Origin of the sequence: Limnochorda sp. (assembly GCF_047459355.1) — a bacterium.
GTDB lineage: Bacteria > Bacillota > Limnochordia > Limnochordales > Limnochordaceae > Limnochorda.
In genome coordinates this window covers 1-112,078 of sequence record NZ_VSCV01000003.1, presented here as the reverse complement: position 1 = coordinate 112,078, position 112,078 = coordinate 1, and the positions used below count along the sequence as shown (strand labels likewise).

Below are 112,078 nucleotides of genomic sequence, written 5' to 3'. Positions count from 1 at the left end.
TGCCCCTGCACGCTCACGCCCAAGAGCCGCAGATCGGGCACCCACTGGAAGAGGTAACCGAGCAAGCCCGAGAGGCGCCCGCCCAGCCACCCGGCCAGGACGGTGGCCCAGAGGGCGACCAGGCCGCCCAACCGGGGGACGGTCCGCCAGACCGCGCTGGCGAACTGGGCGACGATGGAGAGCTGGACCAAGAGGACACCCCAGAGAAGGCTCGCCGCCGGCAAGGAGGGCCAGATCACGTCCCAAAGGCCCGACACCCGCAGCTCCTGGAGGAGTTCCCGGGCCAGGAGCCACGCCGCCCCGGCGACCAGCAAGCTAGTGAGCGCGGCCTGAAGCCAGATGGCCAGGAGCTTCACCCCCTGCACCTGCCAGAAGGGGACGGGCAGGGTAAGGAGGAGCTGGGCGTGATCCCCGTTCCACTCCGCGCGCACGCTCTGGAAACCGGCCCACATGGCCCAGAAGGGGATGAGGCCCAGAGGGATCAGGCTGAGGCCCGCCACCGCCCCCGGCCCCCAGGTGGGGCGGCGGGTGACCAGGAAGAGCTCCCAGAGAAGGGTCACGCCCAAGAGCACAGGAAAGAGCCCTTCCAGGCTGGTCAGCTCTTTGCGGAGCAAGAGGCCGAACCGCCGGCCGGTGAGCCCCGTCCGGCGTTGAATGGCACCCGCGGCCATCACGCGAACACCTCCTCGAAGAGGGCCTGGAGGGAGCCGTGCTTGACCCGGAGCGCCTCCGCCTCCCCTTCCAGGCGGATGCGGCCTCGTTCTAGGAAGACGACCCGCTCCAGGAACCCCTCCACCTCGGCCACCTCGTGGGTGGAGATGATCAGGCTCTGCTCCCCACCCCGGAACTGGCCGATCAAGCCCCGGATGATGCGGGCCCGGGAGGCGAGGTCGATACCCGACAGGGGCTCATCGAGAAGGAGGAGGGGGGCGTTCCGGGCGAGGGTGGCCACCAGGCGGAGGCGGGCCCGCTGTCCCTTAGAGAGGCCGCCCACCTTCTGATCCCGCCGCAGGTTCATGAACTGGAGGAGCTCCTCGGCCCGGTCCGGTTCCCAGTCGTCGTAGAAGGTGGCGGTCCACTCCAGCACCTGGGCCACCCGCATCCACCGGTAGTAGGGGTCCACCTCGGGCAGGTAGGCGACCCGGGCCTTGGTGGCTGTCCCCACCGGGAGCCCCTCGACGCGCACCTCGCCCTCGTCGGGATGGACCAGCCCGGCGATGCTCTTGAGCAGGGTGGACTTGCCCGACCCGTTGGGCCCCAAGAGCCCCAACACCGTCCCCCGGGGGAGGGTGAGGCTGACACCGTTCAAGGCCTCCGCCCCCGGGTACCGTTTCACCAGGTCCCGCACCTCCAGGACGGGGCGCCCCTCGCCGTCGGCCGGCGCCCCCCGCCCGTCGGCCTCCGGTTCCGTCGCCAACGGCCTGCGCTCATCCACGGGAAGCTCCTCCTCCCCCGTCGCCCGTCAGGGCCTGATCAACCAGCGCTCGAATCTCGCTCCCATCGAAGCCGAGAGCCCGCATCTCCTGCAAGAACTGCTGAAGCGCTTCCTGAGCCATCTCAGCCCGCAAGGAGCGGATCAGTTCGGGGTTCTGTGCCACAAAGGTCCCCTCTCCCCGGACCGTTTCGGTCATGTTGAGCAGTTCCATCTCCCGATAGGCCCGCTGAACGGTGTTGGGATTCACTCGGGCCTGCACGGCCAGATCCCTCTGGGATGGGAGCCGATCGCCTGGGCGCAGCTCACCCCGGGCAATGGCCCGCCGCACCTCATCCACAATCTGCAAGTAGATGGGGCGGGTCGAGGTGAAGTCGAGGCGCGGAGTGAACCCACGGCCGCCCACGGTCTACCCCCTCCCCTCTCCAACGGCGCTCGGGCTGGAACCCGGCCACCTCAGCCCCAGGGCCCATATGGTCTGGTGTACTAGTATCATAGTGCACTCGATTCACCCCGTCAAGGGCCCGCCCGAACGGAGAACGGGAGGCCTGAAGGCCTCCCGTCGCGGACCGTTGGGGCACGGGAGCGGCCGGGGAGCCCGCCGCTCAACGGCCTGGCTCACCCCTTCGTCTCCCAGACCTCCGGGTTGACCAGGTGGGCGGGACGGCGGCCCTGGAGCCCGTCGAGGAGGTCGGTGGCCACCATCTCCGCCATCTTGGCCCGGGTCTCGTGGGTGGCGCTCCCCACGTGGGGCAGGAGGACCACGTTGGAGAGCTCAGCCAGGCCCGGGGCCATCTCGGGCTCCGCCTCGTACACGTCCAGGCCGGCTCCCGCCAGGCGGCCCCCCTTCAAGGCCTCCACCAGCGCCGCCTCATCCACCACCGGCCCCCGGGCCACGTTGATCAGGATGGCGTTGGGCTTCATCAGCTCCAGCTCCCGCCGGCCGATCAGGTGATGGGTCTGGTCGGTCAAGGGTACGTGGAGGCTGACAACATCCGACTCGGCCAGGAGCTGGTCCAGCTCCCGGTACTCGGCGCCCAAGGCGGCCTCCGCTTCGGGATGACGCCGCCGGCTGAAGTAGAGCACCCGCATGTTGAAGCCCTGGGCCCGGCGGGCCACCGCCTGGCCGATGCGGCCGAAGCCGACGATTCCCAAGGTCTTCCCGGAGATCTCCTCGCCCAAGAGCAGGGTGGGCGACCAGCCGTTGAACTGACCCGACCGCATGAAGGCATCGCCCTCCACCACCCGGCGGGCCACGCTCATCAGGAGGGCCCAGGCCAGATCGGCCGTCGCTTCCGTGAGGACCCCGGGGGTGTTGGTCACCAGGATCCCCCGCCGGGTCGCCTCGGCCACGTCAATGTTGTTGTAGCCCACCGCGTAGTTGGCGATCACCCGGAGCTGGGGCCCGGCCGCCTCCATCACCTCCCCGTCGATGGGGTCGCTGAGGAGCGAGATGAGACCGTCCACCCCCCGGACGCCCTGCAAGAGCTCCTCCCGGCCGATGGGCCGGTCCTCCTCGAAGAAGACCACATCGCACTGGGCGGCCAGGATCTCCTCCGCCGGTGCGGGCAACCGGCGGGTGACAAAGACCTTCCACTTCCCCATAACCACGTCCCCTTTCCAAAAGTGATGCCCGGATCCAGCGGCGATGCCCCGCGTCCGGAGGTCCCAGCCTCAGCTCCCGGCACGCGGGGAGCCGGGGGCCGCCAGCCCTTCCTGACGCCGCAAAGCCTCCTTGACGGCGGCCAGCCGCTCACCGGCCAGCGGGTAGAAGGACAGCGCGAAGAGCGCGGCCAGCGCGATGGCGATGGGGATGACCGTCATCAGGAGGCGGATGCCCAGGATGGCCGAGTCGGGTTGGATCGCCAGAGCGGCGTTGTAGCCCGTAGCCGTCAGAACCGCCCCCTGGATCAGCCCCTGGACGGAGATGTTGAGCCGCAGGATGAGCGCGTGCACGCCGAAGTACATCCCCTCCCGCCGGGCGCCGGAGCGGAGGGCGTCCTCATCGATCACGTCCGAGAGGAGCACATCGAGCAAGAGCAGGATGCCGCCCAAGCCCAAGCCCACCGCGGCCGTGGCCGCCACGGCTCCCTCCAGGCTCTGGGGGAACCAGAAGAGGAGGAGGGCGGCGGCAAAGAGGAGGATGGACCGCTGCATGGCCCGCTTGGGGCCCCAGGCCACCGCCAGGCGCCGCCAGATCAAGAGGGAGACCACCGTCACCAGGATGAGCCCCGCCTGGAGGGCGGTGAGGGCCACCGACTCCAGCTGGAGGACGTACTTGACGTAGAAGGGCAGGGCCGCAAGGAGGAGGGCGAAGACCAGCTGGATCAGGAAGCTGGTGAGGGCGAAGGAGACGAAGGACCGGTTGACCACCGTCAGCTTGACCGCCTCCACCAGGCCCACGTCCTCGCCCCGCTTGCTGGGATCCTCCCGAGCGCCAAGAACGCTCAAGCCCAGGGTGAGGGCGGTGAGGCCGCCGAAGAGGAGGCCCATGGCCGGCCAGCCCAGGGAGCTGTAGATCAAGGGCGCCCCGCCCAGGGCGGCGGCCAGGCCGATGAGGCCGAAGAGCTGGCGCCAGGCCGAGACCTGGGCCCGCTCTTCCAGGCTGGGGAACATCTCGGGAAAGAGGGCCGTCCAGTTGAGCACCACCAGGGTGTAGAAGAAATCAAAGAGGAAGGTGACGGCCAGGAAGTACCAGAGCGGCGGGACCCCCGAGCCGAAGAAGGTGTAGGGCACCCAGACCAGGTAGAAGGCGATGCCGAGGGGCAAGGCCCCCGCCACCACGTAGGGGATCCGCCGGCCCCACCGGGTTCGGGTCCGGTCGGAGATGAAGCCCAGAAGGGGATCGTTCACCGCATTCCAGAGGGAGTACAAGACCAAGCCCACGCTGACCACCGCCGGCGCCATGCGGGAGACATCCACGTAAAAGAAGTACAGGTACGCGCTGAGCGCCTGATGGGCCAGGGACGACCCGATGGAGCCGGAGCTGTAGAGGAGCTTCTTCCACGTGGCCACAGGCGGCCCCCCTTCCGCGAGCATGCCTCACCGTTGTAGCTTCGGGGATTCCCGGCGGGTACCTCCCTGGCGTCGAGGGCGCTGCCGGGGCGGCAAGCGGCAGCAGCCTCCCCTCGGGGCGTCCTCAGAGGACGGCAGGCCCTTCATGCCGAAGTCCGCCTCGAACCATGCCCCGTGGAACGGTGGATCATGCTCAGGAGGCGACGCCTGTGTCCATCTCGGTCTCGACACCCACCCTCAGCCAACCCCCCGAGCTGCGGGAGCTCCTCCAGATGCTCCCTCTGCCCGAGCTCCTCACCATGCGCCGTATCCTCTGCATCCAGCCCCATCCCGACGACATGGAGGTGGCGGCCGGCGGAACCATCGCCCGTTTGGTCCAAGCGGGGGCGCTGGTCGCCTACGTCACCGTCACCGACGGCGGCCTGGGCAGCGTCAACCCCCGGGACGATCGGGAGACCATCCGTCTCCGCCGGCGGCGGGAGCAGGAGGCGGCCGCCCAGATTCTGGGCGTGCAGGAGCTCCGTTGGTTGGACTTCCCCGACGGGGGCCCGTACACGGAGGATGAGGTGCGGGTGAAGCTCTTGGCCGAGATCCGGCGCTTCCGCCCCGAAGCGGTGATCACCGTCGATCCGTGGCTGCCGTACGAGGGCCACCCCGACCACCGGAAGACGGGTATGGCGGCGGTGGCGGCGGCCCTTCTGGCCGCCTTCCCCCGGGCGGGGGAGGAGGCCCAGGCCGCGGAGGCGGGGGCCGCCACCCCTGGCGAACGGCCCGCCGGCGTGCGGGCGGTCATCCTGGCGGCGACCGCCTACCCCAACGCCTTTGTGGACGTGACGGCCACTTGGGAGACCAAGATGCAGGCCATCCGGGCGCATGCCAGCCAGTTTCCCGACGCCAGCTGGCCCTTCTACGAAGGGTACTTCCGGGCCAAGGCGGCCCAGTACGGCAAGGGGATCGGGGCCGAGCGAGCCGAGGCCTTCAAGGTCCTCACGCCCACCCACCTCCACATGAATCCCGACGCCCGCTGGATGTAGGGCTCACCGTTTGGCGGAAGTGGGTCAGCAAGGCCTGACGCCGGCGCCGGTAGGTCTCCTCCGGCAGCTCGCCCCGCTGGTAGGCCAGATCCAGGGCTGCCAGGCGCCGGACCCAGGGGGCCAGGGGATCGGCCTCCGGGGCCCTCCGAGCGCGCCGCCGTCGGACGACCCGAAGCAGGGCCGCCGCCAGCCCACCCCCGAAGAGGAGCCACCCCACCCAAGCCCACGGGAGGGAGGCCAGAGGATTGAGGGCCTGCGCGCCTGCCAAGACCGGAAGGGGCTCCCCGTCCGCCCGGCGGAGGACCACCTGCCACCGGTCGACGGGCCCCGTCGCCTCCACCTGGTAGAGATCCAGCTCCACCCCGTCGGCCTCCGTGGAGCCCGTGCGGGCCACCCGGACCCCGGTCACCTCCAACTCCCCCGGACGGGTGAGGAGGAGGGTGCCGTCGGTGGGATAGGGCAGGGGGCGCCGCAAGGGGAGGACGGCCTCCCGCTGCCAGAGACGGTAGGTGGCCTGGTACCGGCGGGCCTCACCCGGGGCCAGGGGTTCAGGGTCCTCGGGGGGCTCCCCAGGCCCCACCCGCTCCACCACCGGCAGCCCCGATCCGTCAGGCTCCAGGCGCAGCACCTGGAGGCGGACGGCGCCGTCGAGCACGGGCAGGGCAGGCAAGGCCACCGGGGCCTGGCTCTCATTGACCAGGGTGAAGAGGTGGAGGACCTGGACGGCGCTCTCCCCCTGGAGGAGGACCATCATCTCGTCGGCGAGCCGGACGGGAACCTCTTGGGCGCCAGCCGGAACGGGGAAGCGGACCATCAGGCCCGCCAGAAGAGCCGTCGCCAGAAGAGCCATCGTGACCAAGCCATGGGCCCAGCGGCCACCGGGGCGGTGGGGTGGGTTTACTGCCACGGGGAGAGCTCCTTTCCCTCCCAGGGGTGGAAGCCAGAGGGCTGGGCCGCGGCGGCCCAGCGACTGAACTCGCAATCAGATTCATTCTAGCACACCCTGGGCCCCTCAGCCGAAGGGGCCTGCCGGGGGACCGGGCCGTCCTCGAGTGCAGAATTGACCCTCTTGTGCTATGCTTGTCCAAGAAGAGTTCCCTAGACGTCTCGGGGGAGGGAACGGCCTGTGCCTGCACCCCCATCCCAGCCGCTGGGCGCGCCCCGGGTCGTCCACGCGCTGGGTCTGGCCACCGCGTACGTGGATCTGGGCCCGTCGGAGGCGCCCCCGGTGGTCTTCATCCACGGGTACGGGGCCAGCCACCTCAGCTGGCGGGAGAATCTGGTTCCCTTGAGCCGGCGCTACCGGGCCATCGCGCTGGATCTGGCCGGTCATGGGGGCACCGCCAAGCCCCTCGCTTCCTACACCGTCACCTACTACGCGCGCCACGTGGCCGCGTTCTTGGAGGCTCTGGACCTTGAGCAGGTCACCCTGGTGGGCGTCTCCTTGGGCGGCGCCATCGCCGGCACCGTCGCCCTCCGCTGGCCCGAACGGCTGGCCCGGCTGGTCTTGGTGGACGCGGCCGGGGTCGGCCGGAAAAAGCAGTCGTGGGCTTCCCGCCGGCGTTTCGTGCCCGCCCTCTTCTGGCAGGTGTTGGGCCGGCCCCGCCGGCCGGTGATCCGGCGGTTCCTAGAGGAGGCCATCTTCGCGTCGCCGGCACGGGTCACCGAGGAGGCCATCGACGAGACCATCAGCGCCCACCGGCAGAGCCGCCTGGCCGCGCTCTTCACCGGCGTCACCCTCATGTTCCCCGACGCCCACCTCTACCCCCGCCTGCCCCAGATCCAGCTGCCCACCCTGATCGTCTGGGGGTCGGAAGACCGGACCTTCCCGGTGAGCGACGGCTACGACGCGGCCCGCCAGATCCCCGGCGCCCGGTTGGAGGTGCTGGAGGGCGTGGGGCATGTGCCCATGCAGGAGGCGCCAGAAGCCTTCAACGCCCTGCTCGAAGCGTTCCTCCAAGAGCCGGTGTGAGCCCTGCGCTTCCCCAGCGTCCTGCCGCCGGCAACGCCCGGCAGCGTGCGAAGGGCGGCGAGGGCCCCTGGGCGCGAGGAAGGGGCCGCCCGCCGCGGCAGCCCTCTTGACACCTCTCGCGAGCGGCTCTTATAATACCGGCAACACACAACAGCCTTACAACTTTTTGTGCCTGCATCCAGAGTGGCGGAGGGACTGGCCCGATGAAGCCCGGCAACCGGCGGCCGCGAGCCGCGCGGTGCCAATTCCTGCAGGACCTGCGTCAGGGGTCCTGAGAGATGCGGGGTGACGGCGGACCCGTGCTCTCTCATCTCCTGAGAGAGCTTTTTTTGTCCCTCGCCGTGTGGGTGCCGGCACGAAGGAGTGTGCGGCCGTGTCGGTGGCGGGTCTGGTCTGTAGCCTCTGCGGTGAGCGGTTCCCTGTCTCGGCCCAGTACGTCTGCACCGAGTGCTTTGGCCCCCTGGAGGTGGCCTACGACTGGGAGGCGGTCCGCCAGCGCCTCACCTCCGAGCCCTTCCCCTGCCATACCTCCAGCCTCTGGCGCTACCGGGCCCTCCTTCCGGTGAACGAGATCCCCCCCAACGACCTGGGCGCCGGCTTCACCCCCCTCCATCCGGCCGAGCGCCTGGCCAAGGAGATAGGGCTGGAGGAGCTCTGGATCAAGAACGACACCGTCAACCCCTCCTACTCCTTCAAGGATCGGGTGGTCGCCCTGGCCGTGGCCACCGCCCAGCAGATGGGCATCCCCGTGGTCGCCTGCGCCTCCACGGGCAACCTGGCCAGCGCCCTGGCCGCCCACGCGGCCCGGGCGGGGCTCCCAGCCTACCTCTTCGTTCCGGCGGACTTGGAGCCGGAGAAGATTCTGGGCGCCGCCGTCTACGGCCCCCACATCATCGGGGTCAAAGGCACCTACGACGACGTCAACCGGCTCTGCATCCAGATCGCGGACCGGTACGGCTGGGGCTTCGTCAACATCAACCTGCGGCCGTTCTACGCGGAAGGCTCCAAGACCCTGGCCTTTGAGACGGTGGAGCAGCTGGGCTGGGACCTGCCCGACCACGTGGTCGTCCCCGCGGCCGGGGGCTCCCTGGCCACCAAGATCGCCAAGGGCTTCCAGGAGCTCCTGGACTTGGGCCTGGTCTTCGGCGAGCGGCCCCGGGTCTCCATCGCCCAGGCGGCCGGCTGCGCGCCCATCGTCCGGGCCTGGGAGGCGGGGTTGGATCACGTGGAGCCAGTCCGGCCTCAGACCATTGCCCGGTCCCTGGCCATCGGCAACCCCGCGGACGGGGTGCTGGCCCTGAAGACCATCCGGGAGACGGGCGGGGCGGCGGCCGCGGTCACCGACGAGGAGATCATCGAAGGGATCCGGCTCTTGGCCCGCACCGAGGGCATCTTCGCGGAAACCGCAGGCGGCGTGACGGTGGCCGCGCTGCGGAAGCTGGTGGCCCAGGGCCACATCAGGCCCGATGAGCGAACGGTCCTTTACATCACCGGCAACGGCTACAAGACGGTGAGCGCTTTGGAAGGTCAGGCGAGCGCGCCCCCGGTGGTGGAGCCGCGCCTGGCCGACTTCGAACGGTGGTACGCCACCCACTCATCCGCCCAGGCGGTCGAACTTCGCCCGGCGGGGTTTCCCGCCGCGAGCCAAGGAGGAGTGCACCCATGCCCCGAGTGATCATCCCCAGCCTCCTGCAGGCCGTCACCGACGGAGCCCGGGAGGTCACCGCTGAAGGCGAAACGGTGGGCCAAGCCCTGGCCTCCCTCACCCAGCGGTACCCTGCGGCGGAGAGCCGCCTGTTCCAAGAGGATGGAGCCCTCCGGCCCCACGTCAACCTCTTTGTCAACGATGAGGACATCCGTTTTCTGGGGGGCCTCGACACCCCCGTCGGCGAGAACGACGAGATCCTCATCATCCCCGCCATGGCCGGCGGCGCGTGACGCCGCCCCCGGGGCCCGGGCAGAGCCGCCCGGGCCCCGTCACGTCCGCTCAGGCAGCCGGACAAAGGGGCGGGGACCAGGCCCCACATACTGGGCCCGCGGGCGGATCAGCCGGTTGTTGGCCAGCTGCTCCAGCACGTGGGCCCCCCAGCCGGCGACCCGGCTCACCGCGAAGACGGGGGTGAAAAGCGGGGTGGGGATCCCCACCGCCCCGTAGAGGATGGCGGTGAAGAAGTCTGGGTTGGGGTGGAGCCCCTTGGCCTCCCGCACCACCCGCTCCACCTCCAGGGCGATGTCCAGCCACCGCCCCACCTCCGGCCGGTGGCGCAAGGCCAGGAGCTCCTGCCGGAGGAACTCGGCCCGGGGATCGGCCTGCCGGTAGACCCTATGGCCCATGCCCATGATCCGCTCCTTCCGGGCCAGGGCTTGCTGGGTCCACGCGGCCGCCTGGGAGGCCTCCCCGATGGTCTCGAACATCCGCCGGGCCAACTCGTTGGCCCCGCCATGCAGGGGCCCTTTGAGGGCGCCCAGGGCCCCCACCACGCCTGAGTGGATGTCTGAAAGGGTGGCGGCGATCACCCGGCCGGTGAAGGTGGAGGCGTTCAGCTCGTGATCCGCGTGGAGGATGAAGGCGATGTCCAGGAGCCGGACGGACTCCGGCTCGGGCTCCCGCCCCTGGAGCATGAAGAGCAGCTGGGTCGCGGTGGGCCGCCCCGTGGGCCCGAGCCCCCGGAGGGGCGGGATGGGGGGGAGCCCTTGGCCCAGCCGGCCGATGGCGGCCACCAGGGTGGGCATCTGGGCCACCAGGCGCAGCACCGTCCGCCGGAGCGCGTCGGGCTCGGTCCGGCCCCGGTCGGGATCGAAGTGGGCCAGAAGGGACACCCCCGTGCGGAGGAGGGCCATAGGGTCCGCCTGGGGGAGGGCGGCCAGCCGGTCCAGGACGGGCTGGGGCACAGGCCGTGCGGCCTCCAGCTGGGCCACGAAGGCCTCCAGCTGGGCCCGGGTGGGCAGCTCCCCCTCCAGCAGGAGGTAGGCGGTCTCTTCGAAGGTGGACTGTTGGGCCAGATCGGTCGCCGAGTAGCCCCGGTAGGTCAACAGGCTCCGGTCACCATCGATGAAGGAGACGGCGCTGGAGGTGGCCATGACGCCCTCCAAGCCGCTCCGGACCGTGCTCATCCAACCACGCTCCCTTCGTGGGACCTGCGCCTGCGCCCAGCCGAGCGCTCTCGCGGGGCCCCGAGCCCGGGTGTCGAGGCCGGCCCCCCACCGCTCACGGTCCAGGCGCCAGGTCCAGGTAGCTGCGGGCGATGATGATCCGCTGGATCTGATTGGTCCCTTCGTAGATCTGGGTGATCTTGGCGTCGCGCATGAAACGTTCCACGGGGAAGTCCCGGATGTAGCCGTAGCCGCCCAGGATCTGGACCGCGTCGATGGTCACCTGCATGGCCACATCGGAGGCGAAGCACTTGGCCATGGCCGAGTACCGGTTGGCGGTGGTCAGCCGGCCCCCACCCCGACCCTCTTCCTCCACCAAGTGGGCGGCCCGGTAGACCAGGCCCCGGGCGGCCTCAATGCCCATGGCCATGTCGGCCAGCATGAACTGGATGGCCTGGAAGCGGGCGATCTCCTGGCCGAAGGCCCGCCGCTCCTGGGCGTACTGGAGGGCGGCCGCGAAGGCCCCCTCCGCGATGCCCAGGGCCTGCGCGGCCACCGCGGGGCGGCTCCGATCCAGGGTCCGCATGGCGATGGAAAAGCCCTCGCCTTCCTCGCCGATGCGGTGGCGTTCGGGAACGAAGCAGTCGTCGAAGAGGATCTCGGCGGTGTTGGAGGCGCGGAGGCCCAGCTTCCGCTCGATCCGCCCAACACGCACGCCTGGCGCGCCCTTCTCCACGATGAAGGCGGACAGGCCTTTGGCCCCAGGGCCTCCGGTGCGGGCGAAGGTGGTGAGCACGTCGGCGATGGCCCCGTGGCTGATGAACTTCTTCTGGCCCGTGAGGCGGTACCCCCCGTCCACCCGGACAGCCCGGGCCTGGAGCCCGGCCACATCCGACCCAGCCTCGGGCTCGGTGAGGGCCATGGCGGCCAGCCACTCGCCCGAGGCCAGCTTGGGCAGGTAGCGGGCTTTCTGCGCCTCGGAGCCGGCCACCAGGATGGGCAAGGCCCCCAACCACTGGACGGCCAGGATGATGGCGGCGGTCGCATCCACCTTGGCCAACTCCTCCACCACCAGCACTTGGGTGACCGCCGAGGCGCCCACACCCCCATAGGTTTCGGGGAAGGCGAGCGCGAAGAGGCCCGCCTCCCGGTACGCCTCCACCACCGGCCAGGGGAACTCTTCCCGTTCATCCCACTCGGCCGCGAAGGGCGCGATCCGCTCCTGGGCCAGCTCCCGCACCATGGCCACAATCTGGCGCTGTTCCTCATCCAGCTTCAGATCGACCTGCACGGCACTCCCCTCCCCACGCCCGCGGCCTCAGGCCCGCCGCCCGCCAGCCTCCTCCGGCGGCCAGCCGGCGGCTAAGGCCTCCTCGTCCAGGGCCTCGGCCACCAGCTCGGCCAGGTCTTTCACCTCCGGGGCCTCCCGGCCCGCTTCTCGGGCCGCGGTCCGCACACCGTCCTCCAGCATCAAGGTGCAGAAGGGGCAGGCGGTGGCCACGGTCGGGGCCCCGGTGGCCAGGGCTTGGCGGGACCGCTCCACATTCACCCGCTGGCCCGGGCGATCGTCCATGAAGTAGCGCCCGCCCCCCGCCCCGCAGCAGAAGCTCCGCGCCCGGCTCCGCTCCATCTCCACCCGCTCGCCCAGCGCGTCCACCAGCTGGCGGGGGGCTTGGTAGACCCCGTTGTACCGGCCGAGGTAACAGGGATCGTGCAAGGTGATGGGGCTCCGGTCCACGGGTCCCTTCAAGGGCAACCGTCCCTGGGCGAGGAGCTCCTCGATCAGCTCGGTGTGGTGGACCACCTGGAAGAGACCGCCCAAGGCGCCGTACTCGTTCTTGAGGGTGTTGTAGCAGTGGGGGCAGGTGGTGATGATCCGGGTTACCTGGGAGCGCTGGAGGGTGTCGATGTTCTGCCGGGCCAGGAGCTCGAAGAGGTACTCGTTCCCCATTCGCCGGGCGGGGTCGCCGGTGCAGAGCTCCTCCTCGCCCAGGACGGCGAAGTCGATCCCCGCCGCGTGGAGGATCCGGGCCAGGGCCCGGGCCGTCCTCTGGGTCCGCTCGTTGAGGGCGACGGCACAGCCCACCCAGTAGAGGTAGTCGACGGGGCCCGTCTCCGCCAGGGTCTTCACGTAGGGCAGGTCCTGGTACCAGTCGGCCCGGCTGGCTTGCGTGCCCCGGAAGGGGTGGGCCCGGTCCTCCAGACCCTGCAGGGCCTGCTGGGGCGTTTCGTCGATGGCCGCCTCCTCCATCACCTGGTAGCGGCGGAGATCGATGATCTTCGCCACGTGCTCGATCTCCACCGGGCAGACCTCCACGCAGGCGTTGCAGGTGGTGCAGGACCAGATCACCTCGGGGTCGATGGAATGACCCACGATCTCTAGGGCCGCATCCTCGGCCAGGGTGGCTGCAGCCACCTGGACCCCCGGCGCCAGAGCCGGCCGGACCGCCGGAGTGACCTCCTCCCGGGCCAGCCCGGCCATCTGCCGTTGGAGGTCGAGGATGAAGGTCTTGGGGTTGAGGGGCTTGCCCACCGCGTGGGCGGGGCAGACCTCCTGGCAGCGGCCGCACTCGGTGCACGCATCCAGATCGAGGAGGTCCTTCCAGGTGAAGTCGGACAGGGCCTTGACCCCCAGCCTTTCAGCACCCTCGATCTCCATGGGCCGCAGTCGGCCCGCCGGCTCCAGCTCCCGGAAGAAGAGGCTCAAGGGCGCCACCAAAAGGTGCATCGCCTTGGAGTAGGGGAGGTACGCGTTGCCGGCAAAGGCGGTCACCAGGTGGGTCCACCAGAAGAAGCGGTGGAGGGCCAGCTGCAGCGGCAGCTCCCGCACCCCCAGGGCCACCAGGAGCTGGCCCGTGGCGTACCCCACGGGAGACCAGATCCCCCAAGGGTCCTGGGTGGCCACGATGCGGAGGCCTTCCACCACGTATCCCTGGATGAGGGCCACGAGGAAGCCCACCAGAAGCACCCCGTCGGAGAAGACGCCGTGGGTCAGGCGAGGCGGCCGGACCACGTAGCGCTGGTAGAGGACGTAGACCACGCCGATGATGGCGGCGAAACCGAAGAGGTCCACCACCAGGGACTGGAAGTAGAGGTAGAAGTTGCCGGAGAGGATGGGGATCCCCAGATCGTGCTGGAGAAAGACGGCCACGGTGGCCAGGGTGAGGACGAGGAACCCCCAGGAGAAGGCCAGGTGGGCCAGGCCGGCGCGCCGTTCCCGCAAGACCTGGGCCTGGGCCAGCCCGTCCCGCAGGAAGAGCTTCAGCCGGAGCCAGGGCCGGTCCCAGCGGATCTGGGGCTTGCCCATGAACCAGCCCTCCACCCGCCGGCCCAGGCCGTAGACGAAGGCGATGGCCGTCGGGTAGAGCAGGACGTAGACCAGCCAGGTGTGCTCGATGTTCCAAAAGACTTCCCGGGTCGGCGTCGCCATAGGATCCATCGGTCGCCCTCCCCTCGGCGCCCGTCCGGACCGGGGCAGGCCCCGACGCCGCCCCCGCGCGGGCGGCCGGCCGTCGGGTCAGGAGCGCAGAGCCCGCACGGCGTCGATCAAGGCTGGCACGATCTCCCGCCAATCCCCCACCACGCCCAGCTCCGCCCGGCGGAAGATGGGGGCCTCCCGGTCCTTGTTGATGGCCACCACGTGCTTGGCGCCGGTAATGCCGGCCAGGTGCTGGCTCGCCCCTGAGATCCCCACCGCGAGGTAGAGCTCCGGCGCCACGCTCTTCCCCGTCTGCCCCACCTGGAGGGCAGGAGGCACCCAGCCCGCATCGACCGCGGCCAGGGAGGCCCCCACCGCGCCGCCCAAGAGCCGGGCCAGCTCGGCCAGCTCCTCTTGGAAGGGCTCGGGGCCGCCCAGGCCCCGGCCGCCGGCCACCACCACTGGCGCCTCCTCCAGGGGCACGCCCCCCGCCTCCTCCCGAACCTCTTCCACCACCCGGAGCCGCTCAGGCCCCGCCGCGGCGGGAAGCTCCTCCACCTGTCCCGTCCGGCCGGGCTCAGGGGAGGCGGCCTCGAAGGCCCGGTCCTTCACCTGGACCACCCCCACCGGCCCCGGCAGGGCGACGGTGGCCACCGCCTTCCCCCCGTAGGCCGGCCGCTCCGCCAGGACCCGGCCCCCCTCCCAGCGCACCCGGACCACCTCGCTGGCCACCCCGGCCCCCAGCCGGAAGGCGAGCCGGGGGGCCAGCTCCCGGCCAGCCTCATCCCCCGGGCAGAGGATGAGGCCCTCCTGGCCACCCGCCTGCTCCCACGCGGCCAGCAGGTCATCCACGAGAAGCTTCCGGTCCGCCGTCGCCTCCCGGCCCGGGACCGCCAGCACCCGGTCGGCCCCCAGGGCGAAGGCTTCACCCCCGGCCTGGACCGCGCCGGGACCCGTCACGGCGGCCACCACCGGACCCGGCGCGCCCCCATCCACCAGGGTACGGGCGAGGCTCAACGCCTCCCGGCCAGGGCGAGGGAGGGTCTCGCCTTCGGCCACCAGCGCCACCAAGACCATGGCCACACCCCCTAGATCACCTTCAGCTCCCGGAGGGCCCGGGCCAGGTTCTGGGCCTTCTCCTGGGCCGTCTCCCCTTCGATGAAGGTGCAGTGCCCCTCGGGGACGGGGACGGCCAGCGCCTCCACCACCACCCGGGGGGCCACCTCGTCAGCCGCCAGCCCCAGGTCGCCCAGGCTCCACTGGGTGATGGGCTTCCGGTTGGCCAGCATGATCTCCCGGACCTTGGGCAGCCGGGCCACATTGGCCTCGTGGTTGGTGATGGTGGCCGCGGCCGGCAGGGTGGCGGCCACCACCCGGTAGCCCCCTTCCGCCTGCTGGAGGAGCTCCAGAGGCGAGTTCTCGCCCCGGGTCTGGAAGACGTTGGTCACCAGGGGCCACCCCAGGGCTTCGGCCACCATGGGCCCCACCAGCCCCTGGTCCCAGTCGCCCGCCTGGCGCCCGAAGAGGACCAGGTCCGGCTCATCCAGCTTGGCGATGGCCGCCGCGAGGCACCGGGCGGTGCCGCTGGCGTCAGTGGCCTCCAGGGCCCCATCCCGGATCCAGACGGCCTCGTCGGCTCCCATGGCCAGGGCCCGGCGGAGGGCCTCGGGGGTCTCCTCCCCTCCCAGGCTGACCACCGTCACCCGGCCGCCCGCCCGCTCCTTGAGCTGGACGGCCACCTCCAACGCGTTGAGGTCGAAGGGGCTGATCACCAGGGAGGCCCGCCCCCGCACGGCCCTTTTGGTCTGGGGATCCACCTGGAACTCCCGGGGCGGGATCTCGGGGTCGAGGATCTGTTTGATGCAGACCACCACATGCATGGCCACGCCTCCTCGTCCGGCCAACTCCACCCGTCGTCCGACCGACTGACTACACCCGGAGACCGTAGGGCTCAAAGAGCCGCCGGGCCACCACCAGGCGCTGAACCTGGCCCGTGCCCTCAAAGATGTCGAAGACCTTGATGTCCCGGAACCACTTCTCCACCCAGCGGTCGTGGCGGAGGCCCACCGCGCCCAGCAACTCCACGGCCGCCGCGCAGACCCGGGTGGCCACCGTCCCCGCGTAGGCCTTGGCCATGGAGGCCTCTTTGCTGTTGGGGATCCGCTGGTCGGCCATGGAGGCGGCCTGCCAGACCAAGAGCCGGGCCGCGTGGAGCTCCCGTTCCATCCAACTCAAGCGCTCTGCGATCACCCCGTACCGGGGGATGGGGCGGCTCAGGGTGAGCTCCTCCCGGAGCCGGTCCCGGGTGTACTCGTAGGCGGCCCGTCCGATGCCCACCGCCATCGCGGCCACCATGGGGCGGGTCCCGTCGAAGGTCTGCATGGCTGTGCGGAATCCTTCCCCCTGGCGGTAGCGCTCCTCGCCGCCCAGGAGGTTCTCCGCCGGCACCCGGCACTCGTCGAAGATCAGCTCGGCCGTCTCCGAGGCCCGGAGGCCCATCTTTTCCATGATCCGGCCCACGGTGAAGCCAGGGGTGCCCCGTTCCACCACGAAGACCCGGTGGCCCGCGCGACCCAGGGCGGGGTCGATGGTGGCGAAGACCACGTTCCAGCTGGCCCGGGCGCCGTTGGTGATGAAGAGCTTGGTCCCGTTCAGGACCCAGTGGTCTCCCTCTTTCCGGCAGGTGGTCCGGATGGCGGCCACGTCGGAGCCCGCCTCGGGCTCGGTGAGGGCATAAGCCCCCCAGCGGGGCTCGGGGTCGCGGAAGATGCCCAGGAACCGCTCCTTCTGCTCCGGGGTCCCCATCAGCTGGACGGGCGGTCCCCCCAGGCCGGCCCCGGGGAGGCTGATGGCCACCGCCGCATCGCCCCAGGCCAGCTCCTCCGCGGCCAGCACCGCCAGCCGGTTCCTCTGGTGCTCCGGGGCCTCCCCGTCCCCGCCCGACGCCCCTCCCCCGGGCAGGGTGTCCAGGGTCACCCCCAGCTCTTTGAGCCGCCGGAGGAGCTCCAGGGGCACGTCGCCCTCCTCGTCGGCCTGGAGCGCCACAGGCCGGATTTCATGCTCCGCCACCCAGTGGAGGAAGTCCCGGACCGCCCGCTGGGTCTCGGTCAGTTCAAAGTCGATCATGCCGCGCCCCCCTCCACCGGCCCAGGCCCGGCGGCACCGCCGGCCACCCACCCAGGCGCCAGGCCCAGCTCGCTGGCCGCCTCCACCTCCAGGGCCGTCTCGGGCCAGACGGCCACCCCTAAGGCCCGGGCGTCCCGCAGCCACTTCTCCACCGGGTGGTCCGCCATGTACCCGTGGCCGCCCAGCACCTGGACCGCCCGATCGGCCACCTCCAGGGCGGCGCCCCGGGCGTGGAGCAGGGCCTGGGCCCCGCCGGCCGGAAGGGCCCCCCGGTCCAGGCGCCAAGCTCCGTACCAGACCAGGTTCCGGGCCGCCTCCACCGCCATGGCCATCTCGGCCACCATGAAGGAGATCCCCTGAAATTGGGCGATGGGCTGGCCGAAGGCCTGCCGCTGGGCGGCGTACTGGGTGGCGTACTCAAGGGCAGCCCGGGCTGTCCCCACCAGCTGGGCGGCCACCCGGAGCCGGGCTCGCTCCCGGGCCCGGACCCACGCCGGGTCCCGGACGGTCCCTTCCCAGACCACCGCCCCCGGGCCGACGGCAATCCCATCCAGCGCCACCTCAGCCCACCCCGCAGCCGCGAGGCCCAAGGGCCGGCGCAAGGGGCGGCGCTCCACGCCAGGGGCCGTCCCTTCCAGGCGGAGAAGGACGACCCGCTCCCCCCGGGCGGCGGGGATCAGAAACCAGGCCGCCTCCTGAGCCCCCGGCGCGGCCCCGATCGAGCCCGACAGGCGTTCCCCTTGGGGGGCCGCCTGGAGCTGGGTGGTCCAGGTGATCCCCGAGCCCGCCAGGGGATCGTCGGGGACCTGGGGCCAAAGGAGCACCCCTGGCCCCTCCCAAGGGCCCCCGGCGGGCGCCTCGCCCAGCAGGTCAGCCACGAAGGCAAGGGCCGCTTCCCGCAGGCCCAAGGCGACGGCCAGCCCCGGGTCGCCCCAGGCTAGCTCCTCCTCCACCAGGCAGGCGGCCACCTGGGAGAAGCCGGCCCCGCCCCACCCTTCGGGAAGAGCCACCCCGCCCAAGCCCAGCTCCCGGGACTCCTGGGCCAGGGCCTCGGGCGGGCGGCCCGCCTGTTCGGCCGCCCGGGCGTGGGGCCGGAGGCGGCTCTGGGCGAACTCCCGGGCCAGCTGGCGGAGCTCCCGCTCCTCCGGGCTGGGCTGGAAGGAGATCATGCCGCCCCCACCCCCGCCGCGCCTTCAGGGAGGCGCTCGATGATGGTGGCCACCGCCTGGCCGAAGCCGATGCAAAGGGTGATCAGCGCGTACCGCCCTTCCCGGCGCTCCAGCTCGTTGAGGGCCGTGGCGAGGAGCCGAGTCCCCGAAGCCCCCAGGGGATGGCCCAGGGCGATGGCCCCGCCGTTGGGGTTGACCCGGGTCATGTCGGGCTGGAGCTCCCGCTCCCAGGCCAGGACCACCGAGGCGAAGGCCTCGTTCACCTCGATGACGTCCATCTGATCCAGGGTGAGGCCCGCCTTCTGGAGGACCTGGCGGGTGGCGGGGATGATGCCGGTGAGCATCAGGATGGGGTCCACCCCCACCACCGCGCTGGCCACGAACCGGGCCCGGGGCCGGAGGCCCAAGCGCCTCGCCTTCTCGGGGGAGGCGACCAGAACCAAGGAGGCGCCGTCGGAAATCTGGCTGGCGTTGCCGGCGGTCACCACCCCGTCGGGTTTGAACGCAGGCTGGAGGGTGGCCATCTTCTCCAGGCTCGTCTCCCGCCGGGGGCCCTCGTCGGCCTCCAGGACCTGGGCGGGCTCCTCGTCGGTGGCGGGCACGGGCAGCGGGATCAACTCCCCGGCGAAGCGGCCCTCGTCGGTGGCCCGGATGGCCCGCTGGTGGCTCTCGTAGGCGTAGGCGTCCAGCTCCTCCCGGCTCAGCTTCCACTCTTGGGCGATCAGCTCCGCCGAGATCCCCTGGGGGACCAGAGCGAACCGCTCCTGGAGGGGCGGGCTCATCGGCCCGCCATCCGAGCCCATCTCCACCCGGCTCATGCTCTCCACTCCGCCGGCGATGAGGAGCTCGTGGTCCCCGGCCCGGATGGCCTGGGTGGCCCGGTTGAAGGCTTCCAGGCTGGAGGCGCACATGCGGTTGATGGTGACGCCCGGAACCTCCACGGGCCAGCCCGCGGCCAGAACGCTCATCCGCGCGATGTTCAGCCCCTGCTCCCCCACGTTGGTGACGCAACCCAGGAGCAGATCCTCCACCTGAAGGGGATCCAGGTGGTTCCGGTCCGCCAGGGCGTGGAGGAGGTGGGCCACCAGCTCCTGGGGGTGGAGCCGGCTCACCCGCCCCCGCCGCCGGCCGATGGGGGTCCGCACCGCGTCGATGATCCACGCCTCGCCCACGGGAGAGCCCTCCCTTCCTAGCGCCCCTGGAACCGGGCTTTCCGGCCCTCGAAGAAGGCCTGGATCCCTTCCCGGGCATCCTCAGTGGTGAGCACCTGGAGGAAGTCCTCGCCTTCGGCCGCCAGGCCCTCATGCAAGGGCAGGTGGCGGCTCCGGTGGATGTTCCGCTTGGCCAAGGCGAGGGCGGCGGTCGCCTGCCGGGCCAGCCGCTGGGCCAAGTCCAGGGCCCGGTCGGCAAACTCCGCCTCGGGGTAGACTTCGTGGACCAGCCCGATGGCTTGGGCCTCCGGCGCTTTGAGGCGCCAGCCCCGCAGGATGAGCTCCTTGGCCCGGGCCTCGCCGATGAGCCGGGGGAGCCGCTGGGTCCCGCCCCCGCCGGGGAAGAGGCCGAGCCGCACTTCGGGCAGGCCGATTTCCGCCTGACCGTCGTCCACCATCACCCGGAAGTCGCAGGCCAGGACCAGCTCACACCCCCCGCCCAGCGCGTGCCCGTTGATGGCGGCCACCGTCGGGCAGGGGAGGTTCTCGATGCGGTTGAAGAGGTCGTGGAAGCGGGCCAGGGTCGCCCGGGCCTGCTGGTGGAGGTCGCCCGCCCCGGCCAGCAAAGCCCGGAACTCCGTCAGGTCGGCGCCGGCCACGAAGATGCCGGGCACCTGGCTGGTGAAGAGGGCCGCCCGGAGGGTGTCGCTCCTCTCCAGCCGCTGGAGCACCGCTTCCAGCTCTTCGAAGAAGGCTTGGGAGAGCGCGTTGACGGGCGGGTGGTTGAAGCGGATGACGGCCAGGCCCGCCTCCTGCTCCATCTCGATGAGGGCCACCGGATCCACCCCTTTCTCCCTTCTCGTGCCTTTGGCAACCTTTAGAACGTAAAGAGTTCGATCCCGCCCGAAACGTGGAGGACGATGCCGGTGATGTAGCGGGCCAGGTCGGAGACGAGGAAGGCGATGGCGTTGGCCACGTCCTCCGGCTCGCCCAGGCGCCGGAAAGCGGTCCGGCGGATCATCCGCTCCTGGTGGCCCGTCCCCATCTTAAAGGCCTCGGTGCCGATGATGCCGGGGGCCACCGCGTTGACCCGGATCCCATGGCGGGCGCCTTCCAGGGCCAGGCTCTTGGTGAGGCCGATGATGCCCGCCTTGGTGGTGGAGTAGCTGGCCTGGCCGAAGCCGCCCAGGGTGCCGGCCACACTGGACATGTTGACGATCCGCCCGTCCTGCTGCTCCTTCATGATGGGCCAGGCCGCCTTGCAGCAGTTGTAGGCGCCCGTCAGGTTCACCTGGAGATCCCGCTGCCAGAGCTCATCCTTCTGATCCTCCAGCTGGCCCAGGTGGTCCAGGGTGCCGGCATTGTTGACCAGGATGTGGAGGCCTCCGAACTCCTCCTTCACCCGGGCGAAGACCTCCCGGACCTGCTGGGGGTCGGTCACGTCCATGCGGTAGGCGGCGGAGCGCCGGCCCATGGCCCGGATCTCCTCGGCGGTCCGCTCGGTGTAGACGTGCCCGGTGGCCAGCATGGCCTGGGCCAGGGGACCGTACCGTTCCGCCCGCCGGGCCGATTCCAGGTCCGACTCGAGGAGGATATCGGTCACCACCACGTCGGCCCCGGCGCGGGCGAGGGTGAGGGCATCGGCCCGGCCGATGCCCCGGGAGGCGCCCGTCACCAGCGCCACCTTGCCCTCCAGGTTGATCACCGTCGCTCCCTCCTCAGCCCGGCTCGCCTAACGGAGCAGGGCTTGCAGTTTGAGGGCCATGCCGATGTCCCCTTGGATCTTGAGCTGGCCGCTCATGAAGGCGGCCGTCGGGTTGAGCTGGCCGGCAACCAGGCGCTCGAAGGCGTCCGCCGCCATGGCGAGGGTGAGCTGGGGCTCATCCAAGGCGCCGGGTCCGATGTCCGCCTGGCCACCCTTCAGGACCAAATGGTAGGTGCCGCCGCCCTCGCCCGAGAGCTCCAGCTGGCAGGCCAGCTCCAGCTCCTGCCACCGTTCGGGGTGGGTCTCCAGCTTCTGCCGAAGCTCGTGCATGATCTGGTTGAGATCGGCCACGGGAAGAAAACCTCCTTTAGGGCCCTGGGGGCCAGGGCTCCTCGCTGTGGGGTGGATGGTTCGGGCTGGGCGGCCGCCGTCCCTCCGCCGGGACGGTCCCAACCACGGGCGCCCGGCCCGCCGGGGCAGGCCCGGCCGGGGGGTGGACCAGCCCGTGGAAGAAGATCTCCGTGAACTGCTGGGCGATCTCCTGGGGGCGGAGCCGTCCCTGGGGATCATACCAGCGGTGCATCCAGTTGCAGGCACCCAAGATGGCCAGGGAGGCGAGGGTGCTGTCGGTGGGCCGGAAGGCCCCCTCCTGAGCCGCCTCCTCGATGAGCTGCTGCAGGAGGTGGCGGTACCGTTGGGACGCCTCTTCGATCCGCCGGCGCGGTCCCGGCTCCAGGGCCCGGGTCTCGCCGATGAAGATGGCAAAGCCCTCGGTCTCCTGGGCGACGGCCTCGATGTGCGCGGTGATGGCCCGGGCCAGGCGCTGGGCTGCCGGTTCGGGCCGGGCGGCGATGGCCTCCAGCCGCCGGATGTAGACTTGGATGGTCTCGTGGATGATGTCGAAGAGGAGCTCCTCTTTGCTGGTGATGTAGTGGTAGAGGCTGCCTTTGCGCAAGCCCACCGCGTCGGCGATGTCCTGAACCGAGGTGGCGTGGTACCCCTTGGTCCGGAAAAGGTGGATCGCGGCCTCGATCACCTGCTCTTTGCGGGTCTCGTGCATGGGGACCGCCCCTGAACCTACCAAACGGTCGGTCGAACTGTGTTTAAGTCTACTGGATTCCGAGTTGCCTGTCAATACTGGTGAAAAAAGATAGCGTGCCGACTGGGCAGGTCAGAGGGCGGGCGGAACGGGCAGCGGGATCACCCACAGGAGGAAGGTCCAGGCCGCGGAGGCCAGCACCCACAGGCTGGCCAGCTCCAAGCGGAGGCGGGTCAGGGAGAACCGGCCCCCCGTGAAGGCTTGGCGCTGCAAGCGCCGGTGGAAGACCTGGAGGAGGTGGCGGCCGATGAGCCACGACCCGTACAGGGAGACGGCCAGCCAGGCCAGACGGCAGATCCAAGACACCGGCGTCACCCCCTGCAGCTACTTCCATTCTAGGGGCTAGGCTGCAGGGGGCCCATCGGGTCGTCCCCCCATTTTGGACCCAGGGGGACCCGACCCTACGGTTCGATGATCCCCTCGCGGATGGCGTAGCGGACCAGCTCCACCCGGTCCGAGATGTTCAGCTTCTGCATCACATTGGCCCGGTGGGTCTCCACGGTCTTCAGGGAGATGTTGAGCATCTCGGCGATCTCCCGGTTCTTGTACCCTTCCGCCGCCAGCTGGACGATCTGCCGTTCCCGGGCCGTCAGCACGTCCTCGGGACCCCGGGTCCCTTCCCGCATGTGGCGCATATACTCCTCGATCACCTGCCGGGTGACCGTCGGGTGGAGGTAGTAGTCGCCCCGCTGGACGGCCCGGATCGCCTCCACCAGCTCATCGCCCGCCGCCTTCTTGACGATGTAGCCGGAGGCACCGGCCCGCAGGAGCTGGAGGATGTACCCCTCGGTGTCGTGGACCGTCAGGCCGAGGACCTTCACCTCGGGCCACCGGCGCTTCACCAGTGCGGTCGCGTCGATGCCGTTCAGCTCCGGCATGCTGATGTCCATCAAGACCACATTAGGCTGGGTCTCTTCCACCTTCTCCAGCGCTTCCCGGCCGTTGGCCGCCTCCCCCACCACCTCGATGTCGGGGTGGCTTCGCAGGATGAGCCCGATGCCCTCGCGGATCATCTGCTGATCATCAACAATCAGGACCCGAATGGGTGTCATGGTCGGACACCTCCTCACTCTCCAAGGGGATCCGGGCGGTCACCCGGGTGCCCTGCCCTGGAACCGACTCCAGGGAGAAGCTGCCGTCAAAGAGCCGGATCCGCTCCTCCATGCCAGTGAGGCCCATGCCCCCTTCAGCGTTCTGGGAAACCTCTTCGGGGCGGAAGCCCACCCCGTCGTCCTCTACCCGGAGACAGATCCCCGTGTCGTCCTGGAAGAGATCGATCCAGACCTCCCGGGCCTGGGCGTGCCGGGCCACGTTGGTGATCGCCTCTTGGAGGACCCGGTAGACGGTGATCTCCACCTCTTCGGGCAGCTCCCGGTCGATGCGGGCCTGGAAGTGGAGGGTGACCCGGTCGCCCAGCATGGTCTCGGCCGCATGGCGGACGGCCGCGACCAGCCCCAGCTCATCCAACTGCTGGGGCCGCAGGGCCCAGATCACCCGGCTCAACGCGGCCAGAGCCCGGTCGGCCGCCTCCTCGACGGTCCGCATGGGCCCTTCGATGTCGCCGCCGGTCCGGATCTGGTGCTCCATGTGCTTCACGTTCAGGAGGAGCGCGGTGATCATCTGGCTCGTCTCGTCGTGGAGCTCCCGGGCCACCCGTTTCCGCTCCTCTTCCTGGGCCGTCACCACCATCCGGAGGAGCCGGCGACGGGTCAGCTCCTGGCGGCGGAGCTCCTGCTCCACCACCCCCAGGCGCCGGGCCTGGATCTGCGCGGTCTCCACCAAGATCCCCGAGAGGTAGCCCGCCATGAGGAAGAAGAGCCCGTCCACCACCAGGTGGAGGACCGCCCCTTCGGGACCGGCGCCGGGCGGCAGGGTCCGGTGGCTAGGCCCGCCGGCCGCTTGGGACGGGAGGAGGCCCCAGACCTCCAGGCCCAGCTCCAGACCGCTCACCAGGGTGATGGCCACGGCCATGACCAGGCTGGCCTTCCGGCCGCCTGTCAAGGCGGCCAGCATGACCAGGCCGATCCAGAGCCAGTGGAAGGGGCTCTGGATGCCGCCCGTCCAGTAGATCAGGGCGGTGACCAGGAGGCTGTCCACCACCAGCTCCACCAGGGCCATGGTGGGGTCCACCTCGTCGTACCGCTCGAGCAGGATGGTGAAGAGGGGCTGAAGGGCCACGTAGATGACGGTGATGGCCAGAACGGGCAGCAGCGGGTAGCCGAGGCTGAAGCCCACCTTCAACCCGACCAGAATGAGGGCGGCCAGCCCGCCGACCAGCCAGCGGCTGCGGGTGTAGGTGTCCAGCCACTGGTAGGTGAGCAGCGGCCGGTGCCGCCGGCTGCTCAGGTGAAGAGCCATCGGCTGCGCCTCCTCTCCCTATCCCCTCCCCGGTCCCAGAGGCCTCCATCCCGCCGCCGCCCTGCCCCTACGCCCCCGTTCCCTCGCCGGCCGGGAGGGCTGGGGGCGTGCTCCGGGCCGCCCCGCGGGAACGGGCCTGGGGCGTGGGCCCGAAGGCGATCAACCCACCCGCGGCCATGATGTAGGCGCCCCACCACATCCAGCTGATCAAGGGATGCCAGACCAGGGTGAAGCTGGCTTGGCGGCCGCCTTCCTCCCACCCGTTCAAGATCACGTAGAGGTCCCCCCGGGGGCCCCCCAGGATGGCCGGCTCGGTGGTGGGCCGGGCGTAGGTGTAGAAGACCTTCTCGGGCCGCAGCCGGCCCAGGGGCCGGCCATCCCCCAGGAGGATGAGCTCCGCGTGGATGGTCACCTGGGAGGGGGAGTCCATCCGCTGCCGGAGCCCCGCGTAGTGGAGCCGGTGACCGGCGAGCTCGGTCATCTGGCCCGGCTGGAGGACCACGTCGGCGGAAGTTTCGAAGACGGTGGCGCCCACCATCCCCACCACCATCACCGCCACCCCGATGTGGACCAGGTAGCCCCCCACCCGGCTGGGATTCCGCCGGGCGGCCCGGAGGGCCCCCTTCAGCCGCCCGCCCAGGCCGCGGGCGTGTCCCCGGAAGCCCTTGAGCAGTTCGGGGAGGGTGACGGCGAGGGCGAAGAAGCAGGCCAAGGCGGCGGCCAAGGCGAGGCCGTGATGGATTCCCGCCGCGGCCAGACCCAGGGTGACGGCCCCCGCCAGGCCCAAAGGCCAGACCAGCCGCCGCCAGGTTCGCCGGGTGGCCCGCCCCCAGGGGAGGAGGGGGGCCAGCCCCATCACCGCCACGATGAGAAGGCCGATGGGGGGCACCACCCGGTTGTAGAAGGCCGCGTCCAGCTGGATCCGGGTGCCCAGGAGCCAGCCCGAGAGGATGGGCGAGAGGGTGCCCAGGAAGACCACCAGCGCCGCCGCGGCCAGGAGGAGCATGGCCAGGAGGAAGCTCCCCTCCCGGCTGATCGGGTTGTCCACCCCCACCTCATCCTGCAGGAGGTCGCGCCGCCAGATCAGGATCGCCACCGTCCCGACGGTGAGGAGGATGAGGAAACCCAGGAAGAGGCTGCCCAGGGTGCTGGGCGCGAAGGCGTGGACGGAGCTGACCACGCCGCTCCGGGTCAGGTAAGTGCCGAAGATGGTGAGGAGGAAGGTGGCGGCCAAGAGCCCCACCGTGCCCACCTTGAAGCAGCCCCGCTGCTGCCAGACCCGGGCTCCGTGGAGGTAGGCGGTGGCCGTCAGCCACGGGATGAGGGAGGCGTTCTCCACCGGATCCCACGCCCAGAAGCCGCCCCAGCCCAGCTCCACGTAGGCCCACTGCATCCCGTAGACGATCCCCAGGGTGAGGAAGAGCCAGGCGGCCAGGCTCCACCGGCGGCTCCGCTCGATCCAGGCATCGCTCCCATCGCCCAGGATCAGGGCCCCAAAGGCCAGGGCGAAGGGCACGGTGAACCCCACGTACCCCAGGTAGAGGGTGACGGGGTGGATGAGCATGCCGGGGTTCTGCAGGAGGGGGTTGAGGCCCCGCCCGTCGGCAGGGGGGGTGGCGACCGCGCCGAAAGGCGAGCTGACGGTGACCACCAAGAGCTCAAAGAAGAGCGCGATCCCCAAGAGGAGCGCGCCCGCGGGCGCCTCCAGCCGGTCGGCCGCTTCCGGGCCCTGGGAGCCCCTCCGCCAGCCCAGCGCGAGGAAGCCCTCCACCAGCAAGATCCAGAGCCACAGCAGGAGGGACCCCTCCTGCCCCGCCCAGAAGGCGGCGACCCGGTAGAGCAGGGGCAGGTCCCGGTTGGTATGGCGCACCACGTACGCGAAGCGGAAATCGGTCTGGATGAGGGCGACCATCAGGATGAGGGAGGCGGCAGTGACCAGCAGGGTGGCCAGCCCCAGCGCGACCCGCCCCTGGCGGGCCAGCTCAAGGCGTCCCTGGCGCGCCGCGCGCCCGTACGCCACCAGCCCGAAGAGGGTGGCGGCGGTGGCGGCCAAGAGGAGCCCGTGGCCGACGAATGGCATCACCGATCACGTCCTTTGGGGATCTCTGCCGGGTGCTCGGCCCCTTCCGCGGCTTCGTACTTGCTCGCGCACTGGACCATCAGCGTCTCGGCGTGGAAGGTCTCACCGTGGAACCGGCCTTCCACCACCACCCCGCTGCCGTCCTGGAGGTTGTCGGGACGGGCGCCATGGTAGACCACGGGCACCTGCCCGCCCTCATCCTCCATCAGGAAGCTGAGCCGGAAGTCGGTCGGCTGGTCGACGATGCTCCCGGGGGTGACGTTCCCGGCGATGCGGAAGCGCTGCCCGGGCTGGGCCTCCTCCTTGGCCAGCGCCTCGCCGATGGTCAGGTAGTAGGTGGCGCCACCCTGCAAGGCCGGAATCAAGAGCGCGCCCGCGCCGGCCAGGGTGATCACCACCAAGATGAGCTTCCATCGCTTCCGCATAGACGTCATCCTCTCCGGGACGGCCGGGCCGGAGGGACGGGCCGGACCCCGCTCTCTTGCCCGGCGGAACCCACGGCCGAACGCCCACCCTTCGGGGCAGGACCCGAGATCGTCACCTCGGCCCTCGGGCCCAGCCCCGATGGGAACCGGGCCTTCCGCTTCCATTCTAGGTGGGCGGCCGGACTTGTGCTAGTGCCCATTTTCACTAATTGCCTAGGACGGACGCCCCAGGGCTCCCGGGACATGGGGGCTCAACCCGGTTCAGGCGTCCCGGGTTCCCTCCTGCCGCAGGACCTCCACCAGGGTCGAGGGGGCGTCGGTGATGATCCCCGCCGCGCCCAGGACGGCCCACCGGCGCATGGCATCCCGGTCGTTCACCGTCCAGATCTGGACCGGCAGCCCCCACTCGGCCGCCCGCTCGATGAGGTTCTTGCTGGCCACCGGGAGCAGGCCGTACCGCTCCGGCACCTGGAGCACGTCGCCCGGCGGCCCGGGGTAGAGGAAGCTGAGACCCAACCGTTCCAAGAGGACAAAGTGGAGGGCCTCCGGAAGGCTGAAGCCCGTCGCCACCCCAGGGGCCAGGGACCGGAAGTGGTCCAGCACCTCCCGGTGGAAGGAGGAGACCACCACCCGGCTCGCGGCCCCATAGGCCTCCACCAGACGGGCCACCTCTTCGGCCAGGCGGGGCTCGTTCATCTTCATCTCGATGATGAGGGGCGTCTCCGGGTGGGCCTGGAGCACCTCCTCCAAGGTGGGCACGCCGATCCCCACGCCCCGCAAGGGATAGGTGCTGCCGTCGGGCGAGTAATGGTACGCCGCATCCAGTTCCCGCACCTGGTCCAGGGTGAGGTGGGCGATGGGCCCGGTCCCGTTGGTCGTCCGGTCCACGGTGCTGTCATGGAGGACCACCACGTGACCGTCAGCCGTCAGGTGGACGTCCAGCTCCAGCGCGGTGGCCCCGACCGTCTCGGCCTGGCCGAAGGCGACCAGGGTGTTCTCAGGCGCCTCCAGGGCCCCACCTCGGTGGGCGATGACCTGGACCACCCCCGGCTGGAGGCCGGCCACCGCCGGGAGGCGGCCGAGGGGCGCACCCGCCCACCAGGCGAGGAGCCCAAGGAGGAGAGCCACCACCAGCGCGCCGCTCCCCAGCTGGCCCAGGGCCCGCCGGGCCAGAGGCCCGCCCGGGCCCCACTCCCGGGTGGTCAGGCCCAAGGTCAGGAAGAGCCAGGGCGCGCCCACCGTCACCCAGAGGGCCGCCAGCCCATACCCGAGAAGGCTGGGCAGCCCTGCGGGCACCCAGCGTTCCACGAGGTAGACGATGGCGAAGAAGCCCCCGTAGCCCAGGAGGAGCTTCCCCACCTGGGCGGCGGGGCTCCCCTGGGGCCGATAGGCCAGGGCGTGGCGCCCCACCCAGTCGCCGAGCAAGAAGCCCGACAGGAACCCGAGGATCCGGACGGCCCCGGAGTTGGGGTTGAGGAAGAGAAGGATGGGCATGGCCAAGATGATGAGGAGCGCCTTCACGCCCACAGGCCAGCGATTGCCCCAACCCCGACGGTATCCCGTGAAGAAGAGGGCGACGAGCCCAAACCCCAAAGCCAAGCCGCCCAGGATGTCGGCCAGGTAATGGACCCCCAAGTAGAGCCGGGAGAGGCAGATGAGGGGGATGAGGATGGCCGCCAGCCAGCCCAAGAGCCGGGAGCCGTAGGCCAGAGCCAGGGACGTCCAAAGGGTGGAGGAGCCCTGCGCGTGGCCCGAGGGGAACCCAGGGCTTGTCTCCTGGATGAGGAGGCGGACCCCGTCGGCCGGGTTGGGCCGGGGGAGGGCGAGCCACTCCTTGAGGATGCCGTTGAGGCTCATGGAGACCAGGAAAACCAGGGCCACCTGGCGGGCGTTCCGCCGGTCGGTCAACCAGTAGAGGGCGGGCAAGAGCAACGTGTAGGCGAGCTCGTCTCCTAAGGCGGTGATCCAGAGGAAGAACTGATCGAGCCAGGGGCTCGCCAGTGCCTGGAGCCAGATGTTGACGGCAGGATCGAACACGACCGGTGCCCCCTTCTGTTCCAGCCCGGGGACGAAACCCTACGTCCGCAGACCGGTCCGTTCGCGCACTTCCTCCATGGTCGCCCGGGCCACCTTCCGGGCCTGGTCAGCCCCGGCGGCCAGGATGGCCCGGAGCTCCTCCTGGCGGTGGATCAGCTCCTGGTACCGCTCGCGGATGGGCTCCAGGTGCGCAATCATGTGATCGGCCACCGCGTCCTTCAACTCCACATACCTGAGGGTCCCTTGGTCGTAGGCCTCCCGGAGGGCCCGGTAGGTGGCCCCCTCGGTGTCGAAGACCTCCAGCAGGGTGAAGAGGTTCCGCACGCCGGGGCTCATCTCGCCGCTGGTGGGGCCGGTGTCGGTCACCGCCCGCCGGATCTTGCGGCGGATCTCATCGGGCTCGTCGGTGAGGGCGATGTAGCTGCCCGGCACGCTCTTGGACATCTTCCGTTCCGGGTCGTTCAGGGCCATGATGCGGGCGCCCGTGGTGAGGCGGGCTTGGGGCTCGGGGAAGGTGGGGCCGAAGGCAGCGTTGAAGCGCCGGGCGATCTCCCGGGTCAGCTCCAGGTGCTGGAGCTGGTCCTCCCCGACGGGGACGGTGTCCGCCTTGTAGAGCAGGATGTCCGCGGCCATGAGGATCGGATAGTTGAGCAGGCCGGCGTTGATGCTCTGCGCGTGCTGGCGGGCCTTGTCTTTGAACTGGGTCATCCGCTGCAGCTCGCCGAGAGGTGTCACACACCCCAGAATCCAGGCGAGCTCTGTCACTTCCGGCACGTGGGACTGGATGAAGAGGCTGGTCTTCTCCGGGTCCAATCCGGCCGCCAGGTTGACGGCGGCTGCCTCCAGAACCCGCCGGGGGAAGCTTTCCGCGTCGTACGGGATCGTCATCGAGTGGTAATCGACAATACAATAGAACGATTCCATCTCATCCTGCAGACGGACCCAGTTCCGGATGGCCCCCACGTAGTTGCCGATGTGGACCACCCCGGTGGGCTGGATCCCCGAGAAGACGCGGCTCATCCCCACACCTCCCGACGTTCCTTTGTCGATTCTGCGCGAGCCCTTCCGTTCTGTCAACCTGGGGCCCCCGAGCCCCCCGGAACCCATCCTCAGAAGAAGGGGGTGTACCTCGTGCCGGCCGTGCTGCTCTTACCGGTCTTCTCCGACTGGGTGGTGGAAAACCTCTCCCACCTGGGGCCCGGGTCCACCTACCACCTGGCGTACGAGCCGGCCCGGGTGGAGTTGGAGGTGCTGGAGGACCTGCGGGAGGGAGCGATCCGGCCCGGCCTCCCGGCCGAGGTGGTCCGGGTGGATGGGGAGCAGCTCATCCCCGTGGCCCGGGCCCGGCTCACCCGGGTCCATGAGTACCCAGGCTACTACCGCTTCGACTTCGTCGTGGAAGCGGTCCTCCCTCGCCTGGTCCCCCGCCCCTTGGCGGGACGGCCCCCCCGGGTCCAGTTCGCCTCGCCCGGCGGGCCTTCCCCGTCGCCGGTCGGGCTTCCAGGCCACCCACCGTCCCCTCCCGCCCCGGAACCGCCGGGCGCCCGGTGAGGCTGGCCCGCCCTTTGCCACGCCCTGGCAAGCCGCATACTTCCCCCCTGGGGCGGCCACTCTAGCCTTCGATTCCGCCTCTCCCGGAAGGGCGGAAGGCGCGCGGGAGGGGCCGGAGGCGGGCCAGCATGGGAGGGGGCGAGGGGATGGCGCAGGCGAACAACCCGGAGCCCGGCCGGGACGGGTGGACAGGCTGGACGCCCGATCCACCACCCGATCTCCGGGATGAACCGCCCGAACGCCTGCTGGAGTACTACCGGCAGATGCAGGTGATCCGCCACTTCGAGGAACGGGCGGCCCAGGCGTATACCCAGGGCCGGATCGGCGGCTTTCTCCACCTGGCCAACGGCGAGGAGGCTCTGGCCGTGGGCGGGCTGGCCGCCTTGGAGCCTGAGGACGACCTGATCACCCATTACCGGGACCACGGGGTGGCCCTGGCCCGGGGGAGCGACCCAGGGCGGGTGATGGCCGAGCTCTTCGGCCGGGCTGACGGCGTCAGCGGCGGCCGGGGCGGCTCCATGCACCTGGCCGACGCCGGCCGGCGTTTCTGGGGAGGCCACGCCATCGTGGGCATCCACCTGCCGATCGCGGCGGGCCTGGCCCTGGCACACCAGTACCGGAAGGAGCCCCGGGTCGTCCTCTGCATCTTCGGTGACGGGGCCACCAACACGGGGGCCTTCCACGAGGCCCTCAACCTCGCGGCCACCTGGGAACTGCCCGTCATCTTCCTTTGCCAGAACAACCTGTACGGGATGGGGACCGCCATCGAGCGGGCCATGCGGGTGACGGAGCTCCACCGCCGCGGGGCCGCCTATGGGATCCCGTCGGCCCGGATCAACGGCATGCGCCTCCTGGAGGTCCGGGCCGCGGTGGCCAGCGCCGCCCGCTGGGCCCGGGAGGGGAAGGGCCCCGTCTTCCTTGAGGCCCTCACCTACCGGTACCGGGGCCACTCCATGGCCGACCCAGAGCTGTACCGGACCAAGGAGGAGCTGAAGGCGTGGCGGGCCTGGGACCCCATCCAGCTCTTCGCCCAGGAGCTCCTGGAGGCGGGCGTGGTGACACCCGAGGCCTTGCGCCGGGCGGACCAGGAGGCGGAGCAGGTGGTGGAGGCGGCCATCGCCTTTGCCGAGCAGAGCCCCGAGCCTGACCCGGCCACCCTCCACCACGGGGTCTACCGGGCCCCGCTGGCGGCGGCCCTCCCCGCAGGAGGGGGGAACGGCGTTGGAGCTCACCTACCGTGAGGCCGTCCGGCGGGCTCTGATGGAGGAGATGGAACGGGACGAGCGGGTCTTCATCATGGGCGAAGACGTGGGAGCCTACGGCGGCTCCTACGCGGTGACCAAAGGGCTCTTGGCCCGGTTCGGCCCCGAGCGGGTGCGGGACACGCCCATCTCCGAGGCGGCCATCGCGGGAGCCGGCATCGGCGCCGCCTTAGGCGGCCTCCGCCCCGTGGTGGAGATCATGAGCATCAACTTCATCCTCCCCGCCGCGGACCAGCTGATCAACGGTGCGGCCAAGATCCACTACATGTTCAACGGCCAGTTCCACGTGCCGCTGGTGGTCCGCACCGTCAACGGCGGGCGGCGTCTGGCGGCCACCCACTCCCAAAACCTGGAGGTCCTCTTCGCCTTCATTCCGGGGCTGAAGGTGGTCACCCCCGCCTCCCCGGCCGACGCCTATGGGCTCTTGAAGGCAGCCATCCGCGATCCCGATCCTGTGCTCTTCGTGGAGAGCGCCCTGCTCTACAGCATGAAGGGGCCGGTGCCCGACGACCCCGACTTCCTCGTCCCTCTGGGCCAGAGCCTGGTCCGGCGGGAAGGCCGGGATCTCACCCTGGTCGCCCACTCCCGGGGCGTGGTGGTCGCCTTGGAGGCGGCCGAGCGGCTGGCCGCCCAAGGGGTGGAGGCCGAGGTGGTGGACCTCCGGACCCTGCGGCCCCTGGACATGGGTCCCGTCCTGGCCTCGGTGCGGAAGACGGGCCGGGTGGTCATCGTGGGGGACGACTGGCAAAGCTACGGCGTCGGAGCCGAGATCGCCGCCCGGCTGGCCGAGGAGGCCTTCGAGGCCCTGCGGGGACCCGTCCTCCGGGTGGGGGGCGCCGAGGTGCCCATGCCGTATGCCGCCAACCTGGAGCGGCTCGCCCTGCCCCAGGTGGACGGGGTGATCCGGCGGGCAGCCCGCCTTCTGGAAGGGGATGGGGCATGGCTCGTCAGGTGATCATGCCGCAGATGGGCTTCGACATGCAGGAAGGCCGCCTGGTCCGCTGGTTGAAGCAGCCTGGGGACGCGGTGGAGAAGGGTGACGCCTTGGCCGAGATCGAAACGGACAAGGCGACGGTGGAGCTGGAAGCTTTCGAGAGCGGCCGCTTGGCCAAGCTCCTGGTGGAGGAGGGGGCGACGGTCCCCGTGGGGGAACCCGTCGCCCTTCTGGAGCCGCTGGCGGCCGCCCAGGCTCCCCCGACCCTGGAGGGGCGCGAGGTGGACGGGGCGGCCCGCCAACCCGCGCCCACCCGGGAGCCGGCCCCCGAGGGCACTCCCGCCGCTGCCCCGCCGTCTCCGCCCCCTCCGCCGGCAGAACCCGCCCCCCGGGGCATCAGCCGTGTCGCCCGCCAGATGGCCGCGGAGCAGGGCGTCGACCCGGCCACCCTCCAGGGGAGAGGCCCGGGAGGCCGCATCCTGAGCCACGACGTGGAGGAGGCGGCCCGCCAGAGCCAGGCTCAAGACGCCCAGCCCGCCATCACGGCCGGCGAGTACCGCTTCGTGCCCCGCTTCCACGATCCCGCCCACTACCTGGGCGAGGCCGCCGCTCCCCAGGCCCAGCGCCTGGCGGGCCAAACCCTGGGCGAGCACCCCTTCGCCCAGCCGCCGGCCACCACGGACCCTGAGACCACCCCGCCGGCAGGCGACGGGATCTCTTCGGCGGGGGAGGCGGCCCCTGCCCCGGCCAGCCCTGCCGCCCCGTCCCCTGCCCCGGCGGAGATCAAACCGTGGAGCCGGATGCGCCGCACCATTGCCCGCCGCATGAGCCAGTCCAAGAGGGAGATCCCCCACTTCTACGAGAGCGTCCAGGTGCTGATGGACCAGGCCCTCGCCTTCCGGGTGGACCTCAATCGGGAGCTCCCCGACGAGGACCGGATCACCGTCAACGACCTCCTGGTCCGGGCTTCCGCCCTGGCCTTGGAGGAGTTCCCCAACCTCAATGGAACCTACACCGACGAGGGCCTCCGGATCAACCCGACGGTGGACGTGGCCATCGCCGTGGCGGTGGAGGACGGGCTGCTCACCCCGGTGGTGCGGGACTGCAACGGGAAGGGTCTGGTGGAGCTGGCCCGGGAGGTCCACCGGGTGGTTCGGGCGGCCCGGAAGGGGCGCCTCAAGCCCGATGAGTATGCGGGGGGCACCTTCACTTTGAGCAACCTGGGCATGTTCGGCGTTGAGGCGTTCAGCGCCATCATCAACCCACCCCAGACGGCGATCCTGGCCGCCGGAGGGGCGCGTCAGCAGCCCTGGGTGGTCGACGGCCAGATCCAGCCGGCCACCGTCATGACGCTCACCTTGGCGGCCGACCACCGGGTGACCGACGGGGTGGAAGTCGCCCGGTTCCTCAACCGGATCCGGGAGCTCCTGGAACATCCCTGGTTGCTGGTAAACCCCCACCTGGCCAGATAAGGAGTGGATGGGGTGGCCGAGAGGTTCGACCTGGTGGTGGTGGGCGGGGGACCGGGCGGTTACGTCGGGGCCATCCGGGCCCGCCAGCTGGGGCTCCGGGTCGCCCTGGTGGAGCAGGAGCACCTGGGCGGCGTCTGCCTCAACTGGGGGTGCATCCCGACCAAATCCCTCCTCCACACCGCCGAGGTGCTCCGGCGCGTCCAGGAGGCCGGACGGTACGGCATCGAGACCGGCCCTGTCTCCGCTGACTTCGGCAAGGCCATCGATCTGAGCCGCCAGGCGGCCCAGCGGCTGGCCAAGGGCGTCAGCTTTCTCATGCGGAAGAACGGGGTCCACGTGGTGGAGGGCCGGGGACGGCTGGCCGGTCCCGACCGGGTGGTGGTGGAACCGTCGGGCGAGGAGCTGGTGGCCGATAAGATCCTCCTGGCCACCGGCGGCCGGCCCCGGAGCCTGCCGGGGGTGGAGCTGGACGGCGAGCTGGTCCTCTCCAGCCGCCACGCGCTCAGCCGGCGGGAGCTTCCCGGGCGTGTGGTCATCGTGGGCGGGGGCGCCATCGGTGTGGAGTTCGCCTCCATCTACCGCACCTACGGCGCCCAGGTGACGGTGCTGGAGATGCTCCCCCACCTCCTCCCCAACGAGGAGCCGGAGCTGGCTCAAGCCCTGGAGCGCGCCTTCCAGCGCCAAGGGATCCAGGTCCGCACGGGCGTGCGGGTGGCCGGCCTGGCGCGCCACGGGGGCCAAGTCCACCTCACCCTGGAGGGGGAGGCGGAGCCCCTGGAGGCAGACATGGTCTTGATGGCGGTGGGCACCCAACCCAACAGCGAGAACTTGGGCCTGGAGGAGCTGGGCATCGAAACGGACCGGGGCTTTGTCAAGGTGAACGAGCACATGGAGACGACCCGGCCGGGGATCTACGCGGTGGGCGACCTGGTGGGGCCGCCCATGCTGGCCCACGTCGCCTCGGAGGAGGCGGTGGTGGCCGTGGAGCACATGGCCGGCCGGCCTGTCCCCCGCCTCCAGCCCGAGCGGATGCCCCGGGCCACCTACTGCGAGCCCCAGGTGGCCTCGGTGGGGCTCACGGAGGCCCAAGCCCGGGAGCGGGGCTATGAGGTGGTCACCGGGGTCTTCCCCCTCCAGGCCAACGGGAAGGCGGTGGCCCTCCAGGAGACGGGAGGCCTGGTGAAGGTGGTGGGCGAGCGCCGCTACGGCCAGGTGCTGGGGGTGCACCTGGTGGGCCCGCAGGTGACGGAGATCTTGGCCGAGGCGGGGCTGGCCGTCAACATGGAGACCACCCTGGAGGAGCTGGGCGGGACGGTCCACGCCCACCCCACCATCGCCGAGGCCGTCCGGGAGGCGGCCCTGGCCGCGCTGGGACGGGCCATCCATATCTAACGGCCGAACGGCCGGATCAATGGGCGGCGGTGGACCGGCGGACGATGAGCCGGTGGGGCACCGTCACCTTGATCCGTTGGACGGGCCGCCCTTCGGCCAGGTCGATGGCCAGCCCAGCGCTCACCCGGCCGATCTCCCCCTTGGGCTGAGCGATGGTGGTGAGGGGCGGCTCCAGCCCTTCCGCCAGGGGCAGGTCGTCGAAGCCGGCCAGGGCCACATCCTCCGGCACCCGCAGGCCCGCCCGCCGCAAAGCTTGAAGAGCCCCCATGGCCATCTCGTCGCTGAAGGCGAAGAGGGCCGTCATCGCCACCCCCCGGGCCAGCAACCGCTCGGCCGCCTCCCGGCCGCCCCGGATGGAGAAGTCCCCCTCCTCCACCAGGGTCTCGTCCCAGGGGAGGCCCGCGCCCTGTAAGGCCAGGCGGCATCCCTTCAGCCGCTCCCCACTGGTGACGGGGTCGTCCAGCGGGCCCCGGATGATGCCGATGCGCCGGTGGCCTTGGGCGAGGAGGTGCTGCATCAGCTCGAAGGCGGCCGCCGCGTTGTCCACCCCCACACAGGGCACTTCGGGATCGGCCACATGGGCGCTGGCCAGGACCACGGGCATCCCGCTGCGCCGGAGCACCAGGGCGTGTTCGGGCCGGTAGGCGCTGGTGATGAGGAGGGAGGCCCGGCACCCCCGCCGGCGGACCTCCTCCAACAGCTCCAGCTCCCGCCGGAGGCGCCCCTCGCTGTCCGCGAGCAAGACCCCGTAGCCTCGGGCGGTGGCCGTCTCCACCACCCCTTTGAGCACCTCACCGAAAAAGGGGAAGGTGAGGTTGGAGATGATCAGCCCCAGGAGGTGCCCGCTCTTCAAGCGCAGGTCCCGGGCGGCCGGGTGGGGAGCGTAGCGGAGGCGCCGGATCGCCTCCTCCACCTGGCGGCGGGTGCTCTCCCGCACGGGGCCCCGCCCGTTCAGCACCCGGGAGACGGTGGAGGGGGAGACCCCCGCCACCTTGGCCACATCCCGGATGGTCGGCCGTCGGTTGTCACCCAACCCGATCAAGGCGTTCATCCTTACCTCGTCGTGCTTCCCTGTTCGTGGTCGGCCCGGGTCCGAACCCGGGCCCCGACCGGCGTCAGCCTTTGACGGCGCCCGCCAGGATGCCCCGGACGAAGTACCGCTGGAGGGCAAAGAAGACCGCCATGGGCACGGCCATGGAGACGAAGGCGGCCGCGGTCAGGAGGTGCCAGCTCTGGCCGTAGGAGCCCACCAAGGTGCTGAGGCGGACCGTCAAAGGCGCCACCGAGGGGCTCCCGCCCAGGTAGATGAGCCCCACCAGCAGGTCGTTCCACACCCAGAGGAACTGGAAGATGCCCAAGCTGGCCAGGGCTGGCACCGACAGGGGCAGGGCCAGGCGGAAGAAGGCGGTCAAAGGCGAGGCCCCGTCGATGAAGGCCGACTCGAAAAGATCGGCCGGCAGGGAGCCGAAGAAGTTCCGGAGCAGGTAGATGGCAAAGGGCAGCCCGTACCCCACGTGGGCCAGCCAAATGCCGACGAAGGTGCCCGCGAGCCCCAGGCGGCTGTAGAGGCGGAGGATGGGGATCAGCGTCATCTGCAGCGGCACCACCAAAAGCCCCACCACCACCAAGAAAAGGACATCCCGGCCGGGGAACTGGAACCAGGCGAAGGCGAAGGCCGCGAAGGCGGCAATGCCGATGGTGAGCAGGGTGGCCGGGATGGTGATGATCAGGCTGTTGACGAAGGCCCGGCCCATGCCCGCCGCCCCCAGCACCTCCCGGTAGTTCTGGAGGGTGTACTGGGTCAGGTCGAAGGGGTTGCGCAGGACGGTCCACCAGCCGGTGGCCGCCACGTCGTGGGCCGGCCGGACGGAGCTGACCAAGAGCCCCAGGGTGGGCAGGATCCAGACCAGGCAGGTGAGGATGATCACCAGGTGGACCAGCGGGGAGGCGCCCTCCCGTTCCATCAGCGCTCCACCTCCTGGCGCCGGAACCGGTGGATGTTGAGGAGCATCAAGGGCAGGATGGCCAGGAAGAGGATGACCGCCACCGCCCCGGCCCGGCCGAAGTTGCGGAACTGAAACATCTCCTTGTACATCCGGTTGGCCAAGACTTCCGTGCCGAAGTTGCCGTTGGTCATCACGTAGACGATGTCGAAGATCTTCAGGACGTTGATGATCATGGTGGTGGCCACCACCGCGATGGTCGACTGGATGTAGGGCAGGCTGACGTGCCAGAAGAGTTGCCACTCGCTGGCCCCGTCCACCCGGGCCGCCTCCTTCAGCTCCTTGGGGATCCCCTTGTAGGCGGCCGAGAGGATCACCATGGCAAACCCCGTCCAGATCCAGATCCCCACCATGATCAGGGCCAGGTTGTTCACCCACGGCTGCTCCAGAAGCCAGCCCACCGGCTCGCCGCCCAAGGCGACCACGATCTGGTTGAGGAGGCCGATCTGGTTGGCTCCGGGCGGGTTGTAGGCGTAGACGAACTTCCAGATGACGCCCGCGCCGACGAAGGAGACGGCCATGGGCAAGAAGATGATGGACTTGGCCACCCCCTCGTAGCGGACCCGGTCGGTGAGCACGGCCAGGAGGAGCCCCAGGCCCACGGTGACCGTGGTGAAGACCACCATCCAGAGGAGGTTGTTCCGGAAGGCCGTCCGCATGGCCGGCGAGGTGAAGGCGTAAACGTAGTTGGTCAGGCCCACCCACCCTTCCCCGTGCCGGTCCAGAAAGCTGGTGTGAATGGTGGCCAGGGTGGGGTAGACCAGGTAGAGCCCCAGGAAGAAGAGGGCGGGCGCCACAAAGGACCAGGTCCAAGAACGGCTGACCCGCATGGGAGTCCCTCCCCTCAGAAGACGGGCTGCCGGGGGCGCTCCCGCCCCCGGCAGAACCCGGCCCGTGGACAAAGCCACCGTCAGTCGGTGGCCGCGCCGCTGGTGTAGGCGTCGTCCGCGGCCGCCTCGATGAACTCCAGGACCGTGTCCAGGTCCTCGCCGCCGACATACATGAGCACGCCCTCCCAGAAGGCGCCCGAGCCGACGGCGGGCGGCATCAGGTCAGAGCCGTCGAAGCGGAAGACTTCGGCCTCCACCAGGGTCTGGGCCATCTTCCGGGTGAGCTCGTCGGGGTAGGCGTTGGGGGTGACCCGCCGGTTGGCCGAGAGCTTCCCGAGCTCCGACACCCAGATCGCCTGCGCCCCCGGTGTCACCAGGTAGCGGATGAGCGCCCGGGTCTCAGGCGTATCCCGGAAGACGCCGATCAGGTCCGCCGCGCCCAGGGCGGGCACGCCCCACTGGGGATCGATGGCCGGCAGGGGGAAGAAGTCGTAGTCTTCACCCGCCACCACCCCAGGGTTGTTCTCGGTGATGAAGCTGGTGATGAAGCTCGCCTGGCGGTGGAGGAAGGCCCTGGGCGGGTCGGTGAAGAGCGGGTTGACCGCGTCGCCGAAGTTGGTGGAGAGCACGGCCGTGGTGCCGCCGTAGACGTACCGCGGGTTGCGGGCGATCTCACCGAAGATCTCGAAGGCCCGCCGCACCGCCGGGTGGGTCCAGGGGATGTCGTGGTTGACCCACTGGTCGTACACCTCCGGGCCCGCGGTGCGGAGCATGATGTCCTCGATCCAGTCGGTGCCCGGCCAGCCGCTGGCCGCGCCCGACTCCAGCCCGATGGACCAGGCGGTGTGGCCGTCCCGGGCGATCTGCTCCGTCAGGGCCAGCAGCTCATCCCAGGTGGTGGGCACCTGGTAGCCCCGGGCGGCGAACTCTTTGGGGTTGTACCAGACCAGGCTCTTCAGGTCGGCCGAGAGGACGATGGCCACCAACTTCCCGTCGTAGGAGCCCATCTCCAGCCAGACGGGGGCGAAGTCCTCCCGGAGTTGGTCCATGTCGAGGATCTGGCTCAGGTCGACCAGATGCCCCCCAGCAGCCAGCTCCAGCATCTGCCCCGGATTGGGCAGGGCGGCCATGTCCGGCGGGTTGCCGGCAGCGACCCGAGTGGTCAGGACCGCAGGCAGGTCGCGGGTGCCGGTAAACTGGACGTCGATCCCCGTGGCCGCCTCGAAGGGTTCCAGGACCTTCTCGAAGGCCGCCAGCTCGTGGCCTCCCCAGGTTCCGAGGATGGTCACCTTGCCGCTCTGCGCGGAGAGGGCAGGCATGGTGACCAGGACCAACGCGATGACCATCCAGCCCGCGAGGTTCCGCCGAATGCGCACGCCGAACGCCTCCTATCCTCGCAAGTCTCGCCCGGAGACGCCGTCCCATCGCCTGGCCCGGGACCAAGGGATGAAATCGATTCTTGCTCGGAAAACGGCGTCACCGAGCCATTGACATCTTTGTCCTGGAACAGATTGATTCCTTCCCCATTTTTTGGGTCTTTCTGGAGGCCGCGGGTCTCGGAAAGGCGGAAAGTGCCGCGCTTCTCCGTCCCCAGCGGGGCGGCCAGGGCCCGGCGGGCGGGGCCAGGCAACCCCGCTGGGGCGCCGCCCTTCCCTCTCCCAGCCCGGGTTGACCCCTGCCGCGGGGAGCTTCTGTTAACAAAGGGTAAAGGTTCTCCGGAACCCGTTGACAGGGAGCGCAACCATGGCTATGCTACAGGTGACGGGACGCCAAGGAGCCCACCGGGACAAAAGCAGTCCCGCAAGACGCGGTGAGGGGGTAGGATGGTTGATCCATTGCCACGACTGCCACACGCCCAACTGGAGTGGCGTCGAGAACTGCCGGCGTTGCGGCGCTGACCTGTATGGCCGCCGCCAGGAGAGCCGCCCCCGGCGCACCCATTGGCTGCAGTCGTTGTTGAGCAACTTCGCCCTTTGGTAAGGTTTTGACCGTTTCAATCTTGCGTCCATAGGAGGTCGGTATGCCGGACCGACCTCCCCTCCCCGAACAGGCAGCCAGCCAGATGCCCAAGCGCGAGGAGCCCCCGGAACCCTCCGGGGGCTTCCCGCGTCCTGGCTCCGGCGCCGGGCCGGTGCTATACTGATGCTATCTGCAGCATCCCCCTGAGCCGTCAAAGGAGCGAGATCGTTGACCCCCCGACAGGAGCAGTTTCTCGAGGCCCTGGCCGAGATCTGCCGCCATCAGGAGGCAGCCCACTACACCGACGTGGCCCAGCGCCTCCAGGTGAGCAAGTGGACCGCCTACGACATGATGCAGCGGCTGGAAGCGGCCGGCTACGTGGAGCGGCTCTACGAGGTGGACCCCTCCACCGGCGGGCGATCCCGCATTCTCTTCCGCCCTGTGGCCGGGCAGGCCCCGGCGCGCCCCCAGGGACCGAGCCCGACCGAGCGGCTCCCCTCTGAGTGGCAGGCCCTGAGGCCCTGGCTCCTCCAGCAGGTCCAGGACGCCCAGGACCGGGGCGGCCCCCAGGTCCTCCACGATCTCCATGAAGCCCTCCGGGGGGCCCGGTCGCCCGGCGCCTTCTGCGCTGTCTTCACCACCGTGTTGCTGGTCACCCTGAAGCTGGTGGCCGACCGGCTGGAGGTGGCGTGGCTGGTGGAGACCTTCCTCCCTTCCACCCCTTCCCAGGCGAGCCTCTTGCTCTTTGCCGGCGCCGCGCTGGCCATCCTCTACCGGTCGGGACACGCCCTCGCCCACCGGGTCGCCTCCCATGCGCCTCGGTACCGGGAGACCCTGGCCCGCCTGGATGACGCCCACCACGCGGCCTTGAGCCTCCTGGCCCAAGATCTGGCCCGCCATCTGTGGGCTGACCCGGCCCCTTCCGCCTGACCCTGAACCCGCTGGGGCATCCCAGGGGTGCTGGCCCAGGGCGGGCACCTTACCGCAGGAAAATTCCCACTTTCCTCGAAAGGTCCGGGGGAGGGGAAGCGTGTGGCAGCGCGGATGATGGCTCTGGCGAAAGTGGCCCCCGCCCCCGGTGCCCAGCTGGTGGAGCGGCCCGTGCCCCATCCCGGTCCGGGGGAGGTCCTCATCCAGGTGACCACCGCCGCCATCTGCGGCACCGACGTCCACATCTACCAGTGGAACCCCTGGGCCCAAGCCCGCCTCAAGCTCCCCCTCATCTTCGGCCACGAGTTCTGCGGGCGCCTGGCCGCCCTGGGCCCCGGGGTCGACCCCGAGCGCTTCCCCGTGGGCGCCCCCGTCACCGCCGAGATGCACTTCGCCTGCGGCTGGTGCGCCTACTGCCGGACCGGCCAGGCCCACATTTGCCAGAACATCCAGATTGGTGGCGTCGACCGGGACGGGTGCTTCGCCTCCTATGTGGTGGTGCCCGCGGCCAACGTCTGGAAGCTCGATGGGACCATCCCCCACGAGGTGGCCGCCATCATGGACCCCCTGGGCAACGCGGTCCACGCGGCCCTGGCCACGCCCTTGACGGGGCGCCACGTCCTCATCACCGGCGCCGGGCCCATCGGGTTGGCCAGCATCGGGATCGCCCGCCTGGCGGGCGCGGCCGGGGTGACCGCCAGCGACCCCAGTCCCTACCGGCGGACGCTCGCGGAGAGGATGGGCGCCCAGGCCCTGGACCCCCAGGACCGCCTGATCCCCCGGCTCCTCGAAGCGACGGGCGGTCTGGGGGTCGATGTGGTCCTGGAGATGTCGGGCCACCCCGAGGCCATCCGCCAGGGCTTGGCCGCCCTCCGCAAGGGCGGGGAGATGATCCTGCTGGGCCTGCCCCATCAGCCTGTCACCTTGGACCTGGGTGAGGGGGTGATTTTCAAGGAGATCACCCTGCGGGGCCTCAACGGCCGGCGCATGTTCCAAACCTGGTACCAGACCGCGGCCCTCCTCCGAGCCGGTCTGGACGTCCGCCCGCTCATCACCCACCGCTTCCCCCTGGAGCGGTACCAAGAGGCCTTCGAGCTGATCGCGTCCGGCCAGTGTGGCAAGGTGCTCTTGATCCCCCCGCAGCCCTGAGGCCGGGGCTGGGGGCCGCGCAAGGGAAGGAGGGCGCGCCATGGCGCACGACGGGTTCAGCTTCTTGGCCCAGGAGTTGGAGCAGCTGAAGGGCCAAGGGGTCTACCGGCTGCCCCGGGTGGTCCAGGGACGGCAGGGCGCCCGGGCCGTCATCGACGGCCGGGAGGTGATCAACCTCGCCTCCAACAATTACCTGGGCCTGGCCACCCACCCCCGCCTCATCGAGGCGGCCCGGCGGGCGGTGGAGGCCTATGGGGTGGGTTCGGGGGCCGTGCGGACCATCGTCGGCACCCAGGACCTCCACCAGATCCTGGAGGTCACCCTGGCCCGGTTTAAGAGGACCGAAGGGGCGCTGGTCTACCAATCGGGCTTCACCGCCAACGCGGGGACGGTCGCCGCCATCCTCGGCCCAGGGGATGTGGTGGTCAGCGACGAGCTGAACCACGCCAGCATCATCGACGGCTGCCGCCTGAGCCGGGCCACCATCAAGGTCTACCCCCACGGGGACATGGCAGGCCTGCGGGAGAAGCTCGAGGAGGCCCGCCGGGAGGTCCGGGAGGGAGGCCGGATCCTGGTGGTCACCGACGGAGTCTTCAGCATGGACGGCGACATCGCCCCACTGCCGGAGATCGTGGGCCTGGCCCGGGCATACGGCGCCCTCACCATGGTGGACGACGCCCACGCCTCGGGCGTCTTGGGGGACCACGGGCGGGGCAGCGTGGACCACTGGGGCCTCCACGGCCAGGTGGACATCCAGGTGGGGACCCTCTCTAAGGCGGTGGGGGTGCTGGGCGGCTATGTCGCCGGCAGCCGGACCTTGATCGAGTACCTCCTCCACCGGGCGCGCCCCATCCTCTTCAGCACTTCCCACCCGCCAGCGGTGACCGCCGCCTGCATCGAAGCCATCCGCCTCATGGAGGAGAGCGATGAGCTCATCCAGCGCCTGTGGGCCAACACCCGCTTCTTCCAGGCCGAGCTGCGCGCCCTGGGCTTCGACCTCGGGCCCACCCAGACCCCGATCACGCCCATCATGGTCGGCGACGAGCGGGCGGCGATGGCTTTCTCAGACCAGCTCTTCGAGGAGGGGGTCTTCGCGCAGGGGATCGCCTACCCCACCGTCCCCCGGGGCAAGGCCCGGGTCCGGACCATCGTCACCGCGGAGCACACCCAACAGGACCTGGAAGAGGCCCTGGAGGCCTTGGCCCGGACCGGCCGGCGGCTGGGGCTCATTCCCTAACCGGTCCCGGTCCCCCCTGCTCCCTTGGCCCACCCCCCGTCCCGGCGGGGGGCTCCTCCTCTCCGGGGGTGGGAAGGTGGCGGGCGAGGCGGACGAAGATCCAACCGGCCCCCATACTGATCAAGACCAGCACCGCGACCAGCACCATCAGGGGCCAGCTCTCGCCCAAGAGCCGGCCGGGCCCCCAGCCCCGCCGCGCGCTCAGGACGAAGGCGAGGCCGGCTGCCAAGAAGGTGAGGAAGAACGCCGCCTGGCCCAAGTAGCGCATGGTGTCGCCCCCTTGCCAAAAAGTGCAAGTTTTGGACGCGCCTTGGGAGGAATCCGCGCGTTGCAAGCGAATATTATTAGCCGAGACGAGTTTCCCCCAACCCCTCACGGGACCCGAGGAGGTACTTCGTGCCCCCCTCGGGTTCCTCCCTTTTTCTCCCGACATTCCTCGACAGAATCCCGCCCCGAGGCCGACGCTGTCATGATCTTGTGACAGCTTCTTGCAGAGAATGAAAGCATCTGGTAGACTAGGGGTCAATTGGAAGGAGGCCTTCGGTGAGCCGTCTTCACGACCTGTACCTCGATCGGGCGCTGGAAGGACCTCTGGCGCTCGAAACGTTTATCGACCAGATCCTCCAAGGATCGTTCGGTCCTGTCAGTGCCGACGAGGTGTACAGCTTCCTCGACCAGGTCGAGCAGGACATGCTCCAGAACATCCAGATCAAGGCCCAGGAACTTCCTCTGTATGCTGCCAGCCTCGGCGACGCGGAGGCCCGGGTCCGCGAACAGGTGGAAGCGCTCCGGAATCGGGTGCGCCGCAGGCTGGAAGGGTAGCAACCGCTTGCACAAGCCGACCAGTGGGGCCAGGCTGGCCGCGCGGAACCGGAGGGTGAGCACGAGCCAAGCGATGCTCGAACGAGCTCCAATGATGCTTAGCGAAGCGGAGCGTGAGGCCCAGCGCCTCCAACTCGAAATGGCAGAACTGCGCAAACGCCTGGAAGAGTGCGAGCGGTTGCCTACCTACGAAGAGGCTCCCGAAGTCTACCAGAGGCTGGATGAACTGGTGGTGGCCTACCTCCGGCTCCAGATGGAGTCGGGGGAGATCTGCCCCACCCCATGACCCCGGCAGCCTGACCCCGCAAGCCACCTCCCCGCCCCTGGCGGGAGGTGGCTTTTCGCCTCTGGTTCACGCCCGGGGGCGTTCCCGCGTCAGAACCTCCACCCGCTCGGTCCTCCCGTCCTCGTAGGTGAGCACCGCCTCGGCCACCCGGAAGTCCTGGTAGATGGCGGGCGCCATGGGCTGGGCCACCTCCCGGAAGAGGCGGACGGCCACCTCCCGCATCTCCGCGTCGGCGTGGAGGCTCCCCCGCTTCTCGAAGAACTCCCGCCAGGACCGGTGGTTGCCCGACATAACGATGTGGGTCTCGGTCATGTTGGGCAAGACGGCCCGGGCCGCCTCCCGGGCTCGCTTGCGGCGCAAGGTGCGGTCGGTGAGGCCCTCGAGGCGCCGGTTGCCCAGGGCGACCAGCCGGCGGTAGGCGTCCAGAGTCACCTGGTAGACCTCGTCCAGGATGGCCCGGGCCTCGGGATCGTCCCGGAAGAGGGGAGGCACCACCACCCGGGCCGCCCCCTCGTCGAAGAAGCGTTGGGAGAGCTGGGAGGGCGACAGGTGCCGGTGCCGGACGAACTCGTGGGTGAAGGAGCGGGAGACGCCGGTGAGGATAACGGTGAAGCCGGCGTGCTCCAGCACCGAGAAGTGCTCGTGGGCCAGGATGTTGGCCAGGTAGGCCCGGTTGGTCCGGCCCGAGGGGTTCTCCCAGCTCTGGTAGCAGGCCCGCCCAGCGAACTCCGCCAGCCGCTCCGCGTCCGCCTGGGCGTCGGTTACCCAGACCTGCCAGGGGGTCCCCTCAAACTGGTCGAGCACAAAACGGGTCTCGGCCACCTTCACAATCTGTAACCGCGCCTCCCGCACATCCCTCGCCTCCTCAGGTCACAGGGTCCAAGCGCAGACGGCACCCCAGAGGGATGGGCAGCCGCTCCGCCGCGCTGCCGCCCACCACCGCCAGTTCCAGGGTTCCCGCCGAACCGGTGACGGCCACCAGCTCCTCCGGCCGCCCAGCGCCGTAGGTCGTCACATACCGGACCTCTTCGGGTTGGAGCCCCTCGGCCCCTCCTGCCGCGTGGAACCGGTACGCCCGGGCCCCGGGGACCGGTGGCAGGTTGGTCACCAGGTTTCCGAAGCGGTCGATCTGGACCACCTCGCCCTCCCGCCCCTGGAGGTGGAAGGTGAGCCGCTCCCACACGGTGGTGCGCGGGCCCAGAAGGGCCAGGGGCTCGCCGCCGGCCAGCCGGGCGGCGGCCGGCGCGAAGAGGTCCCGGCCGTGGAACGTCTGGGAGGCGCCGGGAGGGATGGGCAAGGCGACCACCTCCAGAGGGCCGCCGTCGTCGGCTATGGCCGGCCAGAGCAAGCCATTGTCCGGACCGACGAAGAAGTACCGCCGGGTCCGGACGGCCACCGCCTGGCGTTCGGTCCCCACCCCGGGGTCGACCACCGCGAGGAAGACGCTCCCTTCTGGGAAGAAGCGATAGGATGTGAGCAGGATCCACGCGCCGGTCCGTACGGCCTGGGGCGGCACCTCATGGGTCAGATCGCACCAGCGCAGAGGCTGGGGGTACCGGGCCAGAACCCCCCGCATCACCCCGGCGTACTCACTCTGGCCAAAGTCGGAAAGGAGGACCACCAGGCCTGGCATATCCGACCTCCTTCATGCTGGGCCCCATGGGAAGCCCCTGGGCGGACTCGCGTTGACAGCCCTACGGAGCCCTGGTATAATCCGTTTGTTGCATGCACGAGACGGGGGTGGGAGCGGTGGCTTCGTTCCATCGGCGCGGGGACTGGTTTCGGTACTTCAACAACCCCTCCGACTGGACTCGCCCCGACATGGAGGCCGATGAGACCCTGGACGGTGACGTGGAAAACTTCGAGCTCCGGATCGCCTTCCCCGAACCACCCACCCGTTTCTTCCAGTCGGTGAAGACGTCCGAGCGAGGCATTGTCCTGACCCTGCAACTCCACTTCGACGACCCCGACCTCTTCGACGATCTGGTGGACGACGAGGACCCCGAGTAGCATCCAGAACCCTTCCAGCCTTTGCGGTCGAACGTCCTGAGACGCCCCGGGTGAGCCTTGGGCACCAGGCCTGTCGCTGATGAAGCTCGCCCGGCGGCCGGTTGCACCGCGTCCTACAGGCCCCCGAAGAGGCGGCTCAGGAGGACGACCACCACCAAGGCGGGGACCAGGTTCCCCACCCGCAGTTTGGCCACGCCCAGCAGGTTGAGCCCAATGGCCAGCACCAAGAGCCCGCCCGTGGCCGTCATCTCTTGGATCACCGTTTCGGTGAAGAGGCTCCGGGCCGCCCCCGCGGCCAGGCTGATGCTGCCCTGGTAGAGGAGGAGGGGCCCGGCGCTCAAGGGGACGCCCACCCCCAAGGTGGAGGCCAGGGCCATGGCGCTCACCCCGTCGAGGACCGCCTTGGTGATGAGCAAGGCCGGATCCCCCAAGAGCCCGTCGTTGATCGCGCCGACGATAGCCATGGGGCCCACCAGAAAGAGCAGGGTGGCGGTGACGAAGCCTTCGTTCACCCGCCGTCCCGGATCGAGGTGGGCCGTGCGGGCCTCAAGCCAGCGGCCGGCCCGTTCCAACCGCGCCTCCAGGCCGAGGGCCTCCCCAATGACGGCCCCCACCGCCAAGCTGAAAAGGGGCAGGAGCACCTTCTCGGTCTCCAGGCTCATTTGGAGGCCGACGAGGAGGACGGCCAACCCCACCCCTTGAAGGACGGTCTCCGCCATGCGCACCGGCAGAGCCCGCCGGAGGGCCAGACCCACCAGGCTTCCCAAGAGCACGGCGGCCGCGTTGATCCACGTCCCGGTCAAGAACCTTCCCGGACCTTGTTGGTAGAGTGAGGGGACGACGGGTCTGACGATGCAGGGAGAGGCCGCCCGGGCTGGTCAGCGGCACCGGTCAGGAAGCGGGATCCGCAGTAAGGGCAAAGGGTGACCCGATCCTCGCCTTCGGACGTGTAGCTGGCTCGCTGGCAGTAGGGGCAGATGTTCCGCTGCACCGCGAGACCTCCTTGCCAAGTTAGGCACCCATTCGACACCCTCCCTGGAAGTCCTTTCCTAAAGAAGGAGATCTTCGGTCTCGTACCGAACAACGGGCCAGCCCGGCACACGAGACAGCGGCCCGCTGCGGCGGTCCGCCTGCCGGGCGGGAGGCGACACCATGGGCCGGCGGAGGCAGACGGGTGGGAGGTCCTCAGGGGAGCGACCACCCAGGGACGGGCTCGGCGGGCACCGGCCCCGTCTCCGGGCGGCGGCCAAACCGCCGGCGGTCTGGGCTGGGGTGGACAGGCCCCAGCCGGCTCCCTACTTGGCTCCCACGTTGGAACAGGAGATGCTCACCCTAGCCGAGGCCCGACGGGGCGATGGGGCCGGGGTGATCTTCGGGTATGCAGGGCGGGATGAGACCGGGCCCTTTGTGGTGGCGGTCCGAGTCGTGCCCTTCGCCCAGGTGGAACCCTTGGAGGGCGGGGTCCGGGTGCCCCGGCCCAGCTGGTGGGCGCTCCATCAGGCATGGCAGGCCGAGTTCCCCGACCTGGAGCCCGTCGGCTGGTTCCGCATCCAACCGGGCCGGGGCACCGCGCTGGGCAGCTACGACCGCTTCACCGCCTACCAGCGCTTTGCCGACCCCCTCCAGTTCACCTGGGTTCTCGATCCCCAGAGGGGCCGGCAGGCCTTCTACGTCTGGGAGGGGTCGGACCTGGTGCCCCTCCCCGGGTACTGGCGGTGCACCCAGCCGCCCCAAGTCCCGCCCCGGCCGGTGGCCAGGACCCGCCACCCGACGCCCGTCTTCCGCCGGGCCGGGGTGCTGAGCCGCCTGGGCCGGCTGAAGCCCTGGGTGCTGGCGGCTGCGGGCGCGGCCGCCCTCTACCTCCTCCTGCCCTCGGTGCCCGCTTTCTTCCCTTCCCGGCCCCACCCGAGCGCCCCTGAGGCACCGCCTCCGGCTGCCGGCGCGCCGGCCGCGGGCGAAGGAGGAGGGGCCGGGGTGGTGCCCCTCTCGGTGGGCGGTCCCGAGCCGCCGGTCCCCGCCCCCCCGGGGGAGGCCGTTCCCTGGGGCGAGGCTGGCTCCGGGGCGGATAGGGACGCCGCGGGAGAGGTGTTCTACATCTCCTACCGGGTGGGGCCGGGCGAGACCCTGTGGAGCATCAGCCTCCGGCTCCTGGGCGACGGCAGCCGCTACCAGGAGCTGGCGGCTCTGAACGGCATCGATGACCCCCACCGGCTCGAGGTGGGCCAGGTGCTCCGGATCCCCATCGATTTGGGCGGCTCATCCAAGTGAACGGGGGAGGTCCGGCCCCGTGGGCGTTCAGGGCAGGCTGCGGAAACTCTCGGGCGGGGTGAGCACGGCGATCCGCTCGGCAGGCCAGTACCGCCAAATGGCCCGGCCCACAATCAGCTCCCTGGGAATGAAGCCCACCCTGGGATCCCGGCTGTCCTCGCTGTTGTTCCGATTGTCCCCCATGACGAAGTAGTGGCCCTCAGGCACCTTCACCTCGGGGAAGGCGTGCACCGCCCGGGTGGTGACGTACTCCTCGTGGACCGGCTGGCCGTTGATCCAGAGGAGGCCCTCCCGGATGGCCACCCGATCGCCGGGGAGGCCCACCACCCGCTTCACGAAGAAGTCCCGGGGGTTGAGGGGGTAGCGGAAGACGATCACCTCGCCCCGGCGGGGCGGCCGGAAGAGGTAGGTGACCCGCTCCACCACCAGCCGCTCCCCGCTGTGGAGGGTGGGCAGCATGGAAGGACCCTCCACGGTGAAGGCCCGTCCGACGAAGGTCATGATGAAGAGGGCCAGGATAAGGGCGCCGACGGCTGCCCGCCCGGCCTCCGCCAGCCGCGCTGGCCGGCGGTCGGCGGCGGGCAACCGGGACGACGATGGACCTGGGTTCTCAGGGTCGGTCAAGGCGGCAGCAGGCTCCTTTCGGGCCCTCACAGCTCCCAAAGCAGGCGCTCCAGCACCTGCCGGTAGACCGGGGCGTACCGGCGGAACCGGGCCTCATCCCGCTGGGCCAGGCTCTCGTCGATCTTGGCCCGCAGGTCGATGGCCAGCAAGGCCAGATCCACCTGCTCCCGCAGGATCTGCTCCATCAGGTTGGCGATGCTGCGCCGCTGGGCCCGGTGCAGGGGGAGGGCCGGGTTCGGCTCCACCACCGACTGGTACCAGGACGGGACCGCGCCGGCGAAGGCGAACCGGGCGTAGATCCGCCCCCGGCTCCGCCGCAACACTTTCAGCGCATCCATGGGCTCGGTGATGCAAACCGATCGGGACCGGTGCGTCTGGCGGACCAGTTGACCGTTGACGATGGAGACCTCTTCCCGCTCAACCGCCCCCATCTCCAGGATGAAGGGCGCCGCCTTGGAGCCGACCTCCGCCACTTCCATGGTGTTGGCCAGGAACTCCAGGCGATCGACGAAGCTGACGCGCTCGAGGAGGTCCGTATCGTGGCTCAGTGCTTGGAGGAGGAACTTGCTCATGGGGTGCTTGAGCGGCATCTGGCTAAACCGGCGGATGGCTTCACGCTTCTTCTGCATCACGCCACTCACCCCGCCTGCCCCGTTCGGGAGGATAAAGGACGCCCTTCCCCTTGCTGAGGGGCGGGCGCCTGGAAACGGCTCTCGGCCCGTTTCTGGTATGGCTGAAAGGTACCCTATATATTCTACCCGAGGGGAGACCATCCTGCCGTTGCGGCAAATGGAAGCTTCTTGCCGCCGGGAAAGAAGGCTCCCTTCCCGTTCCCGTCCGGGGCCGCGGGGGCCCCGCACCATCCCCGTCCCTTCCCCCGGGCCAGGCGGGCTCACGCCGACGGAAGCCCGTCCACCACCGACCGGGCCAGACCCGGCCGGTTGGTGATCAGGCCATCCACACCCATCTTGGCCAGCTCCTCCATCCGGCGGGGCTCATCCACGGTGAAGGGGTAGACCTCCAGCCCCTGCTGGTGAGCCGCCTCCACCAAGGGCGGCACCAGGGTGGGGTGGTAGGGGTGCAGGCTCCGGGCGCCCACCCGGTGGGCCCCCAGCCACGGCTCCACCCACGCGGCCATGTAGAGGATCCCGGTGCGCAAGTTCGGGGCGAGCTGGTGGAGCCGCAGCAGGCTGAAGTGGTTGAAGGAGGAGACGACGACCCGCTCCTCCAGGCCCCGGCTTTCGATCCACTCCACCAGGGCCTCTTCGATGCCTGGGTAGGCCGCAAAGCCCAGCTTCACCTCCACGTTGAGGAGGCGGAGGCCCCCGGCCTCCTCGGCCAGGGCCCAAACCTCATCCAGGGTGGGGATCCGCTCGCCGGCGAACCGCTCGTCAAACCAGCGGCCCGCGTCGAGCCGTTTCAGCTCCGCCAAGGTCATGGCTCCGATGGCGCCGGTGCCGTCCGTGGTCCGGTCGACGGTCTCATCGTGGCAGACCACCAGGTGGCCGTCCCGGGTCCGGTGGACATCCAGCTCGAAGCCGTCGGCCCCCTGCTCCAGGGCCAGGCGGAAGGCGGCCAAGGTGTTCTCCGGGGCCTCGGCGCTCGCACCCCGGTGGGCCAGGATCAGCGGCTTGCTCATCCTCATCGCCTCCTCGGCATCCCCTGCCCCCGCGGGGCGGCCGCTAAGGCGCCCGGGAGGGCGTGGTACTCCTCCGGCCGGTTGACGTTGGCGAAGAGACGCTCCGGTTGAAAAGGTTCCAGCCAGTCAGGCGCTGCGGGACAGGCGACCAGAGGCGCCGCCGCCCGCACCATCTGCCGTTCACCCCGCAGCAACGCGTCCAACAGGACCGGCAACGCCGTCCGGTGGTACGCCCCCGCCAGGGGCTCGGGGCCCCGGGCCCAACGGGGGATGAGGACCTGGCCGGGGGGATGGAGCTGCCCGGCCAGCACCTGGTAGTACTCGGGGGTCAGCCAGGGCATGTCGCAGGCGGCCAGGGCCACCCAGGGGGTGGGCGCGGCCGCCAGCCCGGTGATCAACCCGCCCAGGGGCCCGGCCCCGGGGAACCGGTCGTACACCCGGATCCAGTCGGGCAGGAGCTCGCCGCCCCGCAAGGGGTCGGAGCCGGGCCGGTCCAGGACCAGCAACCGGTGGGGGAAGGGGCTCAGGGCCCGGGCCGCCCGCTGGATCAGAGGTTCCCCCTCCACGGGGAGGAGGGCTTTGGGCGCCCCCATCCGGCGGCTCTGCCCGCCGGCCAGGAGGACCCCCGTCACCTCCGCGAGGGGCACCCCGCCCACGCCCCTTCCCCCGCCTCAGGCCCGGCCCAGGAGCCGGCGGGCCTCCTGGGCCACCCGGGCCGCGGTGAAGCCGAAGTGGGCCGCCACCTGCTCGCCGGGACCGCTCTCGCCAAAGGTCTCCATGGTCACCATGCCGTCCTGGGGCCGGACCAAACGCCACCAGCCCCGGCCCACCCCGGCCTCGATGACCAGCCGCGGGGCCTCCTCGGGGAGGACGTGGCGCCGGTAGCTCTCCGGCTGCTGTTCGAACCGCTCCCGCCAGGGCACGGAGACCACCCGGCAGGGGATGCCCTCCTGCGCCAGGAGGTCGGCCGCTTCCAGGGCCAGGGCGACCTCCGAACCCGTCGCCACCAAGACCAGCGCCGGCGGCTGCCCTTCGGGTTCGAAGCGGACCACGTAGCCGCCCCGGCCCACCCGGCTCTCGCCCGGTTCGAGGCCCGGAGGCTCGGGCAGGATGGGCAGGTTCTGCCGGCTCAGGATGAGGGCGGTGGGGCCGTTGGTCCGCCGCAGGGCCTCCAACCAGGCGTCGGCCGTCTCGTTGGCGTCCGCGGGCCGGATGACGGCCAGGTTGGGGATGAGGCGGAGGGACTCCAGGTGCTCCACCGGCTGGTGGGTGGGCCCGTCCTCCCCCACCCAGATGGAGTCATGGGTGAATACGTAGACCACCGGCAGGCCCATCAGGGCCGAAAGACGGACCGCGTGGCGCATGTAGTCGGAGAAGACCAGGAAGGTGGAGCCGAAGACCCGCAGGCCTCCGTGAAGGGCCATGCCGTTCAGGATCGCGCCCATGCCGTGCTCCCGGACCCCGAAATGGAGGTTCCGGCCGCCGTACTGGCCGCTTTGCACCGGCTCGTACCCGTCGAGGTAGGTCTTGGTGGAGGGGGCCAGGTCGGCGGAGCCACCCACCAGGCAGGGGAGCTCCCGGGCCAGAGCCTGGAGCACCTGGCCGCCCGCGTTCCGGGTGGCGACCGCCTTGCCCCCCGGCTCGTACCGGGGCAGGCGCGCCGCCAGATCCGGGGGCAGCTCTTGGCGGAAGGCCTCATCCCACGCCTGGCGCAGGTCGGGGTAGGCCTGGGACCAGCGCTCGAAGAGCTCCTGCCACTCCTGCCGGGCCGCCGCCCACTGGGCCCGCCGGGCCTCAAAGAATTGGCGGACGGCCTCGGGCACGAAGAAGGGGGTCTCGGGCCAGCCCAGGTCGGCCTTCAGCTTGGCGACGGCCTCCTCGCCCAGGGGCGCGCCGTGGACCTCCGCGCTCCCCTCCAGGAGGCTGTACCGGCCGATCCGGGTCCGGGCGACGATCAGGCTGGGGGCTGCCTCCTCGGCCCGGGCGGCCTCCAGGGCCTTCCGCAGGCCGTCCAGATCGTAGCCGTCCACCTCCTGCACGTGCCATCCGTAAGCCAGGAAGCGGGCGGCCACATCCTCGCTGAAGGCCAGATCGGTGCTTCCCTCAATGGAGATCTGGTTGGCGTCGTAGATGACGATCAGCCGCCCCAACCCCAGGTGCCCCGCCAGGGAGGCCGCTTCTGCCGCGACGCCCTCCATCATGCAGCCGTCGCCGGCCAGGCAGTAGGTGAAGTGATCCACCACCGGGAAGCCCGGGCGGTTGAACCGGGCGGCCAGCATCCGCTCGGCCAGGGCCATCCCCACCGCGTTGCCCAGGCCTTGCCCCAAAGGTCCGGTGGTCGTCTCGACCCCCGGGGTGCGGCCGTACTCGGGGTGGCCCGGGGTGGCCGACCCTAGCTGCCGGAAGCGTTCGATCTCCTCCATAGGCAGATCGTACCCGGTCAAGTGGAGCAGGGCATAGAGGAGCATCGACCCATGCCCCGCGGAGAGGACGAACCGGTCCCGGTTGGGCCAGGCTGGATCTGCCGGATCGTGGCGCATGGTCTCGGCAAAGAGCAGGCTGCCGATCTCCGCCGCGCCGAGAGGCAGGCCGGGATGCCCCGACTTGGCCTTCTCAATGGCCTCGGCGGCCAGAACCCGCACCGTGTTGGCGACTTGTTCGAGGATCTGGTTCTCCACCACTCTCCCTGCACGCCTCCTCCAACGCCCTCACCATCGCCGCAAGGCCTTCTGGATCTTCCGGGCACAGGCCTGAGGATGGGCCCGCACCTCCCGGTTCTGAAAGCGGAGCAGCCGGTACCCGCGGGCCCTCAGGCTCTCCTCCTTGCGCCGGTCCAACTCCCGGCGCTCCCGGGAGAGGTGGGTGAAGCCGTCCACCTCCACCACCAGCTTCTCCCGGGGCCAGAGGAAGTCCACCTCCCAGGGCCCCAGCCGAGCGTTCCGCTCAAAGCCGGTCACCCTGGCCCGGATCAACGCTCGGGCAAGTTCGTCTTCATAGGGGGAACGGGCTTGGTGGTCCCAGATGCCGGAGCCGCGAGCACGCCGAGGACGCTGGACCGGGCGGTCGCCGGCCAGGTATTCCAGGCCGTCGGGTTCCCAGTCTCCGTGGGTTCCTCCCCGATCACGCCACCCCTCGTGCTGCCGGGCCCACTGGCGGAAGCGAGCCCGATCCCGCTTCGCCCTTCTGGACACGATCCACCCTCCGCCCCGACCTACCTCCCGCTTCACCACCTAGGCTGGCCATTCCTCCCAGGCCCGTCGCGCCCACGAACCGTTGGCTGGTGAACCGCCCACCGCCCCTTCCCACCCAATCCGAACCTCCTTTGGATGGACCCTTCCCCGCCGGGGTGTCACCATGGTGGGGTGATGGCCGGTGCGATCTCCACGGAGCGAGCGCCTCATCCTGCTGGCCGCCGGGCTCCTGGCGATCCTGGGCCTGGCCGGCGCCCTGCTCACCCAGGACCTGGGGCTCCGGGCCGTCTGGCTGCTGGCCGCCTCGGCCGGCGGCGGGCTGGCCTGGGCAGGGGAGCGGCGCGCCCGGCGCCGGCAGCAGGCAGCCCTGGAGGAGGCCGACCGGCGGCTCCACCAGGTCAGCCGGCAGCTGGACGAGGCTCACCGGGCCACCGCCCGCTTCCTCTCCACCATGGGCCACGAGCTGAAGACCCCCCTGCACGCCATCCGCGGGTACGCCCAGCTCCTCCTGGGGGAGGCGGGCGGTCCCCTGACCCGGAGCCAGCGGGAGGACGTGGAGGCCATCCTCCAGGCGGGGGATCACCTCTTGGAGCTGATCGACACCATCCTCTCCTTCACCCGGACCGGTGAGGAGCGGGAGCCCCTCCACCTGGAGCCGCTGGACCTGGTGGAGGTGGTGGGCCGGGCCTGGGATCACGTGAGCTTCCTGGCCGAGCAGCGCCGGGTCCGGCTGCGGCTCCTCGCCCCCCGGCAGGTGCGGGTGGTGGCCGATCGGACCAAACTGCGCCAGATCTTCATCAATCTCTTTCACAACGCGGTCAAGTTCACCCAGGACGGCGTGGTGCAGGTCCGGCTGGTCCCGGGCGATGCCCTCACCCTCATCGAGGTGAGCGACACGGGCCAGGGGGTGGAGCCAGACCTCCTGGAGCGGATCTTCCAACCCTTCGTCCAGGGGACCGGTAGACGGGAAGCCAGTTCCCAGGGGCTGGGCTTGGGGTTGGCTGTGGTCCGCCGGTTCGTCCACCTCCACGGTGGCCGGGTCTGGGCCGAGGCGGGCCACCGGGTGGAGGGGGAGGCCCGCCCAGGAGGAACCACCTTCGTGGTCCAGCTCCCCACCTGGGGACCGCCGGCCGGGGACGCTTCAACGGAGGAGGCGGGCCTTGGTGCGGATTCTGGTCGTGGACGATGACCCCCGCGCCCTTGCTTTGTTGGAGAAGTTCTTGCGGAGCCGGGGCCACCAGGTGATCGCGGCCCGCGACGGCTCCCAGGCCATCACCCAGTTCGTCGCCCACGATCCCCAGCTGGTCCTCTTGGACGTGAACATGCCCGAGCGGTCGGGCTTCGACGTGCTGGCCGAAATCCGGGCCACCTCCCAGGTGCCGGTGATCATGGTGACCGTCCGGAACACGACGGAGGACAAGGTCCGGGGCTTGCGGGCCGGCGCGGACGACTACGTCACCAAGCCCTTCGACCTGGACGAGATCGAGGCCCGGATCGAAGCGGTCCAGCGCCGCTACCTGGCCGACGCTCCCGAAGGCCAGGTGGAGGTGGGCCCCTTGCTCATCGACCACGATGCCAAGCGGGTCCTGGTGGAAGGCCGGGAGCTCCGCCTCTCCCCCAGGGAGTACCAGGTGCTGGCCGTCTTGGCCTCCCAGCCCGGGCGGGTCCTGGCCCCGCCGGAGATCGCCCGCCGGGCCTGGCCTCGGGACGAAGGGACGTCCGACGATGTGGCCAAGTACGTCTACCTCCTGCGCCAGAAACTCCAGGCCGCCTGCCCCGGCCTGGAGCTGATCCACACCGTACGGGGCTTCGGCTACCGGCTCGAACCTCCGGGAGACGGGGACGAAGGAACTGGCACCCAACTTGGACCCGGCCCCCGGTGAGCTTCCATGGTCTGGATGGCCACTCCGTGCCAAACTCACGGTGCGACGTCCTGCTCGACGGCACCGTCGCACCGCCTCAGAGGCGGCATCCCGCGGGTACGGACCCGCGCCTTTCGGAGGGTGAAGCAATGGAGAAGGTGCGCAAGTGGCTCACGTTCCGGATGTGGGCGTCCGGTGTGGCGCTGACGCTCCTCAGCCTCCTCCTCGCGTCCGCGGCCTCGGCCCAGGTTGAGGAGGCTCGGGCCTTGGTGGAGGCGGCCCTGGCCGCCCCCGACGCGCAGGCGGTGGTCAACCTCCTGGAGGGACCGGGCGGCGCGTTCTATGACAGCACGCTCCTCACGGAGGGCGACGACGGGGTCGGCCTCATTCCCCACCTGGAGGCGGCCACGGGCCTGAACGCTGCCGACTTCGCCGGCGGGGCCTCGGTGGAGAGCGACGACCCCCTGGTGCAGGCCCTCGCGCTCGCGGTCGCCGTCGATGAGGCCCTGACGGCAGCCCTGGCCGGGGGTGACGGGGACCCCGCCGCCGTCCTGGCCGAGCAGGTGGCGGCCTTGGAGACCATCCGGGCCCTGCTGGCCGACGTTTGAGCCCATCATCCGTCCCGCAGGCCATCGGGGCAGCCTTCCGGGCGCGAAGGCTGCCCCGTTCTTGCCTAGCCAAGTCCCCGTGGGGGCTGTCCGGTCCTCGCTCAATCGGGGTTCTGGCGCCTCCCGGGCTCCCGCCCGGTGAAGAGCTCCCGCAGAGAAACGCGGCGGTCCCGTAGGACGTTCCGCCGGTAGGCGTGGCCCGCGAAACGGGCGGCCAGGATGATGGCCACCAGGGTGAGCCCCACCCCCGCCGCGAGCTGGCCCAGGGGCACGGAACCGGTCACCAGCCGGGCAAAGAGGACGAAGGGGGTGAAGCAGGGGATCAAGGAGCCCGCCACCGCCAGGGAGCTTGCCGGGGCCACCCACGCCCCGAGGGCGATGGCGAAGCCCAGGAGGATCAAGAAGAAGGGGAGGGTCAGGGCCTGGTTGACCTCCTCCGCCCGGGCGACGGTGCTGGCGAAGGCCGCGTAGACCAGAGCGTAGAGGGTGTACCCCAGGAGGAAGAAGAGGGTGAAGGCGGCCAAGATGGGCGCCGGCAGGATCCCCGGGGAGAAGGCCAGCTCCTCCAAGCCGAGCCAGCGGCCGATGGCGGCCACCAGCCGGGGGCCCGAGACGAGGAAGCCCACCAGCATCCAGACGAGGACCTGGAGGAGCCCCGCCCCGCCGATCCCCACCACTTTGCCCACCAGGATCTGGGTGGGCGGCACCGCACCCACCAAGAGCTCGGCCACCCGGCTCTCCTTCTCCTGGATGATGCCCATGCTGATGGCATTCCCGTACAGGGTGATGGCCATGACAAGGCCCACGAGGAGCAGGGTGCTCACCGCCTCCCGCACCGCCCGCGGGACGGGGTCGGCCCCAACCCGCGGGAGGAGGCGGACCTCCAGGGGGACCGGCTGCTGGAGGGCGGCCACCACCTCCGGCGCCACCCCCAGGGCGCGGGCCCGGCCGGTCCAGACCACGGGCGCCACCAGCTGGCGGAGGAGAGGCTCCAGGGCCCGCTGGGTCGTGGCCAGGGTGAGGCTGGCCTGGAGGCCTTCCGGTCCCGGGACCAGCTCCAACCAGCCGTCGATCTCCGCGTCTTGGACCCGGGCGTCGGCCGTGGTTTGGCCGGCCCGATCCAGCTCCGCGCCGATCCACTCCAGCTGGAGCGCCGCGCCCGAGGCCCGCGGGGCCGCCTGCCCTTCCAGGGCCTGGAAGAGCTCCCACGGTGCGGCCACGAGGATCCGGGCGGGCGACCCGTCCCCCACGGAAGGGCCGGTAAGAGGGGCGATAAGCACAGGGGTCCAGGCGAGAGCCGCGAGGAGCAGGGCCCCCACCACGGTGACCACCCGGTAGGGCCACCCGCCGGTGACGGCCCGGAACTCCCGCCGGGCGATGACCTGCCACGGGCTCATGGGGCGGGAACCCCCTCGCCCACCAGCTCCAGGTAGAGCTCCTCCAAGCTGGGCGGGCCCACCTCAAAACGCTCCACCTGGCCCACCTCCAGGGCCTGGCGGAGGATGGCCTGAGGATCGATCCCGCCCGTCACCGCCACCTCCAGGGACCGGCCGGCCCGCTTCCCGGCCCCCAGGGCCGGCACCCGCTGGATAAGGGCCTCCATCTCCTGGGGGCCGGCCAGGGTCAGGCGCAGGACCCGGCGCCCTGAAGCGGCCAGCACCTGGTCCCGGGAACCAGCCAGCACGAGCCGCCCCTCCTTGATGAGGCCCAGGTGGGTGCAGAGTTCCTCCACGTGGTCCATCCGATGACTGGAGAAGAGGATGGTGGTCCCCCGGGCCCAGAGGTCCAGGACCGCCTCCTTGAAGCGCTGGACGTTGACGGGATCCAGGCCGCTGAAAGGCTCATCGAGCACCAAGAGCCGGGGCCGGTGGAGGACCGCCGCCAGAAACTGGACTTTGACCCGGTTCCCCTTGGAGAGCGCCTCCACCATCTTCTCCGCTTCGGCCCCCATGAGCCGTTGGAGCCAGAGCTCCATCTCGTGCTCCAACTGGGGGCCCGTCACCCCGCGCAAGGCAGCAAAGAAGCGGAGCTCCTCCCGGACCGTCATCCGGGGGTAGAGCCCCCGCTCCTCGGGCAGGTAGCCGAACTCCCGGGTGGCCACCTCCCGGACGGGGCGGCCCTGCCAGGTGATGGCCCCTTCGTCCGGCTCCAGGATGTGGAGGATCATCCGCATGGTGGTCGTCTTGCCCGAGCCGTTGGGGCCGATCAGGCCGAAGATGGCCCCCTCCTCCACGGTGAGGTCCAACCCGTTCACAGCCTGGACCCGCCCAAACCCTTTCCGCACTCCTCGGATCTCCAGCACCGCCGCTCCCCTCGCCTCCTCACCCCGCCCCCGTCGCCCAGGGCCGCCCAGCCCTCAGTCATGGGCCACCTGGACCAGGGCGGCCCAACCTGGGCCCGCGGGCAGCTCCCCCAGCCTCGCGGCGAAGCGGTAGAGCCTCCCGGCCCCGTCGGCCACCTGGACCCGCACCCCCTGGGCCTGAACGGGGAGGGGGACCACCGCCTCCCGGGCCAGGGGCGGGTCCTGGACCCGGACGGGGCCGAAGGTGTGCCAGAGCGGCCGGAAGACGCCGGCCATCTCGCCGTCCACCGCCCAGCCCTCCACCAGAGGCGGCCCGTCGCCGGGCCCGCCGGCCGGTGCCCCAGGCCCCTGGGGCAGGCCCACCAGCCGCAGCCGGACCGCCCGCCCTTCCCGCCGCGCTTCGACCCCCACCGGGGCCCTCTCCCCTTCGACCCCACAGGGGGCGGGTGCCTCCTCCCACCAGATCTCAAGGGCCGCCCCGTCCAGGGCGCTCAGGCGCCGCCGGCAGGCCTGGAGGGCCAGGGGCGAGAGGTCACAGCCCAACCACCGCCGGCCCAGACGCTGGGCGACCACCAGGGTCGTCCCCGTTCCGGCGAAGAGGTCCGCCACCACGTCGCCCGGCCGGGAGGAGGCAAGGAGGATCCGCTCCAGGAGGGCTTCGGGTTTCTGGCCCGGATAGCCCAGGTGCTCCTTGGCCGCGCTCCGGGTGCCAAAACCGGGCAGGTCGGTCCAGAGGCCGTCGATGGTCGCCCGGGCCTCATCCAGGTAGTACTTCTTGTACCGCTTCCCGGTGGGCGAGACGTAGATCCGGCCCTGAGCCTCCAGACGGCGGATGGAGGCCTCGGTGTAGTTCCCCAGCTGGACCGCCCGGAACCGTCGGCCATCGGGCTCCTTTAGCCGGTAGGCGGCCGCCTGCTCCGGCGAGAGGGGCCGGGTCAGCTGGGTGAAGTGGTACCCTTTGGGCCTCTTGGTGTAGAAAAGGATGGACTCGGTGTTCCGGGGCCACTGGGGCGAGGCGCGCTTGCCCCCCTTGCCCGCCGCATCCCGCCGCCAGATGATCTCGTTCCGGAAGGTGCCCGGCCCGAAGAGCTCATCCAGGAGAACCCGGACATACGGGGCCACCTGAGGCCCCAGGTGGACGTAGAGGCTGCCCGAGTCGCTGAGGAGCTCCCGGATCAGGACGAGGCGGGGGTAGAGCATCTGGAGGTAGCCGGCGAGGCCCTCGGGCCAGCGATCCTGGTAGGCCACGGGGTCGGCCGGGTGGGCGCCCCACCGGCGCCGGAGGGCCCGCTGCAGGCCAAAGGGTGGGTCGATGTAGACCAGATCGACCCGCCCCCGCCAGGCCTGGAGAAGGTGGGCGGCCACATGGAGGTTCTCCCCCCAGTAGAGCTGGCCCGCCTCAACCTCTGGGGCGCCCCACCGCTCGGCCAGCCGGAAACGGGGCTGGATCTGGCGGGCCTCGGCCAGAACCTGCTCAGGCGTGGGCTTGCCCGGCCAGTGGAGGGTGGGGCTGGCGGGCCCTCGGCGGAGGGGGGGCCCGTCAGGGCCGGCCAAAGGCTCCATCCTCCCTGGCAGGGCCGGTGAAGACCACCTTCACCGCCTCCCGGCGCTGGGGTCCCAGGCTCAGGGCCAGCGCCTCCCGGTACCGCTCCAGCGGGAACCGGTGGGTGATCATCGCTTCCAGGGGCAGATCGGGGCGGCCTTCGAGCAGTTCCATGGCCAGCTGGATGGTGTGGACCTGGCGGCCGCCCACCTGCTCCAGCTCGTACCCCACGCTCCCCACCACCCGGAGCCCCTTGGACCAGACGAAGGTCCAGTCCAGCTGGGGGATCTGGCCCGCCGCCCCGGCCACCACCACCCGCCCTCCGGGCCGGGTGACCCGCAGGGCATCGTCCAGGCTCGCCCGGGAACCCACGCAGTCGTAGGTGACGTCGAAGCCGCCGCTCACCACCGCCCGGCCCAGGACGGGCTTGAGGATGCGGGCCCCTGTCACCTCCCGGGCCGCTCGGAAGGCGGGCGCCTCCCCCCGGCGCCACCGGTAGACCCGGTCGGCCCCGAACCGCCGGGCCAGCTCCTCCTGGAGGGGGTACTTGGCCACCACCGTCACGTGGACGGGAAGCTCCAGGAGGCGCAAAGCGGCGATGGTGGCCAGGCCGATGGGCCCCGCACCCACCACGAGCACCCGCGCCCCTTCCCCGGGCGGCTCCCGGAGGACGGCATGGAGGGCGATGGCCAGGGGCTCCACCAAGACCAGCCGGTCGTCGCTCAGCCCGGCCGGCGCGGGAAAGAGCTGGCTCCGGTGGGCCAAGAACTCCTCGGACCACGCGCCGGGCAGATCCCGGCAGAAGCCCAGGAGCATGCCCGGGGCGAAGGCCCCCTGGTCGAAGTTCTCACACATGCAGGTCTCGCCCCGCTGGCAGGTGGGGCACGGCTCCAGCCCCCGCACCTGGCACGGCAAGAAGGGGTTGACCACCACCCGCTGCCCCGCCGCCACCCCCGCCTGGGGCCCCGCCTCCACCACCCGGGCGACCACCTCGTGGCCCAGGACCGCCGGGAAGGAGACCAGAGGCGAGAGGGCCGGGCTGTTTCGGCCTGTAATCGTCCCCAGATCGCTCCCGCAGATCCCGGCCAGGATGGGGACCAAGCGGACCCAGTCGGGCCCCGGCAGGGGCCGCCGGGGGAGGGTGATCACCCCGACGTTGGAGAGACGGCCGTAGTACAAGGTGGGCAGGCGGCGGCCCAAGGCCTTCGCCGCCAAATACCGGGGGATGGAGAGGCGGTACCCCACCCCCCGGACCACCGCGGCCACGTCAGCTCATGGGGACCTGGCTCACCAACCGGTCCCCCACCCGAGCAAAGATCTCGTCCAGGCTCTCGCCGGTGATGGTCAGCCCGTGGTTCTTCAAGCCCACCACCGCGTGGGCGGGATCGGGCGCCTGGCGGAGCTTCTCCACCACCGCTTGGGCCATCTCCAGGGTCCCGCAGGGGTAGTTGAAGGGCGTGGCCTCCACGCCGTCGATCCAGGCGTGGGCGTGGAGGATGGCCCCGACCCCGGGAAACTCCTGATAGATCATCCAGTGCTCGATGGCGTCCACCGAGACCCGCCGGGGCGTGACGTGGGGCGGCACGCTGAGGAGGATGACATTGCGCGCCCCGTCGTACCCCTTCACCATGAGGATGTCCCGCCCGATCTCCCGCATGTTGGACTTGTCCACGCCGCTTGCGCTCATCCAGAAACGGGTGCTGTCTTTCCTGGCGCTGAAGTTGCAGTAGCTCAGGCCGCCCACGCCGAAGAGCTTCATCAGGTGCCGCCGGTCCCGCTCGGTGAGGACCTCATCCAGCGGGAAGGGCGCGGGCAGGAGGCCCATCTCGTCCAGCCGCTTGCCCGCCCGGCTGATCTGCTCCGTCAGCTCATCCCCTTCCCACAGCTCCTCCTCCAAATCGGGGATGAACTCGTTGTTGATGACCAGCGTGGACGTGGCCAAGGGCTTGAGGCGCGCGTAGACCCGGTCGAAAAAAGACGCCTCCTGGCCTGGACCATACGGCTCGACGTAGTGGCCCTGCTCCAAGGTGACGAAGTGGACCTCCAGCGGCTGGCCTGGCGCCAGCGCCTGGCCGTCCTGGGCGGGGCCGATGTACATGAGGAGGTTCCCCAGGTTGCCGATCAGAACCCGGTACGCCTCCCGCACCGCGTCGCGGATGGGTTCGGAGCTTTCGGCGATGACGGCCACAAAGGTGCCCTGGGCCTGACGGCGGAAGGGACGGAAGCGGTCCCGCTCCACGAAGTGGAGGACCAGTTGGAGCTCCTCCGCGCCCTCAGCCGCCACCTGCTCGTACCCGTCCTGGGCAAGCCGTTGGGCCAAGCCTTCTGCAAACCAGGTCCGGAAGGGGCTGGCCGCCCCCTGGTCACCAGCCATGGAGATGGCAAAACGCTGCGAGGCCAATGAGGGTCTCCCTCCCGAAGTCGTGACCCTGGACGTGCCGCGCCAGGGTTCAGACACGTCCCATTCTTTCACTCCTGAGATTCCATATCCTTCTGCGGGCCGCCGGGGGGGAGCCGACGGAAGGCGGGAGAGCGCGTCTAGAAGGCGTTTGGGTCGAGCCTGGGCAGAAGGGCCTCCATCTGGGCGCGGGTCATGGGACCGGTCACCACCTCGCGGATGACGCCCCGGGCGTCGATCCAGAAGGTGGCGGGCAGGCCCCGTACCCTGAACTGGGAGGCGAGGGCTTGGTCCGGATCCACCCCCACCAGGCCCCGCAGGGGGGTCCCGTCCAGGGAGCGGCGGACGGTCTGGGGCTGCTCGCCCACCGAGACCCAGAGGATCGTCACTTCCGGGTGGGCCTGGGCGAAGGCAACCAACTCCGGCAGCTCCGCGAGACACGACGAGCACCAGCTGGCCCAGAAGTGGAGGAGCCAGGGCCGGCCGGCCAGGAGGCTGGGCGTCACCGTCCGCCCGTTCAGATCGGTGAGGGCGAAGTCAGGCACCCGGAAGCCCCGCTCGGGAAGGCGGTGGTGGACGCCGACACCCGTCGCGACGGTGAGCCCGATCCAGACCAGGACGCCCAGGAAGACGACCGCCACCATCATCCGTTGGGCCCGAGGCATGGCCACCCCTCCCCTTGTGATCCTACCGGCTGGCCGGCGAATGGGGCAGGGTCGGCCGTCCCAGGATGGATGGCCCCTTCCTCCCCCCGCGGGGCCGAATTGGACCAGGCCAGGCGGCCTTCCGCCGCCAGGAACCGGGCGGCGTCAACGGCCCGGGAGGAGGAAGATGGGATCCTGTTCCGAACCCCAGGGCGGGAAGCCTCGCGGCGCGTGCGCGTGTTTGGGGCACCCTGTGGAGGGTAAAGGGAAGGAGGTCGCCAGACGTGCTTGCGGAGTGGGAAGGCCCCAAGATCGGTGTGGTGGGCTCGGGCTTGGTGGGATCCACCTTCGCCTACACGGTGATCATCCAACGCCTGGCCCGGGAAGTGGTCCTGGTGGACATCAACCGCGACAAGGCGGAAGGGGATGCCATGGACATCCGGCACGCGCTGGCCTTCGCCCGCCCAGCGCTGGTCCATGCCGGCACCTACGACGACCTGGAGGGGGCCGATCTGGTGGTGCTGGCCGCGGGCGCCTCCCAGCGGCCGGGGGAGACCAGGCTCGACCTCCTGAAGCGGAATGTGGAGATCTTCCACCAGATCGTCCCCGAGGTGGCCCGGGTGGCGCCTCGGGCGATCCTGCTGGTGGCGACCAACCCCGTGGACATCCTCACCCTGGCCACCCAGCGGTTCTCCCAGTTTCCCAGCCAGCGGGTCCTCGGCTCGGGCACCGTTCTGGACACCGCCCGCCTGCGGGTCCGGTTGGGGCAGATCCTCCATGTGGACCCCCGGAGCATTCATGCCTCCATCATCGGCGAGCATGGGGACTCGGAGCTGGCCGTCTGGAGCCGGGCGACCGTGGGCGGGATCCCCTTGGACCAGCTGGCGGAGGCGGGCATCCCCGAGGCCAGGCAGCTTGCTGACGCCGCCTTCCGGGAGGCGCTGGTCAACGACGTCCGCCGGGCGGCCTACGAGATCATCCAGCGGAAGGGCGCGACCTATTACGCCATTGCCGCCGCCCTGGCCCGGATCGTGGAGGCAGTGGTTCACGACGAAGGATCGGTCCACACCATCTCCACCCTGGCCACGGGCTATCCGGACGCGGAGGACCTCTGCATCGGCGTGCCCGCCATCCTGGACCGGGGGGGTGTCCGCCGGGTGGTGGTCTTGCCCCTGGCGCCCGATGAGGAGAGGGCTTTCCGCCGCTCGGCCCAGATTCTCCGGGAGGCGGCCGCGGAGGTGGGCCTCCTTTAGACCCGGGCCGACTCGCCCCGCTCGTGGGCTCGCTGGCGGCGCCCAGGCGAGGGGATGATGGAGAGGATGTACCCACCCTGAACCAGGTCCACCCGCCCGTCCGTGTCGGTCCACTGGCCGCTCATCTCGGGTCCCAGGGGGATGGCCACCGCGCCGTGGTCGGGACCGTCGGGGATCCGGCCCAGCACTCGGAGGGTCCGGGTGGTGGGGACCCGGTCGTCCACGTAGATCTGCTCCACCTCCAGGCGGACCTGGGCCAGCTCGTCCTGCCCATGGCGCAGGTTGACCACACAGAGGGTCCCCTTCAACCGCCGGTCCAGCTCCTCGGCCAACATGTCCAGATCCTTCACCGGCTGCACGCGCACCGTGCTCCCTCCCGCGCCTTCTGGTCGCGTCTAGGGTGCCTCCGCCCGGGTCCTCCCCTTCGGGAGACGGCCCCCCTCCGGGAGCCAGTATGCGGCAAAGGAGGGAGCCAGCCGTGGACCTTCAGGTGAAGTCCCTGGCGGAGCCTGCCTCGCCCAGGGACGGCACCCGAGTGCTGGTGGAGCCCCCAGGGGTCCCCGAAGAGGCCCGGCTCGAGGAGGAGGCTCTTTGGATGCCGGAGCTGGCCCCTTCCGCGGGGCTCCGCCGGTGGTACGAGCAGCATCGCCAGTGGGAGCTCTTCCGGAGCCGGTACCTGGTGGAGCTCCTGACGGGCCCCGGTACCCCGCTCCTGGAGCTGGCCCGACGGGTTCGGGAGGGGCCCCTCACCCTCCTCTCCGCCACGCCGGGCCCCCACTCCCCCGCCCAGGTGGTGGCGGAGGTGGTGGCTCACCTGGTGGAGCCGCCGCCCAAGAGCCTTCTCCGGCGGCGCCTCCGCGCGTGGCGGGCCACCCTGCCCGCGGAGACGGCGGCCGCCTGGAGCCGGCAGATCCACAGGATCCTCACGGGTCGGGCCCTCTGGCGGGAGGCCCGGGGGGTCCTCCTCTACCTCTCGGTGGGTCGGGAGGTGGCCACAGGGCCTCTGGTGGAGGCGGCCCTCCGGGAGGGGAAGACCCTCTTCGCGCCCAAGGTGGACCGGCGCCGGCGCCAGCTCCTGCTGGGCCGGGTGGCCGACCCCGCCGCCGATCTGGTTCCCGGCCCCTTCCAGGCCATCCCCGAACCTCGCACGGCCCAGCCCCCGGAGGCGGTGGCCCTGGAGATCGACCTGGTTCTGGTCCCCGGCCTCGCCTTCGACCCCTTCGGCCACCGGGTGGGCTACGGGGCGGGGTATTACGACCGGCTCCTGGCCCGGCTCCCTGCCGGCATCCCCCGGGTGGGCCTGCTCTACGCGGGCCAGCTGGTGCCCCGCTGTCCCGCCGGGCCCACAGACCAGCCCCTGGACGGCCTGGTCTGCGAGCACGGCTGGCTCCACCCCTGGCCCGCCGGGCAGCCAGGATGAATTTGGTCCCGCTGCGGAGAATGGGGGTGGAGGGGGTACTCAGTACGGGAGTCCGTCACTCCCTGTGAGGAGGTTTGGGCACCTTGAGTGAGGTTCGCATCGAGCGGGACTCCATGGGTCCCATGGAGGTTCCGGCCGGGGCCTACTACGGCGCCTCGACCCAGCGGGCGGTCCTCAACTTCCCAATCAGCGGCCTCCGGTTCTCCCGGGCCTTCATTCGCGCCCTGGGGCTGATCAAGCGGGCGGCGGCTGAGACCAACATGGAGCTGGGCCGGCTCGACCGGGAGCGGGGCGAGGCCATCGTTCAAGCGGCGCAGGAGGTGGCCGACGGCAAGCTGGACGAGCACTTCGTCCTCGACATCTTCCAGACCGGCTCGGGCACCTCCACCAACATGAACGCCAATGAGGTGATCGCCAACCGGGCCAGCGAGCTCCTGGGCGGGGAGCTGGGGAGCCGGAAGGTTCACCCCAACGACCACGTCAACATGGGCCAGTCTTCCAACGACGTGATCCCCACCGCCATCCACCTGGCCGCCCTGGAGCAGATGGAACGCCATCTGATCCCCAGCCTGGAACGGCTCCACGCGGGGCTGGCGGAGAAGGCCCGGGCCTTCGACGACATCGTCAAGATCGGCCGGACCCACCTGCAGGATGCCACACCCATCCGCCTGGGCCAGGAGTTCAGCGGGTACGCCAGCCAGATCGAGCACGGCATCCGCCGGATCCGCCAGGCCCAGAGGGAGCTGGGTGAGCTGGCCCTCGGCGGCACCGCGGTGGGCACGGGGATCAACACCCATCCCGAGTTCGCCCGCCGGGCCATCGCCCGCCTGGCGGAGATGACGGGGCTGGAGCTGCGGGAGGCGGAGAACCACTTCGAAGCCCAGGCGGCCAAGGATGCGGCCGTCTTCGCCTCGGGCGCCCTGAAGACGGTGGCCGTCAGCCTGATGAAGATCGCCGACGACATCCGCTGGCTGGGCTCGGGCCCCCGGTGCGGCCTGGGCGAGCTGAAGCTGCCGCCGGTCCAGCCGGGCTCCTCCATCATGCCGGGCAAGGTGAACCCCGTCATCTGCGAGTCGGTGATGATGGTCTGCGCGCAGGTGATGGGGAACGATTTGACCATCACCATCGCGGCCGAACGGGGCAACTTGGAACTGAACGCCATGATGCCCGTCCTGGCCTACAACCTGCTGCAGTCCATCGAGCTGCTGGCCAACGCCGCGGCCAACTTCCAGGAGAAGACCATCGCCGGCCTGGAGGCCGACCGGGAGCGGTGCGAGAGCCTGGTGGAGCAGAGCCTGGCCATGGTCACCGCGCTGGTGCCCCGGATCGGGTACGACCGGGCCGCGGAGCTGGCCTACAAGGCCTACGAGACGGGGAAGACCATCCGGGCCGTCTGCCTGGAAGAGCAGGTGCTGCCGCCGGAGGAGCTGGACCGGCTCCTGGATGCCCGTCGCCAGACGGAGCCGGGCGGGAACTGAGGGGGATCTGGCGGGGGCGGCCGGACCGGCCGCCCCCAGGCCGTCTCGCCCCGTCTTGTCTACTCCCGGAGAAGGAGCCGGGTTTCGGGCCCGTCCAGGGCCACCTCCAACCCGTGCCCGCCCGCCTGGAGCTGGGTCCCCGTGATCAGGTCCCGGTAGCGGCCTGACACGCCGGCCAAGACCGTCCGGACCGGGCCCGGGGTCCGGGTGGTGACCACCACCAGCTCCTCCCCGCCGCCCGACCGGGTACAGGCGTAAAGCCCCGCCTCGTCGTCCACCGCCAGCCGGGTGACCACCGGGCTCCAGAGCGCGGGATGCTGGCGCCGGAGGCGGATCAGGGTCTGGAAGTGGGCGAAGAGCTCCCGGCCCGCCTCCCCCCACTCCTCCCACACCAGGGGAGCCCGCTGGGCGTCCCAGTTCTCCCCCTTCTCGCCCAGCATCCCCCGCTCGTCCCCGTAGTAGATGACGGGCACGCCGGGGAGGGCGAAGAGGAAGGTGCTCAGGGCCTTCAACCGCCGGACGGCCACGGGGTCGGGCCGATCCCCGAGGTTCCCCCCGCCTAAGGCGGTCAGCACCCGGGAGGTGTCGTGGGAGCCCATGACGTTGAAGTTCATCAGCACCGCCTGCTCGGGGTAGACGAGGAGAGCCCGCCGGAGGGCCCGGTCCAGCTCCGTCGCCCCCAGCCCACCCTGGCCCCGGTAGAAGCCCACCAGGGCGTCCCGGGCGAGGGGATAGTTCATCACCGCATCGAAGCGGTCCCCTTCCAGCCACTCGGGCTCCACGTGCCAGATCTCCCCCACCACGTACGCCTGGGGATTGATCCCCTTCACCGTCAGGCGGAACTCCTCCCAGAAGCCCGGCTCCCGGATCTCGTTGGGCACGTCCAGCCGCCAGCCGTCGATGCCGAAGCGGGTCCAGTAGCGGGCGACCCCCATCAGGTACGCCCGGACCTCGGGGTTGGCCACCCGGAGCTTGGGCAGGGAGGCCACGTTCCACCAGGCCTCGTAGTTGGGGCCCTCCACATCCACGGGGAAACCGTGGAAGAAGTACCAGTCTTTGTAGCGGGAGGCGGCCCCCCGCTCCATCACATCCTGGAAGGCCCAGAAGCCTGTCCCCGTGTGGTTGAAGACGGCATCCAGGATCACCCGGATCTCCCGCCGGTGGGCCTCGTCCAAGAGCGCCCGGAAGGTGTCCAGATCCCCCAGGCGGGGGTCGATGCGGAAGTAGTCGACCGTGTCGTAGCCGTGGGAGCTGCCCGAGGCAAAGATGGGGTTCAAGTAGATGCCGCCCACGCCCAGCTCCGCCAGGTAGTCGAGGCGGTCGATGAGCCCGGCCAGATCCCCCCCGTAGTACTGCTCGCCCGTCCCGTGGGTGATGGGCCCGCCCCAGGGGGTGGTCCCGGGGGGGTCGTTCGACGGATCGCCGTTGGCGAACCGGTCGGGGAAGACCTGGTAGAAGACCCGGCCTTGGGTCCACGGGAGGACGGGGAAGGGGGCGAGGGCCCCCGGGCACAGCCGGAAGGTGCCCGCCTCTTGGGGATCGGGGGCAAGCCCCCGGGCCCCAAGGAACCGCTCTCCGTCGGGTCCTGCGAGGGCGAAGCGGTAGGCGATGGGCTCAGCCAGGTCCGCCCCGTGAATGACTGCTTGGAAGACCATCCAGTCCCCCAGGAGACCGGCGGGGGTCATGGGCAGGGTGGTCCAGCCAGCTTGGCGCCACTCCAGCCGGGGGACCACCTCCGGCTGGCGGAGGCGGAGGCGCAGGATCACCCGGGTCGTCTCCGGTCCTTCCACCACGTTGACGTCCGCTCGGCGGGAGGGGTCGAAGAGCACCCCCTCGGCAGCCGGGTCGGTTGCCATCAGCTCACCTCCGAAGGGTGGCGGGGAGCCCGCGGAAATCTTCCAGGGCCCGCGGTGTATCCCACCGCGAACAGCCCTTCAAGCTAAGGATGCACGCAGTGGCTCAGCGAGGTGGAAGGGGGGAAGGGCTTGGATTTGAACATGGGCTGGGACCAGTGGAAGGAGACGCTGGCCAAAGCGGTGCGCGCCGGGGAGCGGGCCGGCCTGGGACACGACAGCCTGGTCAATCAGGCGGAGCAGATCGGGGACTTCCTGGAGAACAAGGTGGATCCGGCCACCCCCGAACAGGCCGTCCTGCGGGACCTCTGGCGGGCCGCCGACGAGTCGGAGCAGAAAGCCATCGCCAGCGCCCTGATCAAGCTGGTTCAGCGGTAGACCCGTCACCACGGGGCACCCCGGGGCGGCCTCACTGGCCGCCCCGGCCAGACCCATCGATCCGCCGGTACCGGAGAAAGAGTTCCCGCTCGTGCAGGTAGAGGCTGACCGGCTCCAACTCCGGCAGGGGCTCGAGCACCGCCGGCCCGTCCACCGCGGTGAGGTCGGCCCGGTAGCCGCCGATCCGGGGGGCCACCGTCAAGAAGAGCTCATCCGCCAAGCCTTGGGCGAAGAAGCTGTGGTTGAGGCTGGGCCCGCCTTCCGAAAGCAGGTACGCCACCCCCCGCTCCCGTCGGAGATAGGCCATGGCCCCGGCCAGGTCCACCTGGTCCTCCCCCAGGACGACCACCTCAGCCACGGCCCGGGCTGCCTCCACCCGCTCCGGCATGGCCCGGCCGGTGGTGAGGATCAGGGTCCGGCCCGGCACCTGGCGGAAGAAGGGCGCGTCGAAGGGCAGGTCGCAGGTCCGGGTGACCACCACCGCCAGGGGGTGCTCCTCCCGGCCGGCCGCCCGGCGCTGGGCCCGGAGGTCGTCGGGAACCCGGGGGAAGTACCCCGCGTCCCGGACCGTCCCCGCGCCCTGCAGGACCGCATCCGCGTGGACCCGGAGCCGGCTCATGAGGATCCGGTCCAGTTTGGAGCCCAAAGGCGTCCGGATCCGGCCCCGCCCCAGGGTGACCCGCCCATCCAGGGTGGCGACCATGTTGATCCAGGTGTAGGGCCGCTCGGGCGGCGGCGGGGGGAAGGTGATGGCATCGTAGATGGTGTGGGGCGCCTCCACCTCGGCAGGCGACGGGTAGAGACGGAACATAGGAACCCTCCCTTCCGCCGGCGGGCGGGATCCTCCGCCCGTCCTAGCTTGCGGCGGAACGGCGGCCGCCATCCCCGAGGGCGAGGGAGGAGTCCCCGATCCTCCGGCGAACGGGGAAGTGGCTTCGCTCCGGGACAGGCCCTTTCCTGCGTCGGGCGGCCTGCCTGGGCAGGTGGGAGGTGCTGCGGCCGTGGACGGCTTCGTGGTGAAGACCGGGGACCTTTTCCTGTTCACCGGTCCCAGCGATGAGCTGGCCCGGGGGGAGACGGGCCTCTACCACCGGGACACCCGGTACCTCTCGACCCTCCAGTGGACCATCAACGGGGAGGTCCCGCGGGCGCTCCACACCTGGGTGGAGGGGGCGGAGAGCCGGACGGTCCTCGGCTTCCCCCTCAGCCGGGAAGGGGAGGTCTCGCCCTACGCGGTGGAGGTGGACCGGCGCCGTTTGGTGGGGGACGCCCTCTACGAGGAGCTCACCCTGACCAACCACCACCGGGAACCCCTCCCGATCAAGCTGGTCCTCACGGCGAACGCCGACTTCGCCGACATGTTTCTGGTCCGGGGGTACCCCCTGCAGGGGGAGCGGCCGCCGGTGGAGCGGGCCTTCACGCCCGAGGGGTTCCGCTTCCGCTACCGGGGCCGGGACGGGGTGGAGCGGGCCACGGTGGGGCAGGTCGAGCCCTTGGCCCAGGTGGAGGGTGAGCAGCTGGTTTGGGAGCTGGAGCTGGCACCCCAAGTCCCCTTCACCGTCCGGCTCCGGGTGGCCGTGGGGGAAGGAGAGGCACGCCCCCTTGACCCAGGCCAGCCCGTGGCCGACCGCCTTCGGGAGGAGCGCCGGCGGCGGCAGGAGGGGGCGGAAGGCTGGCGGGCCGCCACCACCACCCTGGAGGCGCCCGACCCTGACCTGGTCCTCCTCTGGGAGCGGGGCCGGGAAGACCTCTACCACCTGGCCACGGAGATGGGCGACGGCCTGGTGCCCACCGCGGGGATCCCTTGGTTTGCCGTCCTCTTTGGCCGGGACAGCTTGATCGCCTCCCGGGAGGCCCTCCTCCTCACCCCGGCCCTGGCCCGGGCCACCCTCCTCACCCTGGCCCGCTACCAGGGGAAGGCCCGCGACCCCTTCCGGGAAGAGGCCCCGGGCAAGATCCTCCATGAGCTCCGGCAAGGGGAGCTGGCCCGGATGGGGCTCTTGCCCCACACCCCCTACTACGGGAGCGTGGATGCCACCCCCCTCTTCCTCATGCTGGCGGGGAAGGTGGTCCGCTGGACCGGGGACCGGGACCTGGCCGAGCGCCTCCGGCCCCACGTGGAGGCGGCCCTGGCCTGGGTCACGGGCGAGGGGGACCTGGACGGCGACGGCTTCCTGGAGTACGACGGCCGGGGCCTCCTCACCAACCAGGGCTGGAAAGACTCCTTCGACTCCACGGTGGACCCCGACGGTCGCCTGGCCCAGCCCCCCATCGCGCTGGTGGAGGTCCAAGGGTACCTGGTGGCCGCCCTCCGGAGCGCCGCCTTCTTGGCCCGCCTGTGGGGCGAGGCGGATCGGGCCCACCAGCTGGAGGCGCTGGCCGCCCGCCGCCAGCAGGCCCTGCTGGAACAGTACCGGATCGGGGAGGGGCTCTACGCGCTGGCCCTGGACGGGCAGAAGCGCCCCGTCGCCTCGCCCACCTCCAACCCAGGCCACCTCCTCTGGGCGGGGGCCGTCCCCAACGAGGAAGGGGCGGCCATCACCCGGCGGCTGATGGCGCCCGACCTCTTTTCCGGGTACGGCCTGCGCACCCTGGCGGAGGGGCACCGGGCCTACGACCCCTTGAGCTACCACAACGGGTCCGTCTGGCCCCATGATACGGCCCTGGCCTTGCGGGGCATGGCCCGCTACGGTCAAGGCGAGGCGGCCGCCCGGCTGGCCCGGGGGCTGGTGGAGGCCTCCCGCTTCATACCCCTCCGCCGCCTGCCCGAGCTCTTCGCAGGCCATCCCGCCCGTCCTGGAGGGCCGGTGCCCTATCCCGTCGCCTGCTCTCCCCAGGCCTGGGCCGCGGCCGTTCCCTTCCTCCTGGTGGAGGGCCTTCTCAACCTGGAGGTGGACGGCATCGCCCGGGAGCTCCGGGTCCGGCCCTACTTGCCTCCTTGGCTCCCCTGGCTCTCCTTGCGGGGGCTCCCCGTGGGCGACCATCGGGTCGATCTCAAGGCGGAGGGCCAGGGCTGGCAGGTGCAGGTGGAGGCCAGGGGCCTGCCCCCAGGCTGGCGGGTGGTGGCACCCGATCCCGGGTCCAAGGCTGACGGGTAGCGGGTGCCCGAGGGAGCCTCCCGACTCCCGGGCGCGGCGACCGGCCGCCGGACTCGGGGCCGGCCGCGGGGCTACCGGCCGCCGTCGGGCCCGGTCGGCCCCGCGCCTTCGGTGGCCCCTTGGAGGGCCTGCAGCTCCGCCTCCACTTGCCGGATCAGCTGCAGGAGGCGGGCCTGGGGCCGCACGGCCGACGGTTCCTGTCCCAGCTCCCGGGCCAGCTGGCCGATCTCCATCATGGCGTTCTGCGCCCGCCGGAGCCGGGCCCGGGCCTCACCGGCTTTTCGGATCCTCTCGGTCACGCTCGCTCCCTCCCCGCTCGCGCGGGGTTAGTCTGCCCAGGGGGACCCACCCCCGGGCAGGCCAGGGGTGCTGGCCCACCCGACGGCCTGGGGAAGGGGCGCGAAGGAGTCCTGGACCCCGTTCCGAACCTCTTGGTGGAAAGACCTGCCTGGGAACCCGGCTGGACCGCGTCGCGAAGGAGGAGATGCCCGTGTCCCGAACCGGCCTCAGACAGCTCGGCTGGCTGGTGGTCCTGGTGGCTTGGGTGCTCGTGGCCGCACCGGGGAGTGGTGCCCAGACCATCGCCTCCCGCCAGCCCGTCAGCCCCGAGGTGGCGGCTCAGGCCGCGGAAGAGGCGCTGAACTACGCCCGGGTCCAGTATCCCCTCAACGGGGAGAGCCAGCAGGGGATGCCCTTCCGGCTGGGCGGCCAGACCACCCTGGAGCAGTTTCTGGAGGCGGTCCAAAACGGTGCCGATCCCCGCTCCATGGGCGTGGATGCCTCCGGGCTGGTGGTCAACGTCTACCGGTCCGTCATCCCAGGGCTCACCTTCCTGATGCAGGGCGGCCCCGCGGGGTTGGTGGAGGTGACGGATGCCAACAGCGCGGCCATCTTTTACTGGAACGTGAACGCGGTGGATCTGGAGGAGGCGGTCCCGGGGGATCTGCTCTTCTTCAAGGGGGCCAGCGGTGATCCGACGGGGGTGGCCATCATCACCCGCATCGGGCCGGACCGGGTGGACTTTGTGGTCGCCTCCGCCCGGCAGGGCCGGGTGGTGGAGACCTTCGCGCGGCCGGGCAGCGCCTACTGGCAGGGGAACATCCTGGGGTTGGGACGGCTCTTGGTGCCTTGAGGGGCCTTCCCGACGGCGGCCGGGCAGGCCGCCGTCTCCCATGGAGGGCGGGGGCTCCCCTCAGCCTTGGCCCGCCGCGGCCTCCCGGGGCGACGGCCCCTGATGGCCGTCGGGCGCCTGGCTGGGCCCGTCCAGGTGGGCCAGGGCCTCCTCGATGGCTCGGGCCACCTGGTCGATGGGTTGATCCCCGTCGATGGGATGGAGCAAGCCCCGGGCGGCATAGTAGTCGACCAGAGGGAGGGTCTTCTCCCGGTAGGTGCGGAACCGTTCCCGCACCACCTCTTCCCGGTCGTCATCCCGCTGCTTGAGGGCACCGCCGCACCGGTCGCACAGGCCCGGCCGCTCGGGGGGGCGAGAGGTCAGGTGGTAGGTGGCGCCGCACCGGGAGCAGACGCGGCGCTCGGCCAGCCGCTTGACCAGCTGCTCCTCCTCCACCTTGAGCAGGATGACGCCATCGAGCTTCAACCCCATGCGGTCCAGAAGCCTGCCCAGCTCATCGGCCTGGGCCACCGTCCGCGGAAACCCGTCGAGGATAAAGCCCCGCCGGCAGTCCGGGCGGCGGAGCCGGTCTTCAACGATGCGGATCATCAGGTTGTCGGGCACCAGGTTCCCCTCGTCGATGGTCCGCCGGACCACAGGCCCCAGGATCTCGCTCTGAGCCGCCTCGCGCAAGATCTGCCCCGTGGAAATGGCGGGCAGCTGACGTTTTTCGGCCAGGATCTCTGCTTGCGTGCCTTTACCGCCGCCTGGCGGTCCGAGGAAGACGAGTCGCATGACGCACCTCACCCCAGGTGATCTTCCCACAGGCCCGTGGCCATCCTTCCATGCCGCGTGCCTGGACCCGACAGGGCCTCACGGGTTCAGTATGCAAAGAACACGGAAACCATGACTTCACGGACTTGCCCTACTCTTTCGTCTTCTTCACCCTTGTCCCTCTGGCCCGTCAAGTTTTCCCTGGGGATACCCCCTGACCAGCCCGATGCCGCCGCCTCACCCTCGGGATGGACCGTCAGGGCGGAACCACCTCCCACCATGCGCCACCTCCTCATGGAGGTTCCTCAGCAAGGTCCCGGCCTCCTTCCGCCAGGATCCATGGAAAGTGCTAGGCGTTCCAGCAAAAAAGAATCCCCGGGCCAGCCGGGCCGGCCCGGGGCGACGGGAAGGCAGGCGCGGCCTGGGGATCACCCCGGCTGGCCGTTGACCGCCCGGAGGACCGCCTGCAGCACCTGCTCCTCGGGGACAGCCCCCTCAATCGCCTCGGTCTCGTTGATGACCGTCTTGGGCACCCCGTAGACCCCGTACCGCCGGGCGAGCTCGGGAAACTCCGTCGCCTCGACCATATCCGCCCGGACCTGGTCACTCTCCAAAGCGAACTGGTGGGCCAGGCGGACCGCCTGGGGACAGTAGGGACAGGTGGGGGTGACGAAGACCTGGATGTGGACCGGTTGGGTCAGCTCCTGAAGGGCTGCCCGGGTCTCGTCGCTCAGGTGGGTCTTCCCCCGGGAGAGGTCGACCACATCCTCCATGAACGTACGAAACTCGTACCCCAACGGCGCGCCGAAGAACCAGACACCCCGGTCCCGCCCGTCCTCGCCTGTGAGGGCGATGGCCGGAAGCCGATCCTGGGAGACCTGCCACTGGTCGAAGAGGTGGTCGTCCTCACCCACGTAGGCGATGGTCACCTCGATCAGGTCCGAGAGCTGGCCCACCTCGGCCATCAACTCCAGGGTTTGCTCGGCCAGAGGATTCCGCCGCACGCCCGGGATCTCCAACCGGGTGGGCTTGCGGCCGAAGGCAAAGATCTTCACCGGCCGCTCCAGCCGCTCCTTGAAAAAGCTCTCCACGTACCGGCGCTCCCGCTCCTGCAGAATGGCCACGCCACGCCCCTCCCTCAGCTGAACTTCATCAAGAGGTCCCGGGCCTGATCCATGGACGTCCGCGGATCCTGCCCCTGTTCCAGGCACTGCTCCAGGTTGTCGGCAATGAGGGCCATGGCCACCTTGGCCAGGGCGGCCCGCATGGCGGCCAGCTGCATCACCACTTCGTAGCAGGAACGCCCCTCTTGGAGCATCCGCTGGACGCCGCGGGCCTGCCCCTCAATGCGCCGCATGCGGGCGAGCAGCGGGGCGAGCCGCTCCGGATCGGGCTCGGGCGGCTCCACGTTCACCGCCGGCGGTGCCTTTTGGGAACGGGCCACGTCCACACCTCCCTGCCCGCCGAGGCCTGCGGGCCAGCACCAGTCACCTCATACCCCACCCCGTACATCCTTGAGGATAGCCCGCCGCCCAGGTCGCGTCAACCGCCGGGCTCCAGTTTCAGCGTTCCGGACCAGCCTCTACCGTCCGGGCCCGTGGCCAATGAGGGCGAAGAACTCCTCCCGGATGGCCGGATCCTCCCGGAAGAGGCCCCGGGTGACCGAGGTGACGATCCGGCTCCCGGGCTTGCGCACCCCCCGGGCGGTCATGCAGGTGTGCTCCGCCTCGATGACCACCCCCACCCCCTGGGGCTCCAGGCCGGTCATCAAGGTGTCGGCCACCTGGGCGGCCAGCCGCTCCTGCAGCTGGGGGCGCCGGGCCAGCTCCTCCACCACCCGGGCGATCTTGCTGATGCCCACCACCCGGCCCCGGGGCAGGTAGCCCACGTGGGCCACGCCGAAGAAGGGCATGAAGTGGTGCTCGCACATGGAGTGGAAGGGGATGGCCTTGACGATCACCAGCTCGTCGTGACCCTCTTCGAAGGTCACCTGGAGGTGGCGGGCCGGGTCTTGCCACAGGCCCGCGAAGAGCTCCTGGTACATTTCGGCGATGCGTCGGGGCGTTTCCCGCAGGCCCTCCCGATCGGGATCCTCCCCGATGGCCAGCAGCATCTCCCGCACCGCGGCCTGGATCCGGGCCAGGTCGACCCCCGACTGGACCAGACTGTTCCGTTCCGCGCCCTTCTGCATCGATGAAGCCTCCTTCGTCATTCCCAGCCCGTCAGGGGGCTCCCGTCCCCACCGCCTCCCGGATGGCCCAGAGGGTGGCCCGCACCCGGACCATCTGGGCGACGTCGTGGATCCGGAAGAGCTGGATCCCTTGGAGCATGGCGTAGGCCACCGCCGCTTCCGTCGCCTCGAGGAGCGCCTCGGGAGGCAGGCCCAGGAGATCCCGCAGGTAGTCCTTCCGGGAGGTGGCCAGGTAGACGGGCCGCCCCAGGGCAAGGAAGTCGGGGAGGGCACGCATGATGGCCAGGTCCCGGCGCGGGTGCTTGCCAAAGTTGAGGCCCGGATCGATGAGGAGCTGCTCCCGAGGCACGCCGGCCGCCTCCGCCTGTCGCAGCCGCTCCCCCAGGATCCAGCGGACCGCATCGACGGTGGACGGGTACCCCGGATCGGTGTACTCGCTCTTAGGCCGCTGGGAAAGATGCATGAGGACCAGGGCCGCCCCCGTCTCCCGGGCGACGGTGAACATCTCCGGATCGGCGCCGCCGGAAATGTCGTTGATCAGAGTGGCCCCGGCTTCCACCGCGGCCCGGGCGACCTGGGGCTTGTAGGTGTCCACGGCCACGGGCAGCTCCAAGCGCCGCCGGAGGGCCTCCACCACCGGCGCCACCCGCTCTGCCTCAACCTCGGGCGGGAGCGGGATGCCGCCCCGGGCCGACTCACCGCCGACCTCGATCCAGTCGCCGCCCTCTCGGGCGATCTCTTCGCCCCGGCGCAGGGCGGCGTCCATGCCGAAGTGGCGAGCTTTGGCGTAGAAGGAGTCGCGGGTGACGTTGAGGATGCCCAGGAGATACGGCGGGCGGTCTAAAGGGTAGGTCTGCGCTCCCGCCCGGAAGGCCGGGGGCAGGCCCCGGCCTGCCTCCACGCCCCGCCGGAGCGCGTCCGCCGCGGGCCGATCCTGGGCGGTCCACGCACCGGCCAGCTGGGTCAGCTGGCCCTCCGGCCCGCCGAGGATCAGCCCTTGGCCCCAGGCGGCATCGGAACTCCAGGCGGCCGGAGGCTCCCGCCGCCAGCGGGCCGGCCCCGGGGGGAGGTGGGCCAGTTCCGCCCCCCAGTCCCACCAGACCTCCAGACCTGCCTCCCGGGCGGTGCCCGCCAGGGCGGCCAGCCGCTCCCGGGAGGCCGCGGCCACCTTCACCGTCCACCCACCGGTCTGGGGACCGAAGGTCCGGGAGCTTTGCCCACCGGGCCCGGTGAGGCGCCACGCCTGAATCCCGTCGCCCATGGGTACCCACACTGCCTGAGGCGTTGCCATCGGACCGCTCCTCCCGCTTCCGCCCGCGCCACAGCAGCCCGAGCCGCTCTCGCGAATCCGCCTCATTATAACACGGCCCAGGCCGCTGGTCTGGCAAGCCCCTCGGGGCGGGGGAACGCCTTCAGCTGGCGGCGGGGGGCTCCCACCCGCAGAGGGGATCCTCCGCCAGGTAGTCGCCCGTCACCGCATAGGCGCGGGAGCGGGAGCCGCCGCAGTGGTCCTTGTAGGGGCAGCGGCCGCAGCGCCCTTTGAGCTGGGCCGGGTCCCGCAGGGCTTGGAGGATGGGGCTCTCCCAGTAGATCTTCTCGAGGGGGTCCTGCCGCACGTGGCCCACTTCCAGAGGAAGGAAGCCGCTGGGGTAGACCTGCCCCCGGTGGGAGATGAAGATGTTCCCCTTGCCCGCATTGACGCCGGGCCGGAGGGTCTCAGGATCCTGGCCCCGGCGCTGGGCCAGGACCCGGCGGAATTGGGGCCCTTCGGTGGTCTTCACCCGGAAGGGGGCCTTCTCCGCGAGCTGGGCCAGCCAGTGGAGGAAGGCCTCGTACTCCTGGGGGCCGAGGGGCTCCAGCTCCCGCCCCCGGCCCGTCGGCACCAGGATGAAAAGATCCCACTGGACCGCGTCCAGGATCTGCACCAGCTCCGCCAACCGGTCCAGGTGGGGCCGCGTGGTGCGGCAGACAGTGGTGTTGATCTGGAAGGGGACGCCCGCCTCCCGGGCGGCTTCAATGGCCTTCAGGGTCCGGCGGAAGGTGCCCCGGACCCGGCGGAAGCCGTCGTGGATCACCTCGTCGGGTCCATCGAGGCTGAAGGAGAGGGAGTCCACCCCCGCCTCCCGGAAGCGGCGCATCGCTTCGGGGGTGGCCCGGGCGGTGCCGGCGGGCGCGGCCGAGACCCGCAAGCCCCGGCTCTTGGCGTAGGCGATCAGGTCGAAGAGGTCGTCCCGCATCAGGGGGTCGCCGCCCGTTAGGATTAAGAGGGCCGGGTTTAGGCGGGCCACCGAGTCGATGAGGGCGAAGCCCTCCTCGGTGGTCAGCTCTTCCGGGTGACGGAGCGGCTCGGCCGAGGCCCGGCAGTGGACGCAGGCCAGCGCGCAGGCGTTGGTCACTTCCCAAATAACGATCACCGGCCGGGTGGCCAGATCCCACCCCTGGCCGTGGGGGTGCCGGGCCGGCTGGCCCGCGCCCCCGGGCGGGATCGAGGGAGCGGATCGCAGCGGATGGGCGGACATGAGACGGTTCCCCCCTTACTCCCGAGTCTAGCCTTCGGGGGCCCCCCTCACAAGGTGCCTCTCCCCCGGGACGGATGTCCCGGATCAGGACCCGGCGTCAGACGGCTCGTCCCGAGGGTCCTCCTCCACCTGGAAGAGAAGCTCCGCGGGGCCGAAGAGGGTGATCTCCCCCGTCTCCAGCACAACGGTCACCCGCTCGGCCGACTCCACGGCCCCGGTGCTCCACTCGCCCGACACCCGGCCCGCAAGTTCCGCCTGGCCCAGGCGGTCCCAGAACCGGGCCTGATCGGCGGCGAACCACCGGTCCTCCTCCTCCAGCCGGACGGCCCCTTCGGCCCAGGCCTCGCCCTGGAGGGCCTGGTAGGTGAGCCGGGCGGCGGTCAGGCGGCTGACCCGTCCATCCTCCCCGGCCCGCTCCAGGCGGACGCGACCCTCGAGATGGTACCGCTCCGGGCCCAGATCGGCCTCGAGCCGGTCGGCCTCGACGGTGAGGCCCGGCTCCTCCAGGCGGACCTGGCCGGCCAGGATCAGGCGGTTCGCCTCGGGATCGTACTCGGCCCGCCGGGCCTGCAAGGTCCGCTGGCCGTACTCAGCCACCACCTGCCCTGTGGGGGGGGCCAGCACGTACCGGCCCGTCCCCGCCTCCACATAGCCGGTGGTCGCCTGCCGGTCGGCCTCCACCACCCGAAGGCGGAGCGCCTCCGCGTGCCCCGCGGGCGCCAGGACCCCGGCCGCGAGGACCGCCACCAGCAGCCATCCCGTCATCCGCACCCCGCGGGCGGTCATGACCCGTCCGTCCATGATTCTCCTGCCTCCTTTCGGCCCCCGCCCCACGCGGCTTGGCACCGGTCAACGGTCGGGCAGGGTGGGGAGCACCCAGTCGATGGGGCCCACCAGCTCCAGTCGCTCCTCCCCGTCGAACCAGCGGGCCCCATCGGCCGTCAGACGCTGGCCGTCGGGCCGCACCACCTCCACCCCCCCTGCCAGGTGGAGGATGCCCGTGGCCGCGTCGGCCGTCAGCCGCCCCGCGGTGAGCCGGTCGCCCGCCAGGGTGGCCCGCACTTGGCTGGCCGCCTCCAGCCGGCCCGCCTCCCCGTGCCAGACCACCGCCTCCGTCTCCAGGCGGCCCCCTGATGTCAGCTCCATCTCCACCTGCCCCTCCAGCTCCAGGCCGTTGGTGGCCGGGATCCACCGGCCCCGGGCCGCCCGCAGGGTGAGCCACGGGTCCTCATCCCGGTAGAAGAGGCCCCGTTCGACCCCTTCCAGCGCGACGGCCCCCTCCCCCTCGGCCAGGGCGCCCACCTCCAGGGTCCATTGGAGCTCGCCCTCGAGGAAGCCGTCGACGGTCACCCCTTCCAGACGGGGCGGGGCGGGCCCTTCGTCGGGCGGCGGCGGTGGCCCGGGCCGGCCCCCGCCGCCCAGCCACGCCGCCAGCGCCACCCCCAGGCCCAAAACCAGCAGGATGGGGAGCCATGGAAGGGGTCGGCCGCGGGCTGGTCCCAGGGCCATCAGGAGGTCACCTCCTGGACGACGGCCCGCATGTTTGGAAGTTGGAAGAGGCTGGACGCCTCCGCCTCCCACCCCAGCTGGAGGGGGGTGGTGGGGAAGGCATTGAGGTGGTACTCGAGCCAGATGGCCTTGTTCACCACATCGAAGCGGAGGCCCACCGTCCGGCAGTCGGAGGTGTAGGTGAGGCTCAGCTGGCCCAGGAGGGCGCCCAAGGTGGTCTCGTCCTCGTCCAGGGCATAGGCCACCTCGCCCTGGACCGCCCAGCGCTCCCCCAAGGGGAGCGCGAGGATGGCGTCGTACCGGGTCCAGGTCTGGTCCGGCACGTCGTAATGGCCGGCCGCCCCCACCGTCACCTTCTCGCCCAGGCTCACCTGGACCAAGCCGGCCAGATCGGTCAGCTCGTCCTCAAGGAGATCATACCTCGCAAAGGTTCCCGCCCAGAGGGCGCCCCTTCGGGCCTCCAGCAGAAGTTCCAGCCGCTCCCGCGCCTTCCACGCTTCTGTGTGGGCGTGAAAGGGGGTCTCGCCCCAGGCGTCCTGGATGGTGTAGCGCAGCTCACCCGTGAAGGCGGCGCTGGGGCGGTACTGGAGGGTCCAGGTGCTGCCCGCGTAGAGGAGTTCCTCCGCCGTCTCGTACCACCACTGGCCCGCCCAGGTGCTCAGCCCCAGGCTCCAGGACCCGGCCAGCGGCAAGCGGGTCCCGCTGCTCCGGAACCCCAGGTGGGCCCCTTCCAGCCAGCCCGTGGGGCCGTCAGCCCGTTCTTCCTGGTAGCGGCCCGCCTGGGTGAAGAGCCGGAGCCGGGTCCCTTGAAGGGGCTGGGGCCAGAGGCGGGCGGGCAGGGTGTACCCCAGCTCCCCTTCGGGGGCCCGTCCAAAGCGGGTCCAGGCGTTGGTGCCGGGGATCTTGTACTGGAGGATCTGGCTGTGGAGCGTCCACCCGCCCCGGAGTGCAGCATCCCACGAGCCCCAGCGGCCCTCCACCGCGCCCTGGTAGCCCAGGTACTGGTGGAGGTCGGCGCCCTTCTGCCACCGCCGGCCCTGGGTGCCGGCGCTCAGCCGCAAGGGGCCCAGCTCCTGCCCCAGGCTCAGGTCGGCCCCTTCCTTGAGAAGGGCCTCTCCTTCCTCCCGCCCCCGCTCCTGGTGACCCCGTACGCCCACGGAGGTCCCATCCTGACGGTAGGTGAGGGCCAGGTCGTGCTCCAGGGCCCAGTCGGCCCGCTGGGAGGTGGAGGCGGGTCGCGTCTCCCAGTAGGTGCCGGCATAGACCGCCTCCACCGGCCAGTTGGCCGCGGCGGGCAAATCGATCCGGGTCCGCAAGCGGTACCGGGGCTCGGCCTCCTCCCGGCCCTTCACCTCCGACGGCGGGTTCTGAAGCCAGTCGGCCCCCACCGTCCAGGAGGCGGGGCCCAGGGGGACGCGCTGGGTGACCCCCAAACCCCAGCCGGAGAACTGGTGGTAGCCCACGTGGAGGAGGCCCAGGCGATCGGCCCGGGTGTCGTAGGCGTAGGCCATCCGGATGTACCAGCCATCCTCCTCGGTCCAACCCACCTCCGGCGGCTGGAAGGGGGAGGTGCCCATCTCGTCGTCGGGGTCCAGGGAGATCGTCACCCGGGGCCAGTAGAGGAGCGGGATCGCCCCCTCCACGTAGACCACGTGCCGGAGGACCATCACCTCGCCCGGCCAAATCTCGATCTCCCGGGCCCGGACGTGGTACTCCGGGTGGTCCAAGCCGCAGGTGGTGAGGGTGGCCCCACCGATGTGGATGTGGGCGACGGTCCCCTCCACCCGGGGCGCCTGGAGGCGCAGGCTCCCGGAAGCGCCCGCGGGCTGGAGCTCCGCCTCCCCTTCGCCTAAGACGAAGGCGCCCGTGGCCAGGTTGTAGGTCAACCACGCCCCCTGCCAGTGCCCCGACTCCGTTTCCAGGCGGACCTGGCCGGTAAAGAGGGCCTCCTGGCGGGCGAGATCGGCTTCCAGGGCTTGGGCCTCGATGGTGATGGCGCCATGCCCGAAGTGCACGTCGGTGGCCACGAGCCACTGGGTGTGGGGGTCGTAGCTGGCCTCCCCGTTGACGCGGAGGCGGAGCGGGGTGCTTGCCGCCTCACCCGGCAGAACCAGCCCGGCCAGCAGCCCGAAGAGGAGGGCCAGGGCTGCCAGCCAGCGGGAGGCCTGAGACGCCCGGCCCCTCCGGCCAGGGGCTGGCGGCGAGGCTCTGGGCCCAACGGTTGCCCCCCCTCGGTGCTCCCCCTGCGCCACAGCCGTCCCCCCTCGCCTCTCCACCGTGTCCCCCGGCCCCCGGGGCCGTGGTGACAGGCTTCGACGAGGGTGGAGGGGCCACCTCCAGAGAGGAGCGACTCGCGAGATGGGAAGGCCTTCCTCTCCAGTTCCCAAGGGTTCAGGCCGAATGCAAATCTTGGGGAAGAGGGTTCAAAGACAGGGTGACGGCCATGGGTGGTCTCTTCCAGGGAGATGGACTCCCCCGGGCGGGAGGCGCTGGCCGGGCCCGGCGGTGGCGCTCGTTCGCCAGCCGGGTTGCCGTGCTGACCGCCGTCTTGATCGCGCTGGTCTTGGTGGTTCCCGCCCGTTCCGACGCCCCAGCGCCTGAACCCACCTCCGCACCGGAGGCGGCCGAGCCCTTCCACATGCCGCCCCCGCCTGACGGGGTCCGGGGGGTCTACGTCACCGGCGCCCTGGCCGCCAGCCCCCAGATGGACCGTCTCTTGGACCGGCTCGCGGGCACGGAGATCAACACCATTGTCCTCGAGTTGAAAGACGAGCTGGGCCGGATCACCTTCCGCTCGTCCAACCCCCTGGCCCAGGCCATGGGCGCGGTGCGGGGCGAGTTGGGCGATCTGCGGGCGTTGGTGGACCGGCTCCACCGCCGGGGCTTCTACGTGGTGGGGCGGATGGTCGCCTTCCGGGATCACCGGCTGGCCCTCCAGCGGCCCGAGCTGGCCCTGAAGGATGTGCAGGGGAACATCTGGCGGGACCGCCAGGGGATCGCCTGGATCAATCCCGCCCAGGAAGAAGCGTGGGCCTACCTGATTGACCTGGCGGTGGAGGCCGCCCTGGCGGGCGTGGATGAGATCCAGTGGGACTACGTCCGCTTCCCCACCGACGGCCCCTTGGACCGGCTGGTCTATCCGGAAGGGATCCGGCGGGAGGAGACCATCGCCGCCTTCCTGGCCGCCTCCCGGCAAGCCCTGCGCCCTGTCGGGGCCTACACCAGCGCCGACCTCTTCGGCTTCGCCGCCCTCACCCGAGGCGACATGGGGATCGGCCACCAGCTGGAGGTCCTGGCGGAGCAGGTGGACGTGGTCTCCCTCATGCTCTACCCCTCCCACTTCCCGCCGGGGGCCCTGGGGCTGGAAGACCCGGACCGGGCCCCCTACGAGACGGTCCTCCGCTCCCTCAAGGCGGCCGCGCAGCGGGTCGATCGGCGGAAGCTGCGGCCCTGGCTCCAGTCCTTCAGCCTCCGGAACCCCTATGGCCCCCAGGAAGTGTGGGCCCAGATTCTTGCCGCCCAAGAGGTGGAGGTGTCGGGGTGGCTCCTCTGGAACCCTTCGGGGAGGTACACCACCCCCCGGCAGCTGATGGGGTCCACCGCCCCGGTCCAGGAGGCGGCCCTCCAGCGGCCGGTTGAGAAAGAGGGAGTCGATGAGCCACGAGGTTAAGCCCCCCAAGCCCTCAGCTCCCCCGGGCGAGGCGCCGCCGGCGGACGGTCCCGAGGCGATCCAGCGGGAGCTCCTCCAGCGCGCCCTGGAGGGCTTGGCCGGTGGCGACATGCTCAGCTTCATGCAGCTCTTGCCCATGGAGCGCTGGCACGATGGGGAGTGGTCCGTCGCCCGGATCCCCCTTCTGCCCATCTTCCTCAACCCCATGGGGATCCTCCACGGCGGGGTGACGGCCATCTTTCTCGACTCGCTCATGGGCTGGAGTCTGGCCGAGCAGGCCGGCCGCCCGGTGGTCACCGTCCAGCTGAACGTCAACTACGTCAAACCTGGCCGGGGCCCGTGGGTGGTGGTCCGGGCCCGGCCCACTCATATCGGCCGGTTTACCGGCGTGGCCGAGGGCCGGGTGGAAGACCACGAGGGCCAGCTGATCAGCCAGGGGACGGGCACCTTCTTCTTTACGGGGGACGGGGACGGGACGGGGTAAGCTGGCTGGACACTTGTCCCTGGCAAGTCGGGTCATTTGCCTATGTCGCACGAACTGGTACCCGTGCCAGAATGAGGGTGCAGTCGGGAAGGGGGTTGCACCCTCATGGCTATGGCAAGCCTCTACGGTGGAGCAACCGGCGGCTACCGGGATGCCACGCCTCAGCTGCGGGATGAAGGCTCGCCGGACGAGCCCCAGTTCCAGCGTCCCTTGGTGCGGGTCAACATTGAGACGGGCGAGGTGCTCATCTCCCTCTGGCCCCAAAAGTTGACGGAGCAGCGCCTCCGGCGGGCGGAGCCGGCGTCGACCATCTCGGACCAGGAGCTCCAGAAGCTGGTGGAGGAACACCAGGCCCGGGTCTGACCGGCACCGGCCGCCAGAGGGTTCAGAGCTTGTAGCCCAGGGTCCGGAGGAGGCCCCGCCGCTTCTCCACGTCCTCAGCCGTCTCCACACCCAGGGGCGGCTGGCCGTCCACCACACCCAGGATCCCCCGACCCTGGTCAGTGGTGGCCACAATCACCTGGACGGGGTTGGCGGTGGCACAGTAAATCCGGCAGACCTCGGGGACCGCTTTGATGGCGTTCAGCACCTGGATGGGAAAGCCGTTCCGCATGAAGATGATGAACGCGTGGCCCGCGCCGATGGCCTGGATGTTCTCCCGGGCCAGCTCGATCATCTCCGGATCGTTCCCGCTGGTCCGCACCAGGCGGGGCCCTGAGGCCTCGTTGAACCCGATGCCGAACCGGATCCCGCCGCCGGCGCCGGCCATGGCCTCGTGCAGGTCCTCCACGGTCTTGATGAAGTGGCTCTGACCGAGGATCAGGTTGACATCCTCGGGCTTGCGGATGGAGACCAACTCCGTCTGCACCGTGACGCCTCCTTTGTTCCATCTTCTGCCTGAAAGGGTCGCACCTGCTAGGTTCCCCAGCCCCGCCGCCCTTCCTCCAGCCCTTGCCGCGCCGGGCGCCCCCGGCTAGACTGGAGGCGAAAGGAGCGGAGCTTCGGTGGAAGTGATCCGCATCACCCCCCGGGGGTACTGCTACGGGGTGGTGGATGCCCTCCAGCTCGCCAAGCGGGTGGCCTCCATGAAGGATGTGCCCCGCCCCATCTACATCCTGGGCCAGATCGTCCACAACCGGCACGCGGTGGAAAGCCTGGAGGCCTACGGCATCAAGACCTTGGACGGGGGCAGCCGCCTGGAGCTTCTGGAGCAGATCGACCACGGCACCGTCATCTTCACGGCCCACGGCGTCTCGCCCCAGGTGAAGGCCCGGGCCCGGGAGAAGGGCCTCCGATACTTCGACGCCACCTGCCCCGATGTGACCCGGACCCACGACCTGGTCCGGGAGCTGGTGGCGGACGGGTACGAGATCCTCTACATCGGCAAGAAGGGCCACCCCGAGCCGGAAGGGGTGATGGGCGAAGCTCCGGGCCATGTCCACCTCATCGAGGACCGGGCCGACCTGGACGCCCTCCAGCTGCCCCAGACCGAGCGGCTGGCAGTGGTCACCCAGACCACCCTCAGCCAGTGGGATACGGCCCAGCTCATCGAGGCGATCCGCCAGCGCTTCCCCCAGGTCCGGGTGTACAACGAGATCTGCCTGGCCACCCAGCTGCGCCAGGAGGCGGCCGTCGCCCAATCTCGGGAGGCGGACCTGGTCCTGGTGGTGGGCGACCGCCGGAGCAACAACTCCAACCGGCTGGTCCAGGTGGTCCGGGAGATTGCGGGCAAGCCCGCCTACCTCATTGACTCCGTGAAGGAGATCGACCCCGCGTGGCTCCGAGGGGTCCGGAAGGTGGCGGTCACCGCTGGCTCCTCCACCCCCAGCCACCTCACCCGGGAAGTGATCCAGTTCCTGGAGGCCTTGGAACCGGAAGAGGTCCCCGCCAGTTCCTGAGGGGCGTGCCCAGGGCGAGGTCCTGAGGCCAGCCCGTGCCTTTCGCCAGGGCCCGGCTCCAGTCCGGGCCCTTCGGCTTACCGGTAGGTGAAGGCCTCCGCCGCCCGGAAGAAATCGCCCGCGGTCGTCTCGAACCGTTCGGGCGCATCGGCGTACTGGAAGAGGTAGACGGTCGTCTCCTTAAGGGCCAGGAAGCTGCCTTCCCGCAACCGCCGCCCGTCCTCGTCCACGTAGCGGTACTCGAAGTAGAGGGCCGGCTCATCACCCAACCGGCTGGGGGTCGGCCCCTGGACGAGTTCGAAGCCGGGGACCACGTCCTGGTAGCTGGCCAAGAGCTCCCCGGCCAGCCCCTCCAGGTCGCGCCCGCCGGCAGGTTGGGGGGTGACATGGATGAAGAAGATCCGCCCGTCCCGGGAGCGGAGGACGGTGGTGCTGGCAGAGGTGGTGCTCCGGCCGGCCCGCCAGTCATCGGGCAGGGGGAAGGTGTAGCGGCCCAGGGGATCGAGATACCGGGCGGCCGCCTCGTCCACCCCGATCCGGGGCGGGGCGGCCACCTGGGCCCGGTTCCGCTGGTAGACAGCCTGGAGTTGGGGGAGCCGCTCCCGGGTCACCTCAATGCGGCGCTCGGTGAGGGGGTGGGTCCGGAGCACCTCGGCCACCTGGGGCCCCTGGTGGCGCCGCTCTTCCTCGAGGAGCCGTTCCAGGAAACGAGGCAGGCCCTCGGGGTCGAAGCCAGCCTGGGCGGCGAACTCCTGCCCCACCCGGTCCGCCTCGTACTCGTCGTCCCGAGACCACCCTTTGTCGATCAGGTCCGCCGCCAGGTTGACCAGCTGCTGGACCACCTGGGTCTCCGTCGCCTCCCGGAAGAAGACCCCGATGAAGACCGCAATCCCCAGCTGCCGCACAATCCGGTTCCGGTAGTGGTACCGGTCGATGTGGGCCACCTCGTGCCCCAGGACGTTGGCCAGCTGGTCTGGATCCCATCCGGTTAGGTCGAGGAGGCCCCGGGTGAGAAAGACAAACCCCCCGGGCAGCGCGAAGGCGTTGACCAAGTCGGTGTTCAAGACGGTGAGGGAGTACTCGATGGCCCCGGTCCGGCTGCTCTGGGCGGCCACCCGCTCAAAGATGGCGTTCAGCCAGGCCTGGTGCTCCTCGGGGAGGGGGGCGACGCCGCCGTACCGGGCAACCATCTCGGGGAAGGCCGCCTCCCCCGCGCTCCGCTCGATCCGATCCCACAACCCCGCCTGCGCCTGCACCCCGCCGGCCATGGCCAGGAAGAGCAGGAGCACCAGCGCGACCGCCCGGCCCCAAGGGGGCACCGGCTGGGAGTTGGGACGCCTGGAGCGGTGATGGTCCATGGAGGCTGCCTCCTTTCCCCGGATGACGCGGCCATGGTAGCATTCGCTTTCCTCGCTTGGAGGCCTGCTGGGAAGGGTGGCAGCGGCCGGCAACCTTGGGTAAACCCGGCCCCCTCTGGGAATGGTTGTTATAATGGGGGCGGGTCGACGCGACGAGGGGTCTTGGGAAGGCCCGACATCTTTCTACGGAGGGATCGCAGGATGGCCCACGAGCTTCCGCCTCTGCCATACGCGTACGACGCGTTGGAGCCGTACATCGACGCCCGGACCATGGAGATTCACCACACCAAGCACCACGCCACCTACGTGAACAACCTCAACGCCGCCCTCGAGTCCGCCGATGAGCGCCTGCGGAACCTGAGCGTGGAGGAGCTCTTGCGGCGGATCGACGAGGTGCCCGAGTCCATCCGCACGGCGGTGCGGAACAACGGCGGCGGCCACGCCAACCACACCCTCTTCTGGAGCGTGATGGGGCCGGGTGGCGGCGGGGAGCCCACCGGCGAGCTGGCCGAGGCCATCAGCAGCACCTTCGGCAGCTTCGAGAACTTCAAGGAGACCTTCAGCAAGGCGGCGGCCGGCCGCTTCGGCAGCGGGTGGGCCTGGCTGGTGGTGAAGGACGGCAAGCTGGAAGTGACCAGCACCCCTAACCAGGACTCGCCCCTGATGGAAGGCCAGGTGCCCATCCTGGGCCTGGACGTCTGGGAGCATGCTTACTACCTGAAGTACCAGAACCGGCGCCCCGAGTACATCCAGAACTGGTGGAACGTGGTCAACTGGGCGGAGGTCAACCGCCGCTACCTGGAGGCTCGGGGCTGAGCCGCAGGGCGGCTTGGTCGGGGCCCGGCGCGTGACGCTGGGCCCCGTTTCTTTCCCGCCAGGGGCGGACCGGGCTCCGCGCAGGCGTGGGCCGGGGTGGGAACCTCACCAGGGGAGGCGGCGCCTCCCGGGGGCCCTGCGACGGGGTTGGAGGCCGCCGGGGAACCTTTGACGCCTCCCGGCCCCTTTGGTAGAGTGAAGGTGAGGCAATCGATTGGTCTGTCGCTCCTCTGCGGAGCCTTTTTTCGGACCAGAGTTGTGAACGTCTTCACACACACGAACTCCCAGGAGCGCCATCCGGGGCGACAGAAAGGAGGTCACCAGGTGCACAGCCAGTTGCGGGCCCTCTTTGCCGATCGGGCCCAGTTCCAGCAGGACGAGTTGGTCCGGCATGGGCAGGCCGCCGGCATCCCCAGCGGGTGGGCGACCCTCCTGCAGACCCGGCCCTCGGCCGTCGTTTGGCCGGAGCGGACCGAAGAGGTTGTGGAGCTGGTCCACCTGGCGGCCCAAGAAGGGTTCTCTCTGGTGCCCCGGGGTGGCGCCACCAGCCCGTGGGGCGGAGCCCTCCCCGTCCGGGGTGGGGTGGCCGTCAACTTCTCCCGCATGAACCGGGTGCTGGACGTGGACCCCATCGGGCAGACGGTGACGGTAGAGCCGGGAGCGGGCTGGGCGCCGGTGGAAGAGGCGCTGGCGCCGGCGGGGCTGGCCTTGCGCCTCCTGCCCACCAGCGCGCCCTTGGGCACGGTGGGGGGCTGGGTGGCGGAAGACGGCGCGGGCTTGGGCAGCTACCAGTATGGGTACCTCCACGCCAACGTGGAGGCGGTCCAGGTGGTGACGGGGACGGGCGAGATCCTTCACCTGGAGGGCGACCAGCTGCGGATGGTCTGCGGCCTGGAGGGCATCACCGGCCTCATCACCCGGGTCACCTTGAAGGTTGCCCGGGAGGCGCCTCTCCACGTCTGGGCCCTGGGCTACCTCAACCTGGACGACCTGATCCGGGCCCTCCACAACGTCTTCGATTCGGACTGGCCCCTGTGGCACGTCGCCTTCCGGAACGCCACCGCGAGCCGGGAGCTCCCCCTGGGCGCCAACCGGAACGGCGCGGCCGACGATCTCCACCTTCTGGTTCTGATGAGCCGCCATCCCGAGGGGGATGGGCTCCAGGCGTCCATCGAACAGCTGGCCCGAGCGACCCGAGGCCACCTCTTCGGCCGGGAGCAGGCGTTCGCCGAGTGGGAGGACCGGTTCGCCGGGCTGGAACCCAGCCTCCCCATCCCCGGCGCTTGGCAGAGCCGGCTGGTCCTCCCCCGGTACGGGCTGGCCCCCCTCTTCGCGGATCTGGCCGACCTGCCGCACCCCATCGCCCTCCAGGGTTTGGCTGTCCAAGGCGGCGAGGTGGCCCTCCACGCGGTGGCACCCCCCGGGGTCACCCCCCGCCAGGCCGCGAAGCTGCTGGCCACCCTGGAGGATCGGGTCAGCCGGTACGGAGGCCATCCCTACGCCATCGGGCTGCTCAAGGCCCATGAAGCCGCCCGCATCCTGGGTCCCGCCCAGATGCGGGAGCTGGTCGCCTGGAAGCGCCGGTACGATCCCCAGCACCTGCTCAACCCGGGCAAGGTCCTCCCCAGCCCCGGCATCAGCTGGCGGGTCCGGGCCGCGCTGGCCTGGAGCCGGTGGCTGGGCGGCTCGCCGTCGGCGCCCGCAGAGCGGGAGGGTGGTTGCCCGCCCCGCCGGGCAAGCTAGCCAGGGCGCCCTTTTCCTGGGATTGCTCCCACGCCACAGGCGAGGCGGCCTCGCCAACGACCGAGAGACCCCCAGCGTCGGGCCGGCCGGATGGCCGGCCTGACGCGTCCAAGGGTTTCCTTCGAGACCGCCCGGGGCTGGGGAGGGAATGGCCGGGAGGGTGACGAAGGGCCGGTCGGTAATGGGGGTGGCACAGATGACCGCGGCGGCAACGGCTGAGCCCATCATCCAGTTTGAGAATGTCCACAAGTATTACGGCTCCCACCACGTACTGAAAGGGATCACCGAGTCGGTGGCCCAGGGGGAGGTGGTGGTGGTCATCGGACCGAGCGGGTCGGGGAAGAGCACCCTGCTCCGCTGCATCAACCGCCTGGAGGAGATCGACTCGGGCCGCATCCTGGTGGCCGGCCAGGACCTGTACGATCCCAAGGTGGATCTGATCCGGCTCCGGTCCGAGATCGGGATGGTCTTCCAACAGTTCAACCTCTACCCCCACATGACCGTCCTGGAGAACATCACCCTGGCGCCCATCAAGGTCCGCCGCCTGTCCAAAGAGGAGGCCGAGGCCATCGCGCTGGATCTGCTCAAGAAGGTGGGGATCCCCGACAAGGCCCAGGCCTACCCGGGGGAGCTCTCGGGCGGCCAGCAGCAGCGGGTGGCCATCGCCCGGGGGCTGGCCATGCGGCCCAAGGTGATGCTCTTTGACGAGCCCACCTCCGCCCTGGATCCCGAGATGATCAAGGAGGTCCTCGACGTGATGAAGGCTCTGGCCCGGGAGGGGATGACCATGGTGGTGGTCACCCACGAGATGGGCTTTGCCCGGGAAGTGGCCGACCGGGTCATCTTCATGGACGAGGGCCGCATCATCGAGCAGGGGCCCCCGGAGCACTTCTTCAGCTCGCCCCGGGAGGAGCGGACCCGGGCCTTCCTGGAGAAGATCCTCTAAGGTTAGGCCCTGGCCACCCTCCCCCCACCCTCGGATCAACGCCCTCTTGAAAGCAGGAATTGTTTTTATCTCCGAGAAAGCCTACTGTACCGACCGGTACACTGGACCGGTTCGCACCGCGGCCTCCGTGCTCTGGCCTTCCGGCAGGGCCGGGCACGGCCTTGGGATGGAGACAGAGGAGAGCCGAAACCCTGTGGCAACCACCGCTGTCCGTGCAACCGGCACCACAACCTCCCTACGGGACTACATCGCCCTGACCAAGCCGCGCCACGTGCTCCCGTCCACCCTGACCACCTGGGTCGGGATGGCGTTGGCCGCGCCGGGCCCCCTGCCAGCCCGGCTGGTGGCGGCCACCCTGGCCGGCACCGCCCTGGCCATCGCCGGCGCCCACGTGTACAATGCCATCCTCGACCGGGATCTGGACGGGCTGATGGACCGGACCCGCCACCGTCCCCTGCCCTCCGGCCGGGTGGCCGTCTGGCAGGCGGCGGTCTGGGGGACGGTCCTTTCGGCCGCGTCGCTGGCGATCATGCTCTTGCTGGTCAACGGGTTGGCGGCCCTCCTCACCGTCGCCGGCATCTTCCTCTATGTGGTCGTCTATACCTTCTGGCTGAAGCGGCGCTCCCCGTGGAACACCTTGGCGGGGGGCTTCTCCGGTGGGGCGCCCCCGCTCATCGGCTGGGCCGCCGCCTCCGGCAGCCTCTCCTGGGCCGCCGGGGTCCTCTTCGGGATCATGGTGGTCTGGCAGCCCCTGCACTTCTTCGCGCTGAGCCTGAAGGTGGCCGACGACTACCGCCGGGCCGGCTTCCCCATGGTCGTCGTGGTCCACGGGGAGCAGGCCACCCTGAACCAGATCGTCGTCTACAGCCTCATCCTGGCCATCCTCGCCCCCCTCTTCACCCCTCTGGGGGTGACGGGAACGGCCTACCTGGTCGTCGCCCTGGCCTTGAGCGGGATCTACGTGGCCGCCGCCGTCCGGGCGGCCCGGGAGGGGCCGGCGCGGGCCAAATTCTGGGGGACCTGGCTCCTCCGCTACGCCTTCATCGACTTGACCCTCCTGCTGGTGACCGCGGTGCTGAACCGGACCGTTTAGGTCCCGGCCCGAGGCGGGCCGAGCATCGAGGAGGTGGCGCGGCGTGCACCCGGCGCCGGCGCAAGTCAAGTGGGATGCCCCTTCCCCCGCCTTCGAAGCAAGCTGGGGGAAGGTGATGATGTGGCTCTTCCTGCTCTCCGACACCCTCACCTTCACGGGGCTCTTGGGCGGGTACGGCTTCCTGCGGGCCTCCAGCCAGGCCTGGCCAACCCCTGAGCAGGTCTTCAACGTGAACCTGGTCGGCTTCATGACCTTCTTGCTCATCTGCAGCAGCGCCACCATGGCCGCCGCGGTGGGCACGGCCCGCCGGGGGGAGACGGTCAGGACGGGAAGGCTCTTGGGGCTGACCGTCTTGGGCGGGCTCCTCTTCCTGGCCCTTCAGGCCTACGAGTGGATCCATTTCATCCAGGCGGGTGCCCGGCTGGCCAGCAATCCCTGGGGGGTGCCCCTCTTCAGCACCACCTTCTTCGTCATCACCGGCTTCCACGGGCTGCACGTGACGGCTGGGGTGATCTACCTGACCACCGTCACCTTCCGGGCCCTCCAGGGCCGGCTCGATCCGGACGGTGTGGAGACGGCCGGGCTCTACTGGCACTTCGTGGACCTGGTCTGGGTCTTCGTCTTCACCTTCATGTACCTGATCTGAAAGGAGGAGACACCCATGGCTGAGGCGGGAGCCACCCCGCCCCAGGGGCCGGCGGGCACGGCGCCGCAAGCTCCGGGCCGCCTCGGAGCCAACCCCTACGTGCGGACCTGGTTTTGGCTCTTGGTCTTGACCATCCTGGAGCTCTTGGTGGTCTTCTTGCCCATCCCCAGGACCCTCTTGGTGGTCCTGCTGGTGGTGCTGGCGGTGATGAAGGGCGTCCTCATCATGGCTGAGTTCATGCACCTCCGGTTTGAGAAGCTGAGCTTTGTCTACTCCATGCTCTCACCCTTGCTCTTGGCCCTCGCCCTTCTGGCCGGCATCTTTCCTGATGCGCTCAACCGACTGCCGTGACGGAAAGGAGCCTGACCGGTGAGCAGCCACCCAACCCAACCCCAGTCCGAGAAGCGTTTGGGGCGAGCCACGGCATTGCTCATTTGGCTGATCCTCGCCCTGGCGGTGGCCTCCAGCGCCTACGCCCTCCGCCACTGGTGGAGCCCGCCCCTGATCAACAGCGAGGCGGCGGGCATCGACCGCCTCTTCAGCGTGCTCTGGATCCTCCTCGCCGCGGTCTTCGTCGGCGTCCAGGCCCTCCTCGGCTACTTCGTCTTCCGCTACGCGGACCGGGGGGAGGGCCGGGCCAGCTACGAGCACGAAAACCTCCGGCTGGAGATCGCCTGGACCGCCCTTCCCGCGGTCCTCTTGGTGGTCCTCACCGTCCTGGGCGGGGGCCTCTGGCTCCGGGTCCAGGGGGCCGCGCCCCCGGAGGCGGCCACCGTCCAGGTGGTCGCCCAGCAGTTCGGCTGGACCTTCCACTACCCCGGCCCCGATGACCGGCTCGGCCCCATCCGGCCCATGGATGTGGCCGTGGGCAACCCCATCGGCCTGGATCGGGAGGGGCCGGGCGCCGACGATGTGGTGGCCGGCGAGCTCCACGTGGTGGTGGGGCAGCCTGTCCGCCTCCTGCTCACCTCCCGGGACGTGATCCACAGCTTCTACGTGCCCGAGCTCCGGCTGAAGCAGGATGCGGTTCCCGGCCGGGTGACCGAAGTCTGGTTCACCCCCACCCAGCCCGGTGTGTATGAGATCGCCTGCGCCGAGCTCTGCGGGGCGGGCCACTACCTGATGGCGGCCCGGATGGTGGTGGAGACCGAGGCCGAGTACCAGGCCTGGTTGGCCTCTCAGAACCGGTAGCGGGCTCTCTGCGGCTGGCTGGTCAACAGGCGTGAAAGGAGCGGTATGCCATGGCGGTCGTCCAGGCCCAACTTCATGAGGAACGCCCCTTAAGCTTCTGGCGCCGGTACATTTTCAGCCTCGATCACAAGGTGATCGGCATCCAGTACCTGGTGACCTCGATGGCCATGGCCCTGGTGGGCGGGCTCCTGGCCATGCTCGTCCGCTTCGCCCTGGGCTGGCCGGAGGCGTCGGGGCTCACCCCCGCCTCCTACATGAGCGCCGTCACCATGCACGGCACCATCATGACCTTCTTCGTCCTCAGCACGGCCCTGACGGGCGGCTTCGGTAACTTCCTCATCCCGCTCCAAATCGGAGCTCGGGATATGGCCTACCCCTTCCTGAACATGGTCTCCTACTGGCTCTACCCCGTCTCCCTGGTGGTGCTCCTTGCCTCCTACTTCGTGCCCGGCGGGCCCGCCTCGGCCGGCTGGACCGCCTACCCGCCCCTCAGCGTCCAGGGGGGCACGGGGCAAGCCCTCTGGCTCATCAGCCTGGCCATTCTGATCATCGCGTTCCTCTTCGGCTCGTTGAACTACATCACCACGGTCCTCCAGCTCCGGACCAAGGGGATGTCCCTCCTGCGGATGCCCCTGACAGTGTGGGGGCTCTTCATCACCGCCATCCTCTCGCTCCTCTCCTTCCCCATGCTCCTGGCCGCCTCCATCATGCTCCTCTTCGACCTCCTGGGCGGGACCAGCTTCTTCCTGCCCTTCAACATCGTGATCGACGGCGGCCAGGTGACGGCGGCGGGGGGCGATCCGCTCCTCTACCAGCACCTCTTCTGGTTCTTGGGGCATCCTGAGGTGTACATCCTGATCCTGCCCGCCATGGGCATGGTCTCGGACATCATGGCCAACAACGCCCGCCGGCCCATCTTCGGCTACAAGACCATGGTGCTCAGCATGGCCGCCATCGCCGTCCTCAGCTTCCTGGTCTGGGGGCACCACATGTTCGTCAGCGGCATGCACCCCCTCTTGGGGACGGCCTTCATGGCCACCACCCTGGTCATCGCCATCCCTTCGGCCATCAAGACCTTCCACTGGCTGGCCACCCTCTGGCGGGGGAAGCTCCGCTTCACACCCCAGATGCTCTTCTCCATCGGCTTCGTCTCCGTCTTTGTCACCGGGGGCCTGACCGGCTTGGTGCTGGGCTCCCCCGCGCTGGACATGTACGTGCACGACACCTACTTCGTGGTGGCCCACTTCCACTTCGTGATGGCCAGCGCGTCCCTCTTCGGCATCTTCGCCGGCCTCTACCACTGGTTCCCCAAGATGTTCGGCCGGAAGATGAACGAGCGGTTGGGCCGGATCCACTTCTGGATCGCCCTGCCCGCCACCTACGCCACCTTCTTCCCCATGCACTTCGCCGGGATCGGTGGCATGATGCGCCGGATCTACTCCATCGAATTCTACGACTACCTGGCCCGCTTCGAGGGGCTCAACCAGTTCATCACCATCGCGGCCTTCATCATGGGGGCGGCTCACATGCTCTTCCTGGTCAACTTCGTCTGGAGCTTGAAGTACGGCGAGCGGGCTGAGGCCAACCCCTGGCAGGCGACCACCCTCGAGTGGGAGACGCCGTCGCCCCCGCCCCACGGCAACTTCGGCGAGGAGCTGCCGGAGGTCCACCGCTGGGCGTACGACTACAGCGTCCCCGGCGCCACCACCGACTACATCCCCCAGACGGTGAGCCCCCGCCCGGTGGCCGCCCCCGGCCCCTGAGGTGGCCGATCCTGGGACGGGGAAGGAGGAGGCAGGTTGGCCATGACCCAACAGCTTCTCCAGCAGGACCGAAGATCGGCGCCGCCCCAGGGCCCAGCCCGACCTGGCTTCGACGGCTCGGGCCCTGGGGGATCAGCCCCTGGGGGCCGGGTCCCGCGGCCCGGCCCCTCGCCCGCCACCACCGCTACCTGGTGGCTTCTGGCTGCCGTGGCCATGCTCTTCATCGGGTTCACCAGCAGCTACCTCTCCCGTCAGGCGGGGGCCGATTGGGCCGCCATCCCTATGCCGCCCATCCTCTGGCTGACCACCAGCCTCGTGGTGGCCAGCAGCGGCCTCCTCGAGTGGGGCCGGCGGTCCGGCCGCCGGGGCCACCCGGAGCGCCAGGCCGCCGCCGTCTCCGGCGCGGCCTGGCTGGGCCTCCTCTTCCTCGTGGGCCAAGGGGCGGCCTGGCGGGAGCTGGCCCGGGCCGGCCTCTTCCTCACCTCCAACCCCCATGCCGCCTTCTTCTACGTCCTCACCTTGGTCCACGGGCTCCACATCCTGGCGGGGCTCATCTGGCTCTTGGTGGCCGCCGCCCGAATCCGGCAGGCCCACCCCCAGGCGGCCCAGGCAGTGGCCTCGGGGGCCATCTTTTGGCACTTCGTCGGCACCCTCTGGATCTACCTGTGGGTCCTCCTCTTCTGGCTGTGAAGGCATATCCCAAGCCCCTCCAGCCGCGCCTCAGGGACAGGGAAGGCCCGGGCTGGCGGGCCAGCCCGGGCCTTCCTTGATCCACACTTCATCCACCCGCTCCATCCACCCACTGGCACGGCGGCGGGGGGTCTTGGCCGGCGCGCCCTTCCCCGGCCCAGGTGGCTAAACGGCCGCGACCTCCGCTTCCCGGGCGCTGGCGGCTGGCTCCGGGGCCGTCTGCCAGAGGAGGTAGAGGAGCGCCCCCGTGTAAAGGGTGACGAAGCTGGAGTGGAGGACGTTGGCCGCCACCGATCCCAAAGTGCCCACCACCAGCCAGCCGCTCAGGGCCTGGAGGACCACCAGCACCACGGCGGCCAAGGAACCCCAGAAGAGGTCAGGCCGCGCCTCCCGGTAGGGCCGGGTCAGGTGGCCCGTGGCCGCGGAGAGGAGGACGAGCCCGCCGGCTAGGGCCCGGTGGACGAAGTTGGTAAAGGCCGGCGTGCCCCACTCAGGGATGAGCATGTTGTTGCAGAGGGGCCACCCCAGGCAGGCCAGGCCGATTTCCGTGTGGCGCAGGTACGCCCCCACGTAGACCACCGCCGCCAGGAGCCCCAGGTTGGCCCAAAGGAGCGGGCGGAACCGGGGAGGCACGGGCCCGCCCCGGGGGCTCCACCCCCGCTGCAGTTGATGAATCCGCACAGCCAGGAGCAGGACCGAACCGAAAGAAGCCAGGGAGACGCCAAAGTGGGCCGCCATCACCAGCTCGGACGAACCCCACATGACCGCCGCCGCCCCCAGCCACGACTGGACGGCCAGCAGGATCAGGGCGGCGACGACCAGCTGCCGGATCTCCCGCCGGTGGCCCAGCTGCCGCCAGGCGAGGACGGAGACGGCCAGGATGAGCAGGCCCATGATCCCCGTGATCACCCGGTGGTTCACCTCAATCCAGGTGGCCAGGCTGGACCAGTCGCCGTCGCAGAAGGGCCACGCGCTGCCGCAGCCGTCTTCCGACCCGGTGGTGGTCACCAGCGCGCCCGAGACCAGCAGGAAGAACATGCCCACCGTCGCAAGGGTGGCCAGGCGTTGGAGCAGGGTCATGGGAAACCCCCTCTTCGGTCTCCCCAGGGACGAAGCGCGCCGCACTGGGCAACCTTCGGTCCGGGGCCATGCAACTCCTCCCCAGCCCCCTAGGAGGCGTCCAGGGAGCGGAGCTCCGCCTCGGCCCGGGCCAGGGCCTGAGCCTCCTCCCCCAGGGCGGCCCGGGCCTGGGCGACCAGCCGGGCCCGCCAGGCCAGGTACTCCCGCCGGGGCAAGCGGCCCGCCTGGTACTCCCTTTCCACCTCGGCCAGCTCCGCCAGGATCCGGGCCTCTCGGGCCGCCTCCCGCCGCCGGGGCCAGAGGGCGAAGAGGGTTCCTGCCACCAGCAGCACGCCCCCGGCCCAGATCCAGGAGACGAGGGGGGTGTAGTAGGCGATGAAGCCCACAGCCGCCCCAAAGTCGTCCCAGCCCGAGAGGACCACGTAGAGATCGCCGCCCGGGCGGCTGTAGATGGCGGTCTCGGTGGTGGGCCCCTCCCGCTCGGCAAAGCCGGGGAAGTACCGCTTCTCCGGCCGGATCAGGCCCAGGGTCCGGTCCCCTTCCCGCACCAGGAGGTTGGCCGTCACCCGCCGCACCGGGCCGTCCCAGTGCTCTTCCAAGCCGCGGAACTGGAGGTGGTAGGGCCCCACCGCTGCCGTCTGGCCCACCTCCAGGGAGAAGATGTGGCGGGTCTGGTAGGCCTGGGAGGAGACAACCCCCACCGCCATCAGGACCACGGCCAGGTGGACCAGGTATCCCCCGTAGCGCCGGGGATTGGCCCGGAGCACCCGGAGGAGGGCCCGGCCCATGGGCTCGCCCCGCTCCAGGCGGACCTGCACCCCCCGGACCACCTCCACCACCACCGCGGCGCCCACCAGGAGGGCGAGGGCCCAGGCGACCACCACCCCCAGCTCCCGGACCCCCAGGACGACCAGAAGGGCCCCCGCGCCCACCCCGACCGCGACGGGGATGGGCAGGTTCCGCCGGACGACGGTGGTCGTCAGCCGGCCCCAGGACAGGAGCGGGGCCAATCCCATCAAGAGCAGGATGGCGGCGAAGAGCGGCCCCGTCACCCGGTTGAAGTAGGGCGGCCCCACCGTCACCTGAAGCCCGAAGAGGGAGCTGATCAGGGGAAAGAGGGTGCCCCAGAAGACGGCGAAGGCGGCCGCCAGGAAGACCAGGTTGTTGAAGAGGAAGCTGGCCTCTTTGGAGGCGTAGGAGAGGATGGCCCGCTCATCCTTCAGCTCCTCCCACCGGAAGAGGAGCAGGCCCAGCCCCAGGGCCACCGTCACGGCAAGGAAGACCAGGAAGTACGGGCCGATGTCCGACTCAACGAAGGCGTGCACCGAGGTGAGGATGCCGCTCCGGGTGATAAAGGTGCCCAGGATGGTGAGGGCAAAGGTGGCTTGGATGAGCACCTGGTTCCAGCGCTTCAAGAGGCCCCGCTTCTCCTGCATGATGATGGAGTGGAGGAAGGCGGTGGCCGTCAACCAGGGCAGGAAGGAGGCATTCTCCACCGGGTCCCAGCCCCAGTAGCCGCCCCAGCCCAGCTCTTCATACGCCCAGCGGGCGCCGAACAGGATGCCCACCGACAGGAAGAGCCAGCCCAGCAGGCTCCAGCGGCGGACGGTCCGGACCCAGACCTCGCCTCCATCGCCGGTGACCAGGGAGGCGATGCCGAAGGCGAAGGGGACCGCCAGCCCCACGTAGCCAAGGTAGAGGAAGACGGGGTGGAGGGCCATCCAGGGGTTCTGGAGGAGGGGGTTGAGCCCCAGGCCATTGGCCGGTGCCGGCTCCAGCACCACAAAGGGCGGGGCCACCCGGCTTACCAGGAGCGCGAAGAAGCCGGTGATGAAGGTGAGGGTGAAGACGGCGGGGACCAGGAGGTGGCGGGCCTCCCAGGGGGTCCGCCGGGCGACCAGGGCGGTGTAGCTGGCCAAGATCCAGAGCCAGAAGAGCAGGGAGCCTTCCTGGCCCGACCAGAGCGCGGTCACCCGGTAGGAGGGTGAAAGGTCCAGGCTCGTGTGGGCCGCCACGTACCGGAGGGCAAACTGCCCCGAGACCAGCCCCCAAAGGAGAAGGCCCAGAGCCCCGGTGATCAGCACCCAGAGGAGCCCGCTCCCCTGCCGGGCCACCCGGTGGGTCCAGGCCTTCTGCCGGGCCCAGCCCAAGAGGAGCCCACCGGTGAGCCCCCAGGCCACCACTAGGCTCCCGTCCAGCAACCGTCCGCCCAAGAGGGCCACAGCTTCCACCGCGCTCACTCCACGGCCTCCCCTCGCCCCCGCCCCACGGGGCCCGCCCGCACGAGCTAGAGATACTCCCGCAGCCGGCGCGCCACCTCGTCGGGCAGGGGTTCCGCCGCCTCCGGATCCGGCCCCTGGGGCACCGGCATGGCCCGCCGGGCGAGGTAACGCCAGGCCAGCCCGCTGCCGGCCAGCAGGACCAGCCACGGGGCGAGCCAGACCCACCGGAGGCCTCCCCGGGCGGGCGGGCTCATGAGGATCCAGAGCCCGTAGCGATCTTCGAACCAGTGGACGATCTCATCGGGCGTCCACCCGTCCACCAGGCGCGCCTCGATCTCGGCCCGGGCGATCCAGGCCGACGTCGCATCAGACTCCCAGACCGAGAGGCCCTCGCACTCCTGGCAGCGGATCTGGAGGGCCACCTCCCGGAACTGGTCGTGGAAGCGGGCCGAGCCCGGCACTGGGGGGGTGGGGAAGAGCGGCCCCACCAGCTTGTCCACGTCCGCGGTCCGCGCCTCGCCCGCGTGGATGGCGTGAAGCCGGCCCGTCCGGTCCAGGAGGATGAGGCTGGGCAGGCTCTTCACCGGCCACCCTGCCGTCCCCCGGCCGTCTCCGTCAAGGAGGATGGGATAGGAGGGCTGGAAGCCCGCCAAGGCCTGGTCCAGTTCGGTGGCGCCGCTCTCCACCTCGACGGCCACCACGGCCAGGCGGGTGCCGTACCGGGCTTGGATCGCCTCCAGAACCTGAAAGTCGTTGGAGCAGAAGGTGCACGCCCGGGAGGAGAGGCGGATCAAGACCGGCCGGCCCCTGAGCGCGGCCGGATCCAGGGTGCCGCCGCCCCAGCGGGGCAGGGCGGGGAGGGGCAAAGGCTCACCGACCCGCACCCCCTCGCCCAGATGGTTGAAGCTGAGCACCGTCCAGGCGACGGCTCCCGCCAGCAGGGCCAAGACCAGCCACCGGCCGAGGTTACGGTTCATGGGAGCCGCCTCCCGCCGCTCGCCAGGCGGCCAAGGTCTCCTGGTAGGCCGCCTCCATCTGCTCGTACCGCATGGGCCCTGGCCAGTGGACCCGGGCGACGCCGTCGGGATCGATAAACCAGCTCTCGGGGACCCCTCGCAGGCCGTAGGCGCTCGCCACCCGGCCGTCCCAATCCCGGGCGATGGGGAAGGTGAGGCCGAAGGCCTCCACGAAGGGCCGGGCGTGGTCCTCCGCCTCCCGGTAATTGATGCCGATCTGCACCACCTGGTCCCCGTAGGTTTCGTGGAACCGTTGCAAGTCGGGCGCCTCGTCCCGGCACGGCCCGCACCAGCTGGCCCAGAAGTTGAGGAAGACCACCCGGCCCCGGAGCTCGTCCAGAGTCACCTTCCCGCCGTCCAGGGTCGTCAGCTCAAAGGGAGGCGCGGGGCGGCCCAACGCCGCCCGGCGGTCCAGGCTCGCCTGGTAGGCGAAGCTGGCGGCCAGACCCGTCAAGACGATCACCAGGGGCACGGCGAGGGCCAGGACGAGGTGGACGCGTGGGCGCATGAGCTGGTGAACCTCCGCCCGACCCGGCATGGGCGGGATCGGGAATGGTGATCAGTCGCATTCATTCGATCTGTATTATACCAGGGGCGGGGGGCCGGGCCCAGGGACCCTTCCTACTCGGCCATCTCCGCACGCTGGAAGAAGGCGGAGGCCAGAGCCATCAGGAGGCCGCCCACCAGCCAGGTGACCAGGCTGCCGGCGGCCAGGCCCACGACCTCGCCTCCACCCCGGACTTCGACCAGCCACCCGGCCGCCGCCCCAGGGATGAGCCCAGCCAAGGCCACCAGGCTCTGGAGCAGGCTTCGGACCCACCGGCCCACCCACGCGGGGACCAGAAGGCTGCTGAGGGCCAGGGCTCCCTGGGCCAGCCAGCTCGCCGCCAAGAGCGCCAGCAGGCCCGCCAGGAGCCGGGAGAGGCCGGGCCAGGCCAGAAGCATGGCCACCACCATCAGGACGGTGTACGACAGAAAGAGATCGGCCGCGGTGACCAGAGAGGCGGCCACCAGGCGCTTCCAGGAAGCATCCGGGATGAGGTAGATGTAGGGACGCCGGAGCTCTTCCGCCAGGTACCCCCAGGGGGCGCTCAGGACAGCCAGGCCGCAGGGGACCAGCCAGAGGGCGCCGGACGGGAGGCCGACCCGGACCAAGAAGCCCAGGAGGCCGCCCACGAGGCCGAAGACCACCAGGCCCCAGCGCCAGGTGCCCAACTCCAGGCGGAGCCAGCGGTTGGCCTGCTGCCAGAACAACGCCCAGGCTCCGCGGCCTCCCCAAGGCAGGGCCCGGACCCGGGCCACCCGTTCGGTGACGCCCAGGTGGGCCACGGCTACCCCCTGCACGTCCACGTTCCCCGAGCTGACCGCCTGGGCCAGCCGGGCATCGGCTTCACCCTGGAGAACCAAGGGCTCATAGTACCCCTCGCCCAGGTGCCAGGCGGCCAGCCAGAGCCCCCCCACCAGGGCCAGGGCGCCGGCGAGGGCCGCCCCAGGCCACCCGCCCGTTCCCACCGCGGTCTCCATGAGGGCGACGACCCAGCCGAGCGGAGGTACCTGGGCCAGAGGCTGGGCCCGGGCCAAGAGGAGCCGGACCGCCTGGCCCCCGTCCAGGCCCGCTCCCCACTGGGCAACGAGAGGCCAGGCCAGTCCGAGGAGGATGAGAAGGGCCCCGCCGACCAGACCTCGCCGGAGGTACCGGCGGATCCGCTCGCCCTGGGGCGCCCGTTCCAGGGCCAGCCAGGCGACCGTGTGGAGCCCGTCCCCCCAGAGCCCGACCAAGAGCATGAGAAGGAAGAAGGCGAGGAGCCCCTGCCCGTGCACCGCCACCCCTGCCCGGCGGAAGAGGAGGAGCCACAGGAGCCAGAAGGGGACCTGGGCGACCAGCCGGTGAAGCCCCGTGCGGGCCACGTGGTAGAGGACCAGGACCCGGCTGGAGACGGGGCTGGGGAAAAGGAGCACCGCGTCGGCGTTGGTGACGGGAATGGGCGACCGGGTCGTCGCGCCCCAAAGGCGGGTTCCCAGGGAGAGCAGCACCCAGAGCGCGACCAGCCCCAGCCAAGGGCCCGGGTCGCCGGGACCCGGGGCGCCGGCCGCCCCCTCCATCCCCCAGGCCGCCCCGACCTGCAGGATCAGGAGGACCAGGCCCACGCCGAACCCAGCGGAGACGAGGAGCCAGAAGGGCCGGTGGAGCAGGCGCCGGAGCCGGTTCCAGCCCCGCCGTCCGTCGAGGAAGACCAGGGCGCGCCAGCTCGTCCGAAAGGTCTGGGGCTTCACCCGCCTTCCAACCCCTCGCCCGTCGCCTCGAGGAAGATATCCTCCAGGGAGGCGTCGCCCGCCAGGCGGAACTGGGCCCGCAGAGCGTCGAGCCCCCCCTCGGCGATGACCCGCCCCCGGTGCAGGACCAGGGCCCGGTCGCAGAGCCGTTCGGCCGTCTCCAGCATGTGGGTGCTCACCAGAATGGCCGCCCCTTGGTCCCGAAGGGCCCGCAGGGCGTCCTTCAGGTCCCGCTGGGCGGCCGGGTCCAGCCCCACCAGGGGCTCGTCGAAGAGAAAGACTTCCGGCTGGTGGAGGAGCGCGCCGCAGATGAGGAGCTTCTGCCGCTGGCCTTTGGAGAGGGTGGCCGCCAGGGCATCCCGTTTCTCCCAGAGGTGGTACCGGCGGAGCAGGGCCTCGGCCTCTGGCTGCCAGCCGTCCAGGGCGAAGGCCCGGGCGATGAACTCCAGGTGCTCCCAGGTGGTCAGGAGCTCGTAGACGGCCGGCACCTCGGGCACCAGGGCCAAGGCCCGCCGGGCCTCGGGATGGGTGTGGGGCCGGCCGGCGACCCAAACCTGGCCGGCGGTGGGACGCAGGAGCCCGGCGATGGTCTTCAGGGTGGTGGTCTTGCCGGCGCCGTTGGGGCCCAGGATGGCGACGATCTCGCCCCGGGCCACCTGGAAGGTGACCCCGTGCAACACCTGGGTGGCGCCAAAGGTCTTGACCAACCCGCGCACGGCCAAGTGGCTTTCGGGCCGGCTGGCTGGCTCGCCGGCGGCACCGGCCCATCCCCCAGCGACGTGCCGCTCCACCGTGGCCCCTCCTTTGGGCCCGCCCTTCGGGTCCCCACGGGCCAACTTCCCTGCCGGGCCGCCGACTCCTGCTCCCCGGTGGGGCCGGGTGATCAGGCCTTGACCTTGGCCAGCACGTCCTGCCGCTGGAGGATGGTGTAGGTCTCCCCTCCCAGACGGATCTCCGTTCCCGCGTACTTGTCGATGATCACCCGGTCGCCCACCTGGAAAGGCCACGCCTCCTCGCTGGTCCCCAGGGCGACCACTTCCGCCTGAGCCGACTTCTCCTGGGCCACATCGGGCAGGTAGATCCCGCCGGCCGAGCGTTCCTCAGGCTTCACCTGGCGGACGAGCACCCGGTCGTCCAAGGGTTGAATCTCCATGGACCACCGCCTCCTTCATTCGGTTTGGAGCTGCGGCTGTGCCGCGGCTCACGGGAGCCGGCTCAAGGCCCGGTCGATCCGGGCCCGATCAAAGCCGACGATGATCTGGCCGTTGATCTCCACCACGGGCACCCCCGTCTGGCCCGACTTGTGGACCATCCGCTCCGCCTCCCGGCGGTCTCGGGAGACGTCCACATCCCGGAAGGGGACGCCCCGCTGCCGGAGGTACCGCTTCACCGCGTGACACCAGGGACACGTCGGGGTGGAGTAGACCGTCACACGAGCCACCGATGTCCTCTCCTCTTATACCTATACCCTGTATGGTATCTGCGCGAGATCATGATAGGGAAGGGGCCCGTCCTTGTCAAGAGCCCGGCCCCCGAGGCCGGCCAGCTGGCCAGAAAGACGGGGCGTGAGCCTGAGGCTCACGCCCTGACCTGTTCCGTCTCCGCCTCTTCCGGCTCCCGGATGGTGATCCGGTGGCTGATGGTCGCCGCGGCCCGCAAGGTAGCGGCGGCCCCGCAGTACTTCTCCTGGGAGAGCTCGACCGCCCGCTCCAGGTGATGGCGGGGCAGATCGCGGCCGATGAAGATGTACTCAATCTCGATGTTGGTGAAGGCCTTGGGGTGCTCCTCCCGGCGGTCGCCGTGGACCCGGATTTCGAAGCCCTCCACGGCCACCCGCTTCTTCCGGAGGATGGAGATGACATCCATGCCGGTGCAACCGGCGAGACCCATCAGGAGGAGCTCCATGGGACGCGCCCCGGCATCGTCGCCCCCCACCGCGGGGTCGCTGTCCATCACCACCCAGTGGTTGCTCCCGCCCCGGGCCAGAAAGGTCATGCCACCCGCGTGCTTCGCATGGATCTCCATACCCTCGCCCCCCTCTTCGCGTCCCGCTGATACCCGTGCGGGTACCTCCGCCCTCATGATAAAGGTTCCCGGATAGGGCGTCAATCGAAGGGCCGGCGGAGGCCCCAGGCCCAACGGCCCCGGGGCGGCTCGAGCCTGGGGCTCCGCCTCGGGGGCGGTGACGGGAAGGGGTTCTGTGAAGAAGGAGGCTCGCCCGCCGATACCTAATCGGGTGACCAAGGCCGGGCTCCCCGGACCCTGGGGCAGGGAGGCAGGCCGGGGGGGCGGCTGGCCGGTGAACTGGAATGGGATCAGCTGCCCCGGGCCTGCGGGCATTGCCGGGCGTTCCCAGAGGCGGATGTGGGCCCTTGACCAGACCCTAAGGAGGGGCGGCGGGAGGGGAGGGAGCTCCGTGGGCGCGCATCGGGATGCAGGAGGAGAGCAGGCCCGAGTGTGGCTGAGCCCTCGGCGTGAACCGCGCGAGGTGACCAGCCCCCGCCGCCTCCTGGGCCAGACCCTGCTGGCCCTCGCTTTAACCACTGCCAGCTTGGCCTGGATCGTCCACGAGACGGGGCCCCTGGAGAGTCTCTTCCGGCAGGTGCGGCCCGGGTGGCTCCTGGCCGCGGCCCTCGCCCTGATCGCGAGCTGGGCGGTCCGGAGCCTCCGGGTGTGGCTCCTGGTGCGGACCCTGGGGCAGCGGGCCTCCTTCTTCGGCATCTTCACCGATTTTGTGGCCAGCCTCTTCGTCAGCGGGGTCACCCCCACCGCCAGCGGCGGCTTCCCCTTCTTCGTCTACGCCATGGGCCGGCGGGGGGTGGAGTGGGGCGTCGCCTTGGCCGCCAACCTCTTTGACACGGTGCTCAATGTGCTGACGGTCGCCATGTTGGGCGCGCTGGCCTGGGCCCTCCTCATCGGGTACGCGCCGGCGGGGGGCACCGCCTCCATCCTCTTGGTGGGCGTCGGCATCTGGGTGGTGATGGGCGGGCTCTTGGCGGTCACCACCCTGCTCGCCCCCCGGTTTGCCGCCCGGGGCCTTTACCGCCTGAGCCAGCGGCTCAAGCGGGAGGACCGGCGGCCCAGCCTCACCCGCCTGGTGCGGGCCTTGGCCGCCCAGGTGGCCCAGCACACCCGGGCCATCCGGCGGCTCCGCCGGCGGGGCCGGGCGCCGGTGGTGGTCAACCTGGTGCTCAACCTGATCTACTGGGCGGCCTACTTAAGCGTGGGCCCGCTCATCCTCACCGCCCTGGGGTTGGCCGTGGACGCAGGCCCGGGCGCGCCCCTTTGGCTCGACGCGGTCTTCGCCCACCTCAACTTCCACCTGGTGCAGAACCTGATCCCCACCCCCGGCGCGGCGGGCGGGGCCGAGTGGGGCCTGGCCTATCTCTTCCGGCCCTACCTGAGCGCCGACCGGCTCGGCGGGTTCGTGGTCCTCTGGCGGCTGATCACCTACTACTTCCAGGTGGCTGTGGGCGGCCTCTTCCTCCCCCGGACCCTCCGCCAGATGGTACGCGGTCCCTCCTGATCCCGAGCCCGCGCGATCCACCAGCCCCGGGATCCTTCCTTCCCTGCCAGCACGCCGCGGCTGGAGCCCACCGAAGACGGGCCCGGTGCCCGGCTTACCAGGCCAGCTCGCCCAGGGCCCGGGCCAGCCCTTCCACGGGGAGGACCCGATCGGCGGCGCCACTGGCCACCACATGTTCAGGCATGGAGGGCATGATGGCCTCGGCCGGGTCTTGCACCCAGACCTGGCCCCCGTGGCGTTTCACAGCCAAGCAGCCGTCGGTGCCGTCTCGGCCCATGCCCGTGAGGATGACGGCAACAAGGCGTGACCCCCACAGGGCGGCGGCCGCCTGGAGGGTCACATCCACCGCCGGCCGGACAAAGTTGACCGGGGGGTCTTGGGCCAGCCGGACCCTGCCCCGCCGGTCGAAGAGGAGGTGGCTGCCCCCTGGGGCCACCAGAACCTGGCCGGCCTCCAGGGCATCACCCGCCTGGGCCTCCCGGACGGCCAAAAGGGAGGTGCGGTCGAGGCGCTCGGCCAGGGTCCGGGTGAAGGGGGCCGGCATGTGCTGGACGAGGACGGCTGCCCACGGCACGGGCGGCTCGATCTGGCGGAAAAGGCGTTCGACGGTGGCCGGGCCGCCCGACGAGGCGCCGATGACCACCAGCGGCAGCCGAGGTCTCACAGCCACCCGATCTCCCGCCCGCCTGAGGTGATCTGGATCCGGCCGTCGCTGAGATCGAAGAGGAGGCTCCGGCCCCGGCTGCCCCCCACCTCTCGGCCGGCCAAGGGGATCTCCAGGCGCCGGAGTTCGGCCTGGACCGCTTCCACGTTCCGCAGGCCCACATTGAGGGTGTCCGAGTGGGCGAAGAGCCGGGCGCCGCCAACCATCTTGGCCTGGAGCCGCCGCCTCTCCCCGCCCAGGGCGACCACCGCTTGGACCAGCCGTTCCACGCCCGTGTTGGCATAGAGAGCCGGCTGGCCTTCCCGCTCCTTCTCACCCGAGGGGAGGAAGATGTGGGCCAACCCGCCCACCCGCTGGACAGCGTCGTAGAGGCAGAGACCAACGCAGGAGCCCAACCCGTAGGTGACCAGGCGGGCGGGCGCCGCTGCCGCGGCCAGCTCGCCCAACCCCACGGTGATCACAGGCGGATCGGGCTCGGAGGGGGACGGCTGAGGAAGGGCCAGGGGCTTCAAAGGTCCATCCCCAGCCGGCGGAGCAAGGCCTGCAGGTCCTCCTCCTCGGGCAGGAAGAGGAGCTGACCCTCCAGGTGGCTCCCGTCCAACTCAAACTGGGCCGCCATGAGAATGACGTCCGTCACCCGCTGGGCGGCGGCCAGCAGGCTGGTCATCAAGGAGGCGGCCGAATCCTCCACCAGCTCGGGGATGCCGGGGCGCAACGGGCGGTCGGTGAAGGCGGCCAGAGCGTCCAGGTAAGCCGTTAGGGTGATGTTCCCCACCTCCACCATGCCCGACCGGAGCAGGTCGTCCTCGCTGTCGGGGACCAGAGGGCGGCAGAGCTGCTCCAAGCCGTCGTCGAAGAAGACGAGGCCCATCCAGCCGCCCGTTCCAGCCACCGGCATTACCACCGCGGAGACGGGCCGGTCGCCGCCGACGGCCTCGGCCACCCGGGCCAGAGGGACCACCTGGACCGCCGGCGTCCGGACCGTCACCCGCCGGTCACCGTAAAGCTCGGACAGGGCCCGGGCGGCATTCCCGGCCCCAATGGTGGCCATCTCCCGCAGCGCATCCAGTTGGAGCGCATCCACAGGCCTTCACCCGCCCGCGCTTAGACTGCTCCGTTCAACCGTTCGATGGCCTCCCGCACCCGCTCCGCATCGAAGGGCTTCACCAGAAAGTCTTGGGCTCCCGCCTCCAGAGCTTCGATCACCATGGGCTTCTGGCCCATGGCGCTGCAGACGATGATCTTGGCCCGGGGATCGATCTTCCGGATCTCCCGGATGGCGGTGATCCCGTCCATCTTGGGCATGGTGATGTCCATGGTAACCAGGTCGGGGCGGAGCTCCTGGTACAGCTGGACCGCCTCTTCACCGTCCGCCGCCTCGCCGACCACTTCGTGACCAAAACGCTCCAGGGTTCGGCGCAAGGTGAGCCGCATGAACGCCGTATCATCCACGACCAGGACCCGCATGGGAAGAAACGCTCCTTCGCAGGACTCGACGCCGCTGGCCGATCCGATCGCTCCGGACGGCGGCATCAGGATGGGGAAAAAGGCACCCGGTTCCTACTCCTAGCCATCGGACCGGATCCCCAGCGTCTTGAGCCCGTCAGAGGTAGATGGTCGCTGACGCCCTCCCACCGCACCGGGGGAAGGGCGACCTTTGAGGGAGGATAACCGGTAGGCCAAACCCAATCTCTTAGAAACCCGTCACCCTCGCCACCCGCCGGCAGGGTCGCAGAGGGGGATGATCGGTGAAACACTGGGTGGAGCTTCTGGACGGCCTCCCGTGGCACGTGCCCCCCGACCGGTTCCGGCCTCCTGAGCCGGACCTGGTCGTTTCCAGTGTAACCCACGACTCCCGCCAGGTTCAACCGGGGGCGCTCTTCGTGGCCATCCGGGGCCACAGGACCGACGGCAACCGCCATGCCGCCGAGGCCGTTGCGGCGGGCGCGGTGCTGGTGGTGACCGACGCCCCCGAGCGTCTCCCCGCCCTGGAGGCTCCCGTGGTCCAAGTGCCCGACGCCCGGGTGGCCCTGGCCCAGATCGCGGCCCGCTTCTATGATCACCCGGCCCAGCGTCTGACGGTGATCGGCATTACCGGCACCCTGGGGAAGACGAGCGTGGCCGAGATGGTCGCCGCCATCCTCCAGGCGGCCGGTCCCGCCTATGAGCCGGGAATCATCGGTTCCCTCGGCATCCGATTCCGTGGAGAGACCCGGGCCTCTCTGCTCACCACCCCCGATGCCCTCACCCTCCACCGGAGCCTGGCTGAGATGGCCGAGGCCGGGGTCCGGGTGGTGGTGATGGAGGTGACCTCCCATGCCCAGCTGCAGAGCCGGGTGGCGGGCCTCCCCTTCTCGGTCGCCTGCGTCCTCAACCTGGTGCCCGGGGAGCACGCGGAGATCCACCCCACCTTCGACCACTACGCCGCCGTCAAGCTGCGCCTCCTGGACCAGCTCCGGCCGGGGGGCCTCCTGGTCTTCAACGGCGACGACCCCCACCTGGTCGGCCGGGCGGGGGAGCGCCTCGGCCAGATGCCGGTCCTGGCCGTCGGGAAAGGTGGCCGGCCCCGCCGGCGCCTGCCTCCCGTCCCCACCCTCCTCTACGACGGGGCCGGCCCCGGCCCCCTGACCTTGACCACCACCGGCCCGTACCCGAGTCTGGAGGGCGAGCGGCCGCCGGCCCGCTTTTCCGTGCCCCTGGCCCTCTGGGGGGAGCAGAACCGCCAGAACGCGGCGGCCGCCGCGGCCATCGCCCTGGCCCTAGGGATGTCGCCTGAGACGGTGGTCCAGGGGCTGGCCCGGGTCCGGCCGGCCCGGCGCCGGATGGAGCCCGTTTACGAAGGGGGATTTCGGGTGCTGGACGACACCACCGGGCACCCGGCCAGCTTCGAGGCCCTCTTCCGCTCCCTGGCCGCCGTCCCCCGGGAGGGGGTGGTCCTCCTTACCGCGGTGCGGGGCAGCCGGGGCGAGGCGATCAACCGGGCCAACGCACGCGCCATCGCCCGTTGGGTCCGGGATCTTCCCATCCGCCACGTGGTGGTCACCGCCTCCACCGAGGCCGTCCATCCCAAGGACGCGGTCCAGCCTGGGGAATGGCAGGCCTTCCGGGAAGAGCTGGCCCACGCAGGGGTGTTGGCCGAGTACCACCTGGAGCTGGAGCCGGCGGTGGAGGCGGCCCTGGCCACGGTCCGGCCCGGGGAGATCCTGGTGCTGGCCGGCGCCCAGGGTCTGGACCAAGCCACCCCCATCCTCCGCCGCCTCCTCCGCCAGCGGGCGGCCCGCTCCCAGTAACGGGATCCGGCCCCTCCCGGGGGCGCCCGGCCGTCCCTAGCCGGGCGGCCAGGGCGTTCGCGCCACGGAAGGGAGGAATGGTCTCTTGGGCGTC

Annotated in this window: 113 protein-coding genes and 1 riboswitch (1 of these 114 cut by a window edge); of the genes, 40 read left to right on the top strand and 73 right to left on the bottom strand. The window is 70.6% G+C overall.

Translation table 11 applies throughout. The annotated features are described in order from the left end of the window. The 5 genes from FWJ67_RS02635 to FWJ67_RS02615 form a co-directional block, all read right to left on the bottom strand. Positions 1–674 carry the 5' portion of a hypothetical protein gene (locus FWJ67_RS02635; protein ID WP_304172392.1) on the bottom strand. The gene continues 130 nt to the left of window position 1, outside the view, so the window shows 674 of its 804 coding nt (coding positions 1–674); its start codon is at positions 672–674; the stop codon falls past the left edge of the window. Beyond that, positions 671–1,435, bottom strand: a complete 765-nt coding sequence (locus FWJ67_RS02630) for an ABC transporter ATP-binding protein (RefSeq protein WP_304172390.1) — start codon at positions 1,433–1,435, stop codon at positions 671–673. The genes FWJ67_RS02635 and FWJ67_RS02630 overlap by 4 nt, the downstream gene beginning before the upstream one ends. Beyond that, a complete protein-coding gene (locus tag FWJ67_RS02625) occupies positions 1,428–1,838 on the bottom strand; it encodes a GntR family transcriptional regulator (RefSeq protein ID WP_304172389.1) in 411 nt (136 codons plus the stop codon). The genes FWJ67_RS02630 and FWJ67_RS02625 overlap by 8 nt, the downstream gene beginning before the upstream one ends. 212 nt (positions 1,839–2,050) lie before the next feature. Next, complete coding sequence (locus tag FWJ67_RS02620) at positions 2,051–3,037, bottom strand: 2-hydroxyacid dehydrogenase (RefSeq protein ID WP_304172388.1); 987 nt, start codon at positions 3,035–3,037, stop codon at positions 2,051–2,053. Positions 3,038–3,106: 69 nt separating this feature from the next. After that, complete coding sequence (locus FWJ67_RS02615) at positions 3,107–4,447, bottom strand: MFS transporter (protein ID WP_414482557.1); 1,341 nt, start codon at positions 4,445–4,447, stop codon at positions 3,107–3,109. A 209-nt stretch (positions 4,448–4,656) separates the two neighbouring features. Between FWJ67_RS02615 and FWJ67_RS02610 the strand changes: the two genes are divergently transcribed. Beyond that, positions 4,657–5,481, top strand: coding sequence for a PIG-L deacetylase family protein (locus FWJ67_RS02610; RefSeq protein ID WP_414481932.1), 825 nt, complete (start codon positions 4,657–4,659; stop codon positions 5,479–5,481). Here FWJ67_RS02610 and FWJ67_RS02605 read toward each other — a convergent pair. Further along, positions 5,435–6,388 (bottom strand): hypothetical protein, encoded by a 954-nt coding sequence (locus FWJ67_RS02605; protein WP_414482556.1) that lies wholly within the window; start codon positions 6,386–6,388, stop codon positions 5,435–5,437. The two genes, FWJ67_RS02610 and FWJ67_RS02605, sit on opposite strands and share 47 nt — an antisense overlap. A 219-nt stretch (positions 6,389–6,607) precedes the next feature. Between FWJ67_RS02605 and FWJ67_RS02600 the strand changes: the two genes are divergently transcribed. The 3 genes from FWJ67_RS02600 to FWJ67_RS02590 all read left to right on the top strand — a co-directional run bounded on the left by FWJ67_RS02600 (position 6,608) and on the right by FWJ67_RS02590 (position 9,391). Next, positions 6,608–7,453 carry an alpha/beta fold hydrolase gene (locus FWJ67_RS02600; protein WP_414481934.1) on the top strand — a complete coding sequence of 282 codons (846 nt, stop codon included), beginning with the start codon at positions 6,608–6,610 and terminating at the stop codon, positions 7,451–7,453. A gap of 171 nt (positions 7,454–7,624) precedes the next feature. After that, positions 7,625–7,738, top strand: a riboswitch (SAM riboswitch). Between the two features lie 88 nt (positions 7,739–7,826). After that, a complete protein-coding gene (locus FWJ67_RS02595; protein WP_414481935.1) occupies positions 7,827–9,128 on the top strand; it encodes a threonine synthase in 1,302 nt (433 codons plus the stop codon). Beyond that, a complete protein-coding gene (locus FWJ67_RS02590; RefSeq protein ID WP_304172379.1) occupies positions 9,116–9,391 on the top strand; it encodes a ubiquitin-like small modifier protein 1 in 276 nt (91 codons plus the stop codon). The genes FWJ67_RS02595 and FWJ67_RS02590 overlap by 13 nt, the downstream gene beginning before the upstream one ends. Positions 9,392–9,430: 39 nt before the next feature. Here FWJ67_RS02590 and FWJ67_RS02585 read toward each other — a convergent pair whose 3' ends face one another. From FWJ67_RS02585 to trpS, 19 genes are all read right to left on the bottom strand, one after another. Then, complete coding sequence (locus tag FWJ67_RS02585; RefSeq protein WP_414481936.1) at positions 9,431–10,567, bottom strand: citrate/2-methylcitrate synthase; 1,137 nt, start codon at positions 10,565–10,567, stop codon at positions 9,431–9,433. A 94-nt stretch (positions 10,568–10,661) separates the two neighbouring features. Then, a complete protein-coding gene (locus FWJ67_RS02580; protein ID WP_414481937.1) occupies positions 10,662–11,837 on the bottom strand; it encodes an acyl-CoA dehydrogenase family protein in 1,176 nt (391 codons plus the stop codon). A 27-nt stretch (positions 11,838–11,864) separates the two neighbouring features. Beyond that, complete coding sequence (locus FWJ67_RS02575; RefSeq protein WP_414482555.1) at positions 11,865–13,985, bottom strand: heterodisulfide reductase-related iron-sulfur binding cluster; 2,121 nt, start codon at positions 13,983–13,985, stop codon at positions 11,865–11,867. 78 nt (positions 13,986–14,063) lie between these two features. Next, a complete protein-coding gene (locus FWJ67_RS02570; protein ID WP_304172370.1) occupies positions 14,064–15,041 on the bottom strand; it encodes an electron transfer flavoprotein subunit alpha/FixB family protein in 978 nt (325 codons plus the stop codon). An 11-nt stretch (positions 15,042–15,052) separates the two neighbouring features. Continuing rightward, the gene (locus FWJ67_RS02565) at positions 15,053–15,844 is read right to left on the bottom strand and encodes an electron transfer flavoprotein subunit beta/FixA family protein (protein ID WP_304172367.1); all 792 of its coding nucleotides are present in this window, start codon (positions 15,842–15,844) and stop codon (positions 15,053–15,055) included. Between the two features lie 49 nt (positions 15,845–15,893). Further along, complete coding sequence (locus FWJ67_RS02560; protein ID WP_304172365.1) at positions 15,894–17,090, bottom strand: acyl-CoA dehydrogenase family protein; 1,197 nt, start codon at positions 17,088–17,090, stop codon at positions 15,894–15,896. Then, positions 17,087–18,259 carry an acyl-CoA dehydrogenase family protein gene (locus FWJ67_RS02555; RefSeq protein WP_304172363.1) on the bottom strand — a complete coding sequence of 391 codons (1,173 nt, stop codon included), beginning with the start codon at positions 18,257–18,259 and terminating at the stop codon, positions 17,087–17,089. The genes FWJ67_RS02560 and FWJ67_RS02555 overlap by 4 nt, the downstream gene beginning before the upstream one ends. Further along, positions 18,256–19,431: a thiolase family protein gene (locus tag FWJ67_RS02550; RefSeq protein WP_304172361.1), complete on the bottom strand. Its 1,176-nt coding sequence runs from the start codon at positions 19,429–19,431 to the stop codon at positions 18,256–18,258. The genes FWJ67_RS02555 and FWJ67_RS02550 overlap by 4 nt, the downstream gene beginning before the upstream one ends. A gap of 17 nt (positions 19,432–19,448) precedes the next feature. Continuing rightward, positions 19,449–20,255, bottom strand: coding sequence for an enoyl-CoA hydratase/isomerase family protein (locus tag FWJ67_RS02545; protein ID WP_304172360.1), 807 nt, complete (start codon positions 20,253–20,255; stop codon positions 19,449–19,451). Between the two features lie 32 nt (positions 20,256–20,287). Then, positions 20,288–21,112 (bottom strand): SDR family NAD(P)-dependent oxidoreductase, encoded by an 825-nt coding sequence (locus FWJ67_RS02540; protein ID WP_369686548.1) that lies wholly within the window; start codon positions 21,110–21,112, stop codon positions 20,288–20,290. A 30-nt stretch (positions 21,113–21,142) separates the two neighbouring features. Next, complete coding sequence (locus tag FWJ67_RS02535) at positions 21,143–21,466, bottom strand: SCP2 sterol-binding domain-containing protein (protein WP_304172357.1); 324 nt, start codon at positions 21,464–21,466, stop codon at positions 21,143–21,145. 16 nt (positions 21,467–21,482) lie between these two features. Beyond that, the gene (locus tag FWJ67_RS02530) at positions 21,483–22,175 is read right to left on the bottom strand and encodes a TetR/AcrR family transcriptional regulator (protein WP_414481939.1); all 693 of its coding nucleotides are present in this window, start codon (positions 22,173–22,175) and stop codon (positions 21,483–21,485) included. 111 nt (positions 22,176–22,286) lie between these two features. Continuing rightward, entirely contained in the window at positions 22,287–22,520 is a 234-nt protein-coding gene (locus FWJ67_RS02525; protein ID WP_304172658.1) for a hypothetical protein, read from the bottom strand. Between the two features lie 95 nt (positions 22,521–22,615). Next, positions 22,616–23,266: a response regulator gene (locus tag FWJ67_RS02520; protein ID WP_414481940.1), complete on the bottom strand. Its 651-nt coding sequence runs from the start codon at positions 23,264–23,266 to the stop codon at positions 22,616–22,618. Next, a complete protein-coding gene (locus tag FWJ67_RS02515) occupies positions 23,238–24,572 on the bottom strand; it encodes an ATP-binding protein (RefSeq protein ID WP_414481941.1) in 1,335 nt (444 codons plus the stop codon). The genes FWJ67_RS02520 and FWJ67_RS02515 overlap by 29 nt, the downstream gene beginning before the upstream one ends. Positions 24,573–24,639: 67 nt before the next feature. Further along, positions 24,640–26,652, bottom strand: a complete 2,013-nt coding sequence (locus tag FWJ67_RS02510) for a heme lyase CcmF/NrfE family subunit (protein ID WP_414482563.1) — start codon at positions 26,650–26,652, stop codon at positions 24,640–24,642. Further along, positions 26,652–27,077 (bottom strand): cytochrome c maturation protein CcmE, encoded by a 426-nt coding sequence (locus FWJ67_RS02505; protein WP_414481942.1) that lies wholly within the window; start codon positions 27,075–27,077, stop codon positions 26,652–26,654. The genes FWJ67_RS02510 and FWJ67_RS02505 overlap by 1 nt, the downstream gene beginning before the upstream one ends. 261 nt (positions 27,078–27,338) lie before the next feature. After that, positions 27,339–29,114, bottom strand: a complete 1,776-nt coding sequence (locus FWJ67_RS02500) for a glycerophosphodiester phosphodiesterase family protein (protein ID WP_414481943.1) — start codon at positions 29,112–29,114, stop codon at positions 27,339–27,341. Between the two features lie 39 nt (positions 29,115–29,153). Beyond that, complete coding sequence (gene trpS / locus FWJ67_RS02495; RefSeq protein ID WP_304172653.1) at positions 29,154–30,134, bottom strand: tryptophan--tRNA ligase; 981 nt, start codon at positions 30,132–30,134, stop codon at positions 29,154–29,156. A gap of 111 nt (positions 30,135–30,245) precedes the next feature. On the opposite strand from trpS, the gene FWJ67_RS02490 reads away from it, so the two are divergent. From FWJ67_RS02490 to lpdA, 5 genes are all read left to right on the top strand, one after another. After that, the gene (locus tag FWJ67_RS02490; protein WP_304172652.1) at positions 30,246–30,665 is read left to right on the top strand and encodes a hypothetical protein; all 420 of its coding nucleotides are present in this window, start codon (positions 30,246–30,248) and stop codon (positions 30,663–30,665) included. Between the two features lie 146 nt (positions 30,666–30,811). Beyond that, the gene (pdhA, locus tag FWJ67_RS02485; RefSeq protein ID WP_414481944.1) at positions 30,812–31,906 is read left to right on the top strand and encodes a pyruvate dehydrogenase (acetyl-transferring) E1 component subunit alpha; all 1,095 of its coding nucleotides are present in this window, start codon (positions 30,812–30,814) and stop codon (positions 31,904–31,906) included. Continuing rightward, positions 31,887–32,882, top strand: a complete 996-nt coding sequence (locus tag FWJ67_RS02480; RefSeq protein ID WP_304172650.1) for an alpha-ketoacid dehydrogenase subunit beta — start codon at positions 31,887–31,889, stop codon at positions 32,880–32,882. Before pdhA ends, FWJ67_RS02480 begins: the two co-directional genes overlap by 20 nt. Continuing rightward, positions 32,867–34,333, top strand: a complete 1,467-nt coding sequence (locus FWJ67_RS02475; protein WP_414482554.1) for a dihydrolipoamide acetyltransferase family protein — start codon at positions 32,867–32,869, stop codon at positions 34,331–34,333. The genes FWJ67_RS02480 and FWJ67_RS02475 overlap by 16 nt, the downstream gene beginning before the upstream one ends. A 12-nt stretch (positions 34,334–34,345) precedes the next feature. Then, a complete protein-coding gene (gene lpdA / locus FWJ67_RS02470; protein WP_304172648.1) occupies positions 34,346–35,725 on the top strand; it encodes a dihydrolipoyl dehydrogenase in 1,380 nt (459 codons plus the stop codon). Between the two features lie 16 nt (positions 35,726–35,741). Here lpdA and FWJ67_RS02465 read toward each other — a convergent pair whose 3' ends face one another. From FWJ67_RS02465 to FWJ67_RS02450, 4 genes are all read right to left on the bottom strand, one after another. Next, a complete protein-coding gene (locus tag FWJ67_RS02465) occupies positions 35,742–36,776 on the bottom strand; it encodes a LacI family DNA-binding transcriptional regulator (protein WP_304172647.1) in 1,035 nt (344 codons plus the stop codon). Between the two features lie 64 nt (positions 36,777–36,840). Continuing rightward, entirely contained in the window at positions 36,841–37,689 is an 849-nt protein-coding gene (locus FWJ67_RS02460; protein WP_304172646.1) for a carbohydrate ABC transporter permease, read from the bottom strand. Continuing rightward, positions 37,689–38,558 (bottom strand): carbohydrate ABC transporter permease, encoded by an 870-nt coding sequence (locus FWJ67_RS02455; RefSeq protein ID WP_304172645.1) that lies wholly within the window; start codon positions 38,556–38,558, stop codon positions 37,689–37,691. The genes FWJ67_RS02460 and FWJ67_RS02455 overlap by 1 nt, the downstream gene beginning before the upstream one ends. 80 nt (positions 38,559–38,638) lie before the next feature. Then, positions 38,639–39,934 carry an ABC transporter substrate-binding protein gene (locus tag FWJ67_RS02450; RefSeq protein ID WP_304172644.1) on the bottom strand — a complete coding sequence of 432 codons (1,296 nt, stop codon included), beginning with the start codon at positions 39,932–39,934 and terminating at the stop codon, positions 38,639–38,641. An 811-nt stretch (positions 39,935–40,745) separates the two neighbouring features. On the opposite strand from FWJ67_RS02450, the gene FWJ67_RS02445 reads away from it, so the two are divergent. From FWJ67_RS02445 to FWJ67_RS02435, 3 genes are all read left to right on the top strand, one after another. Further along, positions 40,746–41,447, top strand: coding sequence for a hypothetical protein (locus FWJ67_RS02445; RefSeq protein ID WP_304172643.1), 702 nt, complete (start codon positions 40,746–40,748; stop codon positions 41,445–41,447). Positions 41,448–41,549: 102 nt separating this feature from the next. After that, a complete protein-coding gene (gene tdh, locus FWJ67_RS02440) occupies positions 41,550–42,596 on the top strand; it encodes an L-threonine 3-dehydrogenase (RefSeq protein WP_304172642.1) in 1,047 nt (348 codons plus the stop codon). A gap of 40 nt (positions 42,597–42,636) precedes the next feature. Continuing rightward, positions 42,637–43,833 (top strand): glycine C-acetyltransferase, encoded by a 1,197-nt coding sequence (locus FWJ67_RS02435; RefSeq protein ID WP_414481948.1) that lies wholly within the window; start codon positions 42,637–42,639, stop codon positions 43,831–43,833. Here FWJ67_RS02435 and FWJ67_RS02430 read toward each other — a convergent pair. Next, positions 43,823–44,101 (bottom strand): hypothetical protein, encoded by a 279-nt coding sequence (locus FWJ67_RS02430; protein WP_304172640.1) that lies wholly within the window; start codon positions 44,099–44,101, stop codon positions 43,823–43,825. The genes FWJ67_RS02435 and FWJ67_RS02430 overlap by 11 nt on opposite strands. A gap of 275 nt (positions 44,102–44,376) precedes the next feature. On the opposite strand from FWJ67_RS02430, the gene FWJ67_RS02425 reads away from it, so the two are divergent. Together FWJ67_RS02425 and FWJ67_RS02420 are read left to right on the top strand one after the other, a co-directional pair. After that, positions 44,377–44,655, top strand: a complete 279-nt coding sequence (locus FWJ67_RS02425; RefSeq protein ID WP_304172639.1) for a hypothetical protein — start codon at positions 44,377–44,379, stop codon at positions 44,653–44,655. Positions 44,656–44,749: 94 nt separating this feature from the next. Beyond that, positions 44,750–44,941 (top strand): hypothetical protein, encoded by a 192-nt coding sequence (locus FWJ67_RS02420; protein WP_304172638.1) that lies wholly within the window; start codon positions 44,750–44,752, stop codon positions 44,939–44,941. 66 nt (positions 44,942–45,007) lie between these two features. Here the strand turns inward: FWJ67_RS02420 and thyX are convergent, their stop codons facing one another. Together thyX and FWJ67_RS02410 are read right to left on the bottom strand one after the other, a co-directional pair. Next, on the bottom strand, positions 45,008–45,793 hold the full coding sequence (gene thyX, locus FWJ67_RS02415) for an FAD-dependent thymidylate synthase (protein WP_304172637.1): 786 nt from the start codon (positions 45,791–45,793) through the stop codon (positions 45,008–45,010). Positions 45,794–45,806: 13 nt separating this feature from the next. Continuing rightward, positions 45,807–46,574, bottom strand: a complete 768-nt coding sequence (locus tag FWJ67_RS02410; RefSeq protein WP_304172636.1) for an S-adenosyl-l-methionine hydroxide adenosyltransferase family protein — start codon at positions 46,572–46,574, stop codon at positions 45,807–45,809. Positions 46,575–46,690: 116 nt separating this feature from the next. Here FWJ67_RS02410 and FWJ67_RS02405 point away from each other — a divergent pair, with 116 nt between their 5' ends. Further along, the gene (locus tag FWJ67_RS02405) at positions 46,691–46,951 is read left to right on the top strand and encodes a hypothetical protein (protein WP_304172635.1); all 261 of its coding nucleotides are present in this window, start codon (positions 46,691–46,693) and stop codon (positions 46,949–46,951) included. A 113-nt stretch (positions 46,952–47,064) separates the two neighbouring features. Here FWJ67_RS02405 and FWJ67_RS02400 read toward each other — a convergent pair whose 3' ends face one another. Then, entirely contained in the window at positions 47,065–47,754 is a 690-nt protein-coding gene (locus FWJ67_RS02400; protein ID WP_414481949.1) for a DUF554 domain-containing protein, read from the bottom strand. A 496-nt stretch (positions 47,755–48,250) separates the two neighbouring features. Here FWJ67_RS02400 and FWJ67_RS02395 point away from each other — a divergent pair, with 496 nt between their 5' ends. Beyond that, a complete protein-coding gene (locus tag FWJ67_RS02395) occupies positions 48,251–49,219 on the top strand; it encodes a LysM peptidoglycan-binding domain-containing protein (protein ID WP_414482553.1) in 969 nt (322 codons plus the stop codon). Positions 49,220–49,246: 27 nt separating this feature from the next. On the opposite strand, the gene lepB is transcribed toward FWJ67_RS02395, so the two are convergent. The 6 genes from lepB to FWJ67_RS02365 form a co-directional block, all read right to left on the bottom strand. After that, positions 49,247–49,873: a signal peptidase I gene (gene lepB / locus FWJ67_RS02390; RefSeq protein WP_414482552.1), complete on the bottom strand. Its 627-nt coding sequence runs from the start codon at positions 49,871–49,873 to the stop codon at positions 49,247–49,249. Continuing rightward, a complete protein-coding gene (locus FWJ67_RS02385) occupies positions 49,870–50,472 on the bottom strand; it encodes a YpiB family protein (protein ID WP_304172631.1) in 603 nt (200 codons plus the stop codon). Before FWJ67_RS02385 ends, lepB begins: the two co-directional genes overlap by 4 nt. Positions 50,473–50,735: 263 nt before the next feature. After that, positions 50,736–51,482 (bottom strand): glycerophosphodiester phosphodiesterase, encoded by a 747-nt coding sequence (locus FWJ67_RS02380; RefSeq protein ID WP_304172630.1) that lies wholly within the window; start codon positions 51,480–51,482, stop codon positions 50,736–50,738. Positions 51,483–51,484: 2 nt separating this feature from the next. After that, positions 51,485–52,138, bottom strand: coding sequence for a molybdenum cofactor guanylyltransferase (locus FWJ67_RS02375; RefSeq protein ID WP_304172629.1), 654 nt, complete (start codon positions 52,136–52,138; stop codon positions 51,485–51,487). Between the two features lie 15 nt (positions 52,139–52,153). Further along, entirely contained in the window at positions 52,154–54,160 is a 2,007-nt protein-coding gene (gene tkt / locus FWJ67_RS02370; RefSeq protein WP_369686558.1) for a transketolase, read from the bottom strand. A gap of 30 nt (positions 54,161–54,190) precedes the next feature. Further along, entirely contained in the window at positions 54,191–54,673 is a 483-nt protein-coding gene (locus FWJ67_RS02365) for an endonuclease domain-containing protein (RefSeq protein ID WP_304172627.1), read from the bottom strand. Between the two features lie 181 nt (positions 54,674–54,854). Between FWJ67_RS02365 and FWJ67_RS02360 the strand changes: the two genes are divergently transcribed. The 3 genes from FWJ67_RS02360 to FWJ67_RS02350 all read left to right on the top strand — a co-directional run bounded on the left by FWJ67_RS02360 (position 54,855) and on the right by FWJ67_RS02350 (position 57,143). Beyond that, complete coding sequence (locus tag FWJ67_RS02360) at positions 54,855–55,862, top strand: sensor histidine kinase (RefSeq protein WP_304172626.1); 1,008 nt, start codon at positions 54,855–54,857, stop codon at positions 55,860–55,862. After that, positions 55,837–56,556 carry a response regulator transcription factor gene (locus tag FWJ67_RS02355; RefSeq protein ID WP_304172625.1) on the top strand — a complete coding sequence of 240 codons (720 nt, stop codon included), beginning with the start codon at positions 55,837–55,839 and terminating at the stop codon, positions 56,554–56,556. The genes FWJ67_RS02360 and FWJ67_RS02355 overlap by 26 nt, the downstream gene beginning before the upstream one ends. 128 nt (positions 56,557–56,684) lie before the next feature. Beyond that, positions 56,685–57,143: a hypothetical protein gene (locus FWJ67_RS02350; RefSeq protein WP_304172624.1), complete on the top strand. Its 459-nt coding sequence runs from the start codon at positions 56,685–56,687 to the stop codon at positions 57,141–57,143. A gap of 101 nt (positions 57,144–57,244) precedes the next feature. Here FWJ67_RS02350 and FWJ67_RS02345 read toward each other — a convergent pair whose 3' ends face one another. The 6 genes from FWJ67_RS02345 to FWJ67_RS02320 all read right to left on the bottom strand — a co-directional run bounded on the left by FWJ67_RS02345 (position 57,245) and on the right by FWJ67_RS02320 (position 64,051). Then, a complete protein-coding gene (locus FWJ67_RS02345; protein ID WP_304172623.1) occupies positions 57,245–58,540 on the bottom strand; it encodes an ABC transporter permease in 1,296 nt (431 codons plus the stop codon). Continuing rightward, positions 58,537–59,445, bottom strand: a complete 909-nt coding sequence (locus FWJ67_RS02340) for an ABC transporter ATP-binding protein (RefSeq protein WP_304172622.1) — start codon at positions 59,443–59,445, stop codon at positions 58,537–58,539. Before FWJ67_RS02340 ends, FWJ67_RS02345 begins: the two co-directional genes overlap by 4 nt. A gap of 54 nt (positions 59,446–59,499) precedes the next feature. Next, positions 59,500–60,999: a site-specific DNA-methyltransferase gene (locus FWJ67_RS02335; protein ID WP_304172621.1), complete on the bottom strand. Its 1,500-nt coding sequence runs from the start codon at positions 60,997–60,999 to the stop codon at positions 59,500–59,502. Continuing rightward, positions 60,986–62,254 carry a zinc-dependent alcohol dehydrogenase gene (locus FWJ67_RS02330; RefSeq protein WP_304172620.1) on the bottom strand — a complete coding sequence of 423 codons (1,269 nt, stop codon included), beginning with the start codon at positions 62,252–62,254 and terminating at the stop codon, positions 60,986–60,988. Before FWJ67_RS02330 ends, FWJ67_RS02335 begins: the two co-directional genes overlap by 14 nt. A 1-nt stretch (position 62,255) precedes the next feature. Next, a complete protein-coding gene (locus FWJ67_RS02325) occupies positions 62,256–63,362 on the bottom strand; it encodes a class II aldolase/adducin family protein (protein ID WP_414482026.1) in 1,107 nt (368 codons plus the stop codon). Between the two features lie 164 nt (positions 63,363–63,526). Next, positions 63,527–64,051 (bottom strand): TlpA family protein disulfide reductase, encoded by a 525-nt coding sequence (locus tag FWJ67_RS02320; RefSeq protein ID WP_414482024.1) that lies wholly within the window; start codon positions 64,049–64,051, stop codon positions 63,527–63,529. Between the two features lie 263 nt (positions 64,052–64,314). Here FWJ67_RS02320 and FWJ67_RS02315 point away from each other — a divergent pair, with 263 nt between their 5' ends. Beyond that, positions 64,315–65,283 carry an L-lactate dehydrogenase gene (locus FWJ67_RS02315; protein ID WP_304172617.1) on the top strand — a complete coding sequence of 323 codons (969 nt, stop codon included), beginning with the start codon at positions 64,315–64,317 and terminating at the stop codon, positions 65,281–65,283. On the opposite strand, the gene FWJ67_RS02310 is transcribed toward FWJ67_RS02315, so the two are convergent. After that, on the bottom strand, positions 65,280–65,648 hold the full coding sequence (locus tag FWJ67_RS02310) for a hypothetical protein (RefSeq protein WP_304172616.1): 369 nt from the start codon (positions 65,646–65,648) through the stop codon (positions 65,280–65,282). The two genes, FWJ67_RS02315 and FWJ67_RS02310, sit on opposite strands and share 4 nt — an antisense overlap. A gap of 113 nt (positions 65,649–65,761) precedes the next feature. Here FWJ67_RS02310 and FWJ67_RS02305 point away from each other — a divergent pair, with 113 nt between their 5' ends. Together FWJ67_RS02305 and FWJ67_RS02300 are read left to right on the top strand one after the other, a co-directional pair. Continuing rightward, entirely contained in the window at positions 65,762–66,703 is a 942-nt protein-coding gene (locus tag FWJ67_RS02305) for a 5-formyltetrahydrofolate cyclo-ligase (RefSeq protein ID WP_414482551.1), read from the top strand. A gap of 83 nt (positions 66,704–66,786) precedes the next feature. Beyond that, positions 66,787–68,181 carry a class II fumarate hydratase gene (locus tag FWJ67_RS02300; RefSeq protein ID WP_304172614.1) on the top strand — a complete coding sequence of 465 codons (1,395 nt, stop codon included), beginning with the start codon at positions 66,787–66,789 and terminating at the stop codon, positions 68,179–68,181. A 59-nt stretch (positions 68,182–68,240) separates the two neighbouring features. Here FWJ67_RS02300 and FWJ67_RS02295 read toward each other — a convergent pair whose 3' ends face one another. Next, positions 68,241–70,037 carry a glycoside hydrolase family 13 protein gene (locus FWJ67_RS02295; RefSeq protein ID WP_414482023.1) on the bottom strand — a complete coding sequence of 599 codons (1,797 nt, stop codon included), beginning with the start codon at positions 70,035–70,037 and terminating at the stop codon, positions 68,241–68,243. A 129-nt stretch (positions 70,038–70,166) separates the two neighbouring features. Here FWJ67_RS02295 and FWJ67_RS02290 point away from each other — a divergent pair, with 129 nt between their 5' ends. Continuing rightward, positions 70,167–70,412, top strand: coding sequence for a DUF3243 domain-containing protein (locus FWJ67_RS02290; RefSeq protein WP_304172612.1), 246 nt, complete (start codon positions 70,167–70,169; stop codon positions 70,410–70,412). 31 nt (positions 70,413–70,443) lie between these two features. Here FWJ67_RS02290 and FWJ67_RS02285 read toward each other — a convergent pair whose 3' ends face one another. Next, positions 70,444–71,223 carry a RibD family protein gene (locus FWJ67_RS02285; protein ID WP_304172611.1) on the bottom strand — a complete coding sequence of 260 codons (780 nt, stop codon included), beginning with the start codon at positions 71,221–71,223 and terminating at the stop codon, positions 70,444–70,446. Between the two features lie 190 nt (positions 71,224–71,413). Between FWJ67_RS02285 and FWJ67_RS02280 the strand changes: the two genes are divergently transcribed. Continuing rightward, positions 71,414–73,510 carry a glycogen debranching N-terminal domain-containing protein gene (locus tag FWJ67_RS02280; protein WP_304172610.1) on the top strand — a complete coding sequence of 699 codons (2,097 nt, stop codon included), beginning with the start codon at positions 71,414–71,416 and terminating at the stop codon, positions 73,508–73,510. 71 nt (positions 73,511–73,581) lie between these two features. On the opposite strand, the gene FWJ67_RS02275 is transcribed toward FWJ67_RS02280, so the two are convergent. Further along, a complete protein-coding gene (locus tag FWJ67_RS02275; protein ID WP_304172609.1) occupies positions 73,582–73,809 on the bottom strand; it encodes a hypothetical protein in 228 nt (75 codons plus the stop codon). Between the two features lie 191 nt (positions 73,810–74,000). On the opposite strand from FWJ67_RS02275, the gene FWJ67_RS02270 reads away from it, so the two are divergent. Beyond that, entirely contained in the window at positions 74,001–74,642 is a 642-nt protein-coding gene (locus FWJ67_RS02270) for a hypothetical protein (protein WP_304172608.1), read from the top strand. A 60-nt stretch (positions 74,643–74,702) separates the two neighbouring features. Here the strand turns inward: FWJ67_RS02270 and FWJ67_RS02265 are convergent, their stop codons facing one another. The 9 genes from FWJ67_RS02265 to FWJ67_RS02225 form a co-directional block, all read right to left on the bottom strand. Then, positions 74,703–75,416, bottom strand: a complete 714-nt coding sequence (locus FWJ67_RS02265; protein ID WP_304172607.1) for an adenylate kinase — start codon at positions 75,414–75,416, stop codon at positions 74,703–74,705. A gap of 407 nt (positions 75,417–75,823) precedes the next feature. Next, positions 75,824–76,519 (bottom strand): protein disulfide oxidoreductase, encoded by a 696-nt coding sequence (pdo, locus tag FWJ67_RS02260; RefSeq protein ID WP_304172606.1) that lies wholly within the window; start codon positions 76,517–76,519, stop codon positions 75,824–75,826. A 14-nt stretch (positions 76,520–76,533) separates the two neighbouring features. Further along, on the bottom strand, positions 76,534–76,839 hold the full coding sequence (locus FWJ67_RS02255) for a metal-sensitive transcriptional regulator (protein WP_304172605.1): 306 nt from the start codon (positions 76,837–76,839) through the stop codon (positions 76,534–76,536). A 138-nt stretch (positions 76,840–76,977) separates the two neighbouring features. Beyond that, positions 76,978–77,586, bottom strand: coding sequence for a GTP cyclohydrolase I FolE (folE, locus tag FWJ67_RS02250; RefSeq protein WP_414482022.1), 609 nt, complete (start codon positions 77,584–77,586; stop codon positions 76,978–76,980). Positions 77,587–77,617: 31 nt separating this feature from the next. Then, entirely contained in the window at positions 77,618–78,877 is a 1,260-nt protein-coding gene (gene folP, locus FWJ67_RS02245) for a dihydropteroate synthase (RefSeq protein ID WP_304172603.1), read from the bottom strand. Positions 78,878–78,998: 121 nt separating this feature from the next. Further along, a complete protein-coding gene (locus FWJ67_RS02240; protein WP_304172602.1) occupies positions 78,999–80,105 on the bottom strand; it encodes a radical SAM protein in 1,107 nt (368 codons plus the stop codon). Positions 80,106–80,189: 84 nt separating this feature from the next. Then, positions 80,190–80,906 carry a hypothetical protein gene (locus FWJ67_RS02235; RefSeq protein ID WP_304172601.1) on the bottom strand — a complete coding sequence of 239 codons (717 nt, stop codon included), beginning with the start codon at positions 80,904–80,906 and terminating at the stop codon, positions 80,190–80,192. A gap of 48 nt (positions 80,907–80,954) precedes the next feature. Then, positions 80,955–81,614 (bottom strand): hypothetical protein, encoded by a 660-nt coding sequence (locus FWJ67_RS02230; protein ID WP_414482021.1) that lies wholly within the window; start codon positions 81,612–81,614, stop codon positions 80,955–80,957. Then, positions 81,614–83,866, bottom strand: a complete 2,253-nt coding sequence (locus FWJ67_RS02225) for a hypothetical protein (RefSeq protein WP_304172599.1) — start codon at positions 83,864–83,866, stop codon at positions 81,614–81,616. Before FWJ67_RS02225 ends, FWJ67_RS02230 begins: the two co-directional genes overlap by 1 nt. 191 nt (positions 83,867–84,057) lie before the next feature. Between FWJ67_RS02225 and FWJ67_RS02220 the strand changes: the two genes are divergently transcribed. The 3 genes from FWJ67_RS02220 (at position 84,058) to FWJ67_RS02210 (ending at position 86,131) form a co-directional block, all read left to right on the top strand. Next, positions 84,058–85,284 carry a putative glycoside hydrolase gene (locus FWJ67_RS02220; RefSeq protein ID WP_304172598.1) on the top strand — a complete coding sequence of 409 codons (1,227 nt, stop codon included), beginning with the start codon at positions 84,058–84,060 and terminating at the stop codon, positions 85,282–85,284. Next, positions 85,268–85,768 (top strand): PaaI family thioesterase, encoded by a 501-nt coding sequence (locus FWJ67_RS02215; protein WP_304172597.1) that lies wholly within the window; start codon positions 85,268–85,270, stop codon positions 85,766–85,768. Before FWJ67_RS02220 ends, FWJ67_RS02215 begins: the two co-directional genes overlap by 17 nt. Before the next feature lie 105 nt (positions 85,769–85,873). Continuing rightward, complete coding sequence (locus FWJ67_RS02210; protein ID WP_304172596.1) at positions 85,874–86,131, top strand: hypothetical protein; 258 nt, start codon at positions 85,874–85,876, stop codon at positions 86,129–86,131. Positions 86,132–86,153: 22 nt separating this feature from the next. On the opposite strand, the gene FWJ67_RS02205 is transcribed toward FWJ67_RS02210, so the two are convergent. After that, positions 86,154–86,636: an adenosine-specific kinase gene (locus FWJ67_RS02205; RefSeq protein WP_304172595.1), complete on the bottom strand. Its 483-nt coding sequence runs from the start codon at positions 86,634–86,636 to the stop codon at positions 86,154–86,156. 136 nt (positions 86,637–86,772) lie between these two features. Here FWJ67_RS02205 and FWJ67_RS02200 point away from each other — a divergent pair, with 136 nt between their 5' ends. Continuing rightward, a complete protein-coding gene (locus FWJ67_RS02200) occupies positions 86,773–87,666 on the top strand; it encodes a 4-hydroxy-3-methylbut-2-enyl diphosphate reductase (protein ID WP_304172594.1) in 894 nt (297 codons plus the stop codon). Between the two features lie 77 nt (positions 87,667–87,743). Here the strand turns inward: FWJ67_RS02200 and FWJ67_RS02195 are convergent, their stop codons facing one another. After that, the gene (locus FWJ67_RS02195; protein WP_304172593.1) at positions 87,744–89,024 is read right to left on the bottom strand and encodes a M48 family metalloprotease; all 1,281 of its coding nucleotides are present in this window, start codon (positions 89,022–89,024) and stop codon (positions 87,744–87,746) included. Between the two features lie 201 nt (positions 89,025–89,225). Between FWJ67_RS02195 and FWJ67_RS02190 the strand changes: the two genes are divergently transcribed. The 9 genes from FWJ67_RS02190 (at position 89,226) to FWJ67_RS02150 (ending at position 97,912) form a co-directional block, all read left to right on the top strand. After that, positions 89,226–89,840 carry a superoxide dismutase gene (locus tag FWJ67_RS02190; RefSeq protein WP_304172592.1) on the top strand — a complete coding sequence of 205 codons (615 nt, stop codon included), beginning with the start codon at positions 89,226–89,228 and terminating at the stop codon, positions 89,838–89,840. A 324-nt stretch (positions 89,841–90,164) separates the two neighbouring features. Beyond that, a complete protein-coding gene (locus FWJ67_RS02185) occupies positions 90,165–91,583 on the top strand; it encodes an FAD-binding oxidoreductase (RefSeq protein WP_414482019.1) in 1,419 nt (472 codons plus the stop codon). A gap of 196 nt (positions 91,584–91,779) precedes the next feature. Beyond that, complete coding sequence (locus FWJ67_RS02180) at positions 91,780–92,529, top strand: amino acid ABC transporter ATP-binding protein (RefSeq protein WP_304172590.1); 750 nt, start codon at positions 91,780–91,782, stop codon at positions 92,527–92,529. A 193-nt stretch (positions 92,530–92,722) separates the two neighbouring features. After that, entirely contained in the window at positions 92,723–93,622 is a 900-nt protein-coding gene (gene cyoE / locus FWJ67_RS02175) for a heme o synthase (RefSeq protein ID WP_304172589.1), read from the top strand. A gap of 43 nt (positions 93,623–93,665) precedes the next feature. Further along, positions 93,666–94,268 (top strand): cytochrome c oxidase subunit 3, encoded by a 603-nt coding sequence (locus FWJ67_RS02170; RefSeq protein ID WP_414482018.1) that lies wholly within the window; start codon positions 93,666–93,668, stop codon positions 94,266–94,268. 15 nt (positions 94,269–94,283) lie between these two features. Continuing rightward, positions 94,284–94,619, top strand: coding sequence for a cytochrome C oxidase subunit IV family protein (locus FWJ67_RS02165; RefSeq protein ID WP_304172587.1), 336 nt, complete (start codon positions 94,284–94,286; stop codon positions 94,617–94,619). An 18-nt stretch (positions 94,620–94,637) separates the two neighbouring features. Continuing rightward, complete coding sequence (coxB, locus tag FWJ67_RS02160) at positions 94,638–95,459, top strand: cytochrome c oxidase subunit II (RefSeq protein ID WP_304172586.1); 822 nt, start codon at positions 94,638–94,640, stop codon at positions 95,457–95,459. 50 nt (positions 95,460–95,509) lie between these two features. Next, positions 95,510–97,222: a cbb3-type cytochrome c oxidase subunit I gene (locus tag FWJ67_RS02155; RefSeq protein WP_304172585.1), complete on the top strand. Its 1,713-nt coding sequence runs from the start codon at positions 95,510–95,512 to the stop codon at positions 97,220–97,222. Between the two features lie 42 nt (positions 97,223–97,264). Further along, positions 97,265–97,912, top strand: coding sequence for a heme-copper oxidase subunit III (locus FWJ67_RS02150; protein ID WP_304172584.1), 648 nt, complete (start codon positions 97,265–97,267; stop codon positions 97,910–97,912). A 165-nt stretch (positions 97,913–98,077) separates the two neighbouring features. Here the strand turns inward: FWJ67_RS02150 and FWJ67_RS02145 are convergent, their stop codons facing one another. The 9 genes from FWJ67_RS02145 to FWJ67_RS02105 form a co-directional block, all read right to left on the bottom strand. After that, a complete protein-coding gene (locus FWJ67_RS02145; RefSeq protein ID WP_304172583.1) occupies positions 98,078–98,992 on the bottom strand; it encodes a COX15/CtaA family protein in 915 nt (304 codons plus the stop codon). An 89-nt stretch (positions 98,993–99,081) separates the two neighbouring features. Further along, entirely contained in the window at positions 99,082–101,232 is a 2,151-nt protein-coding gene (locus tag FWJ67_RS02140) for a heme lyase CcmF/NrfE family subunit (RefSeq protein WP_414482016.1), read from the bottom strand. 47 nt (positions 101,233–101,279) lie between these two features. Then, the gene (locus FWJ67_RS02135) at positions 101,280–102,191 is read right to left on the bottom strand and encodes a cytochrome c-type biogenesis protein CcmH (protein ID WP_304172581.1); all 912 of its coding nucleotides are present in this window, start codon (positions 102,189–102,191) and stop codon (positions 101,280–101,282) included. Beyond that, positions 102,181–102,738 carry a TlpA family protein disulfide reductase gene (locus FWJ67_RS02130; RefSeq protein ID WP_304172580.1) on the bottom strand — a complete coding sequence of 186 codons (558 nt, stop codon included), beginning with the start codon at positions 102,736–102,738 and terminating at the stop codon, positions 102,181–102,183. The genes FWJ67_RS02135 and FWJ67_RS02130 overlap by 11 nt, the downstream gene beginning before the upstream one ends. Positions 102,739–102,851: 113 nt before the next feature. After that, complete coding sequence (locus FWJ67_RS02125) at positions 102,852–104,504, bottom strand: putative ABC exporter domain-containing protein (protein ID WP_414482015.1); 1,653 nt, start codon at positions 104,502–104,504, stop codon at positions 102,852–102,854. Then, positions 104,501–105,295, bottom strand: coding sequence for an ABC transporter ATP-binding protein (locus FWJ67_RS02120; protein ID WP_304172578.1), 795 nt, complete (start codon positions 105,293–105,295; stop codon positions 104,501–104,503). Before FWJ67_RS02120 ends, FWJ67_RS02125 begins: the two co-directional genes overlap by 4 nt. Positions 105,296–105,387: 92 nt before the next feature. Next, positions 105,388–105,657 (bottom strand): co-chaperone GroES, encoded by a 270-nt coding sequence (locus FWJ67_RS02115; protein ID WP_414482014.1) that lies wholly within the window; start codon positions 105,655–105,657, stop codon positions 105,388–105,390. 48 nt (positions 105,658–105,705) lie between these two features. Then, positions 105,706–105,945 (bottom strand): glutaredoxin family protein, encoded by a 240-nt coding sequence (locus FWJ67_RS02110; RefSeq protein WP_304172576.1) that lies wholly within the window; start codon positions 105,943–105,945, stop codon positions 105,706–105,708. A gap of 137 nt (positions 105,946–106,082) precedes the next feature. Continuing rightward, the gene (locus FWJ67_RS02105) at positions 106,083–106,529 is read right to left on the bottom strand and encodes an OsmC family protein (RefSeq protein WP_304172575.1); all 447 of its coding nucleotides are present in this window, start codon (positions 106,527–106,529) and stop codon (positions 106,083–106,085) included. 391 nt (positions 106,530–106,920) lie between these two features. Between FWJ67_RS02105 and FWJ67_RS02100 the strand changes: the two genes are divergently transcribed. Beyond that, entirely contained in the window at positions 106,921–108,030 is a 1,110-nt protein-coding gene (locus FWJ67_RS02100) for a lysylphosphatidylglycerol synthase transmembrane domain-containing protein (RefSeq protein WP_414482013.1), read from the top strand. 94 nt (positions 108,031–108,124) lie between these two features. On the opposite strand, the gene FWJ67_RS02095 is transcribed toward FWJ67_RS02100, so the two are convergent. From FWJ67_RS02095 to FWJ67_RS02080, 4 genes are read right to left on the bottom strand one after another with little or no spacing between them, the layout of a single operon-like run. Continuing rightward, positions 108,125–108,700 carry a chemotaxis protein CheB gene (locus tag FWJ67_RS02095; RefSeq protein ID WP_304172573.1) on the bottom strand — a complete coding sequence of 192 codons (576 nt, stop codon included), beginning with the start codon at positions 108,698–108,700 and terminating at the stop codon, positions 108,125–108,127. Beyond that, entirely contained in the window at positions 108,691–109,206 is a 516-nt protein-coding gene (locus FWJ67_RS02090; protein WP_304172572.1) for a chemotaxis protein CheD, read from the bottom strand. Before FWJ67_RS02090 ends, FWJ67_RS02095 begins: the two co-directional genes overlap by 10 nt. Continuing rightward, positions 109,203–109,778: a chemotaxis protein CheC gene (locus FWJ67_RS02085; RefSeq protein ID WP_414482012.1), complete on the bottom strand. Its 576-nt coding sequence runs from the start codon at positions 109,776–109,778 to the stop codon at positions 109,203–109,205. Before FWJ67_RS02085 ends, FWJ67_RS02090 begins: the two co-directional genes overlap by 4 nt. A gap of 20 nt (positions 109,779–109,798) precedes the next feature. After that, positions 109,799–110,161 carry a response regulator gene (locus tag FWJ67_RS02080; protein WP_304172570.1) on the bottom strand — a complete coding sequence of 121 codons (363 nt, stop codon included), beginning with the start codon at positions 110,159–110,161 and terminating at the stop codon, positions 109,799–109,801. Positions 110,162–110,442: 281 nt separating this feature from the next. Here FWJ67_RS02080 and FWJ67_RS02075 point away from each other — a divergent pair, with 281 nt between their 5' ends. Further along, on the top strand, positions 110,443–111,984 hold the full coding sequence (locus FWJ67_RS02075; RefSeq protein ID WP_304172569.1) for a Mur ligase family protein: 1,542 nt from the start codon (positions 110,443–110,445) through the stop codon (positions 111,982–111,984). The last annotated feature ends 94 nt before the right edge of the window (positions 111,985–112,078 follow it).

Excerpts from the sequence above, each read along its gene's own strand:
- FWJ67_RS02215 (WP_304172597.1), top strand. The coding sequence starts at position 85,268 with ATGAGCCACGAGGTTAAGCCCCCCAAGCCCTCAGCTCCCCCGGGCGAG.
- FWJ67_RS02190 (WP_304172592.1), top strand. The coding sequence starts at position 89,226 with ATGGCCCACGAGCTTCCGCCTCTGCCATACGCGTACGACGCGTTGGAG.
- FWJ67_RS02150 (WP_304172584.1), top strand. The coding sequence starts at position 97,265 with ATGACCCAACAGCTTCTCCAGCAGGACCGAAGATCGGCGCCGCCCCAG.
- FWJ67_RS02455 (WP_304172645.1), bottom strand. The coding sequence starts at position 38,558 with ATGCGGGTCAGCCGTTCTTGGACCTGGTCCTTTGTGGCGCCCGCCCTC.
- FWJ67_RS02155 (WP_304172585.1), top strand. The coding sequence starts at position 95,510 with ATGGCGGTCGTCCAGGCCCAACTTCATGAGGAACGCCCCTTAAGCTTC.
- FWJ67_RS02460 (WP_304172646.1), bottom strand. The coding sequence starts at position 37,689 with ATGGAACGGGAGGGCGCCTCCCCGCTGGTCCACCTGGTGATCATCCTC.
- FWJ67_RS02080 (WP_304172570.1), bottom strand. The coding sequence starts at position 110,161 with ATGCGGGTCCTGGTCGTGGATGATACGGCGTTCATGCGGCTCACCTTG.
- FWJ67_RS02130 (WP_304172580.1), bottom strand. The coding sequence starts at position 102,738 with ATGCGCCCACGCGTCCACCTCGTCCTGGCCCTCGCCGTGCCCCTGGTG.
- FWJ67_RS02285 (WP_304172611.1), bottom strand. The coding sequence starts at position 71,223 with ATGTTCCGTCTCTACCCGTCGCCTGCCGAGGTGGAGGCGCCCCACACC.
- FWJ67_RS02380 (WP_304172630.1), bottom strand. The coding sequence starts at position 51,482 with ATGAGCAAGCCGCTGATCCTGGCCCACCGGGGTGCGAGCGCCGAGGCC.
- FWJ67_RS02165 (WP_304172587.1), top strand. The coding sequence starts at position 94,284 with ATGGCTGAGGCGGGAGCCACCCCGCCCCAGGGGCCGGCGGGCACGGCG.
- FWJ67_RS02420 (WP_304172638.1), top strand. The coding sequence starts at position 44,750 with ATGCTTAGCGAAGCGGAGCGTGAGGCCCAGCGCCTCCAACTCGAAATG.
- FWJ67_RS02195 (WP_304172593.1), bottom strand. The coding sequence starts at position 89,024 with ATGGACCATCACCGCTCCAGGCGTCCCAACTCCCAGCCGGTGCCCCCT.
- FWJ67_RS02240 (WP_304172602.1), bottom strand. The coding sequence starts at position 80,105 with ATGTCCGCCCATCCGCTGCGATCCGCTCCCTCGATCCCGCCCGGGGGC.
- FWJ67_RS02320 (WP_414482024.1), bottom strand. The coding sequence starts at position 64,051 with ATGCCTCGGGCCCAACGGATGATGGTGGCGGTCGTCTTCCTGGGCGTC.
- FWJ67_RS02585 (WP_414481936.1), bottom strand. The coding sequence starts at position 10,567 with ATGAGCACGGTCCGGAGCGGCTTGGAGGGCGTCATGGCCACCTCCAGC.
- FWJ67_RS02230 (WP_414482021.1), bottom strand. The coding sequence starts at position 81,614 with ATGGCCCTGGGACCAGCCCGCGGCCGACCCCTTCCATGGCTCCCCATC.
- FWJ67_RS02350 (WP_304172624.1), top strand. The coding sequence starts at position 56,685 with ATGGAGAAGGTGCGCAAGTGGCTCACGTTCCGGATGTGGGCGTCCGGT.
- folE (WP_414482022.1), bottom strand. The coding sequence starts at position 77,586 with ATGCAGAAGGGCGCGGAACGGAACAGTCTGGTCCAGTCGGGGGTCGAC.
- FWJ67_RS02560 (WP_304172365.1), bottom strand. The coding sequence starts at position 17,090 with ATGATCGACTTTGAACTGACCGAGACCCAGCGGGCGGTCCGGGACTTC.
- trpS (WP_304172653.1), bottom strand. The coding sequence starts at position 30,134 with ATGAGCCGCGTCTTCTCGGGGATCCAGCCCACCGGGGTGGTCCACATC.
- FWJ67_RS02220 (WP_304172598.1), top strand. The coding sequence starts at position 84,058 with ATGGGTGGTCTCTTCCAGGGAGATGGACTCCCCCGGGCGGGAGGCGCT.
- FWJ67_RS02235 (WP_304172601.1), bottom strand. The coding sequence starts at position 80,906 with ATGGACGGACGGGTCATGACCGCCCGCGGGGTGCGGATGACGGGATGG.
- FWJ67_RS02520 (WP_414481940.1), bottom strand. The coding sequence starts at position 23,266 with ATGACACCCATTCGGGTCCTGATTGTTGATGATCAGCAGATGATCCGC.
- FWJ67_RS02210 (WP_304172596.1), top strand. The coding sequence starts at position 85,874 with ATGGCTATGGCAAGCCTCTACGGTGGAGCAACCGGCGGCTACCGGGAT.
- FWJ67_RS02510 (WP_414482563.1), bottom strand. The coding sequence starts at position 26,652 with ATGCCATTCGTCGGCCACGGGCTCCTCTTGGCCGCCACCGCCGCCACC.
- FWJ67_RS02145 (WP_304172583.1), bottom strand. The coding sequence starts at position 98,992 with ATGACCCTGCTCCAACGCCTGGCCACCCTTGCGACGGTGGGCATGTTC.
- FWJ67_RS02345 (WP_304172623.1), bottom strand. The coding sequence starts at position 58,540 with ATGAGCCCGTGGCAGGTCATCGCCCGGCGGGAGTTCCGGGCCGTCACC.
- FWJ67_RS02265 (WP_304172607.1), bottom strand. The coding sequence starts at position 75,416 with ATGCGACTCGTCTTCCTCGGACCGCCAGGCGGCGGTAAAGGCACGCAA.
- FWJ67_RS02115 (WP_414482014.1), bottom strand. The coding sequence starts at position 105,657 with ATGGAGATTCAACCCTTGGACGACCGGGTGCTCGTCCGCCAGGTGAAG.
- FWJ67_RS02325 (WP_414482026.1), bottom strand. The coding sequence starts at position 63,362 with ATGGCTGGTGACCAGGGGGCGGCCAGCCCCTTCCGGACCTGGTTTGCA.
- FWJ67_RS02555 (WP_304172363.1), bottom strand. The coding sequence starts at position 18,259 with ATGATCTCCTTCCAGCCCAGCCCGGAGGAGCGGGAGCTCCGCCAGCTG.
- FWJ67_RS02570 (WP_304172370.1), bottom strand. The coding sequence starts at position 15,041 with ATGGTCTTGGTGGCGCTGGTGGCCGAAGGCGAGACCCTCCCTCGCCCT.
- FWJ67_RS02620 (WP_304172388.1), bottom strand. The coding sequence starts at position 3,037 with ATGGGGAAGTGGAAGGTCTTTGTCACCCGCCGGTTGCCCGCACCGGCG.
- FWJ67_RS02180 (WP_304172590.1), top strand. The coding sequence starts at position 91,780 with ATGACCGCGGCGGCAACGGCTGAGCCCATCATCCAGTTTGAGAATGTC.
- FWJ67_RS02430 (WP_304172640.1), bottom strand. The coding sequence starts at position 44,101 with ATGCGCTACTTGGGCCAGGCGGCGTTCTTCCTCACCTTCTTGGCAGCC.
- FWJ67_RS02565 (WP_304172367.1), bottom strand. The coding sequence starts at position 15,844 with ATGCATGTGGTGGTCTGCATCAAACAGATCCTCGACCCCGAGATCCCG.
- FWJ67_RS02475 (WP_414482554.1), top strand. The coding sequence starts at position 32,867 with ATGGCTCGTCAGGTGATCATGCCGCAGATGGGCTTCGACATGCAGGAA.
- folP (WP_304172603.1), bottom strand. The coding sequence starts at position 78,877 with ATGGCAACGCCTCAGGCAGTGTGGGTACCCATGGGCGACGGGATTCAG.
- FWJ67_RS02295 (WP_414482023.1), bottom strand. The coding sequence starts at position 70,037 with ATGGCAACCGACCCGGCTGCCGAGGGGGTGCTCTTCGACCCCTCCCGC.
- FWJ67_RS02590 (WP_304172379.1), top strand. The coding sequence starts at position 9,116 with ATGCCCCGAGTGATCATCCCCAGCCTCCTGCAGGCCGTCACCGACGGA.
- FWJ67_RS02385 (WP_304172631.1), bottom strand. The coding sequence starts at position 50,472 with ATGCAGAAGAAGCGTGAAGCCATCCGCCGGTTTAGCCAGATGCCGCTC.
- FWJ67_RS02515 (WP_414481941.1), bottom strand. The coding sequence starts at position 24,572 with ATGGCTCTTCACCTGAGCAGCCGGCGGCACCGGCCGCTGCTCACCTAC.
- pdhA (WP_414481944.1), top strand. The coding sequence starts at position 30,812 with ATGGCGCAGGCGAACAACCCGGAGCCCGGCCGGGACGGGTGGACAGGC.
- FWJ67_RS02505 (WP_414481942.1), bottom strand. The coding sequence starts at position 27,077 with ATGCGGAAGCGATGGAAGCTCATCTTGGTGGTGATCACCCTGGCCGGC.
- FWJ67_RS02135 (WP_304172581.1), bottom strand. The coding sequence starts at position 102,191 with ATGAACCGTAACCTCGGCCGGTGGCTGGTCTTGGCCCTGCTGGCGGGA.
- FWJ67_RS02435 (WP_414481948.1), top strand. The coding sequence starts at position 42,637 with ATGGCGCACGACGGGTTCAGCTTCTTGGCCCAGGAGTTGGAGCAGCTG.
- FWJ67_RS02575 (WP_414482555.1), bottom strand. The coding sequence starts at position 13,985 with ATGGATCCTATGGCGACGCCGACCCGGGAAGTCTTTTGGAACATCGAG.
- FWJ67_RS02465 (WP_304172647.1), bottom strand. The coding sequence starts at position 36,776 with ATGAACGCCTTGATCGGGTTGGGTGACAACCGACGGCCGACCATCCGG.
- FWJ67_RS02105 (WP_304172575.1), bottom strand. The coding sequence starts at position 106,529 with ATGGAGATCCATGCGAAGCACGCGGGTGGCATGACCTTTCTGGCCCGG.
- FWJ67_RS02530 (WP_414481939.1), bottom strand. The coding sequence starts at position 22,175 with ATGCACGAGACCCGCAAAGAGCAGGTGATCGAGGCCGCGATCCACCTT.
- FWJ67_RS02410 (WP_304172636.1), bottom strand. The coding sequence starts at position 46,574 with ATGCCAGGCCTGGTGGTCCTCCTTTCCGACTTTGGCCAGAGTGAGTAC.